Annotated in this window: 98 protein-coding genes, 2 tRNA genes and 1 pseudogene (1 of these 101 only partly in view); 49 read left to right on the forward strand and 52 right to left on the reverse strand. The window is 72.1% G+C overall.

Features of this window, described 5'->3' with window-relative positions:
- Positions 1-288 precede the first annotated feature (288 nt).
- Positions 289-1293 carry a 5-dehydro-2-deoxygluconokinase gene (gene iolC / locus ACFRU2_RS25205; protein WP_382975891.1) on the reverse strand — a complete coding sequence of 335 codons (1005 nt, stop codon included), beginning with the start codon at positions 1291-1293 and terminating at the stop codon, positions 289-291.
- Positions 1294-1359: 66 nt separating this feature from the next.
- Between iolC and ACFRU2_RS25210 the strand changes: the two genes are divergently transcribed.
- From ACFRU2_RS25210 to ACFRU2_RS25220, 3 genes are all read left to right on the forward strand, one after another.
- Positions 1360-2274 (forward strand): sugar phosphate isomerase/epimerase family protein, encoded by a 915-nt coding sequence (locus tag ACFRU2_RS25210; RefSeq protein ID WP_382975893.1) that lies wholly within the window; start codon positions 1360-1362, stop codon positions 2272-2274.
- Between the two features lie 61 nt (positions 2275-2335).
- Positions 2336-3358, forward strand: a complete 1023-nt coding sequence (locus tag ACFRU2_RS25215) for a Gfo/Idh/MocA family protein (protein ID WP_382975896.1) — start codon at positions 2336-2338, stop codon at positions 3356-3358.
- Between the two features lie 252 nt (positions 3359-3610).
- Positions 3611-3811 carry an AlpA family transcriptional regulator gene (locus tag ACFRU2_RS25220; protein WP_053674774.1) on the forward strand — a complete coding sequence of 67 codons (201 nt, stop codon included), beginning with the start codon at positions 3611-3613 and terminating at the stop codon, positions 3809-3811.
- A 44-nt stretch (positions 3812-3855) separates the two neighbouring features.
- On the opposite strand, the gene ACFRU2_RS25225 is transcribed toward ACFRU2_RS25220, so the two are convergent.
- Positions 3856-6120, reverse strand: a complete 2265-nt coding sequence (locus ACFRU2_RS25225) for an MMPL family transporter (RefSeq protein WP_382975899.1) — start codon at positions 6118-6120, stop codon at positions 3856-3858.
- 141 nt (positions 6121-6261) lie between these two features.
- Between ACFRU2_RS25225 and ACFRU2_RS25230 the strand changes: the two genes are divergently transcribed.
- Positions 6262-7047: a TetR/AcrR family transcriptional regulator gene (locus tag ACFRU2_RS25230; RefSeq protein WP_382975902.1), complete on the forward strand. Its 786-nt coding sequence runs from the start codon at positions 6262-6264 to the stop codon at positions 7045-7047.
- On the opposite strand, the gene ACFRU2_RS25235 is transcribed toward ACFRU2_RS25230, so the two are convergent.
- Entirely contained in the window at positions 7025-8281 is a 1257-nt protein-coding gene (locus ACFRU2_RS25235) for a cation:proton antiporter (RefSeq protein WP_382976357.1), read from the reverse strand. The two genes, ACFRU2_RS25230 and ACFRU2_RS25235, sit on opposite strands and share 23 nt — an antisense overlap.
- A 177-nt stretch (positions 8282-8458) precedes the next feature.
- Here ACFRU2_RS25235 and ACFRU2_RS25240 point away from each other — a divergent pair, with 177 nt between their 5' ends.
- Together ACFRU2_RS25240 and ACFRU2_RS25245 are read left to right on the forward strand one after the other, a co-directional pair.
- A complete protein-coding gene (locus tag ACFRU2_RS25240; protein WP_274553249.1) occupies positions 8459-8692 on the forward strand; it encodes a heavy-metal-associated domain-containing protein in 234 nt (77 codons plus the stop codon).
- Positions 8693-8806: 114 nt separating this feature from the next.
- Positions 8807-11092, forward strand: coding sequence for a heavy metal translocating P-type ATPase (locus ACFRU2_RS25245; RefSeq protein WP_382975905.1), 2286 nt, complete (start codon positions 8807-8809; stop codon positions 11090-11092).
- 302 nt (positions 11093-11394) lie between these two features.
- Here the strand turns inward: ACFRU2_RS25245 and ACFRU2_RS25250 are convergent, their stop codons facing one another.
- Together ACFRU2_RS25250 and ACFRU2_RS25255 are read right to left on the reverse strand one after the other, a co-directional pair.
- Complete coding sequence (locus tag ACFRU2_RS25250; RefSeq protein ID WP_243335006.1) at positions 11395-12684, reverse strand: citrate synthase; 1290 nt, start codon at positions 12682-12684, stop codon at positions 11395-11397.
- A 183-nt stretch (positions 12685-12867) separates the two neighbouring features.
- Entirely contained in the window at positions 12868-15114 is a 2247-nt protein-coding gene (locus tag ACFRU2_RS25255; RefSeq protein ID WP_382975908.1) for an ATP-dependent RecD-like DNA helicase, read from the reverse strand.
- Between the two features lie 288 nt (positions 15115-15402).
- Here ACFRU2_RS25255 and ACFRU2_RS25260 point away from each other — a divergent pair, with 288 nt between their 5' ends.
- Entirely contained in the window at positions 15403-15981 is a 579-nt protein-coding gene (locus ACFRU2_RS25260; protein ID WP_382975910.1) for a DUF937 domain-containing protein, read from the forward strand.
- A gap of 127 nt (positions 15982-16108) precedes the next feature.
- Here ACFRU2_RS25260 and ACFRU2_RS25265 read toward each other — a convergent pair whose 3' ends face one another.
- From ACFRU2_RS25265 to ACFRU2_RS25330, 14 genes are all read right to left on the reverse strand, one after another.
- Positions 16109-16483 (reverse strand): nuclear transport factor 2 family protein, encoded by a 375-nt coding sequence (locus ACFRU2_RS25265; protein WP_382975913.1) that lies wholly within the window; start codon positions 16481-16483, stop codon positions 16109-16111.
- 89 nt (positions 16484-16572) lie between these two features.
- On the reverse strand, positions 16573-17814 hold the full coding sequence (locus ACFRU2_RS25270; protein WP_382975916.1) for a PLP-dependent aminotransferase family protein: 1242 nt from the start codon (positions 17812-17814) through the stop codon (positions 16573-16575).
- Positions 17811-19151: an MFS transporter gene (locus ACFRU2_RS25275; protein WP_382975919.1), complete on the reverse strand. Its 1341-nt coding sequence runs from the start codon at positions 19149-19151 to the stop codon at positions 17811-17813. Before ACFRU2_RS25275 ends, ACFRU2_RS25270 begins: the two co-directional genes overlap by 4 nt.
- Complete coding sequence (locus tag ACFRU2_RS25280; protein WP_382975921.1) at positions 19148-21760, reverse strand: ATP-grasp domain-containing protein; 2613 nt, start codon at positions 21758-21760, stop codon at positions 19148-19150. The genes ACFRU2_RS25275 and ACFRU2_RS25280 overlap by 4 nt, the downstream gene beginning before the upstream one ends.
- 106 nt (positions 21761-21866) lie before the next feature.
- Positions 21867-23135 carry a biotin carboxylase gene (locus ACFRU2_RS25285; RefSeq protein WP_382975924.1) on the reverse strand — a complete coding sequence of 423 codons (1269 nt, stop codon included), beginning with the start codon at positions 23133-23135 and terminating at the stop codon, positions 21867-21869.
- Positions 23132-24424 carry an amidohydrolase gene (locus ACFRU2_RS25290; protein WP_382975927.1) on the reverse strand — a complete coding sequence of 431 codons (1293 nt, stop codon included), beginning with the start codon at positions 24422-24424 and terminating at the stop codon, positions 23132-23134. Before ACFRU2_RS25290 ends, ACFRU2_RS25285 begins: the two co-directional genes overlap by 4 nt.
- Before the next feature lie 10 nt (positions 24425-24434).
- A complete protein-coding gene (locus ACFRU2_RS25295; RefSeq protein WP_382975930.1) occupies positions 24435-25898 on the reverse strand; it encodes an MFS transporter in 1464 nt (487 codons plus the stop codon).
- Positions 25885-26601, reverse strand: coding sequence for a hypothetical protein (locus ACFRU2_RS25300; RefSeq protein ID WP_382975933.1), 717 nt, complete (start codon positions 26599-26601; stop codon positions 25885-25887). The genes ACFRU2_RS25295 and ACFRU2_RS25300 overlap by 14 nt, the downstream gene beginning before the upstream one ends.
- Positions 26602-26637: 36 nt before the next feature.
- Positions 26638-27972, reverse strand: a complete 1335-nt coding sequence (locus tag ACFRU2_RS25305) for a diaminobutyrate--2-oxoglutarate transaminase family protein (protein WP_382975936.1) — start codon at positions 27970-27972, stop codon at positions 26638-26640.
- A gap of 4 nt (positions 27973-27976) precedes the next feature.
- Complete coding sequence (hypF, locus tag ACFRU2_RS25310) at positions 27977-30376, reverse strand: carbamoyltransferase HypF (protein ID WP_382975937.1); 2400 nt, start codon at positions 30374-30376, stop codon at positions 27977-27979.
- Between the two features lie 22 nt (positions 30377-30398).
- Positions 30399-31424, reverse strand: coding sequence for a hydrogenase expression/formation protein HypE (hypE, locus tag ACFRU2_RS25315; protein WP_382975940.1), 1026 nt, complete (start codon positions 31422-31424; stop codon positions 30399-30401).
- Positions 31425-31467: 43 nt separating this feature from the next.
- Complete coding sequence (locus ACFRU2_RS25320) at positions 31468-32052, reverse strand: cysteine hydrolase family protein (protein ID WP_382975943.1); 585 nt, start codon at positions 32050-32052, stop codon at positions 31468-31470.
- A 349-nt stretch (positions 32053-32401) separates the two neighbouring features.
- Positions 32402-32983: a GNAT family N-acetyltransferase gene (locus ACFRU2_RS25325; protein ID WP_382975946.1), complete on the reverse strand. Its 582-nt coding sequence runs from the start codon at positions 32981-32983 to the stop codon at positions 32402-32404.
- A 201-nt stretch (positions 32984-33184) separates the two neighbouring features.
- Positions 33185-33988 (reverse strand): hypothetical protein, encoded by an 804-nt coding sequence (locus ACFRU2_RS25330; protein ID WP_382975948.1) that lies wholly within the window; start codon positions 33986-33988, stop codon positions 33185-33187.
- A 401-nt stretch (positions 33989-34389) separates the two neighbouring features.
- Between ACFRU2_RS25330 and ACFRU2_RS25335 the strand changes: the two genes are divergently transcribed.
- On the forward strand, positions 34390-35265 hold the full coding sequence (locus ACFRU2_RS25335; RefSeq protein WP_382975951.1) for a helix-turn-helix transcriptional regulator: 876 nt from the start codon (positions 34390-34392) through the stop codon (positions 35263-35265).
- 63 nt (positions 35266-35328) lie between these two features.
- On the opposite strand, the gene ACFRU2_RS25340 is transcribed toward ACFRU2_RS25335, so the two are convergent.
- Positions 35329-36339 (reverse strand): EamA family transporter, encoded by a 1011-nt coding sequence (locus ACFRU2_RS25340; protein ID WP_382975954.1) that lies wholly within the window; start codon positions 36337-36339, stop codon positions 35329-35331.
- A gap of 122 nt (positions 36340-36461) precedes the next feature.
- On the opposite strand from ACFRU2_RS25340, the gene ACFRU2_RS25345 reads away from it, so the two are divergent.
- Together ACFRU2_RS25345 and ACFRU2_RS25350 are read left to right on the forward strand one after the other, a co-directional pair.
- Complete coding sequence (locus ACFRU2_RS25345) at positions 36462-37418, forward strand: LysR family transcriptional regulator (protein ID WP_382975956.1); 957 nt, start codon at positions 36462-36464, stop codon at positions 37416-37418.
- A gap of 10 nt (positions 37419-37428) precedes the next feature.
- On the forward strand, positions 37429-39300 hold the full coding sequence (locus tag ACFRU2_RS25350) for a glycoside hydrolase family 3 protein (RefSeq protein WP_382975959.1): 1872 nt from the start codon (positions 37429-37431) through the stop codon (positions 39298-39300).
- 45 nt (positions 39301-39345) lie between these two features.
- On the opposite strand, the gene ACFRU2_RS25355 is transcribed toward ACFRU2_RS25350, so the two are convergent.
- The 3 genes from ACFRU2_RS25355 to ACFRU2_RS25365 form a co-directional block, all read right to left on the reverse strand.
- Positions 39346-40812, reverse strand: a complete 1467-nt coding sequence (locus tag ACFRU2_RS25355) for a S28 family serine protease (RefSeq protein WP_382975963.1) — start codon at positions 40810-40812, stop codon at positions 39346-39348.
- A gap of 84 nt (positions 40813-40896) precedes the next feature.
- The gene (locus ACFRU2_RS25360) at positions 40897-41310 is read right to left on the reverse strand and encodes a hypothetical protein (RefSeq protein ID WP_382975966.1); all 414 of its coding nucleotides are present in this window, start codon (positions 41308-41310) and stop codon (positions 40897-40899) included.
- A gap of 71 nt (positions 41311-41381) precedes the next feature.
- Positions 41382-43004 carry an aldehyde dehydrogenase family protein gene (locus ACFRU2_RS25365; protein ID WP_382975969.1) on the reverse strand — a complete coding sequence of 541 codons (1623 nt, stop codon included), beginning with the start codon at positions 43002-43004 and terminating at the stop codon, positions 41382-41384.
- A gap of 99 nt (positions 43005-43103) precedes the next feature.
- Between ACFRU2_RS25365 and ACFRU2_RS25370 the strand changes: the two genes are divergently transcribed.
- The 3 genes from ACFRU2_RS25370 to ACFRU2_RS25380 all read left to right on the forward strand — a co-directional run bounded on the left by ACFRU2_RS25370 (position 43104) and on the right by ACFRU2_RS25380 (position 44892).
- Positions 43104-43658, forward strand: coding sequence for an EF-hand domain-containing protein (locus tag ACFRU2_RS25370; RefSeq protein WP_382975972.1), 555 nt, complete (start codon positions 43104-43106; stop codon positions 43656-43658).
- A gap of 113 nt (positions 43659-43771) precedes the next feature.
- Positions 43772-44173, forward strand: a complete 402-nt coding sequence (locus ACFRU2_RS25375) for a hypothetical protein (protein ID WP_382975974.1) — start codon at positions 43772-43774, stop codon at positions 44171-44173.
- Positions 44174-44469: 296 nt separating this feature from the next.
- A complete protein-coding gene (locus tag ACFRU2_RS25380; protein WP_382975977.1) occupies positions 44470-44892 on the forward strand; it encodes a hypothetical protein in 423 nt (140 codons plus the stop codon).
- A gap of 137 nt (positions 44893-45029) precedes the next feature.
- Here ACFRU2_RS25380 and ACFRU2_RS25385 read toward each other — a convergent pair whose 3' ends face one another.
- Entirely contained in the window at positions 45030-45794 is a 765-nt protein-coding gene (locus ACFRU2_RS25385) for a hypothetical protein (RefSeq protein ID WP_382975980.1), read from the reverse strand.
- Positions 45795-46136: 342 nt separating this feature from the next.
- Here ACFRU2_RS25385 and ACFRU2_RS25390 point away from each other — a divergent pair, with 342 nt between their 5' ends.
- The gene (locus tag ACFRU2_RS25390) at positions 46137-46559 is read left to right on the forward strand and encodes a hypothetical protein (protein WP_382975982.1); all 423 of its coding nucleotides are present in this window, start codon (positions 46137-46139) and stop codon (positions 46557-46559) included.
- Positions 46560-46637: 78 nt separating this feature from the next.
- On the opposite strand, the gene ACFRU2_RS25395 is transcribed toward ACFRU2_RS25390, so the two are convergent.
- The 5 genes from ACFRU2_RS25395 to speB all read right to left on the reverse strand — a co-directional run bounded on the left by ACFRU2_RS25395 (position 46638) and on the right by speB (position 54221).
- A complete protein-coding gene (locus ACFRU2_RS25395) occupies positions 46638-50495 on the reverse strand; it encodes an ABC transporter ATP-binding protein (RefSeq protein WP_382975985.1) in 3858 nt (1285 codons plus the stop codon).
- A gap of 113 nt (positions 50496-50608) precedes the next feature.
- Positions 50609-51289: a hypothetical protein gene (locus ACFRU2_RS25400; protein WP_382975987.1), complete on the reverse strand. Its 681-nt coding sequence runs from the start codon at positions 51287-51289 to the stop codon at positions 50609-50611.
- Positions 51286-51465 carry a hypothetical protein gene (locus tag ACFRU2_RS25405; protein ID WP_382975989.1) on the reverse strand — a complete coding sequence of 60 codons (180 nt, stop codon included), beginning with the start codon at positions 51463-51465 and terminating at the stop codon, positions 51286-51288. The genes ACFRU2_RS25400 and ACFRU2_RS25405 overlap by 4 nt, the downstream gene beginning before the upstream one ends.
- 77 nt (positions 51466-51542) lie before the next feature.
- The gene (locus ACFRU2_RS25410) at positions 51543-53210 is read right to left on the reverse strand and encodes a thiamine pyrophosphate-binding protein (RefSeq protein WP_382975992.1); all 1668 of its coding nucleotides are present in this window, start codon (positions 53208-53210) and stop codon (positions 51543-51545) included.
- 42 nt (positions 53211-53252) lie between these two features.
- Positions 53253-54221 carry an agmatinase gene (speB, locus tag ACFRU2_RS25415; protein ID WP_266877754.1) on the reverse strand — a complete coding sequence of 323 codons (969 nt, stop codon included), beginning with the start codon at positions 54219-54221 and terminating at the stop codon, positions 53253-53255.
- Between the two features lie 117 nt (positions 54222-54338).
- On the opposite strand from speB, the gene ACFRU2_RS25420 reads away from it, so the two are divergent.
- The 5 genes from ACFRU2_RS25420 (at position 54339) to ACFRU2_RS25440 (ending at position 59937) form a co-directional block, all read left to right on the forward strand.
- Positions 54339-56093, forward strand: coding sequence for a helix-turn-helix domain-containing protein (locus ACFRU2_RS25420; RefSeq protein WP_382975995.1), 1755 nt, complete (start codon positions 54339-54341; stop codon positions 56091-56093).
- Positions 56094-56329: 236 nt separating this feature from the next.
- Positions 56330-56701, forward strand: a complete 372-nt coding sequence (locus tag ACFRU2_RS25425; RefSeq protein WP_382975998.1) for a hypothetical protein — start codon at positions 56330-56332, stop codon at positions 56699-56701.
- 154 nt (positions 56702-56855) lie between these two features.
- Positions 56856-58013, forward strand: coding sequence for an acyl-CoA dehydrogenase family protein (locus ACFRU2_RS25430; protein ID WP_266957923.1), 1158 nt, complete (start codon positions 56856-56858; stop codon positions 58011-58013).
- A 19-nt stretch (positions 58014-58032) separates the two neighbouring features.
- Positions 58033-58911 carry an acyl-CoA thioesterase II gene (gene tesB / locus ACFRU2_RS25435; RefSeq protein ID WP_382976001.1) on the forward strand — a complete coding sequence of 293 codons (879 nt, stop codon included), beginning with the start codon at positions 58033-58035 and terminating at the stop codon, positions 58909-58911.
- Between the two features lie 45 nt (positions 58912-58956).
- Positions 58957-59937 (forward strand): cation diffusion facilitator family transporter, encoded by a 981-nt coding sequence (locus ACFRU2_RS25440; protein ID WP_382976359.1) that lies wholly within the window; start codon positions 58957-58959, stop codon positions 59935-59937.
- Between the two features lie 69 nt (positions 59938-60006).
- Here ACFRU2_RS25440 and ACFRU2_RS25445 read toward each other — a convergent pair whose 3' ends face one another.
- The 4 genes from ACFRU2_RS25445 to ACFRU2_RS25460 all read right to left on the reverse strand — a co-directional run bounded on the left by ACFRU2_RS25445 (position 60007) and on the right by ACFRU2_RS25460 (position 63361).
- Complete coding sequence (locus ACFRU2_RS25445) at positions 60007-60438, reverse strand: hypothetical protein (RefSeq protein ID WP_382976004.1); 432 nt, start codon at positions 60436-60438, stop codon at positions 60007-60009.
- 308 nt (positions 60439-60746) lie between these two features.
- A complete protein-coding gene (locus tag ACFRU2_RS25450; protein WP_382976004.1) occupies positions 60747-61178 on the reverse strand; it encodes a hypothetical protein in 432 nt (143 codons plus the stop codon).
- A 732-nt stretch (positions 61179-61910) separates the two neighbouring features.
- Positions 61911-62717 carry a phosphatase gene (locus tag ACFRU2_RS25455; RefSeq protein ID WP_382976007.1) on the reverse strand — a complete coding sequence of 269 codons (807 nt, stop codon included), beginning with the start codon at positions 62715-62717 and terminating at the stop codon, positions 61911-61913.
- A gap of 65 nt (positions 62718-62782) precedes the next feature.
- Entirely contained in the window at positions 62783-63361 is a 579-nt protein-coding gene (locus ACFRU2_RS25460; RefSeq protein WP_382976010.1) for a TetR/AcrR family transcriptional regulator, read from the reverse strand.
- Between the two features lie 109 nt (positions 63362-63470).
- Here ACFRU2_RS25460 and ACFRU2_RS25465 point away from each other — a divergent pair, with 109 nt between their 5' ends.
- The 6 genes from ACFRU2_RS25465 to ACFRU2_RS25490 all read left to right on the forward strand — a co-directional run bounded on the left by ACFRU2_RS25465 (position 63471) and on the right by ACFRU2_RS25490 (position 71417).
- Positions 63471-65087, forward strand: coding sequence for a carboxyl transferase domain-containing protein (locus ACFRU2_RS25465; RefSeq protein WP_274553205.1), 1617 nt, complete (start codon positions 63471-63473; stop codon positions 65085-65087).
- Between the two features lie 23 nt (positions 65088-65110).
- Positions 65111-67150: an acetyl/propionyl/methylcrotonyl-CoA carboxylase subunit alpha gene (locus ACFRU2_RS25470; RefSeq protein WP_382976013.1), complete on the forward strand. Its 2040-nt coding sequence runs from the start codon at positions 65111-65113 to the stop codon at positions 67148-67150.
- A complete protein-coding gene (locus tag ACFRU2_RS25475) occupies positions 67147-68079 on the forward strand; it encodes a hydroxymethylglutaryl-CoA lyase (protein ID WP_382976016.1) in 933 nt (310 codons plus the stop codon). Before ACFRU2_RS25470 ends, ACFRU2_RS25475 begins: the two co-directional genes overlap by 4 nt.
- 8 nt (positions 68080-68087) lie before the next feature.
- On the forward strand, positions 68088-69248 hold the full coding sequence (locus ACFRU2_RS25480; RefSeq protein WP_382976019.1) for an acyl-CoA dehydrogenase family protein: 1161 nt from the start codon (positions 68088-68090) through the stop codon (positions 69246-69248).
- 125 nt (positions 69249-69373) lie between these two features.
- Positions 69374-70408, forward strand: a complete 1035-nt coding sequence (locus tag ACFRU2_RS25485) for an ABC transporter substrate-binding protein (RefSeq protein WP_382976022.1) — start codon at positions 69374-69376, stop codon at positions 70406-70408.
- 88 nt (positions 70409-70496) lie between these two features.
- Complete coding sequence (locus ACFRU2_RS25490) at positions 70497-71417, forward strand: siderophore-interacting protein (protein ID WP_382976025.1); 921 nt, start codon at positions 70497-70499, stop codon at positions 71415-71417.
- 53 nt (positions 71418-71470) lie between these two features.
- Here the strand turns inward: ACFRU2_RS25490 and ACFRU2_RS25495 are convergent, their stop codons facing one another.
- Positions 71471-73066 (reverse strand): beta-N-acetylhexosaminidase, encoded by a 1596-nt coding sequence (locus ACFRU2_RS25495; protein ID WP_382976028.1) that lies wholly within the window; start codon positions 73064-73066, stop codon positions 71471-71473.
- Between the two features lie 52 nt (positions 73067-73118).
- Between ACFRU2_RS25495 and ACFRU2_RS25500 the strand changes: the two genes are divergently transcribed.
- The 3 genes from ACFRU2_RS25500 (at position 73119) to glmS (ending at position 76329) form a co-directional block, all read left to right on the forward strand.
- Entirely contained in the window at positions 73119-74051 is a 933-nt protein-coding gene (locus ACFRU2_RS25500; protein WP_382976030.1) for a DUF4429 domain-containing protein, read from the forward strand.
- 107 nt (positions 74052-74158) lie between these two features.
- A complete protein-coding gene (locus tag ACFRU2_RS25505; protein WP_250741293.1) occupies positions 74159-74434 on the forward strand; it encodes a hypothetical protein in 276 nt (91 codons plus the stop codon).
- A gap of 77 nt (positions 74435-74511) precedes the next feature.
- Positions 74512-76329: a glutamine--fructose-6-phosphate transaminase (isomerizing) gene (gene glmS / locus ACFRU2_RS25510; RefSeq protein WP_382976033.1), complete on the forward strand. Its 1818-nt coding sequence runs from the start codon at positions 74512-74514 to the stop codon at positions 76327-76329.
- A gap of 86 nt (positions 76330-76415) precedes the next feature.
- Here the strand turns inward: glmS and ACFRU2_RS25515 are convergent, their stop codons facing one another.
- Positions 76416-76982 (reverse strand): acetate uptake transporter, encoded by a 567-nt coding sequence (locus ACFRU2_RS25515; RefSeq protein WP_382976036.1) that lies wholly within the window; start codon positions 76980-76982, stop codon positions 76416-76418.
- A 99-nt stretch (positions 76983-77081) separates the two neighbouring features.
- Positions 77082-77612, reverse strand: coding sequence for a universal stress protein (locus tag ACFRU2_RS25520; RefSeq protein WP_214951587.1), 531 nt, complete (start codon positions 77610-77612; stop codon positions 77082-77084).
- A gap of 379 nt (positions 77613-77991) precedes the next feature.
- On the opposite strand from ACFRU2_RS25520, the gene ACFRU2_RS25525 reads away from it, so the two are divergent.
- The 4 genes from ACFRU2_RS25525 to ACFRU2_RS25540 all read left to right on the forward strand — a co-directional run bounded on the left by ACFRU2_RS25525 (position 77992) and on the right by ACFRU2_RS25540 (position 80808).
- Entirely contained in the window at positions 77992-78408 is a 417-nt protein-coding gene (locus ACFRU2_RS25525) for a hypothetical protein (RefSeq protein ID WP_382976039.1), read from the forward strand.
- Positions 78409-78784: 376 nt separating this feature from the next.
- The gene (locus ACFRU2_RS25530) at positions 78785-79954 is read left to right on the forward strand and encodes a helix-turn-helix domain-containing protein (protein WP_250741288.1); all 1170 of its coding nucleotides are present in this window, start codon (positions 78785-78787) and stop codon (positions 79952-79954) included.
- Between the two features lie 82 nt (positions 79955-80036).
- On the forward strand, positions 80037-80639 hold the full coding sequence (gene orn, locus ACFRU2_RS25535) for an oligoribonuclease (protein ID WP_250741286.1): 603 nt from the start codon (positions 80037-80039) through the stop codon (positions 80637-80639).
- Positions 80640-80735: 96 nt separating this feature from the next.
- Positions 80736-80808, forward strand: a tRNA-His gene (locus tag ACFRU2_RS25540).
- Between the two features lie 50 nt (positions 80809-80858).
- Here ACFRU2_RS25540 and ACFRU2_RS25545 read toward each other — a convergent pair.
- Both ACFRU2_RS25545 and ACFRU2_RS25550 read right to left on the reverse strand, forming a co-directional pair.
- A complete protein-coding gene (locus ACFRU2_RS25545; RefSeq protein ID WP_382976042.1) occupies positions 80859-82580 on the reverse strand; it encodes an FG-GAP repeat domain-containing protein in 1722 nt (573 codons plus the stop codon).
- 83 nt (positions 82581-82663) lie between these two features.
- Positions 82664-83515: an NAD(P)H-binding protein gene (locus ACFRU2_RS25550; RefSeq protein WP_382976044.1), complete on the reverse strand. Its 852-nt coding sequence runs from the start codon at positions 83513-83515 to the stop codon at positions 82664-82666.
- A gap of 102 nt (positions 83516-83617) precedes the next feature.
- Between ACFRU2_RS25550 and ACFRU2_RS25555 the strand changes: the two genes are divergently transcribed.
- On the forward strand, positions 83618-84118 hold the full coding sequence (locus ACFRU2_RS25555; RefSeq protein ID WP_382976047.1) for a MarR family winged helix-turn-helix transcriptional regulator: 501 nt from the start codon (positions 83618-83620) through the stop codon (positions 84116-84118).
- Between the two features lie 124 nt (positions 84119-84242).
- On the forward strand, positions 84243-85661 hold the full coding sequence (locus tag ACFRU2_RS25560; protein WP_382976050.1) for an MFS transporter: 1419 nt from the start codon (positions 84243-84245) through the stop codon (positions 85659-85661).
- On the opposite strand, the gene ACFRU2_RS25565 is transcribed toward ACFRU2_RS25560, so the two are convergent.
- From ACFRU2_RS25565 to ACFRU2_RS25590, 6 genes are all read right to left on the reverse strand, one after another.
- Positions 85579-85878, reverse strand: a complete 300-nt coding sequence (locus ACFRU2_RS25565) for a hypothetical protein (protein ID WP_351379629.1) — start codon at positions 85876-85878, stop codon at positions 85579-85581. The genes ACFRU2_RS25560 and ACFRU2_RS25565 overlap by 83 nt on opposite strands.
- Positions 85879-85969: 91 nt before the next feature.
- Positions 85970-86644, reverse strand: a complete 675-nt coding sequence (locus tag ACFRU2_RS25570; protein ID WP_382976053.1) for an NADPH-dependent F420 reductase — start codon at positions 86642-86644, stop codon at positions 85970-85972.
- A gap of 136 nt (positions 86645-86780) precedes the next feature.
- Positions 86781-87422 carry a disulfide bond formation protein B gene (locus ACFRU2_RS25575; RefSeq protein ID WP_382976056.1) on the reverse strand — a complete coding sequence of 214 codons (642 nt, stop codon included), beginning with the start codon at positions 87420-87422 and terminating at the stop codon, positions 86781-86783.
- 11 nt (positions 87423-87433) lie between these two features.
- Complete coding sequence (locus ACFRU2_RS25580; RefSeq protein ID WP_250741276.1) at positions 87434-87598, reverse strand: DUF5993 family protein; 165 nt, start codon at positions 87596-87598, stop codon at positions 87434-87436.
- A 68-nt stretch (positions 87599-87666) separates the two neighbouring features.
- On the reverse strand, positions 87667-89040 hold the full coding sequence (locus ACFRU2_RS25585) for a sensor histidine kinase (RefSeq protein WP_382976059.1): 1374 nt from the start codon (positions 89038-89040) through the stop codon (positions 87667-87669).
- Between the two features lie 7 nt (positions 89041-89047).
- A complete protein-coding gene (locus tag ACFRU2_RS25590) occupies positions 89048-89737 on the reverse strand; it encodes a response regulator transcription factor (protein ID WP_356508749.1) in 690 nt (229 codons plus the stop codon).
- A 79-nt stretch (positions 89738-89816) separates the two neighbouring features.
- Between ACFRU2_RS25590 and ACFRU2_RS25595 the strand changes: the two genes are divergently transcribed.
- Positions 89817-90353 carry a hypothetical protein gene (locus ACFRU2_RS25595; RefSeq protein WP_382976062.1) on the forward strand — a complete coding sequence of 179 codons (537 nt, stop codon included), beginning with the start codon at positions 89817-89819 and terminating at the stop codon, positions 90351-90353.
- 93 nt (positions 90354-90446) lie between these two features.
- On the forward strand, positions 90447-91949 hold the full coding sequence (locus ACFRU2_RS25600; protein ID WP_382976065.1) for a class I adenylate-forming enzyme family protein: 1503 nt from the start codon (positions 90447-90449) through the stop codon (positions 91947-91949).
- A gap of 12 nt (positions 91950-91961) precedes the next feature.
- Here the strand turns inward: ACFRU2_RS25600 and ACFRU2_RS25605 are convergent, their stop codons facing one another.
- Both ACFRU2_RS25605 and ACFRU2_RS25610 read right to left on the reverse strand, forming a co-directional pair.
- Complete coding sequence (locus ACFRU2_RS25605; RefSeq protein ID WP_382976068.1) at positions 91962-92858, reverse strand: spermidine synthase; 897 nt, start codon at positions 92856-92858, stop codon at positions 91962-91964.
- A 113-nt stretch (positions 92859-92971) separates the two neighbouring features.
- Positions 92972-93388 carry a hypothetical protein gene (locus ACFRU2_RS25610; RefSeq protein ID WP_250741259.1) on the reverse strand — a complete coding sequence of 139 codons (417 nt, stop codon included), beginning with the start codon at positions 93386-93388 and terminating at the stop codon, positions 92972-92974.
- A 330-nt stretch (positions 93389-93718) separates the two neighbouring features.
- Here ACFRU2_RS25610 and ACFRU2_RS25615 point away from each other — a divergent pair, with 330 nt between their 5' ends.
- Complete coding sequence (locus ACFRU2_RS25615; protein WP_382976071.1) at positions 93719-95068, forward strand: tetratricopeptide repeat protein; 1350 nt, start codon at positions 93719-93721, stop codon at positions 95066-95068.
- A gap of 95 nt (positions 95069-95163) precedes the next feature.
- On the opposite strand, the gene ACFRU2_RS25620 is transcribed toward ACFRU2_RS25615, so the two are convergent.
- Positions 95164-95757: a histidine phosphatase family protein gene (locus tag ACFRU2_RS25620; protein ID WP_266877800.1), complete on the reverse strand. Its 594-nt coding sequence runs from the start codon at positions 95755-95757 to the stop codon at positions 95164-95166.
- Between the two features lie 172 nt (positions 95758-95929).
- Here ACFRU2_RS25620 and ACFRU2_RS25625 point away from each other — a divergent pair, with 172 nt between their 5' ends.
- Genes ACFRU2_RS25625 through ACFRU2_RS25640 form a run of 4 tightly spaced genes read left to right on the forward strand, consistent with a single transcriptional unit; the run spans position 95930 to position 101118 of the window.
- Positions 95930-96973, forward strand: coding sequence for a phosphatase PAP2 family protein (locus ACFRU2_RS25625; RefSeq protein WP_382976074.1), 1044 nt, complete (start codon positions 95930-95932; stop codon positions 96971-96973).
- A complete protein-coding gene (locus tag ACFRU2_RS25630) occupies positions 96900-98192 on the forward strand; it encodes a hypothetical protein (RefSeq protein ID WP_382976362.1) in 1293 nt (430 codons plus the stop codon). The genes ACFRU2_RS25625 and ACFRU2_RS25630 overlap by 74 nt, the downstream gene beginning before the upstream one ends.
- Positions 98180-99778, forward strand: a complete 1599-nt coding sequence (locus ACFRU2_RS25635; protein ID WP_382976077.1) for a hypothetical protein — start codon at positions 98180-98182, stop codon at positions 99776-99778. Before ACFRU2_RS25630 ends, ACFRU2_RS25635 begins: the two co-directional genes overlap by 13 nt.
- A complete protein-coding gene (locus ACFRU2_RS25640; protein WP_382976080.1) occupies positions 99775-101118 on the forward strand; it encodes an AAA domain-containing protein in 1344 nt (447 codons plus the stop codon). The genes ACFRU2_RS25635 and ACFRU2_RS25640 overlap by 4 nt, the downstream gene beginning before the upstream one ends.
- 9 nt (positions 101119-101127) lie before the next feature.
- Here ACFRU2_RS25640 and ACFRU2_RS25645 read toward each other — a convergent pair whose 3' ends face one another.
- Positions 101128-101622, reverse strand: a complete 495-nt coding sequence (locus ACFRU2_RS25645) for a MarR family winged helix-turn-helix transcriptional regulator (protein ID WP_382976083.1) — start codon at positions 101620-101622, stop codon at positions 101128-101130.
- A gap of 116 nt (positions 101623-101738) precedes the next feature.
- Here ACFRU2_RS25645 and ACFRU2_RS25650 point away from each other — a divergent pair, with 116 nt between their 5' ends.
- Positions 101739-102308, forward strand: coding sequence for an NADPH-dependent FMN reductase (locus ACFRU2_RS25650; protein ID WP_382976086.1), 570 nt, complete (start codon positions 101739-101741; stop codon positions 102306-102308).
- Here the strand turns inward: ACFRU2_RS25650 and ACFRU2_RS25655 are convergent.
- A complete protein-coding gene (locus tag ACFRU2_RS25655; RefSeq protein WP_382976089.1) occupies positions 102298-103560 on the reverse strand; it encodes a M20 family metallopeptidase in 1263 nt (420 codons plus the stop codon). The genes ACFRU2_RS25650 and ACFRU2_RS25655 overlap by 11 nt on opposite strands.
- 114 nt (positions 103561-103674) lie before the next feature.
- Here ACFRU2_RS25655 and ACFRU2_RS25660 point away from each other — a divergent pair, with 114 nt between their 5' ends.
- The 4 genes and pseudogenes from ACFRU2_RS25660 (at position 103675) to ACFRU2_RS25675 (ending at position 106106) form a co-directional block, all read left to right on the forward strand.
- Positions 103675-104022 (forward strand): hypothetical protein, encoded by a 348-nt coding sequence (locus ACFRU2_RS25660; protein ID WP_250741240.1) that lies wholly within the window; start codon positions 103675-103677, stop codon positions 104020-104022.
- Between the two features lie 122 nt (positions 104023-104144).
- A pseudogene (locus ACFRU2_RS25665) lies at positions 104145-104727 on the forward strand (bifunctional DNA primase/polymerase).
- Positions 104718-104791 (forward strand) — tRNA-Lys (locus ACFRU2_RS25670). Before ACFRU2_RS25665 ends, ACFRU2_RS25670 begins: the two are co-directional and overlap by 10 nt.
- A gap of 313 nt (positions 104792-105104) precedes the next feature.
- Positions 105105-106106 (forward strand): alpha/beta hydrolase family protein, encoded by a 1002-nt coding sequence (locus ACFRU2_RS25675; protein ID WP_382976092.1) that lies wholly within the window; start codon positions 105105-105107, stop codon positions 106104-106106.
- Positions 106107-106151: 45 nt separating this feature from the next.
- On the opposite strand, the gene ACFRU2_RS25680 is transcribed toward ACFRU2_RS25675, so the two are convergent.
- The gene (locus ACFRU2_RS25680) at positions 106152-107351 is read right to left on the reverse strand and encodes a M6 family metalloprotease domain-containing protein (protein ID WP_382976094.1); all 1200 of its coding nucleotides are present in this window, start codon (positions 107349-107351) and stop codon (positions 106152-106154) included.
- Between the two features lie 441 nt (positions 107352-107792).
- On the opposite strand from ACFRU2_RS25680, the gene ACFRU2_RS25685 reads away from it, so the two are divergent.
- Positions 107793-109673, forward strand: coding sequence for a putative bifunctional diguanylate cyclase/phosphodiesterase (locus ACFRU2_RS25685; protein ID WP_382976096.1), 1881 nt, complete (start codon positions 107793-107795; stop codon positions 109671-109673).
- A 134-nt stretch (positions 109674-109807) separates the two neighbouring features.
- On the forward strand, positions 109808-110338 hold the full coding sequence (locus ACFRU2_RS25690; protein WP_382976099.1) for a hypothetical protein: 531 nt from the start codon (positions 109808-109810) through the stop codon (positions 110336-110338).
- A gap of 18 nt (positions 110339-110356) precedes the next feature.
- Here ACFRU2_RS25690 and ACFRU2_RS25695 read toward each other — a convergent pair whose 3' ends face one another.
- Both ACFRU2_RS25695 and ACFRU2_RS25700 read right to left on the reverse strand, forming a co-directional pair.
- On the reverse strand, positions 110357-110524 hold the full coding sequence (locus ACFRU2_RS25695; RefSeq protein WP_382976102.1) for a DUF397 domain-containing protein: 168 nt from the start codon (positions 110522-110524) through the stop codon (positions 110357-110359).
- Positions 110525-110590: 66 nt separating this feature from the next.
- The gene (locus ACFRU2_RS25700; RefSeq protein WP_382976104.1) at positions 110591-112294 is read right to left on the reverse strand and encodes a glycosyl hydrolase family 18 protein; all 1704 of its coding nucleotides are present in this window, start codon (positions 112292-112294) and stop codon (positions 110591-110593) included.
- A gap of 329 nt (positions 112295-112623) precedes the next feature.
- On the opposite strand from ACFRU2_RS25700, the gene ACFRU2_RS25705 reads away from it, so the two are divergent.
- On the forward strand, positions 112624-113264 hold the 5' portion of the coding sequence (locus ACFRU2_RS25705; RefSeq protein ID WP_382976107.1) for an NADAR family protein. The gene runs 475 nt beyond the window's last position; 641 of the gene's 1116 nt are visible here — the first part of the coding sequence; it begins with the start codon at positions 112624-112626; its stop codon lies beyond the right edge, outside the window.

Consider the following 113264-nt stretch of genomic DNA (forward strand, 5'->3'; position numbering starts at 1 on the left):
GCGTGGGGGGGGGCGGGGGGGCTTGGGGGGGGCGTGGGAACGGAGCGCCACCATCCCCCTCTCCCGGTCTTTTGGTGCTCGCGTCCTGGGCCGACCCCCCGGGGTGGGGGGCCGGGGGCTGCGCCCCCGGTTTCGGGAAGGGGCGGGGTGGGGGAAGGCTCCGCGCAGCGGACCTCGCAGCCGCCTGCCAAGGGGAGGACGATCCACTCCGATTCCGCGCACTCGTGCGCGTACACCTCCCCCGGCGCGAGGTCGAGGACGAGCAGCCTCGTCCATTCCATCGCCCACTCAGACACCACCGGCACGGCCGAGCACCTCCTCCACTTCCTCCGCGAACGGCATCGCGGTCGAACAGGCCAGCCGCGAGGCCACGATCGCCCCGGCCGCGTTCGCGTAGCGGATCACCCGCTCCAACTCCCACCCCGCGAGCAGCCCGTGGCACAGGGCCCCGCCGAAGGCATCACCCGCGCCGAGCCCGTTGACGACGGTCACCGGGACCGGAGGGAGCTCCACCGCCGTCCCGTCACGGTGGACGGCCAGCACCCCGGCCGGGCCGCGCTTGACCACCGCCAGCTCCACCCCGGCCGCGAGCAACGCCCGCGCGGCCGCGTACGGCTCGGTCTCGCCGGTGGCGATCGCGCACTCCTCGGCGTTGCCCACGGCCACCGTGGCGAGGGACAGCGCCCGGCGGTACCACTCCCCCGGCCCGGCGGTCCCGCCCTCGGGCACCGCTCCGGCCCCGGCCCCCTCGCCGGAGGGCCACAGCATCGGGCGCCAGTCCAGGTCGAACACCGTGAGCGGGCTCCTGCCGCGCGCCTCCAGCGCGGCCAGGGTGGCCGTCCGGCTCGGCTCCGCGCTGAGCCCGGTACCGGTCATCCAGAACACCCGCGCCGCCCGCACCGCGTCGAGGTCGAGCTCGTCCGCGGCGATCTCCAGGTCCGGCGCCTTCGGGTACCGGTAGAAGTACAGCGGGAAGTCGTCCGGCGGGAAGATCTCGCAGAAGGTCACCGGCGTCGGATAGGCCGCCACCTCCCCGGCCCACCGGTCGTCCACCCCGAACCCGCGCAGTTCCGACCGGAGATACGCGCCGAAGGGGTCCGCGCCGGTCCGGGTGATCACCGCCGTCCGCCGGCCCAGCCGGGCCGTCGCGACGGCGACGTTGGTCGGGGAACCCCCCAGGAACTTCCCGAAGGTGTCCGCCTCGCCGAGCGGTACGCCCGTCTTCAAGGGGTAGAGATCCACCCCGATCCGGCCCATCGTGATCAGGTCGAACGCCAACGGATCCGCAGCCATCACCACACCATTCCTCCCGACCGAGTGCTCCCCGTACCCAAGAGCCTCGCACCCTAAGGTGGCCGTATGACGTCCTCACCACCCGCGTTGACCCGTATCCGCGTCGGCTCGGCTCCGGACTCCTGGGGGGTCTGGTTCCCCGACGATCCCCGGCAGACCCCGTGGGAGCGGTTCCTCGACGAGGTCGCCGAAGCCGGGTACGAGTGGATCGAGCTCGGTCCCTACGGCTATCTCCCCACCGATCCCGTCCGGCTCGCCGACGAGGTCGGGGCGCGCGGCCTGCGGGTCTCCGCGGGAACCGTCTTCACCGGACTCCATCACGGGCCCGCCGTGTGGGAGGACACCTGGGAGCACGTGTCGCGGATCGCGGAGCTCACCCGGGCCGTGGGCGCGGCGCACCTCGTCGTGATCCCGTCCTTCTGGCGGGACGACAAGACCGGCGAGGTGCTGGAGGACCGCACCCTCACCCCGGAGGGCTGGCGCGAACTGACCACGCAGACCGAGCGGCTGGGCAAGCGGGTCGAGGACGAGTACGGGCTGCGGATCGTCGTCCACCCGCACGCGGACACGCACATCGACACCCCCGAGAACGTGGCGCGCTTCCTCGACGCCACCGATCCCGCGCTGGTCTCCCTCTGCCTGGACACCGGGCACTACGCGTACTGCGGCGGCGACAGCGTCCGGGCCGTCGAGACGTTCGGCGAGCGGATCGGCTACCTCCACCTCAAGCAGGTCGATCCGCGGATCCTCGCCGAAGTCGTGCGGGACCAGGTTCCCTTCGGGCCGGCGGTGGCCCGCGGGGTGATGTGCGAGCCGCCGGCGGGGGTGCCCGCGCTGGAACCGGTGCTGGCGGCCGCCGAGCGGCTCGGCGTGGACCTGTTCGCCATCGTGGAGCAGGACATGTACCCGTGCCCGCCCGACCGTCCGCTGCCGATCGCCCGCCGCACCCGCGCCTACCTGCGCTCCTGCGGCGCCCGCTGAACCGAGGCCCCCGGCCGCAACTGCCGCACCTGCCGTACGAACCCTCGTGGAGGAACAGAACATGACCAGCACGCTCGGCATCGCCGTCATCGGTACCGGGAAGATGGGCTCCGACCACGTCCACCGCTTCGGGCGGTCGGTCGGCGGGGCCCGGGTGGTGGCCGTGGCCGACCCGGACGGGGACCGGGTCAAGGAGGTCGCGGCCGGTCTGGAGGGGGCGAGCGCGCACACCGATCCGGCGGCCGCGATAGCGGCGCCCGGGGTGGACGCCGTCCTGATCGCCTCGCCCGGGCCCGCCCATGAGGAAGCGATCCTGCGCGCGCTGGAGCGGGGGCTGCCGGTGCTCTGCGAGAAGCCGCTGACCCCCGATCCGGCGGGCGCCCTGCGGATCATGGAGGCGGAGGCGCGGCTGGGCCGCCGGCTCGTCCAGGTCGGCTTCATGCGGCGCTACGACGCCGAGTACGCGCGGCTCAAGGAGCTGCTCGACGCGGGCGGCATCGGGCGGCCGCTGTTCCTGCACTGCCGGCACCGCAACGCCGCATCGCCGTCCTTCTTCACCAGCGACATGCTGATCAGCGATTCGGTGGTGCACGAGGTGGACGCGGCCCGCTGGCTGCTGGGCCAGGAGATCACCGCGGTGACCGTGCTCTCCCCGACGCCCTCCTCGGCCGCTTCGGCCGCCCGCGAGGGGCTGCGCGATCCCCGGTTCGTCCTCATGGAGACCTCCGGAGGGGCCGTGGTCGACGTGGAGATCTTCGTCAACTGCGGCTTCGGCTACCAGGTGCAGTGCGAGGCGGTCGGCGAGTCCGGCACCGCCCGCATCGGCGACGGCCACGCGATGGTCGTCCAGTCGGCGGGCCGGTGGGGCGGGGAGATCGACCAGGACTTCACGGTGCGTTTCGCCGACGCCTACGACCGCCAGCTGCGCCGCTGGGTCGCCGCGGCCGCGCTGGGCCGCGTGGACGGTCCCGACGCGTGGGACGGCTATGCGGCGGCGGCCGTCTCGGAGGCGGGCCTCGCCGCGGCCCGCAGCGGCGTACGGACCCAGGTGGAACTGGCCCCGCGCCCGGCCCTCTACCGCTGATCCGACCGTCCCGGCCCCGCCACACCGGGGGCACCGCCTGCGCCCTGTGTGCCACCTGTGTCACGAGGGTCGTCGGCATGTCACGCATGTCCGCATTACGCGGGTCTTCCGTCACAGCCGGACGACAGCCCCTCCCCTGACCTCACCCTGCGTCGTTCCCCGGGCACAACCTGAGTGATCGTCAGTGTCCACGCGCCGGCTCCCCGACGGCCTCCCGGCCGGCCCCGCGGCGTGGACAAGGAGGTGTCGAGGATGAGCGACCGACAGCTGTGGTCGTACAAGGAGATCGCCGCTCACATCCGGGTCCAGCCGGACACGGTGCGCTCCTACCGCAAGCACGGGCTGCTGCCCGCACCCGACCACGTCGAGGGCGGCAAGCCCTACTGGTACGCCGACACCATCCGCGCCTGGGTGGCGCGCCGGCCCGGCAACCGCGGACGCCGCGAGGACTGACGCGGCGTCCGGTCCAGGGACGGGACCCTCCCGGGCCCCGTCCGCTAGCGGCTCCCTGCGGGAACGGGCGCGGGCTCGGACTGCCCGGCGGTCGGCGCCGGCTCCCCCTCGCTCAGCCCGAAGCGTTCGTGCAGTCGGCGCAGCGGCGCCGGCGCCCACCAGGTGGCCTTGCCGGTCAGCTTCATCACCGCCGGCACCAGCAGGCTCCGCACGACCATCGCGTCCATCAGCACGGCCAGTGCGATTCCCAGGCCCAGCATCTTGGTGTTGGTCACCCGCGAGCTGCCGATGGCGACCATCACCACCGCCAGGATCACGGCCGCCGCGGTGATCAGTCCGCCCGTGCGGGTCAGCCCGGCGCGCACCGCACCCTCGTGGTCCCCGGTCCGGTCGTACTCCTCCTTGATCCGGGATATGAGGAACACCCCGTAGTCCATGGAGAGTCCGAAGGCGATGCAGAACATCAGCACGGGCAGGGTGGTCTCGATGTCTCCCGTGGAGGTGAAGGACAGCAGTCCGGAGAGGTGGCCCTCCTGGAACACCCACACCACCGCCCCGAACATCGCGGTCAGGCTCAGCGCGTTGAGGAGCACCGCCTGGAGGGGTATCAGCAGGCTCCCGGTGAGCAGGAAGACCAGGAGCAGGGTGGCCAGCACCACGACGGCCAGGGCCAGGGGCAGTTTCTCGGCTATGGCGTCCTGGGCGTCGACGAGCACCGCGGCCTGTCCGGTCACGGCCCTGTCGAAGGGCGCGTCCACCGCCCTGACCAGGCCCACCAGGTCCTGGGCTTCCTGTCCCACTTCCTCGCCCTTGGTGAGCACCGAGAAGTAGGCGTATCCGGTGCCGGAGGCCGAGCTCACCGGTCCTTCCACCCCCAGCACTCCGGGCAGGGCTGCCACCCGCTGCTTGTAGGCGTCGAGATCGGCGGCGCCGGAGGCTCCTTCGGTCAGGACGGTCAGTGCTCCGCCGGGGCTGCCGGGGAAGCCTTCGCGGATGTGCTGCTGCACCACGTGCGATTCGGCGGTCACCGGCAGCTGCCGGTCGTCCACGGTGCCGAACTTCACTCCGAGGAAGGGCAGTCCGAGCAGCAGCAGTCCGGCCGTGGTGGCCACGGCGAACACCGGGGCGCGGCGCATCACCAGGTCGGTCAGCCGGGCCCAGCCGCGCCCGCCTCCGGCCCGTCCCGGGTCGCTCCCGGCCGGCCCGGAGCGGCGCCACAGCCGGCGCAGGTCGAAGGAGTTGACCCGCTCCCCCAGCAGGACCAGGGCCGCGGGCAGCACGATGAGCGCGGCCGCGGCGGCGAGCAGGACGACCGCGACTCCGGCGTAGGCGAAGGAGCGCAGGAAGTACATCGGGAAGAAGAGCATGGCCGAGAGGGCGACGGCCACGGTCAGCGCCGAGAACAGGACCGTCCGCCCGGCGGTCCGCAGGGTGACTCCGACGGCCGCGACCGGGTCGCGCCCGGCGGCCAGCTCCTCGCGGAACCTCCGCACGATGAACAGGGCGTAGTCGATGGCGAGGCCGAGCCCGAGGGCGGTGGTCAGGTTCTGCGCGAAGACGGAGACGTCGGTGAACTCGGTCAGTCCGCGCAGCACGGCATTGGTTCCGATGATGGCGACGATGCCGACGCCGAGGGGCAGCAGGGCCGCGATGGCGCTGCCGAAGACGAGGACGAGCAGGATGAGCGTCACGGGCAGGGCGATCAGCTCGGCGCGCAGCAGGTCCTCCTGGATGGTGGAGGTCACCTCGCGCTGGACGGCGGCCTGGCCGCCGAGGGACACCTTCAGCGGTCCGTGCTCGCCGCGGTAGCTCGGCACGATCCGGTCCAGGACGGCGTTGGCCGTCTTCTCGTCGCCGAGCACCCGGGCGGCGATCAGGGCCTGGCGGCCGTCCTCGGAGCGCAGGGTGGGCATCCCGGTCCGCCAGTACGAGCCCACGCCGGTCACCCCCGGCTCGGCGGCGAGCCGCGCCGTCAGCCGCTCGGCCTCGGCGGCGACGGCGGGGTCGTCCACCCCGGCCGCCCCGGCGGCGGGTCCGGCGGCCCCCACGGCCCCTACGTCGACGAGTAGCAGCAGATTGGGCTGGGAGCCGGGGAACTCGCGCTCCAGCGCCTTGGTGGCATAGGTGGAGCCGGCGCCGGGGTCCTCCCAGCCCCCGCTTCCGAGCCGGTCGGCGACGCCTCCGCCCGCGAAGACGGCCAGGGCCGTGACCACGAGGGCGAGCAGCAGCGAGAGCCTCGGCCGTGTGGTGACGAACCCGGTCCACCGACCGCCCTCCCCAGGCGACGGCGGTTTCTTGACTTGAGACATGACTCGGTGTCCCCTTCACCGTGATTGCCAGGCCACTTAGACTGGCAAACACGAGCAGTCGCTCGCGTTTCTCAAGAATGCGAGCGATCTCTCGCGTTTGTCAATCACCCACGGGAAGCAACGGGAAGCAAGGGATTGGACATGCGGGAGACCTCTCGGACCAAAAGTCCGGACAAAGCGGGAGAACCGACCCCGGAGGCCGCCGAGGCCGCCGAGGCTGCGCGGGCCGCGAAGGCCACGGGAGCCACCAGAGCCGCGAAGACCGCGCCGGGAGCCGTGCCGGAAGCAGCGCCGGAAGCAGCCCCCCGCCGCCGCCAGGCCCGCGGTGAGCGCCGGATCGCCCAGCTCCTGGCGGCCGCCGCCGGGGTGTTCTGCCGTACGGGCTACGCGGCGGCCAGCACCAACGCCATCGCACGCGAGGCCGGCGTCTCCCCGGGCACGCTCTACCAGTTCTTCCCGAACAAGGAGGCCATCGCCGTGGAGCTCGGCGGGCACCTCCTCCAGCGCGCCCACGAGGCGCACGGCCGGGCCTTCCTCCCCGAGAACCTGAACCGGCCGCTGCCCGAGCTGCTCGACGCCGTCCTGGATCCGGTCATCGCCTTCAACTGCGAGAACCCGGCCTTCTGGGCGCTCATGCACGGCGCCGGCATCCCCGGCATCTCCCAGGAACACGACGAGCTGCACGTCGGCATGCTGACCCGCGTCGAGGAGGTGCTCCGCGCCTGCGTGACCCCCACCGCCGACGGCGCCCCCGCCACCGAGGCCGAGCTCACCCACGTCGCCCACATGGTGCTCGGGATCGTCAAGACCTCGCTCGAGCTGATCCTGGCCAGCGAGGGCGCGGACCGGGCCGCCTACGTCACGGAACTGAAGACCGTCCTGTTCCGCTACCTGGACCCGATGTTCACCACGCTTCCTCCTCACTGACCATCTGCCCGACGTCCCCGGACCCCGGCCCGGCGGCTCCGGATCCCGCCCCGGACCCGTCACCGGAGGATCCCGCCCGCAACCGCAGCCCCACCAGCGGGAAGACCAGGACGGACACCATCCCGGCCCCGACCAGCGCCGCGGCCTCCCCCGACCCCAGCTTTCCCTCCTGCACGCCCAGGGTGGTGATCGCCACCACCAGCGGCAGCGCCGTGGAGCCGAACAGCACCAGCGCCGACCGGTCCCGGCGCCCGAGGTCCCGGGGGGCCAGCAGCCACATCGGGAGCCCGCGCACCACGAGGAAGAGCAGCAGGAACACCGGCAGCAGCAGGAGCACCCGCCCGCCCCCGAGCAGCGCGGCCAGGTCGAACTCGATCCCGGTGACCACGAAGAACAGCGGCACCAGGAAGCCGAATCCCATGGCCTCCACCTTCGACAGCACGGCCTCGCTGCTCTCCGGGGCGGCCCCGTGCAGCACGAGCCGGGTGATCAGCCCGGCGGCGAAGGCGCCGAGCAGGACGTCGAGGCCGAGCACTTCGGAGAGCGCCAGGAACGCGACGAGGATCAGCACCACCAGGCGCACCGCGAACTGCGCGCTGCTGTGCAGGGTCTTGGCGATGACCCGGGCGAACCAGGGCGGCTTGGGCCGCATCGCCCAGAACACGGCGGCGGCGGTGAGCACCGCGAAGCCGATCAGCAGCGCCGCCGACTGCCCCGGCGCCCGGCCGCTGAGCAGCAGGGCCATCGCGATGATCGGCCCGAACTCGCCGACCGCGCCCATCGCCATCATCACCGAGCCGAACCGGCTCTGGAGGTCCCCCGAGTCCCGCAGGACCGGCAGGATCGTGCCGAGGGCGGTGCTGGTGAGCGCGGTGCCGATGTAGACGCCCTTGTCGAACCCGCCGCCCGACAGCAGCAGTCCGATCCCGAGCCCGAGCGCGAGGGCGGCCATCCAGGCCCACACCGACCGCTTCAGGGTGTCGCCCTTGACCTGGGCGAACTGGATCTCGTAGCCGGCCAGGAAGATCAGCATCGCGAGCCCGAGCTCGCTGAGCACGTCGACGAGCTCGGTGGAGTGCGCCCAGCCGAGGACGTCGGGTCCGACCAGGACGCCGAGGACGATCTCGAAGATCACCAGCGGGACGGGGAGCCAGCGCGAGACCCCGTACGCGAGCAGGGGCGCGAGCACCGCGATCGACATGATCAGGATGAGAGTGGTCCCCGAGTCGGCCATAGGTGCCATTTACATACGGTTCACACCAATTGTCCACCGCAAAAGATCTCGTCGAATGCTCGCGTCGATACCCCCTAGGGGTATAGTCTCCAAGTGTCGGGATGAACGGTGGACTCGTGACGAGCGATCCGCCGCCCCTTCCGGCCCCCCGGACACGCCCTTGAAGAGGAGAACGACATGAGCGCCGACACGGACACCCAGACCACCACCGTCTACCGGGTGACCGGCATGACCTGCGGGCACTGCGAGGGCGCGGTCACCGCCGAGCTCTCCGCCCTCGCGGGCGTCAGCTCGGTCAAGGCCGTCGCCGCGACCGGCGAGGTCACCGTGGTCTCGGCCGCCCCGCTCGACGAGGCCGCCGTACGCGCCGCGGTCGACGAGGCCGGCTACGAGTTCGCCGGCCAGGCCTGAGCACCACCTCTTCCGCATCACCCGCTCAAGCAGTACCCGCAGCACCCCGCCGGGCCGTACCGGCCAGCTCATACTGGTTCCGTACGGCCCGGCCCTCCCCCTGGAGCCCGGATCATGAGCAGCAGCACAGTGCACGACGGACCCATAGCGGCTGACGGCGCCACCGCGCCCACCGCCGAGGTCGAGCTGACCATCGGCGGGATGACCTGCGCCTCCTGCGCGGCCCGCATCGAGAAGAAGCTGAACCGGATGGACGGGGTCACCGCCTCGGTGAACTACGCCACCGAGAAGGCCAAGGTCTCCTACGGCGCCGACGTCCAGGTCGCCGACCTCATCGCGACGGTCGTCAAGACCGGCTACACCGCCGAAGAGCCCCCGCCGCCCGTCCCCGAGCAGGCCGAGGAGGCGCAGGCCCCCGACGAGGCCCGTGACCCCGAACTGGCCGCGCTGCGCCAGCGCCTGCTGGTCTCCGTGGTCCTCTCGCTGCCCGTGGTCCTGCTCGCGATGATCCCGGCCCTGCAGTTCGACAACTGGCAGTGGCTCTCGCTGACCCTGGCCGCCCCCGTCGTCGTCTGGGGCGCGCTCCCCTTCCACAAGGCCGCCTGGACCAACGCCCGGCACGGCGCGGCCACCATGGACACCCTGGTCTCGGTCGGCACCGGGGCGGCCTTCCTCTGGTCGCTGTGGGCCCTGTTCTTCGGCCACGCCGGAATGCCCGGCATGCGGCACGGCTTCGACTTCTCCGTCTCCCGTACGGACGGCTCCTCGGCGATCTACCTGGAGGTGGCGGCGGGAGTCGTCAGCTTCATCCTGCTCGGCCGGTACCTGGAGGCCCGCTCGAAGCGGAAGGCCGGCGCGGCCCTCAAGGCCCTGATGCGGCTCGGCGCCAAGGACGTGGCGGTGCTGCGCGGCGGGACCGAGGTGCGCATCCCCGTGAGCGCGCTCGCGGTGGGCGACCGGTTCCTCGTCCGGCCCGGCGAGAAGATCGCCACCGACGGCACCGTCGTCGAGGGCAGCTCCGCCGTGGACGCCGCCATGCTGACCGGTGAATCGGTCCCCGTCGAGGTCACCGTGGGCGACACCGTCACCGGAGCCACCGTCAACACCTCCGGACGGCTCGTCGTCGAGGCCACCCGCGTCGGCTCGGACACCCAGCTCGCCCGGATGGCCAAGCTGGTCGAGGACGCCCAGAACGGCAAGGCCGAGGTGCAGCGCCTCGCCGACCGGATCTCCGGGGTCTTCGTCCCGGTCGTGCTCGTCCTGGCCCTGGGCACCTGGGTCACCTGGCTGCTGATCACCGACAACCCGACGGCCGCCTTCACCGCCGCCGTGGCCGTGCTGATCATCGCCTGCCCGTGCGCCCTGGGCCTGGCCACTCCGACCGCGCTGATGGTCGGCACCGGCCGGGGCGCGCAGCTCGGCATCCTGATCAAGGGCCCCGAGGTGCTGGAGTCCACCCGCCGCGTGGACACCGTCGTCCTGGACAAGACCGGCACCGTGACCACCGGCCGGATGACCCTGGCCGGCACCCACCCCGCCGAGGGCGTGGACGCCGCCGAACTGCTGCGCCTGGCCGGGTCCCTGGAGCACGCCTCCGAGCACCCGATCGCCCGGGCCGTCGCGGCGGGCGCCGCGGACCTCCCCGGCGGCCTGGCGGTTCCCGAGGGCTTCGAGAACCACGGCGGCCTCGGCGTCCAGGGCGTGGTCGACGGACACGCCGTCCTGGTGGGGCGCGAGAAGCTGCTCGCCGACTGGTCGATCGCGCTGCCCGCCGCCCTCGCCGAGGTCAAGGCCGCCGCCGAGGCCGAGGGTTCCACCGCCGTGCTGGTCGCCTGGGACGGGGAGGCGCGCGGCGTGCTGACCGTGGCCGACGCGGTCAAGGACACCAGCGCCGAGGCCGTGTCCCGGCTGCGGGCGCTGGGGCTGACCCCGGTCCTGCTGACGGGCGACAACCAGGCCGTGGCGCAGACCGTGGCCCGCGCGGTGGGCATCGACGAGGTCATCGCCGAGGTCCTCCCGCAGGACAAGGTGGACGTCGTGCGCCGGCTGCAGGCCGAGGGCCGCACCGTCGCCATGGTCGGCGACGGGGTCAACGACGCCGCCGCGCTGGCCCAGGCCGACCTGGGCCTGGCCATGGGCACCGGCACCGACGCGGCGATCGAGGCGAGCGATCTGACCCTCGTACGGGGCGACTTGCGGGTCGCGGCCGACGCGATCCGGCTCTCGCGCCGGACCCTGGCCACCATCAAGGGCAATCTCTTCTGGGCCTTCGGCTACAACGTCGCGGCGCTGCCGCTGGCCGCCGCCGGACTGCTCAACCCGATGATCGCGGGGGCCGCGATGGCCTTCTCCTCGGTCTTCGTGGTCACCAACAGCCTGCGGCTGCGGTCCTTCCGCTAGTGATCACCCTTCACGCCCCGCGCACATCCTCTTCACACGAGACGCAGATCACAGGGGCCCCGACGTAACCTTCGGGCAGGCCCGTGGGTCTAATGGGGCGATGCCGAAAACGTGTTGGGACGACTACACGTTCGCTCGGCACGCAGACACCCGGTCCGGGTCCCGTGGGGGGAATCCGTTCCGGGGTAAGGAAAGCGCCCCGACCTTCGACCCGTGGGGGGATCGATGGCGGGGCGCTTTTCCTGTACTACGCGTCCTACTGGTCCTGCGAGTCCTGCGGTTGCTGCGGCTCGACCCTCGGGTCAGCGGGACTCGACCGGAACGAAGTCGCGCAGGACCTCGCCGGTGTAGATCTGGCGCGGGCGGCCGATGCGGGAGCCGGGCTCCTTGATCATCTCGTGCCACTGGGCGATCCAGCCGGGCAGCCGGCCGATCGCGAAGAGCACGGTGAACATCTCGGTCGGGAAGCCCATGGCCCGGTAGATCAGGCCGGTGTAGAAGTCGACGTTCGGGTAGAGGTTGCGCTCGACGAAGTACTCGTCGGCCAGCGCGTGCTCTTCCAGCTTCAGGGCGATGTCGAGGAGCTCGTCGTCCTTGCCGAGCGCCGAGAGGACATCGTGCGCCGCCGCCTTGATGATCTTCGCCCGGGGGTCGAAGCTCTTGTAGACGCGGTGTCCGAAGCCCATCAGGCGGACGCCGTCTTCCTTGTTCTTCACCTTGCGGATGAAGGCGTCGACGTCGCCGCCGTCGTTCTTGATGCCCTCGAGCATCTCCAGGACCGACTGGTTGGCGCCACCGTGCAGCGGGCCCCACAGGGCCGAGATGCCGGCGGAGATCGAGGCGAACATGTTCGCCTGCGAGGAGCCGACCAGACGCACGGTGGAGGTCGAACAGTTCTGCTCGTGGTCCGCGTGCAGGATCAGCAGCTTGTCGAGCGCGGCGACCACGACCGGGTCCAGGTCGTACTCCTGGGCCGGCACGGAGAAGGTCATGCGCAGGAAGTTCTCGACGTAGCCGAGGTCGTTGCGCGGATAGACCACCGGGTGGCCGACCGACTTCTTGTACGCGTACGCCGCGATCGTCGGGAGCTTGGCCAGCAGCCGGATCGTCGAGAGGTTGCGCTGCTTCTCGTCGAACGGGTTGTGGCTGTCCTGGTAGAACGTCGACAGCGCGCTGACCACGGAGGACAGCATCGCCATCGGGTGCGCGTCGCGCGGGAAGCCGTCGTAGAAACGCTTGACGTCCTCGTGCAGCAGCGTGTGCTGGGTGATCTCGTTGCGGAACGACGCGAGCTGGTCGACGGTCGGCAGCTCCCCGTTGATCAGCAGGTAGGCGACCTCGATGAAGGTCGAGCGCTCCGCCAGCTGCTCGATCGGGTAACCGCGGTAGCGCAGGATGCCCTGCTCACCGTCGAGGTAGGTAATGGCGGACTTATAGGCGGCGGTGTTTCCGTAGCCGCTGTCCAGGGTGACCAGCCCGGTCTGAGCCCTGAGCTTCGAGATGTCGAAGCCCTGGTCACCGACGGTGCTCTCGACCACCGGGTAGGTGTATTCACCGTCCGCGTACCGCAGTACTACAGAGTTGTCGCTCACGTCATCCCTCACCGACGTAGTGCCTCTTCTTCGAGGTGCCCTGACTGCCTCTACCTTCCCCCATTTGGCGCAGGTGAGTGCACTCGGGGTCGAGCTTTGGTGTTTTTGACGGCACTCAGTGCCGCCAGCGTGCACATCCTGCCCCCTCCGCAACCGTTGTAGGAACCCCAAATGATCGATCATCTAGGTGATGTTTCCCACCGGTATACGTCCGGACAGCCTGGGTGCGACGGCCGTGTACCTCCTGCCTGCGGAAACGGTACGCACCGCCTGCGCGAGGGCTTTGCGGGACCCGACCAGGACGACCAATTTCTTCGCCCGGGTGACGGCCGTATACAGCAGGTTCCGTTGGAGCATCATCCAAGCGCCGGTGGTGACCGGGATCACGACGGCCGGATATTCACTCCCCTGGGAGCGGTGGATGGTGACGGCGTACGCGTGGGCCAGCTCGTCGAGCTCCGCGAACTCGTAGGCCACTTCCTCGTCTTCGTCCGTGCGCACCGTCAGCCGTTGTTCCTCGAGGTCAAGGGCGGTGACCACGCCGACCGTGCCGTTGAAGACGCCGTTGGCGCCCTTGTCGTAGTTGTTGCGGATCTGCGTGACCTTGTCGCCGACACGGAAGACGCGGCCGCCGAACCGCTTCTCGGGCAGGTTCGGCCGGGCCGGTGTGATGGCCTGCTGGAGCAGCGCGTTGAGGTTTCCGGCGCCGGCCGGACCGCGGTGCATGGGGGCCAGGACCTGGATGTCCCGCCTCGGGTCGAGACCGAATCTGGCCGGAATGCGACGGGCGGCGACGTCGACGGCCAGTTTTCCGGCCTCCTCCGTGTCCTCCTCGGGGAAGAGGAAGAAGTCGGGCAGCCCGTCGGTGATCGGCGGCAGGCCGGTGTTGATCCGGTGGGCGTTGGTCACCACCCCGGACTGCTGGGCCTGCCGGAAGATCGTGGTCAGCCGGACGGCCGGAACCGGCCCGCCCTCGGCGAGCAGATCGCGCAGCACCTCCCCCGCCCCGACCGAGGGCAGCTGGTCCACGTCCCCGACCAGCAGCAGGTGGGCACCCGGTGCCACGGCCTTGACCAGCTTGTTCGCCAGCAGCAGGTCGAGCATCGAGGCCTCGTCCACGACGACCAGGTCCGCATCCAGCGGCCGCTCCCGGTCGTACGCCGCATCCCCGCCCGGCTTGAGTTCCAGGAGCCGGTGCACGGTGGAGGCCTCGGCCCCGGTGAGCTCGGCCAGCCGCTTCGCCGCCCGGCCGGTGGGGGCGGCGAGGACGACCTTGGCCTTCTTGGCCCGGGCCAGCTCCACGATCGAGCGCACGGTGAAGGACTTCCCGCAGCCCGGCCCGCCGGTGAGGACCGCGACCCGGCGGGTGAGGGCGAGGCGGACCGCGTCCCGCTGCGCGGGGGCCAGCGTGGCTCCGGTCCGCCCGGCGAGCCAGCCCAGGGCCTTGTCCCAGTCCACGTCCCGGAAGGCGGGCAGCCGGTCCTCGTCCGCGTTCAGGAGGCGGCGCACCTGGCCGGCCAGGGACAGCTCGGCGCGGTGGAACGGCACCAGGTACACGGCGGTGAGCGGGTCCGGGCCGCCCTGCGGGTCCGGCACTGATTCCCGTACGACCCCTTCCGGATCGGCGGCGAGCTCGGCCAGGCAGTCGATGACCAGCCCGGTGTCCACCTGGAGCAGCTTGACCCCGTCGGCGATGAGCCGGTCCTCGGGCAGGAAGCAGTGCCCCTGGTCGGCGGACTGGGACAGGGCGTACTGGAGGCCGGCCTTGACCCGCTCCGGGCTGTCGTGCGGGATCCCGACGGCCTGCGCGATGCGGTCGGCGGTGAGGAAGCCGATGCCCCAGACGTCGGCGGCGAGCCGGTACGGCTGGTTCTTCACCACGGAGATGGAGGCGTCGGCGTACTTCTTGTAGATGCGCACCGCGATGGAGGTGGAGACGCCGACCCCCTGGAGGAAGACCATGACCTCCTTGATGGCCTTCTGCTCCTCCCAGGCGGCACCGATCAGCTTGGTCCGCTTGGGGCCGAGGCCGGGCACTTCGATCAGCCGCTTCGGCTGCTCCTCGATGACGTCGAGGGTGTCGAGGCCGAAGTGCTCCACGATCCGGTCGGCGATCTTCGGGCCGATGCCCTTGATCAGGCCGGAACCGAGGTAGCGCCGGATCCCCTGGATGGTCGCGGGCAGCAGCGTCGTGTAGTTCTCCACGGTGAACTGCCTGCCGTACTGGGCGTGCGAGCCCCAGCGGCCCTCCATGCGCAGCGATTCGCCCGGCTGGGCCCCGAGGAGGGATCCGACGACCGTGAGCAGGTCGCCGGCGCCACGGCCGGTGTCCACCCGGGCGACCGTGTACCCGCTCTCCTCATTGGCGTAGGTGATGCGCTCCAGCACCCCTTCGACCACCGCCGGCGCCACGGCCGCGTTCGTCGTCATGGCCCGAAGCTACAGCCCGGGTACGACAGTTCCACCGGGCCTGTGGACATCTCGGCGGACAACCGAAAGGGGGTCCCGCCTTTCGGCCGGACCCCCTCACGGTTACCCCTCCCTCATCGGACTTCCCGATCCCCCCGGATCCCCCCCGGAAGTCCCGACGCACCATACGACCCGCGACCCCTGCCCGTGGTTGCACGCGAATCCGGAACTTTACCTTTCCATTACCCAAGGGGGCTCCGGACGCCATCCGAGGTGCCGCCCAATCACCACAGAAGTAGCGTTTCAGGCATGAGCGAACCTTCCTTCCAGGACGACGTGCTGACCGAACTCGGCGACGAGAAGCTGACCGAGATCGCCGGTCTCCTCGGCACCGACACGAACGGCGCCCGTGACACCGTCGCGGCCACGGTCGGGGCGATGACCGGCGACCTCCAGCAGAAGGCCGACGCCGATGACGACGACGGCAACGAAGTCCGCCAGGCCTTCGCCGAGGTCACCCAAGCCCCGCTGGAAGGCGTGGCCACCCTCGGCGGCGGCCTGGGCGGCCTGCTCAGCGGCGGGATGATGGCCGGGGTGCTCGCCAAGGTGAGCAAGCCCGTGGCCAACGCGGTCTCCAAGAAGACCGGCATCCCCGCGCCCACCGTTGCCCGGGTCATCGAGATGCTGATCCCGGTCCTGCTGGCGGTCTTCGCCAAGCGTGCGGCCGGGAAGGCCGGGGGCGCGGGCGCCGGGGCGCCGTCGGCGGCGGGCGCCGAGTCCCCGATCCCGTCGCCGGGAGCGGTACCGGGAGCGGCGGGCGCGGCCCCGGGAGCCGGCGGCGGCCTCGGCGACCTGCTCGGCCAGATCCTCGGCGGCGGCAAGAAGTAGCCGGGGCCTTCGAGCAGCACTTCACCCGTTCGGACCAAACGGCCCCGGGCCGGGTCCGGACCGCCCTCCAGCGGTCCGGACCCGGCCCGGATGCGGCCACCCGTCGGATCGGCTGTCGGATCGGCCGTCAGATCGCCGGACGGAAGAAGAAGGTCTTGCGGCGCTCGATCCTGCCGTCGCGGACGAGGTAGGTGTCGGCGAATGCCTCGTCCAGGGCCGTGCCCTCCTTGTCGGCGCCCCGGAACCGCCCCCAGCAGGCGGCCGCGGCGAGGCCCCCGGTCACCTGGCTCACCTCGTGGGCGCCCGAGGTGATGATCCGTTCGTGCTCGTAGAACCGGCGGATCCGGTCGAGACCCTCCAGCGCCGGGTAACCCGGCCGTTCGTACACGGCGTCCGGCGCGAAGACCTCGCCGAGCCGGTCCCACGAGCGGGTGTCGATCACCTGGAACAGCCGGGCCACCAGGGATTCGGCGGTCACCGGTGCGGGCGACGTCGTTGTCACGGCCTTGCTCCTTAAGGGTGTGGACGGAAAGACGGAAACGAGAGGGACGGAAACGAGAGGGACGGAAACGCGTAGGGACGGAAGACGGGTCACGGCCCGTCGGCGAAGGCCTTTTCCCAGGCCGTGGCCAGCCGCGAAACCCCTTCCCGGCGCTGCGCGTCGTCCAGGGAGGCGAAGGACAGCCGCAGGACCCGCGAGCCGTCCTCCTCTATGCAGAAGGGCGTACCGGGCACGATGGCCACCCCCTGCGCCAGCGCGTGCGCGTACAGTGCGTCGGAGCCCACCCGGGGGTCGGTCAGCCGGCACCAGAAGAAGAGCCCGCCGCGCGGCCTCTCGAACTCCAGCCAGGGCAGCCGCTCGCGCAGCAGGGTCTCCATGGCGCGGGCCCGGCCGCCGTACAGCGTGCGCAGGCCCGCCAGGTGGGCCGGCAGGAACTCCGGGTCCCCCAGCAGATCGGCCAGCAGGTACTGGCCGAAGGTGTTGGTCTGGAGGTCCCCGCACTGCTTGGCGGCGACCAGTTCCCCGATCAGCTCGGCCGGGGCGACCAGACCGGCCACCCGCAGCCCCGGGCAGACCGTCTTGGAGAGGCTCATCAGCCGGACCACCCGCCCGCTGTGGACGTCGGTGGACGGCAGCCGGCTCCCCTCGAAGGCCAGGTCCCCGTACGGGTCGTCCTCGACGACGAGGAAGCCGAACCGCTCGGCCAGCGCGGCCAGGTGGCGGCGCCGCTCCTCGGAGAGCACGGCTCCGGTGGGGTTGTGGAAGTGCGGTACGACGTAGACCAGCTTGGGCCGCGCCCCGGCGAGCAGGCGCTGCTCCAGGACGTCGGTGCGCATCCCGTCCGCGTCACCGGGCACGGGCAGCAGCCGGGCTCCGGCCCGCCGGAAGACCTGTACGGCGCCCAGGTAGCTCGGGTCGTCCAGGGCCACCTCGTCGCCCTCGTCGATGAGGGTCTGGGCGACGAGGTCCAGGCCCTGCTGGCTGCCCGCGGTGACCATCACCCGGTCGGGGCCGACGGGCGCCCCGGTCGCGCTCGCCCGGGCCGCGATCACCTCGCGCATCGGGGCGATGCCGTCCGTGGGGGCGTACTGGAGGGCTCGTGCCACAGACCCGCCCGACCCGGCGAACAGCCGGTCGGTGGCTTCGGCGAGCCGGGCCACGGGGAAGCTGTCGGGGGCCGGGATCCCGCCGGCCATCGAGAGCACCCCGGGGGCGGCGGCGGCCGCCAGGATCCGGCTCACCGCGTCGGAGCGGCCCCAGCCGGTCCGGCGCGCGAGCAGGCTTGCGATGGCGCCGGGTACGGCGGCTTCGGCTCGGGTTTCGGGGCTCACCTTGCGTCCGCCTTCCGGGGCTGCGCGACGATCTGCGGCGGGAACTCCGTGAGCCGCCACACCGGGGACTTCAGGACGACCAGGACCGCGGTCAGGAAGAGCGCGGCGGTGACGAACAGCGTTTCCCGCAGCCCGATCAGGTCGCCGAGCCAGCCGCCCAGCAGGGCGCCGAGCGGGAGCGTCCCCCAGGAGACGAACCGGTACCCGGCGTTCATCCGGCCCAGGAGCTGGTCCGGGGTCATGGACTGGCGCAGGCTGATGATGTGGATGTTGGCCATGGTGCCGCCGGCCCCGATCAGGCCGAAGGCGGCGACGAACAGGGCCAGCGAGAGCACCCCGTTGTCGGCGGGGGCCGCCGGGATGGCCGCGGGGGCCAGGCAGCACAGCAGCAGGGCCGCCAGGATGGCGCGGCCGAGACCGATCTTCAGCTTGAGCCACTGCGCGAGCATCGAGCCGACCAGCGAGCCGACCGCCCCGGTGCCCAGGAGCAGGCCGATGCCTCCGGGTGAGATGCCGAGCGTGCGGGCCGCGTAGAGCACGAACACCGTCTGGAGGGACATCCAGCACAGGTTGTACAGACCGGACTGGAGGGCGCAGGCCCGCAGGTGGGCGCTGTCCCAGATGATCCGGATGCCCTCGGCGATGCTGGTCCGGATCCCGGTCCGCTCCTGCTGGGGCACCGGCTCCGGCTCGACGCGCCGTACGGCGAGCAGCGTCAGCACGGAGACGAGGTACGAGGCCCCGTTGATCAGCAGGGCGTAGGGGGCGGTGACCCAGCCGATGAGCAGACCGGCCAGTCCGGGCCCGCCGATCTGGGCCAGCGAACTGGTGCCCTGGAGCTTGCTGTTGCCCTCGACCAGGTGCTGCTTGCCGACCAGGGTCGGCAGGTACGACTGGTAGGAGACGTCGAAGACCACCGTGAGGGTGCCCACGAGCAGCGCGGCGATGTACACGTGCTCGATGCGGAGCAGGTCGAGCACGGCCAGCAGCGGCACCGCGCTGACCAGCAGCGCACGCCCCACGTTGGCCATGATCATCAGGGGCCTGCGCCGCACCCGGTCGACCCAGACGCCGACCAGGAGGGTGACCATCAGGAACGGGGCGTAGGAGGCTGCGTTGACGAAGCCCACCTGGGAGGAGCTGGCGTCGAGCGTCAGCACCGCGGTGAGCGGCAGCGCCAGGGTCGTGACCTGGGCCCCGACCTGCGAGATCGCCTCCCCGGACCAGAACTTGAGGAACTCCGGGTCCCGCCAGAGCGTGGCGGGTGCGGCGGCGGCCGGTGCTGCGGCCGCCGTCTCCTCCACCGGCTCGGCGGCCCCGTTCCCGATGTCGGTCACTTCGCTTCCACTCCCTCTGCGGCCGGGTCGACGTGGAACGCGCAGCCGATCTGGGCGCCGCGCAGCATGCTCACGATGCCCACGGCCGGGTCGGTGACTCCGCGGGCCAGGGTGCCGGCGTAGCGTCCGTCGACCATCAGCGTTCCGTAGGCGACGGCCATGTCCTCGCAGGTCTCGCCGTCCTCGGAGAGGAACCGCTCGGTGGTCGGGAGCAGGCGGTGCTGGAGGACGTACGGGCCGTCGACGGCCTGGCGGAGCTTGGCGACCCATTCCTTCTGGTCGGTGGTCCAGCCGGGGGTGACGCCGACGCCGCCGTAGAGCAGGGTGGGCTTGAGGACCAGGTGGTCCTTGTTGGCGATCGCGTAGGGCAGCAGGTCGATCTTCTCGCCGCCGAAGGTGACCTTCTCGTCGCGGACGAAGCGGGTCCAGGGCAGGATCCGGTCGATCAGCTCGCGTTCGGCCTCGGTGAAGACGGCGCGGTTGCGCTCGTCGCTGAGCATCGCGAGGCTGCCCTTGTTCCCGTACAGCTCGCAGTCGAGCGGGGCGAACAGTTCGACCGTGCCGGCCTCGACGGCGTCGAGCAGCGGGTTGACGAGGTCGTAGGTGCGGGGCTCGTCGGGCATTTCGCCGGGCAGGAACATCCGGTAGACCACGTCGACCTTGCGGCCCTGGTGGAGGACGTTGCCGTCCTCGTACGCGAAGTCGCCCAGGTGGCAGACGACGGTCTCGAAGCCGAGCCGTTCGAAGGCCGGTACGACGAACTCCATCCAGCACTTGGACTTCTCGAAGCCCTCGGGCCAGTCGGTGATCGCCAGGTACGGCCGCTCGATGCCTTCGAGGGAGGGGGCCTGGCGGCGCAGCACCTCGGTGATGCGGGCGAGCGGGTCGGGGTAGACCAGGCCCTCGGTGGCCGCGAACTCGGCGAACTCGGCGTCCTGGATCAGGGCGCGGGCGAACTCGCCCATCTGCCAGCCGCCCAGCGAGGAGCCGGTGTTGAGCTCCATGACGCGGAAGCCGCCGGTCTCCCGGTACAGGTCGGCGCGGGAGAGCGGGGCGAGCTCGTCCACGGAGCCGCGCAGGACCAGGTCGGCCTGGGTGGGGGACATCCCGACGGCGGTGGCGAAGGCGCGCAGGTCGCCGCCGAAGAGCCGGGCGGGGACCGCCTTGAGCAGTTCGAAGAGGCCGTTCAGGTCGGTCTCCAGGCCCGTGACGTCGGCTTCGCTGAGGAAGACGGGGCGGTTGAGCCCCTCGCCGCCACCGGCTCCGTAGCGGAACCACTCCACGCCCCGGACGCCGGAGACGGTCTGGCGGGCGGCGGTGCGCTCGTGGTCGAAGAAGCGGCGGGTCACGGCGTTCTCGACGCGGGCGCCGAGCCGGTGCGCGGCGACTCCGGAGACCTCGGTGCGGGAGAGCGCCTCGGCGCGGTCCAGGGCGCGGCGGGTGCCGGCCGGGGTCTCGCTGACCGCGATGAGCGCGGCGGAGCGGGGGGTCAGGCCGCGGGGCGGGAGCAGCAGCTCGTCGCCGGGCTCCACGAGGGCGACGGCCTCGGCCAGGTCCTCGACGTCCTCGGGGGCGGGCAGGACGACGCGGTCGACGGCGCCGTCGTAGGCCGGGTAGAGGAAGCGGACCTCGGCGCTGAGGGCGCGGGTCGGGGTGATGTCCGGGGTCTCCTCGAAGGCGATCCGGGCGGCGGCCAGCGGCAGGTCCACGCCGGTGGCGAGCTTGTTCAGGTGCGGGATGAGGTCGCCGCCGAGGCGGCCGTTGAGCTCGATCAGGCGGGGGCCGTTCGCGGCGACGCGCAGTTCGGTGTGGGTGACGCCGTAGTCGACTCCGGCCGCGCGGTGCGAGTCCTGGACCAGCTGGGTGACGGCGTCGGCCCAGGGCTCGTGGCGCCAGTCGGTGACCAGGTGCCCGACCTCCTCGAAGTACGGGTGGGCGCCCAGGCGCTTGCGGGCCACGCAGACCGGGGTGGCGACGCCGTCCACGACGACGCTGTCCACGCTCAGTTCGGGGCCCTCGATGAACTCCTCGATCAGGACGGAGGCGGTGGTACCGGCGCCGCGCAGCCGGCTGGTGGAGGCGAGCCGGAAGGCCCGGCGCAGGCCGTCCACGTCGCGGGCCATCATCACGCCGAAGCTGCCGCCGAGGGTGCGGGGCTTGACGACGACGGGGAAGCCGATGGACTCGGCGGCGGCGACGGCCTCGTCCTCGGTGGTGGCCGGGATGTAGCGGACGGCGGCCATGCCGGCCGCTTCCAGGGCCTGGCGGGTGGCGTACTTGTCGCGGCAGATCTTGGCTGCGGCCGGGTCCATGGCCCGCATGCCGAGCTTCTTGGCGACCGAGGACACGGCGACCAGCGACCACTCGTCCCAGGTGACGACGGCGGCGTTGGCGACCTCGCCGCGCAGGTCGGCGACCGGGGCGTAGAGCTTGGCGGCGTCCGTGGTGTCGGCGATCCGGTGGGTCTCCACGTAACGGGCCTGCCAGGTGGGGGCCTCCGGCGCGACGAGGGTGACCTCGTAGTGCTGGGCGAGGGAGGCAAGGGCGTACTCCCGGTACTGCTGTATGCGGCTGCCTACGAGGATGACGCGCTGGCGTTCGGAGGTCATGACGACCACGGTGGGATCCTTTCCGATGCGGGGCGTGGAGCGGGTTCGCCCCGATGAACAGGGGTGCGAGAGGGGTACGACAGGTTCGGTGGGGGGGTGGGGCGGGTCAGCCCCCGTCGGCGGGCGGGGCGCCGACCGGGACGCAGGTCAGCCGGAAGGAGTTCGCGGACTCGGTGATGGCGGCCTCGACGTCCCGGGTGGTGGCGCCGCGGAAGCGGAAGCGGGTGCCGACGTGCTCGTAGCCGCTGATCGCCGGGGCGGTGGAGCCGACCGGGGTGTGTTTGACGGCGTACGGGAGCCGGTCGGGCGCGGGTTCCCGTACCCAGCCGGCCGCTTCGACCCGGCAGGGGGCGGGGACCGGCAGCGGGAGCAGCAGGTAGCCGCCGACCCCGCCGGTCTTGAGCGGCGGCAGGACCGGGGTCAGGCCGAGCTGGATGTCCACGGCGGCGGCCATCAGGTCGACGCCGTGGACGTCGCGCCAGGTGAAGGGGATCTCTCCGCCGCCCACCCGGGCCCCGCACTCCAGGAAGACCAGGGCGGGTCCGCCGCCCGGAGCCGGGGTGACGAAGGCCTCCAGGTGGAAGACCCAGGGCTGGGAGCCGCCGAGGGCGGGTCCGACCGCGGCGGCGAAGGCCTCGACGGCTTCCAGGAGCCCGGGATCGTCCTCCTCGACGGAGCCGAGCCAGGTGCCCTGGGTGAAGTCGGCGCAGGTGCCGCCCACATAGCGCGAGACGGTCCAGCTGCCGAGGGAATCGCCTTCCCACAGGCCGTCGATGTGCAGGATCGGGCCGTCCACGTAGCTCTGGACGAGGTGCGGTTCGGCGGCCAGGGCGGCGGCCAGGTCGCCGAGCTCCGCCAGTTCGGCGGCGGAGTCGATCCGGACCACGCCCCGGCTGGCGGTGCCGCGGTGCGGTTTGACGACCAGCGGCCAGCCGTGGGCTTCGCCGAAGGCGAGTACGGCGGCCGGATCGGGCGCGGGGGCGAAGGCGGGGACCGGCAGGCCGGCGGCCTCGGCCGTACGGCACATGGTCAGCTTGTCGCGGAAGACGGCCAGTTCGGCGGTGTGCTGGCCGGGGATCGCGAACTCCTCGCGGATCAGCGCGGCCGTGTCCAGGTCCCCCTCGTTGAGGGCGATCAGCCGCGCCGGGGGGCCGAAGCGGGCCACGAGCCCGGTGACGGCCGCGCGGACGGCGGGCAGGTCGTCGGTCAGCGGGACGGTGGTGACCGCGGCGGCGGTCTCGGGTAACGAGGCGCGGCCGAGCCCGGTGCTCACGTAGGTGACGTGGGCGGCGGCGTGGTCCAGGTAGTCGGCGTAGTGCGCGTGGGTGTCCCGCCAGCGGTGCAGGACGATGATGTGCGGCCGGTCGGCGCTCATGCCGCCTCGCCCCCCTCGCCCGTGTCGGCCGCGCCGTCGGCAGCGGGGGCGAGCCAGGGCAGTGCCGCCGTGGCCATCGTGCGGACGCCGATGGAGAGCGCGGGTCCGGCGACGGGCGCGAAGGTGGAGGAGTGGTTCTGCGGGAGCTCGTCCAGCTTGCCCGCCGCGAAGGCCTCGCCGAAGGCCTGCGGGTCGAGGCCGCCGTAGAACCAGTACACCGAGGGGACCTGGGCGGCGGTGGCGAGGAGTCCGAAGTCCTCGCTGGCGGTGGTCGGGCCCATCGTCATGACGGCGCCGTCCCCGAAGTGCGCGCGGTGGGCGTCGGCCACCCGCTCGGCGGCCGCGGTGTCGTTGACGGTCATCGGCAGGTGGTAGACGGAGGTGATCTCCGGGTCGGCGGTCGCGCCCGCGGCGGCCGATTCGGCGCGCGCGAGCCGCTCGACGGCCGCCAGGACCTTCTCGCGGACCGGCGCGGAGCTGGTGCGCACGTTGATGCCGAGCTCGGCCGTGTCGGGTATGACCGCGGCGGTGGTGCCGGCGTGCAGCTTGCCGACGGTGACCACCACCGGTTCCTGGGCGGCGATCTCGCGGGAGACCACGGTCTGGAGCCGCAGCACGAGCGAGGCCGCCATCACCACGGGGTCCACGGCCGCCTCGGGCTTGGAGCCGTGGCCGCCGCGCCCGAAGAGCTTGACGGTGATCGAGTCGGTGGCGCCCATGACCACGCCGGGCAGGGTCGCGATGAGCCCGGCCGGGCCGGGGCCCACGTGCGAGCCGAGGATCACGTCGGGGCGCGGGAAGCGCTCGAAGAGGCCGTCCTCGACCATCTCGCGGGCTCCGTAGCCGCTCTCCTCCCCCGGCTGGAAGACGGCGACGACGGTGCCGCGCCAGGCCTCGCGGTTGCGGGCGAACAGGGCGCAGGACCCGATCAGCGCGGCCACGTGCAGGTCGTGGCCGCAGGCGTGCATCACCGGAACCTCGGCGCCCGATTCGTCGGTGGCGGTCTCGGTGCTCGCGTAGGGCAGTCCGGTGGCCTCCTTGACGGGCAGCGCGTCCATGTCGGCGCGCAGCATGGCCACGGGTCCCTCGCCGTTGCGCAGGACGGCGACGACGCCGGTGCGGCCGACGCCGGTGGTGATCTCCCAGCCGCCCTGGGCGGTGAGGCGTTCGGCGACGAGGGCTGCCGTCCGCTTTTCCTGGAAGGCGAGTTCGGGGTGGGTGTGCAGCTCGCGGTAGTCGGCCTCCAGGGCCGGCATCAGCGAGTCGAGACCTTCGAGCAGTGCAGTCATGGCGTCCTTCTCAGGCATGAGGGGTGACGGACACGGGGTGTTCGCGACCGGAGTGACCGGGGTGACCGGAGTGACCGGGGTGACCGGAGTGACCGGGGTGTTCGTGTACGGCCCACGAGGCGGCCAGCGCCACCGCGGCGGTCAGTGCGGGCCACCACGGCAGCCAGGCGTTGTGGCCGGCCGACCTCAGGAGTTCCGCGAGCATCGGGAACGTGCCGCCGAAGAGGCTGATCGCGGCCGCGGTGGGCAGCCCGACGGCGACGGCGCGCACGGCGGGCGGGAACAGCTGCCCCGCGAAGACGTTGCTCACCGCGAGCGGGAGGCCCAGCAGGAAGAGCAGGACCACGGTGACGACGGCGACGGGGACCCGTCCGGCGTTCATGGCCAGCAGCAGGGGCACGCTGCCCAGGGCGAGCCCGGCGAAGCCGAGGCGCAGCACGGGCAGGGCGCCGATCCGGTCGGCGGCCTTGCCGCCGCCGAGCATGGCCGCGAGCAGCGCCACCATGCCGAGGAGCAGTGCGGCGGAAGTCTCCTCCTTGGTGGCGGCTCCGGCGCTCTCGGCGTACGAGGGGAAGTCGACGGTGACGAAGTAGAAGGCGGTGGTGGCCCCGGAGGTGATGGCGAACACCACGGCGAGCCGCCGGAGATGGGCCCGCAGCACCGGCCAGGGGCTCGGCGCCTTCACCACCGGCGCCGCCGCCTCCAGCGCCGCCGCCTCCGGCTCCGCCACTCCCGCGGGCGAGGCCGCTCCCTGCGCGGCCTTGCCCGCGGCGGCCGTGAAGACCGCGCTCTCCGCCGCGCCGCGCCGGATCCACAGGGCGGTCAGCCCGAGCAGTCCGCCGAAGACGAAGCCGTAGCGCCAGGCGCCGTCCTCGACTCCGCTCTCTCCGAACACCCCGAGCAGGACGTTCATGACGATGAAGGAGAGCGCGCTGCCGAGCACCACGCCCCCGTAGGAGACGGCGCTGTAGAAGTAGCGGCGGCCGGCCGGCGCGGTCTCGGTGACGTACGCGGCCACGCTCGGGTTCTCCGCCCCGACCGACAGCCCCTGCACCAGCCGGGCCCCGACCACCAGGAGCGGGGCCGCCAGGCCGATGGAGGCGTAGCCGGGTACGACGGCCAGGAACAGGGAGCCGGCGGCGATCAGGCCGACCGTGAGGGTCAGTCCGTAGCGCCGGCCGCGGGTGTCGGTGAGGCGGCCGATGAGCACGCTGCCCAGCGGCCGGACCAGGAAACCGAGGGCGAAGCCGAGGTAGGCGGCGATGAGTTTGGCGGTGGGCGAGGTGCCGGGGAACAGCGCCTCGGCGAAGTAGGGGGCGAGGATGCCGTAGATGGTCCAGTCGTAGGCCTCGACGACCGAGCCGACGGTGGCGGCGGCCAGTTCCCTGCGGGGGCGCCGGGCCGGTGCCGGTGCGGCGGCGGCGACCGCCGCCACACCGGCTTCCGAGAGGCCCGCTCGGTCAGTGCTGGTCATCTGTGACTCCGTAGACCCTGATCAATGAGGTGTCCTGCCCGGGGAAGGGCACGGCGTGCAGTCGGACCCCGGTCGCCGGGAGGGCTTCCAGGCCGGTCAGGCCCGTGAGGGCGGGCAGGCCGGCGGCGGCGAGCGCCGCCGCCACCGGCCCGTTGCCCTCGCGGCTGTCGGTGGCGACGAGGAGTGCGCCCTGCCCGGCGAGCAGCTCCACGGCGTCCTCGGTGAGGTACGGGCCGGCCGCGCGGCCGGTCTGCACGACCACGGCGTGCCCCGCGAGGTCGAAGGGCGCCAGTGCCAGCCGGTCGGCGACGGGCTGCCCGGCTCCGAGGAGCCGTACCAGGACCACGGGAAGGTCCACCAGGCCGGCCAGGCCCGATGCGGCGCCGCCCGGGCCCGTCGGCCAGGCGGCCCGGGTGGCGGGGCCGGTCAGGTCCGTGGGGGTGCGGCTCGAACCGGCGGCGCCGGTGTTCCGGGAGCCCTTGTGCGGCTCCTGGAGCAGCTCCCGGCGGGTGATCTTCGTACTGCCGACCATCAGCAGTCCGAGGTGGCGGACGATCAGTTCGCCCAGTTCCCCGTCGGCGATGTCGTCGCCGGGGATGTCCAGGCGGAACCCCTGCATCTGCAGGGCGCCTCCGTTGCTGAAGACGACCTCCGCGTCGAAGTCGACCCGCCACTCGCCGCCGTTGTTCGTTCCCGTGGCCATGTTCGTTGTCCCTACTCTTCGTGGATCCGTGCTCTGTCAGGCGCAGTCGATCAGAGCTTTCTCCAGGGCCGCGGCCATCTCGTGGATCTCCTCGTCGGTGATCACCAGTGGCGGGAGCAGCCGGAGCACGGCGCCGTGCCGGCCGCCGCTCTCCAGGAGCAGCCCGTGGTCCAGGCAGGCGCGTTTGATGCGCTTGGCCCGGGCCCCGTCGGCGGGCAGCGCACCGAGCTGGTCGGCCGGGCCCGCGGGGTCCACGATCTCGATGCCCCACATCAGTCCCCGGCCGCGGACCTGGCCGATCTCGGGGTGGCCGGCGGCCAGCCGGCCGAGCAGGGTGGCGATCAATTCACCCTTGGCGGCCGCCTTTTCGACGAGTCCCTCGGACTCCGTGACCCGCAGGGAGGCGAGTCCCGCGACCAGGGCGATCTGGTTGCCGCGGAAGGTGCCCGCGTGGGCTCCGGGCGTCCAGGCGTCGTACTTGCCGTGGTAGAGCAGCAGCGAGAGCGGGAAGCCGCCGCCGGCCGCCTTGGACACGAGGACGGCGTCCGGCTCGATCCCGGACTCCTCGAAGGCCCACATGGTGCCGGTGCGTCCGAAGCCGGCCTGGATCTCGTCCAGGACCAGCGGGATGTCCAGCCGGGCGGTGATCTCCCGCAGCCCGCGCAGCCAGGAGGCCGGTGCCGGGATGACCCCGCCCTCGCCCTGGACCGCTTCGACGAAGATCGCGGCCGGTTTGGTGATGCCGCTCTCCGGGTCGGTGAGCAGCCGCTCGATGTAGGTCAGGCCGGCCCGGATGCCCGCCTCTCCGCCGATGCCGAAGGGGCAGCGGTAGTCGTAGGGGTAGGGGAGGTGGTGGACGTCCGGCATGAGGGAGGGCACGGCCTCCTTGGCGCCCAGGTTGCCGGTGAGGGCGAGGGCGCCCGCCGTCATCCCGTGGTAGGCCCCGTGGAAGGAGATCACCGTCCGGCGGCCGGTGGCGATCTTGAAGAGCTTGACGGCGGCTTCGGTGGCGTCGGTGCCCGCCGGTCCGCAGAACTGCGTCTTGAAGGTGTCCGCCATGGCGCCCGGCAGCTTGGCGTACAGCGCGCGCAGGTACTCGTACTTGGCCGGGGTGGTCAGGTCCAGTGCCTGCTGGACCTGACCGGAGGTGAGGTACTCCCCCACCGCGGCCAGGACGTCCGGGTGGTTGTGCCCCAGGGCGAGGGTGCCCGCCGCGGCGAGGCAGTCCAGGTATTCGCGGCCGTGCCCGTCGCGGATGCGTGCGCCGTGGCCTTCGGCGAGGAGCTTGCCGAAGGCGTTGGCGTAGGTCCGGGCGCCCGATTCGCGCGCCTCGACGAAGGCGTACATCTCGTCCGGCGTGAGGGTGGTCACGTCGTCACTTCCTCAGGTGTGAGCGGGCGTCGGCGACCATGACCTGACCGAGGGCGATGCCTCCGTCATTGGTCGGAACGAGCCGGTGGACATAGGTGTCGAAACCGTCGGCGGTCAGCCCGGTCAGACAGTTGAGCAGCAGGAACTCGTTGAGGAACACGCCTCCGGAGAGGGCGACCTGGTTGACGCCGGTCTCCTCCCGCAGGGCCTTGCAGCGCTCGCGGACCATGTCGACGACGGCCGTGTGGAACCGGCGGCTGATCCGGTCCACGGGCAGTCCGGCGGCGATGTCCCCGGCCATGGCCCGGATCACGGGCCTCGGGTCCACCTCGGTCAGCCCGTCCGCCTCGTAGGACCCGAAGCGGTACGAGGCCTGCGGCTCGCGGGTGGCGTCGCGGTCGAGCAGGCCCTCCAGCTCGATCGGGCCCTGGGCCTCGTACTCGGCCTTGGCGCAGACCCCGGCGAGGGCGGCGACCCCGTCGAAGAGGCGGCCCATGCTGGAGGTCGGCGGGGAGTTGACCCCGCGGCCGGCCATGGTCGCGTACACCTGGCGGCGCTGCTCGTCGAGGACGGCCAGGGCGGGGAAGCCCGCCAGGGCCCGGTCCCCGTCCCCGTCGAAGGCGTCCAGGGCCAGTGCGTACCCGGTGCGGATGGGTTCGCGCACGGCCTGGTCGCCGCCGATCAGCGGCAGCCGGCGCATCCGGCCGACCCGGCGGTAGGCGGCGAAGTCCCCGAGGAGGAACTCCCCGCCCCACACCGTGCCGTCCTCGCCGTAGCCGAAGCCGTCGAAGATCACGCCGAGGGTGGTGCCGCTCACGTGGTTCTCCGCCATGCAGGAGGCCATGTGGGCGTGGTGGTGCTGGACTTCCACGGTGGGCAGCGCCGGGCCCGTGCCGTCGTCGTCCAGGGCGGCCCGGGTGGAACGGAACTGCGGGTGCATGTCGTGCGCCGTGACCTCCGGCTTGAGCGCGTACAGCTGCGCCAGGTGCCGGGCGGTGCGGTGGTGCGCGGCGAAGGTCTCGTCGTTCTTGAGGTCGCCGATGTGCTGGCTGAGGAAGACCTGGGAGCCGTTGGTGAGGGCCACGGTCGTCTTCAGTTCGGCGCCGAGGGCGACCACGGGGGCCACCTCGCGGCCGACGTCCACCGGGTAGGGGGCGTAGCCGCGGGCCCGCCGGATGAACTGGAGCAGCGGCTCGTCGAGTTCGGGGTGGTCGGAGAGGCGGACCACCGAGTCGTCGACGCGGATCTCGATGTCGCGGTCGTGGTAGAGGATCACGTCCGCGATCTCGAAGAGCTGCTCCAGGGCCTCCTCGTTGCGGTAGGCGATGGGGTAGCCGGAGATGTTGCCGCTGGTGGCGACGAGCGCTTCGAGGCCGGGCTCGTCCAGCAGCAGGTGGTGGTGGGGTGCCGAGGGCAGCATGATCCCCAGGTTGGGGTTGCGCGGGGCCACGGACTCCGGGAGGGAGCCCGCGCGCTTGCGGGCCAGCAGGATGGGCCGGGCCGGCGAGCGCAGGACGTCGATCTCCGCCTCGGAGAGCTCCACCAGCTCCTGCGCCGTGGCGAGGTCGCGGACCATCACCGCGAACGGCTTGGAGTCGCGGCGCTTGCGGCTGCGCAGCAGGGCCACGGCCTCCGCGTTCGTCGCGTCCACCACGAGGTGGAAGCCGCCGACGCTCTTCATGGCCGCGATCCCGCCGTCGGCCAGCACCCGGGCGGCCGCGAGGAGGGCCTCGTCCCCTTCGGCCGTGCCCCCCTCGCGGTCCCGGAGCAGCAGCCGGGGGCCGCAGTCCGGGCACGCGTTGGGCTGTGCGTGGTAGCGCCGGTCCATCGGGTCCTCGTACTCGGCCTTGCAGTCCGCGCACATGGTGAAGGTGGCCATGGTGGTCATCGGACGGTCGTACGGCAGGTCCTGGATGATGGAGTACCGGGGCCCGCAGTTGGTGCAGTTGATGAAGGGGTAGCGGTGCCGGCGGTCCTTCGGGTCGCGAAGTTCCGCCTGGCAGTCGCCGCATACGTGGGTGTCCGCCGGGAGCAGCGCGGACCGGGCTCCGGTGTGCTCGCTGTGCACGATGGTGAACGGGCCCGCGGGCACGGTGCCGCGGTCCAGTCCCCGGGTCGGCCGGACCTCGTCCACCCGGGCGAGCTCGGGGGCGCGGCCGCTGAGGCCCGCCGCGAACTCCTCCAGGGCGGCGACCGGTCCGGACGCCTCCACCAGCACGCCTTCGGGGTCGTTGCGAACCCAGCCGGAGAGGCCGAGTTCACGGGCCAGCTTGTAGACGAACGGCCGGTAGCCGACGCCCTGGACCACGCCGGTGACGCGGATGCGCCACTCCTCGGCGGCGCCGTCGGCGCTGCCGGTCCCGTCGGGCCGTTCCGTGACGGTCTGCTGCTCGGTGCTGCTCATGGCGGTTTCCTCGGTCCCTTTCTCAGCAGAGCCGGGGGAGTTCGGCGCCGAGGAGTTCCTCCAGCTGGGTCTCGCGACCGTCCGCGTCGCGCAGCAGCACCAGGCCCTCGGTGTCCTCGGAGATCTCGCCGATGGTCACCGCGTCCTTGCCGTAGGGCTGGGAGCGCAGGGCCGCCAGTACCTCGGCCTCGGCCGCCGGGTCCACGAAGAGCGCCAGGCAGCCCTCGTTGGCGCAGTGCAGCGGGTTGATCCCGAGCATGTCGGCGGCCATGGCCGTCTCGTGCTGGATGGGCAGGTCGTCCTGGGTGACGCGGATGGTGCGGCCGAGCTTGCCGGCGTACTCGTGGAGCACGGCCGTCAGGCCGCCGCGGGTGACGTCGCGCATCGAACGGACGGCGCCGGGCACCGTGTTCGACAGGACCGTGTCGACGAGGCCGTTGAGCGGGGCGCAGTCGCTGTCCACGCGCTGCTCGAAGCCGAGGCCCTCGCGGATGGAGAGCAGGTGCACCGTGTGGTTGCCGATGGGCCCGCTGAGGATCACCTTGTCGCCGGGGCGCACGTCGGTCATGGTGAGCGGCTCGCGCTCGAAGACCCCGACGCCCGCTGTGTTCAGGTAGATCTGGTCGGCCTCGCCCTTGCGGACCACCTTGGTGTCCCCGCCGACGATCTGTACGCCGGCCTCGCGGGCGGTGTCGCGGATCGACTCCAGGGCCCGGACCAGCTTGGCGATGGGGAGCCCGGTCTCCAGGATCATGCCGAGGGTGAGGTACTTGGGCCGGGCGCCGGCCACGGCCAGGTCGTTGACCGTGCCGCAGACCGCGATCTTGCCGATGTCCCCGTTGCCGAAGAACGGCGGGTCGACCACGAAGGAGTCGGTGGTCATCGCGATGCGGTCGCCCTCGATCTTGAGGATCGCGCTGTCTTCCATGATGCCGATGTAGACGTCGCCGAGGGTCGAGGCGATCACCTGGAGCAGGTCCTGGCTGAGCTTCGCGCCGGTGCCGTGGTCGAGGACGATGAATTCGGTGGGATCCACGCTCGTGGTCATGCCGGTTCCTTTCTGGAACGGGGAGTTGCGGTGAGGGGCGTGGTCACGGGGTCTTGATGTTCTTGCGGGGCAGCCCGCCCTCGGCGTCGAGGACGCGGATGACCTCGGCGGAGTCGGTCACCGTGGCGCAGTAGCCCTCCAGCCAGTCCAGGGCGCGCTGCTTGTCGTCCAGGCGGGCCGAGACGACGCAGTCGGAGGGGACCCAGATGTTGTAGCCGCGGAAGAAGGCGTCGGCGGCGGTGGTCTGGACGCATATCTGCGTCTGCATGCCGGTGATCAGCACGGTGTCCACGCCGAGGGCCTGGAGGCGCTCGTGCAGGTCGGTCTCGTAGAAGCCCGAGTCCTTGCTCTTCTCCATGACGACGTCCTCGGGGGCCAGGAAGGCCTCGATGACGTCGGCGCCGTGGGTGCCGCGCTGGACCGGGAGGTAGCCGTCGTAGCGCTCGGCGTTCGGGTCGTCCGGGTCGTTGACGAGCTGCAGGTGGAAGATGTGGTGGCCGCGGCTGCGCATCTCGTCGAGGAAGCCGGTGAAGTGCGGGGTCGCGGCCTCGACGGCGGCGACGCGCTCCGGGTTCTTCTCGACCAGTTCGTACTGGAGGTCGTTGGTCAGGACGGCGATCTTGGACATGGCTGTGCCCTTCGGTGGGGTGGTGTGGTCCCGGGGCCCGTCCGGCGCACGTCGGCGTACGCCCCGGCGGGCGGTGGGTGACAGGGGGGAAGCTGCGCACCGGCCGGTCGGCCGCGAGGGGCCGTGGCGCACGGGCGGATCGGGCCCGGGGCGGTGTACGGCGTGCTCGGTGCGGGGGCCTGCGCGGCCCTGGCGGGCGGCGCGGCGGTCAGGAGGGGCGCGGGTGCGGGTGCGCGGGAGGGGGTCGGGCGCGGTGCGCGTCAGGTGTGGCGCGGCTGGGGCGCGGTGTGCGCACGGCTCGGTGTGCGCACGGCGGCCTGACGGTGCGTACGGCCCGTCGGTGCGGGGGTCAGCTCGCTACCGCGACGCGGTCGGACTCGAGCTCGTGCAGCCAGGTGCCGGTGGCCTCGAAGTGGGCCGTGATGTCGGCGAGCCGGGCGTGCATGTAGAAGCCGGTGACGGGGCGGCCGTCGGCGCGGGCGTAGTCGGGCAGCCGGCCGTACTCACGGAAGCCCAGGCGCTGCCAGAGCGCGGAGGGGCCGTCGTCACGGACCTCGAGGGTGATGACGTCGCAGCCCATCTCGCCGACCTTGCGCAGGGCCTCGGACCAGCCCTCCAGCAGGAACTGTCCGCGGTAGTCGGGGGCGACGACGCAGCGGCGCATCTCGACGATGTGGCGGCGGGCCGGCAGCGGGGCGCGGGCGAGGGTCACCATGCCGACGATCTGGCCTTCGTCGGTGCGGACGTGGAGGAGGTCCACGGCGCCCTTCTTCAGGTCCGCCTCGAAGGCCCGCATCAGCGGGAGGCCCTTCTCCAGTCCCACGGGTTCGTAGAAGCCGAGGGTCTTCTCCTTGACCGCTACGGCGTCCATCAGCTCGATCATTTCGCGCATGTCCTGTTCGGACAGCTCGCGCGGCCATGAATAGTGCATCGTCTTCCTTGGTGAGTAGACGGTGGAGCAGCCGGACCCCGGACATCGCGGCGCCGCCCCCGTGGGGGCTGCGCGGCACATCTGGAACGCAATGCCCGGGATCGCCGGACTGCGGGAGTGTCGGCCCTTCGGCCCTTCAGGGCGTCGGCCCTTGCGGGCACCGGTCCTTCAGGGCATCGCCGGCAGGTGTGGGCCGGCCGGTCAGACCGAAGCGGTGGCCTTCGTCTGCAGGTTGGTCTGTACGGCGGCGGCCGGTGCGGCCTGGGTCAGCAGCGAGGCGTCCGCGCCGGCACCGAGCACGGTGGCCGCGTAGACCTCGACGAAGTAGGAGACGAACAGCGAGTTGATCTTGATGAGGTGCTCGACGAAGCGCTCCTCGTCGGCCTCGTCGTTGATGATGCGCATGATCAGGTTCCAGACCATGTCGACGTGGTCGTCATCGTCGTCGAGGGCCAGGTGGGCGCGGGCGCCCTTGGTCTTGTCGGCGCCGACGTGCTGCTCCATGATGTCCAGCCAGTCGGGCTGCGTCTTGCCCGCGATGTACTCCAGGTAGAACCCGCTGATCATCGCGGCCAGCGGACCCTCCGTGGCCATCGTGTAGTAGAAGTAGCCGTTGAGCAGCTCGGTGGCGAAGGTCGGACGGATCGCGTAGATCTCCTCGTCCGTCATGCCGACCTTGTGCAGGTCGCCGGCGAACATGCGGTCGTGGCGGCCCTCCTCCGCGCCGTACAGGCCCCACTCCTTGCAGAGCTGCGGGTCCCGGGTGGCCCAGTAGTTGGCGATGAGCGGGTCGACGGCACGCTTGAGGCCGATCCGGATCATCGTCTCGACGTTGTGCCGCTTGTACAGCTCGAGGTCGAACTTCTCCTTGTCGAGCATCCCGTCGGCGCCCGCGCTGCGCTCGTAGAAGTCCCGCTCGAACTTCAGCAGGAGCTCGTCGACGCGCTTGCGGAACTCAGGGCGCTGCAGGTTGGAGTACGTGTTGTACGACTTACTACGAGGCATCTCATCCCCAGCCGAGATCGTTGACTACCTGACCCGGACCAGTGGGGGCGGCGATGTTCGCCGCACCACTCGTCGACGGGGCGAGGAAGACGGTCACCGCGAAAGTTGCCGCAATGGCGATGAGGAAACTCGCTATACGTGGCATGCTTGCCTGCCCCTCAAGATGTCTTGCGGTCCGGATCAGCTTCGGCATCATCCTGTCCGTTCGACGACATCCGGAGCCATCCCTTTCTGGGATCATGTTGCCGCTGGCGAAAACATGACAGGGGGATGAATTGAACTCAATCAGACAAGTCCATCCTTTTACAGTGCCCCGGCTCACCCACGCCGGGGACCGTCTCTACCGGTTCGTCACCCGAACACCGGGTACAACGTGCGAAACAGCGGCCCTGGCTCTGGACATGAGCGCCGCGGAGGTGCAGGAAGCGGCGGACGCGCTCGACGATCTGGGGCTGCTCAGCATGTGCCCCGTGACGGGCATCTACACCCCGTACCCCGTGGAGCACGCACGCATCAAGGTCCTCAACCCGGCGCAGCACAGCCTGAACGAGAGCCAGTCCTTCCTCGATCAACTACGCGGAGAATTAGATGAGTTGTTAATGAGGACCGCGGACGTCCAGAACGACAACTCACTGGAGGTCGTGCCTGGCCTGGGCGACGTGCGCAAGCTGATCGCCGGGCTCGCGAACGGCTGCCGCACCGAGGTGCTCACCTCCCAGCCCGGCGGCGCACGGGACGAGGAGGTGCTCTCCGAGAGCCTGGAGCGCACCGAACGCCTGCTGGGGCGGGGGGTGCACATGCGGACCCTCTACCAGCACACGGCCCGGTTCAGCCCGGCCACGGCCTCGTTCGTGGGGCGGGTGACACCGCTCGGCGCGGAGGTGTGCACGCTCGCCGGCGGCTTTCCGCGCTGCATCATCTTCGACAAGGAAGTGGCGATCATCCCGCTCTCGGACGGATCACACGGGGCGGCGGTATCGAGAAATAGCCACCTTGTCTCGTTCCTTTCGGAGGCCTTCGAGCGGGCCTGGAGCGGGGCCGAGAAATTCACCTCGGAAAACGACCGACCTGCACGGGCGGCGATTACCTCCGACATTCAGCAGACCATCGTGTCGCTGCTCATTCAGGGCGAATCGGACAACAGAATAGCCCACGTGGTCGGTATTTCTTTGCGCAATTGTCAACGCCACATTGCGAACATCATGAAGAGCATCGGCGCCCGCAACCGGCTCCACGCCGGATATCTGCTGGCGAAGGAGCCCTTCAACGGCGGCTGACCTGCCGGCAGCCCGCGCCGCGAGCGAGCGGCCCGGGCTGCCGGGGTCCGCAGCGGACGGCTCCTAGCGGCCCCCCGCCGCCGGAAGCGGAACCGCCGCGGGCTCGGGCGCGGGGCCGGGATCGGCCGCCGCCGCAGGCTCGGGCGCGGGGCCGGGATCGGCCGCCGCCGCGGGGCCGGCCCCCGCCGCCGTGCCCGCTTCCGCCGCCACCGGCCGGGGCTTCGCGGGGACCAGCGAGGTCACCGCCACCCCGCCGACGAGCAGGACGGCCGCCACCCAGCGCAGCCCGCTCACTTCCTCCCCCAGCACCAGCGCCGCCGAGCTCATCCCGAAGACCGGCACCAGCAGCGAGAAGGGTGCCACCGAGGAAGCGGGATAGGTGCGCAGCAGGAACCCCCACGCCCCGAAGCCGAACACCGTGGTGATCCAGGCGAGGTACACGATGACCCCGACCCCGCTCCAGTCGAGCCCGCGCAGCGCCGCCAGGTCCCGCTCGGGGCCCTCGATCAGCAGGGACAGCCCCGCCAGCGGCAGCACCGGCACCACGCTCACCCACACCATGAAGTTCAGGGCGTCGGGCGGGGACGCCTTGCGGGTCAGCACGTTGGACACGCCCCAGCACGCGGCGGCCGCGATCACCATCGTGAAGCCCAGCACCGGCCCGGAGGCCCCCTCGTCCACGGCGGCCACGGCGATCCCCGCGAAGGCCACCGTCATGCCCGCGATCCGCAGCCGGCCCGGCCGCTCCTTGAGCACGACGGCCGCGAACACGGCCGTGAACACCGCCTGCGCCTGGAGGACCAGCGAGGACAGCCCGGCGGGCATCCCGTTGGCCATCCCGGAGAACAGCAGCCCGAACTTCGCGATGCCGAGGACCACACCGACCGCGATGATCCACTTCCATGCCACTTTGGGACGCCCGACGAAGAACACCGCCGGCAGGGCGGCGACCAGGAAGCGCAGGGCGGACAGGAGCAGCGGCGGGAACGATCCGAGCCCGAACTCGATGACGACGAAGTTGAAACCCCAGACCGCGGCTACGAGAACCGCCAGGGCGGTGTGAATGGGTCGCATGCTCCGAGCATCGGCTCCTCAACCATTTAGCACCAGCGCAGATGTCTTCAGGGTCGGATGTAGCGTTGCTTCATCCACGTTGCTTCGTCCACCGGCGCCGCCCGCGCCCTAAGCTGCCTGGCATGCTCGACCTCTCCCGGCTGCGCGCCCTGCACGCCGTCTCCGTCCACGGCTCGGTCGGCGCGGCCGCGGCCGCCCTCGGGTACACCCCCTCCGCCGTCTCCCAGCAGATCGCCAAGCTGGAACGGGAGACCCGCACCACCCTGCTCGAACGCCACGGCCGCGGTGTCGCCCTCACCGAGGAGGCCAAACTGCTGGCCGCGACGGCCCAGCAGCTGATGGACATCTCGGAGCGGGCCGAGACCGCACTGGAGGAGTCCCGCGGCCAGCCCGTCGGCCGGCTGCGGGTCGCCGCCTTCGCCTCGGCCGCCCGCGGCCTGCTCCCCGGGGTCCTCGCCGATCTGGCCCACCGTCACCCGGCCCTGGAAGTACGGCTCACGGAGATCAACCCGCACCTGTCGATGGACCTGGTCTCGCGCGGGGTCACCGACCTGGCGGTGACCCACGACTGGGACATCGCCCCGCTGCCCGCCCCCGAGGGCGTGGAGCAGGCCGTGATCGGCGACGACCGCTGCGACCTCGTGGTGCCCGCCGGGCACCCCTTCACCTCCCGCGCCGTCATCCACCGCTCGGACCTGGGCGGGCAGCGCTGGGTCTGCCAGCCGCCCGGCCGGGTCTGCCACGACTGGCTGGTGCGGACCCTGCGCACGGCCGGGTTCGAGCCCGACATCACGCACGTCGCCGAGGAGAACCACACCATCGTCTCGCTGGTCGCCGCCGGGCTCGGGGTGGCCGTCGTACCGCGGCTGGGCACCGGGACGCTGCCGCCCGGCGCCGTGGCCGTACCGCTGGAGCCGGGCCCCGTACGCCGGTTGTACGCCCTGTGGCGGACCGGGGCCGCCCGCCGGCCGGCGATCACCGAGGCCGTACGGACCCTGCGCGAGCACTGGCCCCACGTCGCACCCCGTACGGGGGACTCCGCGAGTGTCCCCCGCGCCGAAGGCCCCGCCCCGCAGTAGCGTCCGGCGCGTGCCGAACCACGCCTCCCGCCGGACCCTGCTCACCGTGGCCGCCGTGGCCGCCGTCACCGCCGCGGGGGCCGCCTCCGCCGCGGTGGGCACCGCCCGGGACCCCGACGGCCCGGTCCCCGACGACTCCCGGCCGGGCGACCGCGCACCGGGGCACTCCCCCACCCGTCATTCGTCGGGGGCCGGGCCGCGCGAGACGATGGACCGGATGAGCCTGGCCGAACTGGTCGGGCAGCTCTTCGTATCGCGGGCGTACGGGCACGCGGCGACCGAGCCCGACTCCGAGGACGTCGCGCTGAACCAGAAGGCGTTCGGGGTGCGCACCCCCGCCGAGCTGGTCGCCCGCTACCACCTCGGCGGGATCGTCTACTTCGGCTGGGCGCACAACACCCGCTCCCCGCGCCAGATCGCCGAGCTGTCGGCCGGCCTCCAGCGGGCGGCCGCGGATTCCGGTGCGGGCGTCCCGCTGCTGCTCTCCATCGACCAGGAGCACGGCGCCGTCGCCCGCGTGGGCCGGCCCGCGACCCTGCTCCCGGGGGCCATGGCACTGGGCGCCCTGGCCCTGGGGACCGCCGGGTCCACCGCCGAGGCCCGCCGGGCCGCACGCATCGCGGGTTCCGAGCTGGCGGCGATGGGCATCCGGCACAACTACGCCCCGGTTGCCGACGTGAACGTCGATCCCGCCAACCCGGTCATCGGCGTACGGTCCTTCGGCGCCGACCCGCAGGCGGTGGCGGCCCTGGTCGCCGCCCAGGTCCGCGGCTACCAGGGCGCCGGGGTGGCCGCCACGGCGAAGCACTTCCCGGGGCACGGGGACACCGGCACCGACAGCCACGTCGGGCTGCCGCTGATGACCCATACGCGGGCGCGGTGGGAGGAGCTGGACGAGCCGCCGTTCCGGGCGGCCGTGGAGGCGGGCGTCGACGTGGTGATGACGGCGCACATCGTGTTCCCCGCGCTCGACCCCTCCGGGGATCCGGCGACCCTCTCGCGGCCGATCGTCACCGGGATCCTGCGCGAACGCCTGGGATTTCGCGGGGTGGTGGTCACCGATGCCCTCGACATGGCCGGGGTCCGCCAGAAGTACGGGGACGACCGGGTCCCGGTACTGGCCCTGAAGGCGGGCTGCGACCAGCTGCTGAACCCGCCGGACCTGGGGCTGGCCGTCCGCAGCGTGCTGGCCGCCGTGGAGTCGGGCGAGCTGACGCGGGCCCGGATCGAGGAGTCGGTGCTGCGGATCCTGGAACTGAAGGCCCGCCGGGGCCTGTTCGACGCGGCGGGACGGGCCGTGGAGCCGGCGCGGGCCGCGGACGCAGTGGATGCGGCCGTCGGCATCCCGGCGCACCTTGCGGCCGCCGGGGAGATCGCGGACCGTACGACGACCCTGCTGGCCAATCCGGTGGGGCTGCTGCCGCTGGATCCGGCGGACCGGCCGCTGCTCCTGGTCACCGGGACCGACCCGGCCTCCCCCACGGGTACGACGGGACCCCCTACCGCGGTACTGGCCCGGGAGCTGTCCGCGCTGGGCTGCCGGGCCACGGCCCTGCCGCCCGCCCGCGCGGTGGCGGCCGCCCCCGGCAACGCGGCCGTGCTCGTGTGCACGTACAACGTCCCCGAGGGCGAGAGCCCGCAGCGCGAGCTGGTCACCCGGCTGCTGGCCACCGGGGTGCCGGTGGTCCTGGTGGCGGTCCGCAACCCCTACGACCCGGCCCGGCTGCCGGCCTGCGCGGCCGAACTGGCCACCTACACCTGGACGGACGTGGAGCTGCGGGCGGCGGCCCGGGTGCTCACCGGGACCGTACGGCCCACGGGGCGCCTGCCCGTCCCGGTGCCGGGCCGCTACCCGCTGGGCCACGGGCTGGCGTACGGGTGATCCCCGTACCCCTCCCGCGGCCCCTTCCCGGGTCCTCCTGCCGAGCTACGGGCGCAGCATCGGCTCGCGCTCGATGTCCTGCTGGTCGAGCTGCGCGTCCGGCTTCGCCAGCGGCGCGGCCTTCGCGGCGCCGGTGGGGGCGGCCGGGGCGACTCCGGCCCACTTGAGGATCTTCTCGGTGGCCAGCGCCTTTTCGGCTTCCATGAGCTTGGAGACGTTGGCTCCGTGGTTGGCGCCCGGAGCGGTCATCACGTAGCTGTCGCGGGCTCCGTAGCCGAGGTGGAACGGTTCGGCACCCCACGGGTCGTTCTGCCCGTAGACGAAGAGCATCTGGTTCGCGTTGTTCTTCACCCAGGTGTCCACGTCCCGCATCGCCGCCGGCTGGAAGGTCATCGGGATGTCGCGGGGCACGAAGTTGCGCGGCGGCTGGTAGCCGTAGCGGCTCAGGCCGTCCAGGTGGGACTGCTTGATGTCGGGGGAACCGAGCTGGGTGCCCGCCTGGTAGTAGTACGGGGTGTACGTCTCCAGGCCCTGGTCGGCGTAGGCCGAGAAGCCGGAGATCGCGTCGACCGTGTCCCAGATCTCCTGGTCGCTCGCGGTGGCGGCGGCCGGGATGGCGGCGCAGTCGGCGAGCAGGCTGTACTGCCAGAAGGCCCACGTGTAGTCGAGGACGACGGCCTCGAAGGCCTTGTCGAGGTTGCCGACGGTGGTGAAGGTCCAGCCGTTCTCGGCGGCGGCGGCCGCGTACTTGGCCTCCAGCGGCTCGCGGCGCACGAGCGCCTCGCGCTGCACCGCGTTCAGCTTGTCGCGGCACTCCTTGGTGCCGACCTTGGCGAAGAACCGGTCGTAGGCCGAGTCCTCCTTGTTCACCACGTCGTTGGGGGCGACGTACGCGACGACGCCGTCCATGTCGCGCGGGTAGAAGCGCTCGAAGTAGGTGGCCGTCATGCCGCCCTTGCTGCCGCCCGTGGCCAGCCAGTTCTTCTTGTAGATCCGCTTCAGGGCGGTGAAGACGCGGTGCTGGTCACTGGCGGCCTGCCAGATGTCGAGCTTCGACCAGTCGGCCGGGTCGGGGCGGGACGGGTTGAAGAATCGGTACTCCAGCGACACCTGGTTGCCGTCGACTATGGTCGTCGGCTCGCTGCGGCGCGGGTTGGTGTTGACGTTGTAGCCGGAGGTGAAGAACACCGTGGGCCGCGTGACGTCCTTGTGCAGCAGGGTGATGCGCTGCTTGAAGGTGCCCTTCCACGGCGCGCGGTGGTCGACCGGCTGCTCGTAGTTCAGTACGAAGAAGCGGTAGCCGGTGTACGGCTTCTCCTCGATCAGGCTCATCCCCGGGATCGCGAGGATCCGGTCCTTGATGTCTTCCGTGGCGGCCTTGGCATCCCTGGCGGTGGCATCCGTGACGGCGGACGGTTCCGCGGCGGTGGCCGCTTGCGCCGTGGTGCCGGCCGCACCCGTGGTGCCGATCAGCACCGCGAGCGACAGCAGCCATCCGAGCTTCTTGCGCATTCACACTCCCCATGAGTTCACATCGGTCGCCGTGAACCTAGCCGGGGGAACATGCGGCTGAACAGACCTAGTTGGGCCGCTCCATCAGCAAAGGATCCAGCCGGAATCGACGGATCCGGCCCCCACGCTCCCCTTTACATACACGCAGCGATTGATCGCATGGACGGTGACGGGGCCCGCATAACGGGTGAATTGCCCAGAATCGCGCACCGGGTAGCCGCCGCGCGGCTGGATGCTCACCGACATCGCCCGCCGCTGTCCGGGCTCCCGGGCGACCGCCACCGCGCAGGCCCGGTCGCGGGTCTTGTAGACGCGCACCTCGCCCGTGGAGAACGGCAGCGTCCGCACCAGGTTCCCCGCGCACCCGCCGGTCGCCGCCTGGGCGGGCTGCGCCGTCAGCAGTCCGGCCACGGCCAGCCACAGCGTCATGGTGACCACGCCCGCGCAGGCGGCCCATCGCCTCCGCGGGTTCCGCGCCTTCAACACCCTGTCCCCCATCGGTCGTACGTACAACGTGCGTACGTTCGTACGACGCCGGGCAGGCCTTCATGGTTGCTCGGAACAAGAATTCAGCCCGTGCGAGCCGCCGGACCCGCCGGGTCCACCCCGCAGGCAGCCGTGTGGTCGAAGACCGACTCCCGCGGCCGGACCAGGGTGGCGACGGCGATCGACTGGAGGTGGGTGGTGCGCACGGCGGGCAGGTTGGCCTCGCCGAAGATCCCGCCCGTGGCTCCCGTGCCGCCGTTGTACGGGATCGAGGGCAGGCAGCCGATGTGCGAGTCGTTGACCTTCAGCATGCCGCCGTTGACCACCTCCTCGCAGAACCGCTCGACGACCCGCTCGTCCTGGGTCCACAGGGAGTTGCGCAGACCGTAGCGGTTGGCGTTGAGGAAGCCGATGGCCTCCTCCAGCCGGACCGGCGCCTCGGGCACGACCACGCACAGCAGCGGGAAGAAGGTCTCCTCGCGGAAGGCGCGCAGCCGGGCGGCCCCGGCCAGCCCGTCCACCCGGACGACCGCCGGGCGGATGAACGGTCCCGCCGCCGAGGGCTCGTCGTCCACGTCGACGAACTCACCGCCGCACAGCAGCTCTCCGCCGGCCGCCAGCACCTCGCCGACGAACTCGGTGAACTCCGCCCGCTTGACCACCGGGCTCAGCACCGTGCGCGGATCCTCCGGCGGCCCGGGCCGGATCTCCCGCACCTGCTCCATCAGCTCCTTCAGCAGCCGGTCGGCCACCTCCGGGTGGACGATGGCGAACTTCGGGGTCATGCAGATCTGCCCGGAGCCGTAGTACCGCTCGCACAGGGCCCGCGCGGCGAGGTCGACTTCGGCGTCGTGCCACACCAGCACCCCGTCGTTGCCCGACAGTTCGAGTACGGGCTTCTTCCCCGCGGCCACGCACTCCCGCTCCAGCTTGAGGCCCTGCTCGGAGCCGCCGAAGAAGACGAGGTCGTCGCAGTCGGGGCTGTCCAGCCACTGGCGGACCACGGCGCGGGCGTGCGTGCAGACCACGTTCAGGGTGCCGGGCGGGGCGCCGAGCCGCTCCAGGAGCGGGGCCACGAGCTCCCGGTAGACGAAGCTGACGCCCAGCGGGGCGGTGGGCGGCGCGTTGACGACCAGGCTGTTGCCCGCGGCGAGCGCCAGCGCCCCGTAGAAGGAGTTGGAGGTCGGGGCGTTGCGCGGCGGGCTCAGGCACACCACCCCGTCCGGCTTGCGCACCATGCGGGTCCGGCGGCCGGCCGAGGTGCGCTCGGGCTCCCGCAGCCGCGCGGCGAAGTCGGCGACGGAGTCCGGGTGGAAGGAGGCGGTCACGGAGTCCAGCTCCCAGGCCGCCAGCCGTACGGGGTGGCCCTCGGCGACCAGCAGCCCGGCCAGCTCCTCGCGCCGCTCGACGACGGCTCGGTGGATGCCGTGCAGCAGCTCCATCCGGTCCGCGAGCGGGACCGCCGCCCATCCCGGCTGGGCGGCGCGGGCGGCGGTCAGGGCGCGCAGTCCCTGCTCGGGGGCGGACAGGGCGACGCGGCCGGCCAGCAGCCGGTCGTCGTAGGGCAGGTCCTCGCCGCGCTCCAGGCGGGCTTTGAGCCCGAGCACCTCGAAGGGCTCGCGCAGGAGTTGACCCACCCGCGGCCAGTAGACCCATCGGGTGCCGGGCTCCTCTGCGCCGTTGACCCATACCTCGTAAGAGTGCATCCACAACTTCCTAGCGGGATAACGGGAGTTCGTGATCACGCAGGAGATTACGCTAGGTGAACGCGGGACCCCGCACCGTAGCCGTGAAAGGCGCTTGAAATGACGAACGACCTGCTCGACCGCAAGCTGGACCGCGCCTTCGCCCACCTCGACGTCAACGAGGACCAGGTGATCGACGAGCACGACATCATCGGGCTCGGTTCCCGCCTGCTGTCGGCCCTCGGCGAGCCGGCCACCTCCCCCAAGGCGACCCAGGTGATGGGCGGGCTGGTCGACTTCTGGCAGGAGCTCTTCACCGAGCTGGACATGGACCGGGACGGGAAGGTCACGCCGGAGGAGTACAAGCAGGGCATGACGCGCCTCTTCCAGGAGGACCGTGCGGCCTACGACAAGTCGTTCCGGCCGATGGCGCACGCGATGCTGCTGGTCGTCGACAAGGACGACGACGGGCGGATCAGCCCCGAGGAGTTCCAGAAGGCCCAGACGGCCTTCGACACGAAGCTGAGCCGCGAGGACGCGGAGGCGCTCTTCGCCCGGATCGACGCGGACCACGACGGGTTCCTGTCCGTGGACGAGCTCCTCGGCGCGGTGCGGGAGTACTACACCGGCACCGACGAGGACGCCCCGGGCAACCTGCTCTTCGGCGAGCTGTAGCCCGGGGAGCCGGCTCCCGTCAAGCCGCGAGATGTCGGGGCGTGACGCCGCCCGGGTGGCGGGGCGTACTGGGACGGACTCCCATCCGCCTCGCCCACCAGAGGAGAGCAGTCATGAACCACGTTTCCAGGAAGCCGCGCCTCGTCCTGTTCGCCGCATCGGCGGCCATCGTCGCCGGTGGCGTGCTCGCACCCGCGACCGCGCTCGCCGCCACCCCCGCGAGTGCGCACGCGGTCAGGGCCGACGACACCGGCAACGAGTCCACCCTGCTCCTCCGCAGCGGCCCCGACGACACCCTGATCCGCACGGACCCGCCCGCCGAGGACACCCCGGGCAAGTGGGGCAAGGGGAAGCACAAGCGCCCCGGCAAGCACGACTCTCCCGACGGCCCCGTCTTCCAGGCTCCCGACCGTCCGGAGTGGCAGTGCATCACCGCCCCCTGCGGGCCTCCCGAAGGGCTCCCCGACGGCGGGACGGACGAAGGCGCGACTATTTCTCGCCACGTGAAGACGTGAGGATCGACCCCGATCCGTACCGCCCGAGAGGGACACCACACCGGAGCCCCGGGTCCGCACGACGGACCCGGGGCTCCGGTGCGTGTACGAGGACACTCGAACGGCGCTTTTACAAGAAGGGGCCATCTCCGTCAAGCCCCGAATCCGAGTGACGTGACGCGATTCCCGCCATCGGGTTTATTTGAAGTACGCCCTCACCGGGAAACACCGGAAGAACCAGAGGGCAGGGAATCACCCCGGATCCTTTCTCCGGAAGATTCCCGAATCCCCCTTCTTTTTCCGAATGGAGAACGGCCATGTTCAAGATTCTTTCGACCCGCCGCATCGTCCTCGCTTCCGCTTCCGTCGCCCTGCTCGGCGGTGGCATAGCCCTCCCGGCCACAGCAATGGCAGCGCCCGCCACCGTTCCGCACCACGCGGTGTCCCTGCCCCAGGACGACAGCGCGGACGGCATCGGCACCGGCGGTGACGCCAACGCCGAGAACACCACCGTCGGCGGCGACTCCCGCGGTGGCGACGCCAACAGCGGCGTCGGCAACTGCAAGGGCAAGTGCGACATCACCACCGGAAACGCCCGGGGTGGCGACTCCAGCGCCGACGCCATCAACACCGGCGACGCCACCGCGGTCGGCGGCGACGGCTTCGGTGAGGGCGGAAGCGTGAAGAAGGTCGACAAGCAGACGATCAAGAACCAGCTCAAGAACAAGCTCGGCAACTGATCGCAGCAGGCCACACCCTACACAGCGGCGCCCCGGGAATCCCCGGGGCGCCGTTCTCGTGCCGCGGACGCCGGAGAGGCCCAGCCCTCCGGCGTCCGCCGTGTGTGTGTCCGACCGTCGGGCCTTCGCCCCCGGTATCAGGCGTTGCCGCCCGTGGCGGTCGCGTCGCCGCTCACCGCGGTCGCGTCACCGGTGTTGATCGCGTCGGCGCTCGCGTTGCCGCTGGTCGCGTTCCCGGTGGTGATCGTGCACCGGCCGATACAGGTGCCCACGCCGGATGCGGCGGAGCCCGAGGTGGCCGTGCCGCCGACGGTGGTGTTCTCGGCATTGGCGGAGCCGCTGACGGCGATGGCGTCTCCGCCCCTGCGATCTCCCTGGTCGCCCCCGTCCCCGCCCCGCATGGTCTGCCGCCCGGTCGAGCTCGAGGCCACGTGGCTGCTACGGCTCAGCACGTCGGCGGTCACGGCCGTGTTGACGCTGTCGAAGCAGAGGCCGTTGCACCGGTTGGAGGCGCCGTCGCCCACAGCGGTGTTGGTGCTGGTGCCGCACAGGCCCGTGCACTCGTTGTACGCACCCGCCCCGACCGCGGTAGTGGTGCTGTCGCCGCACAGGCCCGTGCACAGGCCGGAGACGCGGTCACCGACGGCGGTGTTGGTGCTGTCGCGGCACAGACCCGTGCAGCTGCCGGAGACGCCGTCGCCCGCGGCGATGTTGTTGCTCCCCTCGCAGAACCCTTCACAGGCTCCGGGGGAAGCGTTGCCCGCGAGGGCGCTGATGCTGCTGTGGCCGTAGTACGGGGCTGCGGGTGCGGCCATCGCGGTCGCGGGCAGGGCGATGCCGCCGGCCAGTGCCACGGATGCCGTGGCCAGCACGATGCGACGGGTCCAGGAACGCTCGTTCATGGGAAATTCTCCGGGGTTGTGGTGCGGAGCAATTCGACTGTGGCCAAAGCGTGCGCGCGCCGGGGCAGACGCTATCGCGCGGATCCGGTCACCGTACGGATTCGTCCGCGCGCGGCGTGTTGTCACGTAGGGGCACCCAGGGTTCCCCGGGCGAGGCGGCCGGAAATTATCAAGATCGGCCATTTCCGTCAAGCCCCGAATGTGAGTGGCGTGACGCGATTCCCGCCATCGGGTTTATTTGAAGTACGCCCTCACCGGGAAACACCGGAAGAACCAGAGGGCAGGGAATCATCCCGAATCCCCTCCCCTTCTTTCCTTTTCTTTTCCGAATGGAGAACGGCCATGTTCAAGATCCTGTCGACCCGCCGCATCGTCCTCGCTTCCGCTTCCGTCGCCCTGCTGGGTGGTGGCATCGCCCTCCCCGCCACGGCGATGGCCGCCCCGGCCACGGCCCCGCACCACGCGGTGTCGGTCCTTCAGGACGACAGCGCCGACGGCATCGGCACCGGTGGCGACGCCAACGCGGAGAACACCACCGTCGGCGGCACCTCGCAGGGCGGCAACGCCAACAGCGGCGTCGGCAACTGCAAGGGCAAGTGCACCATCAACACCGGCGACGCCCGAGGGGGCGACTCCAGCGCCGACGCCATCAACACCGGCGACGCCACCGCCGTCGGCGGCGAAGGCACCGGCAAGGGCGGAAACCTGAAGAAGGTCAACAAGCAGACGATCAAGAACCAGCTCAAGAACAAGCTCGGCAACTGACCCCATCAGGCCACCACCCCACACAGCGGCGCCCCGGGATACCCCGGGGCGCCGTCGTGTGCCGCTGTCGGACTCGCCCTACGCCGCTGCGGCCGGCTCGTCCTCGCCCGCGAAGGTGCGCCACAGCTCGGCGTACCGGCCGCCGCGGGCCAGCAGCTCGGCGTGGGTGCCGTCCTCCGCGACCCGGCCGCGGTCCATGACCACGACCCGGTCGGCGCGCGCGGCGGTGGTCAGCCGGTGCGCCACGACCAGGGTGGTGCGCTTGCCCGCGAGCCGGTCGGTGGCCTGGTTGACCAGGGCCTCGGTGGCCAGGTCGAGGGCGGCGGTGGCCTCGTCGAGCAGCAGCACGTCGGGGTCGACGAGCTCGGCGCGGGCCAGCGCGATCAGCTGGCGCTGGCCGGCCGAGAGGTTGCGGCCTCGCTCGGTGACGGTGTGCAGGTAACCGCCGTCCAGCGTGGCGATCATGGCGTGGGCGCCGACCGCGTGGGCGGCGGCCTCCACCTGGGCGTCGCTGGCCTCGGGCCTCCCGTAGGCGATGGCGTCGCGGACCGTTCCCGGGAAGAGGTACGGCTCCTGGGGGACGACGCCGAGGCGGTGGCGGTAGCCCGTCAGGTCCAGCTCGCGCAGGTCCACCCCGTCGGCGGTGACCCGGCCCGAAGTCGGATCGTAGAACCGGGCCACCATCTTGACCAGCGTGGACTTGCCGGCCCCGGTCTCGCCGACGAAGGCGACGGTCTGCCCGGCGGGGATGCGCAGGCTGATCCCGGTGAGCGCCGGTTCCTTCTCCCCGCGCTCCTCGGCGGTGCCGTACGAGAAGTGGACCCCTTCGAAGGCGATCTCGCCGCGCAGCTCGGGGACCGGCCGGGGGTCGGCCGGGCGGGGGGTGCTGGTGGGCTCGCGCAGCAGGCCCTGGATCCGGCCGAGGGAGACGGTGGCCTGCTGGTAGCCGTCGAAGACCTGCGAGAGCTGCTGGACGGGGGCGAAGAACAGGTCGATGTAGAGCAGGTAGGCGACCAGCGCGCCCGTGGTGAGCGTGCCCGCCTCCACCCGGCCCGCGCCGACGATCAGCACGGCGGCTGCGGCCCCGGAGGACAGCAGCTGCACGAAGGGGAAGTAGACCGAGATCAGCCACTGGCCGCGGACCCGGGCCTCGCGGTACGAGTCGCTGCGCTCGGCGAACCGGACGGCGCCGGAGCGCTGGCGGCGGAAGGCCTGGACGATGCGCAGTCCGGCCACGGACTCCTGGAGGTCGGCGTTGACCAGGCCGACCCGGTCGCGGGCGAGCTCGTAGGCGGCCACGGACTTCCGGCGGAAGAAGAAGGTGCCGACGATCAACAGGGGCAGCGTGGCGAAGACGATCAGCGCCAGCTCCACGTCCAGGACGAGGAGGGCGACCAGGATGCCGAAGAAGGTGAGGACGGAGACGACGGCGGTGACGAGCCCGGTCTGCAGGAAGCTGGACAGGGCGTCCACGTCGGTGGTCATCCGGGTCATGATCTTGCCGGTCAGCTCGCGCTCGTAGTAGTCGAGGCCGAGGCGCTGGAGCTGGGCGAAGATCTTGACGCGCAGGGAGTAGAGCACGCGCTCGCCGGTGCGGCCCGTCATCCGGGTCTCGGCGAACTGCGCGGCCCACTGGGCCAGGACCACGCCGAGCGCGAGGAGGGAGGCCGCCCAGACGGCGCCGAGTGCGGCCGCTTCGACGCCCTGGTCGATGCCGTGCCGGATCAGGATGGGCAGGAGCAGTCCGGAGCCGGCGTCGAGGGCGACGAGGCCGAGGGATATCGCGAGCGGGGCCCAGAAGCCGCGCAGCAGGCGGCCCAGGTTGTAGCTGTCCTCGGCGGACGCGGCGCGTGTCTCGTCCACGTCGGGGGTGTCGTCGGCGGGCGGCAGCGCGGCCACCTGCGCGAGCAGTTCGGGCGTGGCGGACATCCCCGCGGGGGCGGTGGTCTTGTCCTCCGCCTCCTCCTGGCGCTGCCAGAGCTCGGGGGTGATCCCGCCGGCCACCCGGCGCTTGGCGTTGACGGGCTCGGAGTCGATCTCGGCTTCGAGCTCGATGCTCCTCTCTATGTCCCGCTCGAACTCCTCCATCAGCGGCGCCTCCGGCGTCCGCGGGGAGCCCGCACCCAGCGCGTCCGGGTCGGTGAGCAGCCGCCGGTACAGGGCGGAGCGGCGCTCCAGCTCCTCGTGCGTACCGACGTCGGAGAGCCGCCCGTGGTCCAGTACGGCGATCCGGTCGGCGAGCGCGAGCGTGGAGCGGCGGTGCGCGATGAGCAGGGTGGTGCGGCCGGCCATGACGGCGCGCAGCGCCTCGTGGATCTCGTGCTCGACCCGGGCGTCGACGGCCGAGGTCGCGTCGTCGAGGAGCAGCAGGCGGGGGTCGGTGAGGATGGCGCGGGCGAGCGCGATGCGCTGGCGCTGGCCGCCCGAGAGGGTCAGGCCCTGCTCGCCGACCTTGGTGTCGTACCCGGCGGGGAGGGCCTCGATGAACCCTTCGGCCTGGGCGGCGCGGGCGGCGGCCAGGATCTGGTCCTCGGTGGCGCCGGGGTGACCGTAGGCGATGTTGGCGCGGATGGTGTCGGAGAAGAGGAAGGAGTCCTCGGGGACCAGTCCGATGGCGTCGCGCAGGGAGTCGTAGGTCAGCTCGCGCACGTCGTGGCCGCCGACCCGGACGGCGCCGCGGTCGGCGTCGTAGAAGCGGGGCAGCAGCAGCGAGACGGTGGACTTCCCGCTGCCCGAGGACCCGACGAGGGCGACGGTCTCCCCTTCGGCGATCGACAGGCCGAACCCGTCGAGCACGGGCCGCTCGGGGTCGTACCCGAACCGCACGTCGTCGAACTCGACGGTGGCGGGCGCGTCCGCGGGGAGCTCCTTCGTCCCCTCCCGGATCACCGGCTCGGTGTCGATGAGCTCGAAGACCCGCTCCACGCCGGCGCGGGCCTGCTGGCCGACGGTGAGCACCATGGCGAGCATGCGGACGGGGCCGACGAGCTGGGCGAGGTAGGTGGAGAAGGCGACGAAGGTACCGAGGGTGACCTGCCCCTTGGTGGCCATCCAGCCGCCGAGGGCCAGCATGGCGACCTGGCCGAGGGCCGGTACGGCCTGCAGGGCGGGGGTGTAGCGGGAGTTCAGCCGGATGCCGCGCATCCGTCCGGCGAACAGCCGGCGGCCGGCGTCGCGGAGCTTGCCGGTCTCCTGCTCCTCCTGGCCGAAGCCCTTGACGACGCGGACGCCGGTGACGGCCCCGTCGACGACGGTGGCGACGGCGGCGGCCTGGCTCTGGGCGTACCAGGTGGCGGGGAAGAGCTTCTTGCGGCTGCGCTTGGCTATGAACCAGAGGGCGGGGGCCATGAGCAGCGCGACGACGGTCAGCAGCGGCGAGAGCCACAGCATGATCCCGAGGGATATCCCGAAGAGCAGGAAGTTGCCGATGGTCATGGGCAGCATGAAGAGCAGCCCTTGGATCAGCTGGAGGTCGGTGGTCGCCCGCCCGACGACCTGCCCGGTGGACAGCTCGTCCTGGCGGCGGCCGTCCAGCCGGGCGATGGTGTCGTACATGTCGGTGCGCAGGTCGTGCTGCACGTCGAGGGCGAGCCGGCCGCCGTAGTACCTGCGGATGTAGGTCAGCACGTAGACGAGGACGGCGGCGCCTATGAGCATCAGGGCCCAGGGCCCCATGGGCTTGCTCTGGTCGCCGATGACGTCGTCGAGGATCACCTTGGTGACGAGCGGTACGAGCGCCATGACGGCCATGCCGCCGAGCGAGGACCCGAGGGCCAGCAGCACGTTGACCTTGTACCGCCAGGTGTAGGCGGCGAGCCGCCTCCCCCACCCCTGTTTGCTTCCAGCCGCCGTTTCCGCCGTCGCCGTAGCCACGTACTGCCTCCCCGTTCGTCCTGCCCTACCGGAAGCCCCAACGCTCCGACCGGCGGATTTCATCCCGCCGCAACAATTCGAACTGGGTTGCGCGGGTTCCGCGCGCGGGCTTGCGCCTACGGGGGCGGGGGAGGCTTACGGGGGCCACGGCGTCGGCAGGGCCCTCCGGGCCGGGGTCAGGAGGACTTGGGCGAGGGCGAGGACGAGGGCAGCGGCGAGGGCAGCACCTTCACCACGGGCGCCCGCTTCAGCGGCTTGTTCTCGCAGCCGAGGGCCTCGGTGACGCGGCGGGCCATGAGATAGGTGAGGGACGTCTGCCGGTCCCGGTCCGCCTGGGTCATGTTCGGCCGGGGGGCTCCGATCCTGAAGGACTCCTCCACCGCCAGCAGGGCGTTGTCGGACTGCGCGCGGAGGTCACCGGGCAGGTCGCAGCGCACGCGCAGCTGCGACCCGGTGTCGCCGGCCCAGCCGACGGCCCCGTTCGCCTCGACGGGCACGGTGTCCTTCGGGTTCTGCTCCTTGGAGTCCCGGTACAGCCAGCGGACCTGCAGCTGTACGCGGTCGGCGTCCTTGCCCTGCTTGGGGACGTACCCGCACATGAGCCACGGCGTCGACGGCAGCGACCGCACGTCCCCCTTGAGGCTGTCCACCAGGTGTGCGGTGGTGGCGTTGACCCGGGTGTCGAAGTCACCGGACCCGGTGATCTGCTTGAGGAGATCCCTCTCGGCCGACGGATCGGCGATCGCGCACGGGTCGGCGGCGCGGGGCCCTTCTTGCTTCACCGAACACCCGGCAGCCGCCACCAGGCAGACGAGGGCGAGTACGGACCGCTTGGCCGCGGTCGAGATGGCGTTCACTGGGTGTCTCCCGATGTCACCGCGGGAGCCTGCTCCAGCGGCTTGTTCTCGCAGCCCAGGGCGTCGGTGACGCGGCGGGCCATGAGGTAGGTGAGGGTGGTCTGCCGATCGCGGGGTGTTCGAACGCATGCGCCTTCGTCAGGACCCTGCCGGGCCCACTCCTGCTCGAACGACACCGCTCCCCCAGAGATCTGCGACCAAAGACGTGCGACCGGGACTGATCGGTACCAACCTAACCCGGCCCGGGGACCCCTCAGACGTGGGTGGGGGCGAACATCTTCAGTGTGGCCGGAAGGACCAGGAGCGAAGGGCCGGGGGTCTTCAGGGACCTGGCCAGGTCCTCTCCGAGGGATTCCGGGGTGGTCGTGGCCGCCGGGACGTCGAAGGCGGCCGCCAGGGCCACGAAGTCGGGGCGGGTCAGGGTCGTGCCCGTCTCGCAGCCGTACTCGCGCAGGATGCCGTAGCCGCCGTCGTCCACGATCAGCCAGGTGACGTCCAGGTCGTGCTGGCGGGCGGTGGCCAGGTCGGCGATCGAGTACATGGCGCCGCCGTCGCCGGAGACCGCGAGGACCGGGGTGTCCGGCTCCGCCACGGCCGCGCCGAGGGCCGCCGGGAAGGCGTAGCCGAGGCCGCCCGCGCCCTGCGCCGAGTGCATGGTGTTGGGGTGCTTGGGGTCGAAGGCCGACCAGGCCCAGTAGGACAGGATCGTCATGTCCCAGAACGACGGGGAGCGCGGGGGCAGGGCTCGGCGGATCGAGGTCAGGAGCTGTTGCTCCAGGGTCAGGTCCTGGGAGTCCAGCCGGGCCGCGATGTCGGCGAGGAGCAGGCGGACTCGCTCGGGGGCCTGCGGGTCGGGGCGCTCGGCGACCGTTTCGAGGAGGGCCTGCAGGGCGAGGCGGGCGTCCGCGTGGATGCCGAGGCCCGCGTGGTTGGACTCCAGCTTGCCGAGGTCCGCCTCGATCTGGACGACCCGGCCCTCCGGGAAGAACGTGTGGTAGTTCGAGGACAGTTCGCCCAGGCCCGAGCCGACCACCAGCAGGACGTCGGCGTCCTCCAGGAAGTCCGTCATGTGGCGGTCCTCCAGCCAGGACTGGAGGGACAGCGGGTGGGTCCAGGGGAAGGCGCCCTTGCCGCCGAAGGTGGTGACGACGGGGGCGTTCAGGCGTTCCGAGAGCTGCTTCAGCTTGCCCGCGGCGTCCGAGCGGATCACCCCGCCGCCCGCGATGATCACCGGGCGTTCGGCCGTCTCCAGCCAGTGCGCGGCCAGCGCGGTCAGCTCCGGGCGCGGGGCCAGTTCGTGCGGGGTCGCGTCCATGCCCGTGACCTGCGGGATGACGGTTTCCGCGCGCAGCACGTCTTCCGGGATCTCCACCCACACCGGTCCGTGCGGGGCGGTCAGCGCCGATTCCCAGGCCTCGGCGATCACGGACGGGATCTGGGAGGGGGTCCGGGCGGTGTGCACGGACTTGACCACGTCCCGGAAGGAGGCCGCCTGGTCGCGCAGCTCGTGCAGGTGACCGCGCCGGCCGCCGCCCAGGCCCGGGGTCGGGACCTGCGAGGAGATCGCCAGGACGGGCGCGGACGCCGCCGCCGCCTCGGCCAGGGCCGGGAGCGCCATGAGCGCGCCCGGGCCCGTGGACAGGAGGAGGGGGGCCGCCTCGCCGGTCATCCGACCGTACGCGTCGGCGGCGAACCCGGCGTTGTTCTCCGTACGCAGGCCCACCAGGCGCAGGTCGGACCGGCCGACGGCGTCGAAGAGGCCGAGCGCGTGCTGGCCGGGCAGCCCGAAGACGGTGGTCGCGCCGAGCGAGCGCAGCGTCTCCACGACCAGGTCCCCGCCCGTGCGCCCCGGCGGCGGCGCGAGCGCGGCCGCCTTCTGGGCTTCGGTGGGACGGAGTACCAGGTCGTGGTCGTGCGTCACTCTTGCGTGCCCTTCGGGTTCGCCTTCGCCTGCGCGCTGTGCCTAGCCGGCGTTGCGTGCCGCGGAGATCTGGCGGCTCATGATCGTGGTCAGCTCGTACGCGGTGTGCGAGGCCGCGACCGAAGTGATCTCCGCGTGATCGTACGCCGGGGCGACCTCCACGACGTCCGCCGAGACCAGGTTGCAGGAGGAAAGCCCGCGGATGATCTCCAGCAGCTCGCGGGAGGTCATGCCGCCCGCCTCCGGGGTGCCCGTACCGGGCGCGTGCGCGGGGTCCAGCACGTCGATGTCGATGGAGATGTAGAGCGGGCGGTCGCCGATGCGCTGGCGGAGCTGGTCCGCGACCTCGTCGGCGCCGCGCCGGTAGACGTCGGCCGAGGTGACGATGCCGAAGCCCATCTTGGCGTCGTCGTCCAGGTCCTGCTTGCCGTACAGCGGGCCGCGCGTGCCGACGTGGGACAGCGCCTCGGTGTCGAGGATGCCCTCCTCGACGGCGCGGCGGAACGGGGTGCCGTGCGTGTACTCGGCGCCGAAGTAGGTGTCCCAGGTGTCCAGGTGGGCGTCGAAGTGGAGCAGCGCGACGGGGCCGTGCTTCTTCGCCACCGAGCGCAGCAGCGGGAGCGCGATGGTGTGGTCGCCGCCGAGGGTCATCAGGCGGGAGCCGTTGCCGATCAGCTCGTCGGCGGCGGCCTCGATCGTGTCGACGGCCTCGTTGATGTTGAAGGGGTTCGCCGCGATGTCGCCGGCGTCGGCGACCTGCGCGAGGGCGAACGGGGAGGCGTCCTGCGCCGGGTTGTACGGGCGCAGCAGGCGGGAGGCCTCGCGGATGGCGTTGCCGCCGAAGCGCGCGCCGGGGCGGTACGAGACTCCGGAGTCGAACGGCACGCCGACGACGGCCACGTCGGCCTTGCCGCCGACCTCGTCGAGGCGGGGCAGCCGGGCGAAGGTCGCGGGGCCCGCGTAGCGCGGGATGCGGGAGGAGTCGACGGGGCCGCGCGGCTGCGTGCTCATGAGGGGCCTTCCGGGGAGGTGTGCGGTGCGGTCCTTCGAGCGTAAACGGACACCCCGGGCGCGCGAAGTGTACGTTTCATCCATCTGGCCCCCCTGATATGTACGGAGTATCCACCCATGGAAGCCCCGCCCACCCCGCCGGTCGCACTCGGCCGGCTGCTCGCCGACCACGAGCTGGGCCTGCGCCACCTGGCCGGCCCCACCGAGGCCGAACTGCACGGGGTCCACGCCTCGGAGATGACGGACCCCTCCCCGTACCTGCTGGGCGGCGAACTCCTCCTGACGGCGGGCGAGGGCCTGGCGGGGACGGGGACCCGGCCGGGCGAGGGGACGGAACACGGCCTGGTCGACCGGGCGGAGCCTTCGGGGGCGGACGGCGGGTCGACGGGAGCCGGGCACGCGGACGGCGGGTCGATCGGCGCCGGACCGTACGTGGCGCGGCTGGTCCGGGCCGGGGTCGGGGCCATCGGGTTCGGGGTGACCCCGGTGTACACCACCGTGCCGCAGTCCCTCGTCGAGGCCTGCGCCAGGTACGGCCTGCCGCTGGTCGAGGTGCCGCCCGGAACCCCGTTCACGGCGGTCGGCCGGAGCGTCTGGCGGCTGATGGCACGGGCCCGGACGGCCGAGCTGCGCCGGGTGACCGAGGCCCAGCAGTCCCTGGCGGCGGCCGCCGCCCGCCCGGACCCGGTCCCCGCCGTCCTGCGGCGGCTGGCAGCCGCCCTGGGCGGCTGGGCGGGCCTCCTCCCCGCCGGCCGGCCGGTATCCACCGGGGCCACCGGGGCAGGACCCGCCGCCGCGGGAACCGGGCCCGCACCCACCGCGGCAGGGGCCGAGCCCGCGCCTTCCGCGCCGGAGGGCCCGGACGCCCGCCCGGAGCAGGACGTCAGGGCGGGTGCCACCAGGGCGGAACCCGGGCCGGTGCCCTCAGGATCGGCCGCCCCCGGCGCCCCCGCCGTCTCCGCCGGAACGATGCCCGTCCCCGGGGTGATCGACGCGCTCGGCGCACTCGCCCGACGGGTCGCACCCGGCTCCGCCGTCACCGCAACGGCCGCGCACGACGGGCTCCACCTCAGCGTCCACGCCCTCGGCGACGGCTGGGTCCTCGCGCTCGCGACCCCGACGCGAGCCCCCGGGGACCACACCGTGGCCTCGGTGGCGGCCGTCCTGCTGACCCTGCTCACCGCGCGCCGCCCGGCCGGGGCGGAGGCCGCCCTGACCCGGCTGCTGCTCGGCGGCGATCCGGCCGGGGCGCTGGGCCCCGGGCCCTGGTACGCCGTCCACGCCCGCGGCACCGGGGACCCGCGGGCCCTGGCGGCCGCGCTGGGCACCGTACTGCTGGACCCGCGCGGGGACTCCGTACGCGGGGACCCTGCACGCGGTGACTCCGTACGCCAGGACCCCCCGCACACGGGCCCCGCGCAGGCGGACTCCGTACGGCTGCTCACCGACCGCGAGCCCGGCCCGCAGCCCGGGTGGCGGCTCGGGGTGAGCGCCCCGGCCCGGCCCGAGGACCTGCCCGGCGCCGACGCGCAGGCCCGGCGGGCCCTGGAACGCGCCGAAGCGGCCCGCACCCCGCTGGCCCGCCACACGGAGCCCGGCCTCGCGGGTCTGGTCGGCGCGGCCGAGGCCCGGGCCCACGCCGAGGCCCTGCTCGGCCCCCTCTCCCCCGCCCTGCGCGACACCCTGCGGGCGTGGCTGGCCCAGCACGGCAGCTGGGACCGCAGCGCGGCCGCGCTCGGGATCCACCGCAACACCGTCCGCCAGCGCATCGCCCGCGCGGCCGCACTCCTGGGCTCCGACCTGGACGATCCGGACACCCGGATGGAGCTGTGGTTCGCCCTCCGGCACCTCGACGGCCCGGACGCCGCGTAGGGCCCGGACCCGAGCCCGTCACCGGCCGTGTCGCGGCGGGCGACGGGCGGGGCGACGCTGAGGACATGAACCGGCCGGACAGCTTCCCGGAACCCTCGGGACCCCCAGAACCCTCGGGGCCTTCGGAGCCCCCACGCTGGGGACCGCGCCCGCCCCAGCAACCGCCTCCGCCTGCTCCGTACCCGTATCCATATCCGTACCCCCCGCCGCCCCGGCGCCGCCGCCGGTGGCCCTGGGTGCTGCTCGGCCTGCTCCTGCTGCTGGTCGGCGGCTGCGCCGCCCTCTTCGCCGTCTTCGTAGGCGAGGTGTCCGAGGAGGCCGCGCGGCCCGCCCGGATCGCGTACGCGGCCACCGGGAGCGCCTCGGGCGTGGCCATCACCTACTCGACCTGGCGCGACGGGAACCTGTCCACCAGCCAGGTCGGCGACCGGATACTGCCCTGGACCAAGGAGATCACCACGAAGGGCTTCGTCAAGGGCGGCTCCCTCGTCGTCACGCTGGGCCCCGACGGCGGCACCGCCACCTGCTCGGTGACCGTGGACGACTCCGCGCCGATCACGGCGACGGCCACCGGCCCCTTCGCCTCGGCCGTCTGCAACGGTTTCTGAAGGGCGTCCGGGGGACGCGGCCAAGAGAGACGCCGACGGAGTTCGGGCCGACGTGCCCCACCTCACTCTGGACAGCGAGACCAACTCGCCGGTAACTTAATCTGAGCAAGCGCTTAGATTGGGCGGCTGACTGCCGCGACGAAGGGAGTCGGCCGTGCGCCGTACGGTGTTCAACGAGGACCACGAGGCGTTCCGCGAGACCATCCGCGCCTTCATCGAGGCCGAGGTCGTCCCGGTCTACGACGAATGGTTCGCGGCCGGCCAGGCCCCGCGCGAGTTCTACTACAAGCTCGGCGAGCTGGGCATCTTCGGGATCAACGTCCCCGAGGAGTTCGGCGGCGCGGGCCTGGACACCCACAAGTTCGAGGCCGTCCTCTATGAAGAGACCTCCCGCGCGGGCGTCAACTTCGGCGGCTCCGGCGTGCACGTGCTGCTCGCCCTGCCCTACATCAAGATGCTGGCCGACATCGAGCAGAAGAAGCGCTTCCTGCCGAAGTTCGTCTCCGGCGAGGAGATGTGGGCCCTGGCGATGACCGAGCCGGGCACCGGTTCCGACGTCGCGGGCATGAAGACCACCGCCAAGCTCTCCGAGGACGGCACGCACTACGTCCTCAACGGCTCCAAGACCTTCATCACGGGCGGCGTGCACGCCGACCGCGTGATCGTCTGCGCCCGCACCTCCGCCCCCAGCGAGGACGACCGCCGCTTCGGCATCTCCCTCTTCGCCGTGGACACCAAGTCCGAGGGCTACTCCATCGGCCGCAAGCTCGACAAGCTCGGCCTGCGCACCTCCGACACCGCCGAGCTGGCGTTCGTCGACGTGAAGGTCCCGGTCGAGGACCTGCTGGGCGAGGAGAACAAGGGCTTCTACTACCTCGGCGCCAACCTGCCGTCCGAGCGCTGGGGCATCGCCTTCGGCGCGTACGCGCAGTCCAAGGCCGCCGTCCGGTTCGCCCAGCAGTACGTGACCGACCGCACGGTCTTCGGCAAGCCGGTCGCGCACTTCCAGAACACCAAGTTCGAACTGGCCGCCTGCCAGGCCGAGGTGGACGCCGCCGAGGCCGTCGCCGACCGCGCCCTGGAGGCCCTGGACGCCGGTGAGCTCACCGCCGCCGAGGCCGCTTCCGCGAAGCTGTTCTGCACCGAGGTCGCGCACCGCGTCATCGACAAGTGCCTCCAGCTGCACGGCGGCTACGGCTACATGAACGAGTACCCGATCGCCCGCCTGTACGCCGACAACCGCGTGAACCGCATCTACGGCGGCACCAGCGAGGTCATGAAGTCCATCATCGCCAAGTCGATGGGCCTGTAAGCGTCCTACGCTTCCCCCCATGAACGAGGCACTGACGACTCTCCTCGACCTGCTCGACCTGGAGCAGATCGAGGAGAACATCTTCCGCGGTACCAGTCGTTCCGCGCTGGTACCGCGGGTCTTCGGCGGTCAGGTCGCGGCCCAGGCCCTGGTCGCGGCCGGCCGTACCGTGCCCGAGGACCGCACCGCGCACTCGCTGCACTCGTACTTCCTGCGCGCCGGGGACCCGGGCGCGCCGATCGTGTACTCGGTCGACCGGATCCGCGACGGACGCTCCTTCACCACGCGCCGCGTCGTCGCCGTCCAGCACGGCCAGCCGATCTTCCACCTCTCCGCGTCCTTCCAGACGTACGAGGAGGGGCTCGACCACCAGACCGCGATGCCCGACGCCCCCGATCCGGAAACCCTCCCGACGGCCGCCGAATCCCTCCCGCTCTACCGGGAGATCTTCCGCGACCCGGGCACGGTGGAACGGCTCATCGAGGCGCGCGGCGCCGTGGACCTGCGGTACGCGACCGTCCCGCCCTGGGGCAGCGTCGGCGAACCGGTCGAACCGCGCTCGCAGGTGTGGTTCCGTACCGCCGGCAAGCTCGAGAGCGACGACGCGCTCCTGCACACCTGCCTGGCCACGTACGTCTCCGACATGACCCTGCTCGACTCGGTGCTGCTCGCGCACGGCAAGGGCGGCTGGGCGGTAGGCGACGTGGTCGGCGCGTCACTGGACCACGCCATGTGGTTCCACCGGCCGTTCCGCGCCGACGAATGGCTGCTGTACGACCAGGAGTCCCCCTCGGCCGCCGCCGGGCGCGGTCTGGGCCAGGCCCGGATCTGGACCCAGGACGGCAGGCTCGCCGTGACGGTCATCCAGGAGGGCGTGGTGCGCGTCCCGCGCGCGTAGTTCGGCCATCCGACATAACGTCACACCATGTCCAGCAGCGATGCGATGGTGAACGGAAGCGGAACCGGCAGCGGTGTCCCGGGCGAGGTCGAGAGCGAGAGCATCGGCACGGTCATCGTCGCCGTGGTCACGAACCTCGGCATCGCCGCCGCCAAGGCGGTGGGCGGGGTCATCAGCGGATCGAGCGCGATGCTCTCCGAGGCGGCGCACTCGGTGGCCGACACGGTGACCGAGGTGATGCTCCTGACCGCACTGAAGCGGAGCACGAAGCCTGCGGACGAGGCGCACCCGCTGGGGTACGGACCTGAGCGGTACATCTGGGCGCTGCTGGCGTCCATCGCCACCTTCGTCGGCGGCGCGGTCTTCGCCGTCTACGACGGCATCCATACCCTCCTCCACGGCGAGGACCCCGGGAACCCGACGCTCTCCTACATCATCCTGGCCGTCGCCGCCGTCCTGGAGGGCTACTCCCTGCTGGTCGCCTGGCGGCAGGTCAAGGGCGAGGCGGCGCGGATGAGCGCACCCCTGGGGCTGTACGTGAAACACACCCCGGACACGGCGGTGAAGGCCGTCCTCCTGGAGAACGTGGCCGCCCTGATCGGGCTGGCACTGGCCGCGGGCGGCCTGCTCGGGGCGCAGCTCACGGGATCGGGCGTGTACGACGGGGTGGCCTCGCTGCTGATCGGGCTGCTGCTGGTGTGGGTGGCGTGGGAGCTGGGCCGCTCGAACGCGCAGTACCTGATCGGGCGGCCGCTGCCGGAGGGGATGCGGGCGGAGGTACGGGAGGAGCTGCTCTCGGTGCTGCACATCGAGGGCGTGCTGGAGCTGACCACGCTGGTGCAGGGGCCGTCGGAGGTACTGATCGCCGCGAAGATCGACTTCCACGATCTGGCGTCGGCGGCGCAGGTGGAGGCGGCCTGCGAGATCGCCGAGGAACAGCTCCGCGACCGCTTCCCGGCAATCCGCCGGGTCTACTTGGACCCCACCCCGTCCCCTCCCCCCTCACCTCTCCCTCCCCCTTCTTGACACACGAGCGGCGCCCCGGGGTTCCCGGGGCGCCGTTCTGTGGTGTGGTGCGGAGATGGCTTGCGATGCTCAGCCGAGCTTCGCCTTCAGGTCCTTCTTGACCTGGTTCTTGACCGTGTTCTTGTTGACCTTCTTCACGCTTCCGCCCTCACCGAAGCCGTCGCCGCCGACGGCGGTGGCGTCACCGGTGTTGATGGCATCGGCGCTGGAGTCGCCCCCTCGGGCGTCGCCGGTGTTGATGGTGCACTTGCCCTTACAGCTGCCGACGCCACTGTTGGCGTCGCCGCCGCGGGAGTCACCGCCGACGGTGGTGTTCTCCGCGTTGGCGTCGCCACCGGTGCCGATGCCGTCGGCGCTGTCGTCCTGGAGGACGGACACCGCGTGGTGCGGGGCCGTGGCCGGGGCGGCCATCGCCGTGGCGGGGAGGGCGATGCCACCACCCAGCAGGGCGACGGAAGCGGAAGCGAGGACGATGCGGCGGGTCGACAGGATCTTGAACATGGTCGTTCTCCATTCGGAAAAGAAAGGAAAGAAGGGGAGGGATTCGGGAATCACCCAGAGAAAGGATCCGGGGTAATTCCCTGCCCTCTACTTCTTCCGGTGTTTCCCGGTGAGGGCGTACTTCAAATAAACCCGATGGCGGGAATCGCGTCACGCCACTCACATTCGGGGCTTGACGGAGACGGCCGATCTTGATAGCTCCGGAACACACGGCGGACGCCGGAGGGGCTGGGCCTCTCCGGCGTCCATGGCACGCAACGGCGCCCCGGGAATCCCGGGGCGCCGGCTTTCTGGGTGGCTTGCTGGGCTCAGCCGAGCTTCGCCTTCAGGTCCTTCTTGACCTGGTTCTTGACCGTGTTCTTGTTGACCTTCTTCACGCTTCCGCCCTCACCGAAGCCGTCGCCGCCGACGGCGGTGGCGTCACCGGTGTTGATGGCATCGGCGCTGGAGTCGCCCCCTCGGGCGTCGCCGGTGTTGATGGTGCACTTGCCCTTACAGCTGCCGACACCGCTGTTGGCGTCGCCGCCGCGGGAGTCACCGCCGACGGTGGTGTTCTCCGCGTTGGCGTCGCCACCGGTGCCGATGCCGTCGGCGCTGTCGTCCTGGAGGACGGACACCGCGTGGTGCGGGGCCGTGGCCGGGGCGGCCATCGCCGTGGCGGGGAGGGCGATGCCACCACCCAGCAGGGCGACGGAAGCGGAAGCGAGGACGATGCGGCGGGTCGACAGGATCTTGAACATGGCCGTTCTCCATTCGGAAAAGAAGGGGGTTCGAGAATCTTTGCCGGGAAAGGGATCCGGGGTGATTCCCTGCCCTCCACTTCTTCCGGTGTTTCCCGGTGAGGGCGTACTTCAAATAAACCCGATGACGGGAATCGCGTCACGCCACTCACATTCGGGGCTTGACGGAAATGGCCGATCTTGATAGTTCCCGTTCACCGCCCGGCGCGGGGCCCCACGGGCGCCGACGGGGGTTCGGCCCTGCGGGGCGAAGTCCCCTACCCGCCCTTCCACCGTTCCCCGGGCACTGCCCGGACCCGCGCCTCAAACGCCGGCGAGGCTGGGTGGTGTCCCCGGGCACTGCCCGGGCCCCGGTCCTCCATCGCCAGCGGGGCTGGGTGTGCCCCCAGGCGCTGCCCGGACCCGGACGGGCTGGAGAGGGGCACCGGGCTGCGCCCGGACCCCCTGGGGCTCCGCCCCAGGCCCCGGTCCTCAAACGCCGGACGGCTGAAAGACCCAGCCCCGTCGGCCGCCTCCAGCCTCGCCGGCGTTTGAGGCGCGGGGGTGCGGGGGCTGGCCCCCGGAACGGCGCCGCGCCCGGTAAGCGGGTCCGGGGTGGAGCCCCGGGGAACGGGCGAAGGGTGGGGAGGGGACTCGGCGCCGCGCAGCGGCAGCGCCAGGGTGCCGCCCGCGGGCGGGGCGGGACTGGCCGCCCGGCACCCTCGGCGCGTGAGGCGCAGGCGGCCGGGGCCGCTAGAGCAGGCCCGCCGCCGCGAGGAGGTACGCGACCATCGGGTCGTAGAAGCGGGGGTCACGGACGTGGTCGTCCAGCGGCACCGCCACCTGGAGGGTGCCTTCGGCCTCGGCCAGGAACAGCGCCGGGTCGTTGCAGTCGGCGTAGCCCACCGCGTCCAGCCCGCGCTGCGCCGCGCAGCCCGCCCAGCCGTGGTCGGCGACGACCAGGTCGGGCTGGGGGCGGCCGTGGGCCGCCAGCGCGTCCAGGATCGCCGCCATCGGCGCCGGGGAGTGGGTGTGCCACAGCGTGGCGCCCCGCTCCAGCACCGCGACGTCCGCGAACTGCCACACCGAGCCCTCGTCGGCGACGAGCCCCGGCGGGATCACCACGATCTCGCAGCCGGCCGCGCGCAGCGCATCGGCCGTGGCCCGGTGCACGTCCAGCAGCCCGCCCGGGTGTCCCGTGGCGAGCAGCACGCTCTGCCGGTCCAGCGCGGCCTTGCGCAGCCGCGTCGCCATCCGGTCCAGGGCGGCCACGGTGAGCTCGGGGTCGATGGTGTCCTGGCCGACGCGGTGCGCGGGGTCGTCCACGACGCCGCAGCGCTCCGCCATCACCGCGAGCACGTCCTGCTCGTCCGTCCAGCGGTCGCCGAGCTCCAGGCCCAGCCAGTAGTGCCGGTCACCGTTGGCGAGCTTTCGATAATGCGACAGGTTGTTGTCGCGCGGGGTGGCGACGTCTCCCGCGATCCGCGTGCGGACCAGGTGGTCGATGAGTTCGGCTCGGCTGGGGACAGGCGTCTCTATCGGCTTCGGCATGCGGCCCATTCTGCCGCCGCGCGCCCGGAGCCGTCCCTTCCATCCCGTCCCCCGGACACGCCGGCCGCCCCGCCTCATCCCGACAGCGCCCCGAAGGCCCCGTTCGCGAGCCGGCGCAGCAGGGATTCCGTCGCGTCCCGGCCGAGCGCCGCCAGGTGCGGGGTGGAGTTGAGCAGGCCGAAGACCGCGTGCACGGAGACGCGTACCTCCGCCTCGCCCACCTGGGGGTGCAGCTCCCGTACGACGTCGACCCACAGCTCGACGTACTTGCGCTGGAGCTGCCGTACGAGCTTGCGGTCGGCCTCGCGCAGCCGGTCCAGCTCCCGGTCGTGGAGGGTGATCAGCGCCCGGTCGTCGAGCGCGAAGTCGATGTGTCCGTCGATGAGGGAGGCCAGTACTCCGGACGGGTCACCGGCCGCCTCCTCCACCCGGTGGCGGCCGCCCGTGAGCAGCCGTTCGCTGATGCCGACGAGCAACTCGGCGAGCATCGCGTCCTTGCCCGCGAAATGCCGGTACAGGCCGGGGCCGCTGATGCCCACCGCGGCCCCTATCTCGTCCACGCCCACGCCGTGGAAACCACGCTCGGCGAAGAGGCGCGCAGCCTCGCCGAGGATCTGCTCGCGCCGGGTCGGGGCGGCTGCTCTGGTGCTCATGGGAATCCATTCTAGACAGGGCCGTTAGCGGTCGTTAACCTAAGTCCCACATGCGTTAACGCTCATTAACCGAGTGAAGCAGAGCGCACCGAGCAAGGGAGCTCGACCGATGCAGCAGGCACCAGTGCTGACGAGCGCCGCCGACCCGGCGTCCGACGCCTGGCGGGCCAACGAGGCCGCCCACCGCGAGCTCTCCGAGGGCCTGCGCGCCCGGCTGGAGGCGGCCCGGCTCGGCGGCGGGGAGAAGGCCCGCGCCCGGCACACGGCCCGCGGGAAGCTGCTGCCGCGCGACCGCGTGGACGCCCTCCTCGACCCCGGGTCCCCCTTCCTGGAGCTGGCCCCGCTGGCCGCCGAGGGCATGTACGGGGGTGCGGCCCCGGCCGCCGGGGTGATCGCCGGCATCGGCCGGGTCAGCGGCCGCGAGTGCGTCATCGTCGCGAACGACGCCACCGTCAAGGGCGGCACGTACTACCCGATGACCGTGAAGAAGCACCTGCGCGCCCAGGAAGTGGCTCTGGAGAATCGTCTCCCCTGCCTCTACCTGGTCGACTCGGGCGGCGCCTTCCTCCCCATGCAGGACGAGGTCTTCCCCGACCGGGACCACTTCGGCCGCATCTTCTACAACCAGGCCCGCATGTCGGGGGCCGGCATCCCGCAGATCGCCGCCGTCCTCGGCTCCTGCACGGCGGGCGGCGCGTACGTCCCCGCCATGAGCGACGAGGCCGTCATCGTCCGCGGCCAGGGCACGATCTTCCTCGGCGGCCCGCCGCTGGTGAAGGCCGCCACCGGCGAGGTGGTCACGGCCGAGGAGCTGGGCGGCGGCGAGGTCCACTCCCGGATCTCGGGGGTCACCGACCACCTCGCGGAGGACGACGCCCACGCGCTGCGGATCGTACGGAACATCGTGGCGACCCTGCCCGAGCGCCAGGCCCTGCCCTGGTCGGTCGAGGCCCCCGAGGAGCCCAAGGTGGACCCGTACGGGCTGTACGGCGCGGTCCCCGTCGACTCCCGCACCCCCTACGACGCCCGCGAGATCATCGCCCGGATCGTGGACGGCTCCCGCTTCCAGGAGTTCAAGGCGGAGTTCGGGCAGACCCTGGTCACCGGCTTCGCCCGAATCCACGGGCACCCGGTCGGGATCGTCGCCAACAACGGCATCCTCTTCTCCGAATCGGCCCAGAAGGGCGCGCACTTCATCGAGCTGTGCGACCAGCGCGGCATCCCGCTCCTCTTCCTCCAGAACATCTCCGGCTTCATGGTCGGCCGGGACTACGAAGCGGGCGGAATCGCCAAGCACGGCGCCAAGATGGTGACGGCCGTGGCCTGCACCCGGGTCCCGAAGCTCACGGTGGTGGTCGGCGGCTCGTACGGCGCGGGCAACTACTCGATGTGCGGCCGGGCGTACTCCCCCCGCTTCCTGTGGATGTGGCCCAACGCCAAGATCTCGGTGATGGGCGGCGAGCAGGCGGCCTCCGTCCTGGCCACGGTCAAGCGCGACCAGATCGAGGGCGCGGGCCAGGAGTGGCCCGCCGAGGACGAGGAGGCCTTCAAGGCCCCGGTCCGGGCCCAGTACGAGGAACAGGGCAACGCCTACTACGCCACGGCGCGGCTGTGGGACGACGGGGTCATCGACCCGATGGAGACCCGGCAGGTGCTGGGACTGGCCCTGACCGCGTGCGCGAACGCTCCCCTGAGCGACTCGGGCTTCGGCATCTTCCGTATGTGACGTGTGACGTGAGGACCTCACTGATGTTCAACACTGTTCTGGTCGCCAACCGCGGCGAGATCGCGGTCCGCGTCATCCGCACGCTGCGGGAGCTCGGCATCCGTTCCGTGGCCGTCTTCAGCGACGCCGACGCGGACGCCCGGCACGTACGGGAGGCCGACACGGCCGTCCGCATCGGCCCGGCGGCGGCCGCCGAGAGCTACCTGTCGGTGGAGCGCCTGCTCGACGCGGCGCGCCGCACGGGCGCCGAGGCCGTCCACCCCGGCTACGGCTTCCTCGCGGAGAACGCCGCCTTCGCGGCCGCCTGCGCGGACGCGGGCCTGGCCTTCATCGGGCCGCCGGCCGCGGCCATCTCCCTGATGGGCGACAAGATCCGCGCCAAGGAGACCGTCAAGGCGGCGGGCGTGCCCGTGGTCCCCGGTTCCTCGGGCAGCGGGCTGTCCGACGCCGACCTGGTCGCCGCCGCCGAGAAGATCGGCATGCCGGTCCTGCTGAAGCCCTCGGCGGGCGGCGGCGGCAAGGGCATGCGGCTCGTACGGGACTCCGCGCTGCTCGGCGAGGAGATCGCGGCGGCCCGGCGCGAGGCGAAGTCATCTTTCGGCGACGACACCCTGCTCGTGGAGCGCTGGGTGGACCGGCCCCGGCACATCGAGATCCAGGTGCTGGCGGACGCCCACGGGAACGTGGTCCACCTCGGGGAGCGCGAGTGCTCGCTCCAGCGGCGCCACCAGAAGGTGATCGAGGAGGCGCCGTCGGTCCTGCTGACGCCGGAGCTGCGGGCCTCGATGGGCGCGGCGGCGGTGGAGGCGGCGCGGTCCTGCGGGTACGTCGGCGCGGGGACGGTGGAGTTCATCGTCCCGGGCGGGGACCCCTCCTCGTACTTCTTCATGGAGATGAACACCCGGCTCCAGGTGGAGCACCCGGTGACCGAACTCGTCACCGGACTCGACCTGGTGGAGCAGCAGCTCCGGGTCGCGGCGGGCGCGGAGCTGGGCTTCGGCCAGTCCGAGGTCCGGCTGACCGGGCACGCGATCGAGGCCCGCGTCTGCGCGGAGGATCCGGCGCGGGGCTTCCTGCCCTCCGGCGGCATGGTGCTGGCCCTGTCGGAGCCGGACGGCGGCTCCGTCCGTACGGACTCCGGGCTGGCGGCGGGGGTCGACACCGGCTCCACCTACGACCCGATGCTGTCGAAGGTCATCGCCTACGGCCCCGACCGGGCGGCCGCCCTGCGGGTGCTGCGGGGTGCGCTCGCGGACACCGTGATCCTGGGCGTGCAGACCAACACGGGCTTCCTGCGGCGCCTGCTCGCGCACCCGGACGTGGTGTCGGGCGACCTGGACACCGGCCTGGTGGAGCGGGACCTGTCCCAGCTCCTCCCGGAGGGGGTGCCGGACGAGGTGTACGCGGCGGCCGCACTGCTGTCCTTCCCCCACCCCGCCCCTTCCCGAAACCCTGCCGGGGGCTGGGTCGACCCGTTCGACTCCGCCAACGGCTGGCGCCTCGGCGGGACCCCCGCCTGGACGGTCCACCACTTCCGCCTCCCGGGCCAGGACCCGGTAACGGTCCGCACCCGCCCAAGGCAGAGCCCCAGCACCACCGGCCCGCACACAGAACTCCTCCTCGGCGACGCGGATGGCACCCCGGCCCGGGGCCGGATCGTGGACCGCACCCCCGACCACCTCACGGTCGAACTCGACGGCGTCACACACCGCTTCGCCTACGCCCGCTCCCCCGAAGGGACCTGGCTCGGCCGCGACGGCGACTCCTGGCACGTCCAGACGCACGACCCGGTCGAGGCCAACCTCCGCGGCGCGGGTCGCTCAGGCGCCGACACCCTCGCGGCCCCGATGCCCGGCACCGTCACCGTCGTCAAGGTCGCCGTCGGCGACAAGGTGGCCGCCGGTCAGAGCCTGCTCGTCGTCGAGGCCATGAAGATGGAACACGTCATCTCCGCCCCGCACGCCGGCACCGTCACCGAACTCGACGTCACCCCCGGCACCACGGTCGCCATGGACCAGGTACTGGCCGTGGTCACCCCGGACGAGGAGGAGAAGGACGCATGAACGGGCTTCCGATGAGCTTCCCGTACGAGGGTCTCCCGGCCCGGGTCCGGATCCACGAGGTGGGCGCCCGCGACGGGCTGCAGAACGAGAAGACGGCCGTCCCGACCCAGGTGAAGGCCGAGTTCGTGCACCGGCTGGCCGCCGCGGGGCTCACCACCATCGAGGCCACCAGCTTCGTGCACCCCCGGTGGGTCCCCCAGCTGGCCGACGCCGACGAGCTGTTCCCGCTCCTCGCCGACGTGCGGGCCGCGCTGCCGGTCCTGGTCCCCAACGAGGCCGGCCTCGACCGCGCGCTCGCCCTCGGGGCCACCCGGATCGCCGTGTTCGGTTCGGCCACCGAGACCTTCGCCGCCCGCAACCTCAACCGGACCGTCGCCGATTCCCTCGCGATGTTCGAGCCCGTCGTGGCCCGCGCCAAGGACCACAAGGTGCACGTCCGCGGCTACCTCTCCATGTGCTTCGGCGACCCCTGGGAGGGCCCGGTCCCGGTCCACCAGGTTGTCGGCGTCGCCAAGACCCTCCTCGACCTCGGCTGTGACGAGCTGAGCCTCGGCGACACCATCGGCGTCGCCACCCCGGGTCACGTGCAGACCCTCCTCTCCGCGCTGAACGAGGAGGGCGTGGGCACCGACCGGATCGGCGTGCACTTCCACGACACCTACGGCCAGGCCCTGTCCAACACCCTCGCCGCGCTCCAGCACGGCGTGACCACCGTCGACGCCTCCGCGGGCGGCCTCGGCGGATGCCCGTACGCCAAGAGCGCCACCGGCAATCTCGCGACCGAGGACCTCGTCTGGATGCTCGACGGCCTCGGCATCGAGACCGGGGTCGACCTGACCGCCCTCACCGCCACGAGCGTGTGGATGGCCGAGCAGCTGGGGCGTCCCAGCCCCTCCCGTACCGTCCGCGCCCTCTCCCACAAGGAGTAACGAAGACCATGCCCCTCGACCACCGGCTCACCCCCGAGCACGAGGAACTCCGCCGCACCGTCGAGGCGTTCGCGCACGATGTGGTGGCGCCCAAGATCGGCGATCTGTACGAGCGGCACGAGTTCCCGTACGAGATCGTCCGCGAGATGGGCCGCATGGGCCTGTTCGGCCTGCCCTTCCCGGAGGAGTACGGCGGCATGGGCGGCGACTACCTCGCCCTCGGCATCGCCCTGGAGGAGCTGGCCCGCGTCGACTCCTCGGTCGCCATCACCCTGGAGGCCGGCGTCTCGCTCGGCGCGATGCCCTTGTACCTCTTCGGCACCGAGGAGCAGAAGCAGCAGTGGCTGCCGCGGATGTGCTCCGGCGAGATCCTCGGCGCCTTCGGCCTGACCGAGCCCGGCGCGGGCAGCGACGCGGGCGGCACGCGCACGACCGCCGTCCGGGACGGCGACGAGTGGGTGATCAACGGCTCCAAGTGCTTCATCACCAACTCCGGTACGGACATCACCGGTCTGGTCACCGTCACCGCCGTGACGGGCCGCAAGGCCGACGGCCGCCCCGAGATCTCCTCGATCATCGTCCCCTCCGGGACCCCGGGCTTCACCGTGGCCGCCCCCTACTCCAAGGTCGGCTGGAACTCCTCGGACACCCGTGAGCTGTCCTTCGACGGCGTACGGGTCCCCCTGGCCAACCTGGTCGGCGAAGAGGGCCGCGGCTACGCCCAGTTCCTGCGGATCCTCGACGAGGGCCGCGTGGCCATCTCGGCGCTCGCGACGGGCCTGGCGCAGGGCTGCGTGGACGAGTCGGTGAAGTACGCCAAGGAGCGGCACGCCTTCGGCAAGGCGATCGGCGACAACCAGGCCATCCAGTTCAAGCTGGCGGACATGGAGATGCGCGCCCACATGGCGCGGATCGGCTGGCGCGACGCGGCCTCCCGGCTCGTGGCCGGGGAGCCCTTCAAGAAGGAGGCGGCCATCGCGAAGCTGTACTCCTCGACGGTGGCGGTCGACAACGCGCGCGACGCCACGCAGATCCACGGCGGCTACGGGTTCATGAACGAGTACCCGGTGGCCCGCATGTGGCGCGACTCGAAGATCCTCGAGATCGGCGAGGGCACGAGCGAGGTGCAGCGCATGCTGATCGCCCGTGAGCTGGGGCTTTCCGGCTGACGGTAGTCGATGGTGCGGTACGGGGTCCTCCACCTGGAGGGCCCTTTATCGTTTTCAGCCAAGGTTAGGCTAACCTTCCTACTCGAACGCCCGAGCCACCCAGTACGCACGAAAGCGGACACCCCATGCCCAAGTCCCGTTCCTCCCTCCTCACCCGCCGCGGCCTGATCGCGGCAGGCGGCGCCCTGGGCCTCGTGGCCGCGCTCACCGCCTGCGGCGGCAGCGACTCCGCGAAGGACGGTTCGGGCGACAAGGGCACGGGCGGCGCGGCGGCCTGGAGCTTCAAGGACGACATGGGCAAGGACGTCACCGCCAAGTCCACGCCGAAGAACATCGTCGCCTTCACCGGCACCGCCGCCGCGCTCTACGACTACGGGGTCGGCGTCAAGGGCGTGTTCGGCCCGACGAAGACCGCCGACGGCAAGGCCGACGTGCAGGCCGGCTCGATGGACGTCAACAAGGTCGAGGTCATCGGCAACGTCTACGACGAGTTCAACGTCGAGAAGTACGCGTCCCTGCAGCCCGACCTCCTGGTGACCAACACCTGGGAGAAGGACAGCTACTGGTACCTGCCGGAAGCCTCCAAGGACAAGATCCTGAAGCTGGCCCCGGCCGCCGCCATCGGCGTGGGCGGCGACGTCACGATGGACAAGGCCCTGGCCCGCACCGCGGACCTCGCGAAGTCCCTGGGCGCCGACCTGAACGACAAGAAGACCGTCGACGCCAAGGCCCGCTTCGAGGCCGCCTCCGCGAAGCTCCGCGAGGCCACCAAGGCGAACCCCGGCATCAAGGTGCTCGTCGGTTCCGGCGCCGCCGACCTGTTCTACGTCTCCACCCCGGCCACCTCCGCCGACCTGAAGTACTTCCAGTCCCTCGGCGTCGAGTTCGTCACCCCGGACAAGGTCGACGGCGGCTTCTTCGAGAGCCTCAGCTGGGAGAACGCCGGCAAGTACCAGGCCGACGTGATCCTCCTCGACAACCGCACCGGCACCCTCCAGCCGGAGGAGCTGAAGGCCAAGCCGACCTGGGCCGAGATGCCGGCCGTGAAGGCCGGTCAGATCACCCCCCGCGTGACCGAGCCGATCTACTCCTACGAGAAGTGCGCGCAGATCGTCGAGGAGCTCACCAAGGCCATCCAGAACGCCAAGAAGGTCAGCTGACCCCTGACCGTCCGGCCCCGGCGCCTCACCCAGGCGCCGGGGCCTTCTGCTTCGCCCGTCATCGCCGATCCCAGGGGGGACCCTCCGCATGACCGCCGCCAACACCGACACCGCCGCGACCGCACCAGAAGAATCGATCCCCCACTTCCGGTTCTTCGAGCTCGAAGTGCTCCGCACCCGCCGCCTCGGCCACTCCTTCCTGCGGATCACCTTCGGCGGCGCGTCCCTCGCCGGCTTCCGCTCGGGCGGCTACGACCAGAGCCTCTCCCTCTTCCTGCCGCCCGTCGGCCGGGAACACACGGTGCTGCCCTCCACGGGCGAGGACACCTGGTTCGCGGACTGGCGCGGCATGCCGGACGAGGAGCGCCCGGTGATGCGCTCGTACACGGTCCGCGAGCAGCGCCGGACCTCCGGCGGCGTGGACGAGGTGGACATCGACTTCGTCCTGCACGGCACCTCCTCCCCCGCCTCCGCCTGGGCGGGCCGCGCGGTGACCGGCCGCCGGATCATGGCCATCGGCCCGGCCGTCGCGGAGAACAAGTCCGTACGTTTCCAGCCCCCGGCCGCCACCGACACGGTCCTGCTCTACGCGGACGAGACCGCCCTGCCCGCGGCCTCCGCGATCCTGGACCGGCTCCCCGAAGGCACCCCGGTCAGGGCCTGGTTCGAGGTCCCGCACGCGGACGACCGGCTGTACCTGCCGACGTCCGCCGACGCGGACATCACCTGGGTCGTACGGGATCCGGGCGCCGGCCGGGAACGGACCGACCGCGCGCTGGAGGCCCTCCGCGCGGCCGAACGGCCCGCCACCGAAGCCCCGTACGTCTGGATCGCGGGCGAATCCGCGACGATCCGCGCGGTCCGCAGGCACTTCGTCCAGGACTGCGGCATCGACCGCCGCGCGGTCCGCTTCACCGGCTACTGGCGCCTCGGCGCAACGGAGGACGACCTCCTCGCCGAAGCCTACGCAGGCCGGTCCCCCGACGAGGACCCGACGGCGGCGCTCTGACCGGGGCCCTCCGCGCCGAGCACCCGCAGCTGGCGTCCCGTTCCGTCAGGCCCTCACCGGCCCCACGGGACGTCCGGTGCCTGGTAGAAGGTGACGTCCTGGGCGTCCAGGCGCGGGCGCTGGGCCGACAGTCGGCGGGCGTACGAGGTCCAGTCGTGGGTGGTGGCCGGGGACCAGCCCAGTTCCGCCAGGCCCAGGACGCGGGGGAAGGCCATCAGTTCCCAGTCACCGCGCGTCGCGATGGTCTCCGTCCACAGCGGGGCCTCCACGCCGAGGACCGCGGATTCCGGGAGGCCCGGCAGGTAGGTCCCCGGGTCCCAGTCGTAGGCGCGGCGCACCGGTACGTACCCGGCCCAGGCCAGTCCCGGCTTCGTCTCCTTGTCGTACTTCATGTCCAGGTAGAGCCGGTCCGCCGGGGACAGGATCACCGGGCTGCCCGCCTTGGCCGCCGCGGTCACCGCCGCCTTCTCGGCCGCCGCCGTGCGGTCGTGGCCCCAGTACTGGAGCACCGCCCCCGGGGCCGGGCGGGCCGTCGCGAGCTGGTGCCAGGCCACCACCGTCTTGCCGTGCTCGGCCACGACCGCCTGGGCCCGGTCCATGAAGGCCGCGTAGTCCGCCGCGGGCGTGGAGTGGGCCTCGTCGCCGCCGATGTGCAGGTACTTGCCCGGGGTCAGCTCCGCGAGCTCCCCCAGCACCTGGTCGATGAACTCGTAGGTCCGCTCCTCGCCCACGCACAGCGAGCTGAAGCCGACCTTGATCCCGGTGTAGCGCTCGCGGGCCTTGCCGTCGCAGTTCAGCTCCGCGTAGGCGGCCTGCGCGGCGTTCACGTGGCCGGGCATGTCGATCTCCGGGACCACGTCCACGTACCGCTCCGAGGCGTACGCCACCAGGTCCCGGTACTCGTCCTTCGTCCAGTGCCCGCCGGGGCCGCCGCCGACCTCGCTCGCGCCCCCGTACTCGGCCAGCCGCGGCCAGGAGTCGATCGCGAGGCGCCAGCCCTGGTCGTCGGTCAGGTGCAGGTGCAGGGTGTTGACCTTGTACTGCGCGAGCTGGTCGACGTACCTCTTGACCTGCTCGACGGTGAAGAAGTGCCGGGCCACGTCCACCATCGCCCCCCGGTACGCGAAGCGCGGCGCGTCCGTGACCGTGCCGCCCGGCACCGTCCCCGGCCCGGACACCGGCAGGAGCTGGCGCAGCGTCTGGCCGGCATGGAAGAGGCCCGCGGGCGTACGGGCGGTGAGGGTGACCCCGCCGGGCCCGGACTCCAGCCGGTAGCCCTCCTCCCCCGCCCCCTCGGCCTCCCTGTCGATCCGCAGCCGGATCCCGTCCCCCTCCACTCCGTCGACCACGGGCAGCGGCAGCCCGCTGGGGCCGCGCAGCTGCTCGGCGAGGAGTTCGCCGACCTTGCGGACCTCCTCGTCGCCGGTGAGGCCGGTACGGATGACCGTGCCCGGACCGAAGGCGTACCCGGGGCCTTCGGCCCGGGCGGAGACGGGCGCCGGCAGGAGCCGTTCGTAGGGCGCGAGCGCGGCCGGGGGCTCGTCGCCCGGCCGGGCGTCGTCCCCCCTGGCGGCGCTGCTGCAGGAGGCGGCCGCGGGGACGGCGGCGAGGACGAGGAGGGCGGCGAGCACGCGTCGCGGGACTCTCATGCGCATAGGTATAGGCCAACCGGGCCCGTGGGGCCGATGCAAGAATCCAAGGATGGCGGAAATCATCCAGAAGGACGGCACATGGACCTTCGACGGGGACGCGGTGCGCATCGTGCCGGGCCGCGACAAGGGGGTGGGCCTGCTGCGCCAGACGCTGGGCGAGGTGCTCGTCCCGCTGCGCGCGCTGGCCGGGATCTCCTACGAACCGGGCCGCAAGGCGGGCCGGCTGCGCCTGCGGCTGCGTGACGGCGCCGACCCGCTGCTCCAGGTGACGGGCGGCCGGCTGCCGGAGGCCTCCGATCCGTACCGGCTGACCGTGGAGCCGGACCGCGGCGGGGTGGCGGAGTACTTCGTGGACGAGGTGCGCAACGCCCTGCTGCTGGACCAGGTGGATCCCGGGCCCGCCGACTCCTACCTCCTGCCGGGCCCGGCGGTGCCGATCACGGTCGGCGCGGGCGACGGTACGGCGGCCTTCGACGGGGACCGGGTGTCCCTGGAGTGGAACTGGACGACGGAGGAGGCGAAACGGTCCGGCGGGGCCCGGGAGTTCCGGGTCGCGGACCTGCGGTCGGTGGAGTGGGCCCCGTCCCGGGGGCTGGAGAACGGGTGGATCCGCTTCGCGCTGGCGGGCGCCGGCCAGAGCGCGGCGCCGAAGTACGACCCGTACACGGTGGAGCTGTTCGGCTTCAAGAAGGACCCCCTGATGGCGCTGGTCGCGGCGGCGGTCGCGGTGCGCATGCCGCACCCGGCGGCGCTCGTCTCCTCGCCGGAGCTCACGTCCGGGGCGGGCGCCCGGCCGGAACCCGAGCCGAAGCCCGAGCCGGCCGGGGCTCCGGCCGCCGCCATGGCCCCGGCCGCCGCCCCTGCGGAGGACCACGACGCCCTGCTGCGCCGGCTGCGCGAGCTGGGGGAGCTGCATCAGGCGGGGATCCTCACGGCCGAGGAGTTCACGACGGCGAAAGCGGCGATTTTGGGTCGTTTCTGACCATCAAAGACCGGAATTCACCCCTCCTCTGGTCCAGACCAGCGCGATCCTGCCCGATTCCGGGCAGGATTTTTGCGTTCTGCCGCTCGTACCGCCAATATCGACGGATGCCCGACCGCCGCCCGTCGCACGAGGACCTCGTCGACCACTTGGTGCGCAGCACCTCGCTCCAGCGGGGCGAAGCCGCCCGAGTGGTGCTCGACGTCCTCGCGTACTTCGACGAGAGCACCGAGGAGTTCGTCCGTCGGCGCCACCGTGAGCTCCAGTCCGGGGGCGCGGTCAACGCGGACATCTTCGAGCGGATCGCGGCCGAACTGCCGCACCGTGCGGTCGCACCGCCGGAGCTCTCGCTCCGGCAACTGCGCCGCATCGTCTACGGCTGAGCACCACCCCGGCCGTGCGCCGGGGCGCTGCAGGGGCAGCGGCAAGAGCAACCGAACTTCAGGAGGGGAAAGACCTTATGTGCGGAATCGTGGGTTACATCGGCAAGCGTGACGTGGCACCGCTGCTGCTGGAGGGCCTGCAGCGGCTGGAGTACCGCGGGTACGACTCCGCGGGCATCGTCGTCAACAGCCCGAAGGCCGCGGCCCTGAAGGTCGTCAAGGCCAAGGGCCGCGTACGCGAGCTGGAGTCCCGGGTCCCCAAGCGCTTCGCCGGCACCACCGGCATCGCCCACACCCGCTGGGCCACCCACGGCGCCCCGAGCGACATCAACTCCCACCCGCACCTGGACGCCGACAACAAGGTCGCCGTCGTCCACAACGGCATCGTCGACAACGCCTCCGAGCTGCGCGCCAAGCTGGAGGCCGACGGGATCGTCTTCCTCTCGGAGACCGACACCGAGGTGCTCGTCCACCTCATCGCCCGCGCCCAGTCGGAGACCCTCGAGGAGAAGGTCCGCGAGGCGCTCAAGGTCGTCGAGGGCACCTACGGCATCGCCGTCATGCACGCCGACTTCCCCGACCGCATCGTCGTGGCCCGCAACGGCTCCCCGGTCGTCCTCGGCATCGGCGAGAAGGAGATGTTCGTCGCCTCGGACATCGCCGCGCTCGTCGCCCACACCCGCCAGATCGTCACCCTCGACGACGGCGAGATGGCGACCCTGAAGGCCGACGACTTCCGGACCTACACCACCTCCGGTACGACGACCACCGCCACGCCCGAGACCGTGGAGTGGGAGGCCGCCTCCTACGACATGGGCGGCCACGACACGTACATGCACAAGGAGATCTCCGAGCAGGCCGACGCGGTCGACCGCGTCCTGCGCGGCCGGATCGACGACCGCTTCAGCACCGTCCACCTGGGCGGCCTCAACCTGGACCCGCGCGAGGCCCGCGGCATCCGCCGGGTCAAGATCCTGGGCTGCGGCACCTCGTACCACGCCGGCATGATCGGTGCGGGCCTCATCGAGAGCCTGGCCCGCATCCCCGCCGACGCCGAGCCCGCCTCCGAGTTCCGCTACCGCAACCCGGTCGTGGACCCCGACACCCTCTACATCGCGGTCTCCCAGTCCGGTGAGACGTACGACGTGCTCGCGGCGGTGCAGGAGCTCAAGCGCAAGGGCGCCCGCGTCCTCGGCGTGGTCAACGTGGTCGGCTCCGCGATCGCCCGCGCCGCCGACGGCGGCGTGTACGTGCACGCCGGCCCCGAGGTCTGCGTCGTCTCCACCAAGTGCTTCACCAACACGGTCGTGGCCTTCGCGCTGCTCGCCGTGCACCTGGGCCGCATCCGCGACCTGTCCGTCACCGACGGCAAGCGGATCATCGACGGCCTGCGCAAGCTGCCCTCGCAGATCCAGGAGATCCTGGACGGCGAGGAGGACATCAAGAAGCTGGCCGCCGAGTACGCCGAGGCCAAGTCGATGATGTTCATCGGCCGCGTCCGGGGCTATCCGGTGGCGCTGGAGGCCTCCCTGAAGCTCAAGGAGATCTCCTACATCCACGCCGAGGCCTACCCGGCCTCCGAGCTCAAGCACGGTCCGCTCGCCCTCATCGAGCCCTCGCTGCCGACGGTCGCGATCGTTCCGGACGACGACCTGCTGGAGAAGAACCGCGCGGCGCTCGAGGAGATCAAGGCCCGCAGCGGCCGGATCCTCGCGGTCGCCCACACCAAGCAGGAGAAGGCCGACCACACGATCCTCGTGCCCAAGAACGAGGACGAGCTGGACCCGATCCTGATGGGCATCCCGCTGCAGCTGCTGGCGTACCACACCGCCCTCGCCATGGGCCGGGACATCGACAAGCCGCGCAACCTGGCGAAGTCCGTCACGGTCGAGTAGGTCGCGCCGACCGCGTAGGTCGCACGCACGCACGAGGAAGGCCCCCGGGGATCCCCCGGGGGCCTTTTCGTGTGGTGCGTGAACCGTCAGCTCGCGGCGACCGCGCCGCGCGAACCCTTGCCGAAGGCCATCGGCCAGCTCGCCAGTGCCGCGGTGGCCCCGTACCAGGCCAGCAGTCCGGAGAGCGCCGCCACCCAGCCGGCCGCCTTGGCCAGCCCGTCGCTCTCGGCGAAGGTGCCTATCGCCAGGAGCAGCAGGGAGAGGGTGAACAGGCCGTACACGCCCTGACCGAACAGCCCGCGCGAGGCCGAGGCGGCGAGGGTCAGTGCCAGCATGGCGAACAGGACGAGGAACAGTCCGGCCGCGTGTGCCGAAACCTTTCCGTCGGCTCCGTTGGCCCAGGTGAACCAGAAGGCGCCGATGCCGGCGAACGCCGTGCCGTTGAAGCCGTTGCCGCCGCGGTATTCGAGGATTCCGAGGACGAACAGGGCGAGTCCGCCGAGGAACGTCGCGAGCGACACGGAGTTGGCCACGGTCACACCGTCGATGATGCCGGTGTTGCCGATACCGAACGCGAGAAGGGTGAGACCCAGGGCGATGTGCCCGAGGGTCGAAGTCGAGGCCGTGCTTCCCGCAGAGACACCATTGTCCACGGCGGGCTCCCTTCGATCTGCAGTTGTTTGCTGCGTCCCAGCAGCCTTTATCTACCCCTTACATGGGGGTGCACAACCGCACAATCGACATACAGTCGGTTACGGGATGACAACGACGGGTCGCTGCGCCCGCTTCGCCAGCCGGCCCGCCACCGATCCGAAGATCCGGCCGACGATCCCGTGCGTGGAGCCGACCACGATGGCGTCCGCCGAGTACTCCCGGCCGACCTCCTCCAGCTCGTGGCAGATGTCCCCGCCCCGCTCGACGAGGATCCACGGAACCTCGGACAGATAGTCCGCGCAGGCCAGCTCCAGCCCCAGCACCTCGGTCCGGTGGTCCGGCACGTCCACGAATACCGGCGGCTCGCAGCCGGCCCACACGGTGGTGGGCAGCCGGTTCGCGACGTGGACGATGATCAGACCGGAGCCCGAGCGACGGGCCATGCCGATCGCGTACGCGAGAGCGCGCTCGCTGGACGTGGATCCGTCGAAGCCCACCACGACCCCGTGCCGGAAGGCCGGGTCGCAGGGATGACGTGGTTGTTCCACCGCGCGCAGGTCGGCCGATTCTGGGTCGGCGAGGCGTTTGCGCTTGCGGTCCGCGGGTTCGGAGAATTCGTGACCGGCCATGGGTGTCTCGGCGAAGAGGTCCTCAGGGGAAGGGACAAGGGGACGGGGCGCCATTAGGCGGAAGCGACGATTCAAGCGGGACGATTCCAGAAAACGACAACTCAGTGTGACCGAGCTCTGTCCGGGAAGCATCTTCCCAAGCCCATACCCACCAGGGTACGGCGACACTCCTGTGCTGCACAGGTCATGCCGCCCTTGGAGAGCGTCCCAGGGAGCATGCCGCAGCCACGCCTGCTTGGCAATGTCCGCTGCCCCCTACAGCCAGTGACGAGGTGCACCCCATCGGGTGGGCGCCACCCGTGCGCGCAGTGACCGAGCCGCGCCGCACGCCGTTGGACACGAGTCCGACCGTCCAGGAAGAGCCCGCAGGGAGCACGCCGTGCCCGGTCATCCGGTTCACCCCGTCCAGCCCGCTCAGCCGCCCGCTCAGCCGACGCAGTCCGTCCACATGCCGCCCCCTCCCCTTCACTCGTCCGTGCAGGCCGCCCGGCGGCCCCACGAGGACCCCGCGGGTGACGTGGTGCGCTGGGCGGCCTTCAGCTGCCTGCTCGTCCCCGTGGTCCTCGTCGTCTACGGGACCTCCTTCGGCGGGGCCGCCGTCGCCACCCTCGGCCTGGCGGCCGTCACGGCGGCCTGCCGGGTCCTGCTGCGCCACTCCGAACAGGCGGAGCGGAACGCCGCCCGGGTCCTCTCGGAGGACCGATTGACGCCCGTCCACCGGGGCCGGCACTCGCGTGCCGGAACCGGAAGCCAGCGCGGATGTCAGGTTTCCGGCGGGATGTCCCCTCACGACTGACCGATTCGCACATCCACACCCGCATGTTTTCAGCCAACTTCCCGGCAGGTCACCCCCCTTGCCGGAATGTCCCCCCACCCCCCTCACCATCAGCGACTACGGCGCCACAAGGGGTCTTTGACCCTACGAGTACTGGCCATGGCCGGACAGTGCGCTTTCCACCCGGGTAGCGGAGTGGAACGCTTCCTGATCGAATGCTTTTCGCCAAGTTGCCAAGTCGACATAGCGCTGCGTGCTGAACTTGTCACGCCGACACCACGGGACGCAGTAGATTCGATCATGTATTTACGGCGGGGGAGCCACGTGCAAGGCCGAGGGGATACGTGCAGGTGCGACCAGACCAAGGAGTCGCGACACCCAAGGGGGGCTTAGCGCCATGAGCCAGGATTCCACCGCCGTCGTCGTTGACGGCAGGAAGCTCGCGGGGCGTCGCCGCAGGGAGATCGTCGCGGTGCTGCTCTTCAGCGGCGGACCGATCTTCGAGAGCTCCATTCCACTTTCCGTGTTCGGCATTGACCGGCAGGACGCGGGAGTTCCACGCTACCGACTGCTCGTGTGCGCCGGTGAGGACGGTCCGCTGCGGACCACCGGCGGACTCGAACTGACCGCGCCATACGGGTTGGAGGCGATCGCCCGGGCAGGCACGGTCGTCGTTCCCGCGTGGCGTTCCATCACCTCACCGCCGCCGCCGGAGGCGCTCGACGCGCTGCGTCTGGCGCACGAGGAGGGGGCCCGGATCGTCGGACTGTGCACGGGGGCATTCGTGCTCGCCGCCGCCGGTCTGCTGGACGGCCGGCCCGCGACGACGCACTGGATGTACGCGCCGACGCTGGCCAAGCGCTACCCGTCCGTCCACGTCGATCCGCGCGAGCTGTTCGTCGACGACGGCGACGTGCTGACGTCCGCGGGCACCGCGGCCGGAATCGATCTGTGCCTGCACATCGTGCGCACGGACCACGGCAGCGAGGCGGCGGGTGCACTGGCCCGCAGGCTCGTCGTCCCGCCGCGCCGCACGGGTGGCCAGGAACGCTACCTCGACCGGTCGCTGCCGGAGGAGATCGGCGCCGACCCGCTGGCCGAGGTCGTCGCCTGGGCACTGGAACACCTCCACGAGCAGTTCGACGTGGAGACGCTGGCGGCGCGCGCCTACATGAGCAGGCGCACCTTCGACCGGCGGTTCCGCTCGCTCACCGGCAGTGCGCCGCTGCAGTGGCTGATCACCCAGCGGGTGCTTCAGGCGCAGCGGCTGCTGGAGACCTCCGACTACTCGGTCGACGAGGTCGCCGGACGCTGCGGGTTCCGCTCGCCGGTCGCCCTGCGCGGTCACTTCCGCCGCCAGCTGGGGTCCTCCCCGGCCGCCTACCGCTCCGCCTACCGGGCCCGCCGCCCGCAGGCGGACGTGGTCCAGGTGGCTCAGCTGTCGGAGTCGCCGGTCCCGCACCAGCGCACTCCGCAGCCGCAGCGTGCGGCCGCGGCACTGGCCGCGGCCGGTCCCACGGTGACGGAGCTGTACGCCCCGGGCCGGGTGCTGCGCGAGCACGCGTAACAAGGTCCCCGGAAGGTCCCCCGCATCAGTGGTCACCTCGGTGGTCACCGATGCGGGGGACCTTCCGCATAAGGTGGGGCGCATGAACGATCGCATGGTGTGGATCGACTGCGAGATGACCGGGCTCTCGTTGACGGACGACGCACTTATCGAGGTGGCCGCACTGGTCACCGACTCGGAGCTCAACGTGCTCGGCGAAGGCGTGGACATTGTGATCCGCCCGCCGGACGCGGCCCTGGAAACCATGCCCGACGTGGTGCGCGAGATGCACACGGCGTCCGGCCTGCTCGACGAGCTGGCCGGCGGGACCACCCTCGCGGACGCCGAGGCGCAGGTCCTGGCCTACGTACGGGAACACGTGAAGGAACCCCGCAAGGCCCCGCTCTGCGGAAACACGGTCGGCACCGACCGCGGCTTCCTGCTGCGCGACATGGCCGCACTGGAGGGCTACCTGCACTACCGGATCGTGGACGTGTCCTCGATCAAGGAGCTGGCACGCCGCTGGTACCCGCGCGCCTACTTCAACAGCCCCCCGAAGAACGGCAACCACCGGGCGCTCGCGGACATCAAGGAGTCCATCGCCGAGCTGCGCTACTACCGGGAGGCCGTCTTCGTGCCGCAGCCCGGTCCGGACTCGGACACGGCGCGCACCATCGCCGCCAAGCACGTCGTCCCCGGCGCCTGACACCCACCGGAGAGGGGTGCGGAACAAGGGGGGAGCGAGCACCCTCCCGGACCCTGTACCCTTTTCTTCGGCCGGTCGGTTTTCCGACCGGACATGGTGGGTGTAGCTCAGTTGGTAGAGCACCTGGTTGTGGTCCAGGTGGCCGCGGGTTCAAGTCCCGTCACTCACCCTGCGAAAAGGCCCCGGCCCGCGAAAGCGGACCGGGGCCTTCCGCGTTTCTCAGAACAGCAGGTTGTACCTGCCGAAGCCGGTCCCGGCCTTCACCCGCGAGGTGTACGGCTTCGCCGCGATGCCCGTCCCCTGATACAGCCACAGGTTCCCGGCCTTGTCCCGGGCCACCATGTCGGCCTTGCCGTCGGAGGTCAGGTCGCCGGGCATCACGATCGCGTTGTAGCTCTGCCAGCCGGCGGCTATCTGCTTCTTGGCCGTGAACGGCTTCGCGGCCACCCCCGTGCCCTGGTACAGCCACAGGTTCCCCGTCTTGTCCCGGGCCAGAAGGTCGGGCTTGCCGTCACCGGTCTGATCGGTGCCGCCCACCAGCTGGTCGTAGACCTGCCAGCCACGGCCTACCTGCACCTTGCTCTCGAACGGCTTCGCGTTCAGGCCCGTGCCCGCATAGAGCCACAGGCCGCCCGCGGCGTCCCGCGCCAGCAGGTCCGCCTTCTTGTCGCCGGTCACGTCGGAGACACCGACCAGCGTGTCGTAGACGTTCCAGCCGTCACCGACCCGTATCCGGCCCTTGTAGATGCCGCCGTCGCCCGAGGTCGGGTACAGCCACAGCACCCCGGCCTTGTCCCGCCCCACCGCACCCCGCCCGGTGCTCTGGACCGTCACCGGCTCCAGCCGCGTCAGCGCGGTGTACTGGTTCCAGTCGAAGGTGCCTCCCACGGGGCTGGTCCAGCCGAAGGACCCGGCGGCCTTGCCCGTCCCCTGGTAGTCCCACAGATCGCCCTCGGCGCCGCGGCCCACGATCCGGAACCGCTGGATCACCGGGGTCGAACTGGCGATCGCGAAGTCCGACGCCTTCTCCGGGTTGCCGGTACCGAAGCTGTACACCTCGTAGACCGCAGTGTTCCTCAGCTTCCACGCAGGCGTGGTCGCCTCCGCCTTCAGCGTGTAGGTGACCGTGTAGTCGCCGGGCTTCTTGATGTCACAGGTGATCTCGTGACCCCAGCCGATCTCTCCCGTCGAGTGGTGGCACGAGGCATCGGCGGCGGCGCCCGCGTCGGCAGCCGCGACGGTCACCTTCAGCTCGTCCTGGTCCCACCGGCGGAATCCCGCTGCCGGGGACAGGCTCAGCCCCAGCTCGCCCTTGTCGACCGCATGCAGCTTCACCGTGTGCTGCACCGTACCGCCGGCCGGCAGCGCAGGGGTCGACAGCGTGAGGGTGTTCTGCGCGACGTGCGCCTTGGACTTCACCGTGACCGTCGCGTGGGCCCGGCGCGGACCGATGGCCTTGGAGCCCGCGGTCTGCGCCTCCTTGATGCCCGCGTCCACGCTCGCCCCGCGAGGAACGTAGACGAGGCCGTAGTAGGCCGTCACACCGTGCGCCGTTGTGCTCGGCGCCGATATCTCGGCTCCCGGGTTGTTCCACTCGTTCTTGTTGCACAGGTACACCCCGGCGATGCCGGCCTTCGGCGCACAGCTCTCCGTCAGGGTCACCTTCAACCCGGCCGGTGCTCCCCCGCCGGACCAGCCGGCGTCCGTGAGCGGCTTCTTGCTCACCACGTAGACGTACGTGCCGTCCGCGCTCCCGTCGCCCTGCCCGCCGGTGCTCGGCGGGGACAACTCGACCCAGCCCTCGCCCGGCATGAGGACCTTGTCCTCGACCGGACTGAAGTAGAACGTCGGATCCCCGGCCGCCGCGGCCGCCCCCGCACCCACGACACCGCCGGTGACGAGCAGCGCCACCGCGCTGCCGACACTCAAAAGCCTTCGCACGCTTCCCCCCTCGAATCGATCAATCGGCGGACGCTAGCACGTGTCTTCACCGGCAGACGTGCCCAGGGCCAGCCAAGACGGTCCTAGGACCGGAAGGCGTCCGCGTGGTCCGCGGACCAGGTCTCGAAGGTGCGCGGAGCGCGGCCGGTGAGCCGCTCGAGGTCGTCGGTGAGGTCGACCGGGAGGCCGTCCGAGGCGGACCAGAAGTCGAGCAGGGCCTCCGCGTACGGGCCCGGTATGTAGCCGTCGACCTCGGACTTCCACTGCTCGCGCGAGACGGGCTCGAAGGGTATGGGGTGACCCACGGCCTCGCCCAGTAGGGCCAGCTGCGCGGCGAAGGTCAGCGTCCGCGGCCCGGTCAGGGTGTACGCGCGACCCCCGAGCGAGGGCTCGGTCAGGACCGCGAAGGCGGCTTCGGCGAGGTCGGCCTCGTGGACCGGGTCGCTGTACGCACCCGGGTACGGCAGGTGGACCGGGTGGCCCGATTTCATCGCCCAGGCCCAGCCGAGGGCATTGCTCGCGAAGGATCCGGGGCGCAGCAGGGTCGTGCGCAGCGGGGAGGCGAGCAGGGCCCGCTCCACCGTGAGGTGGGAGGCGGCGAGGGGGCTGTCGGCGGCGTCGGGGGCGAGGACCGAGGAGGAGGACAGGAGGACGACGTGTTCGACGCCGGCGCTGACGGCCTCCTTCACGAAGGCGTCGATGGCGGCGGCCTCGGCATAGAGGAAGACGGAGCGGACACCGGCGAGGGCTTCGGGGAAGGTCGCCGGATCGGCGAGGTCGCAGTGGACGGTGCCGGGCGTGTCCGGCTCGCGGGATGCGAGGCGGTGCGGGACGCCGTGGGCGGCGAGGAGCGACGAGAGGCCACGGGCGACGGCGCCACGGCCACCGGTGACGAGAACCTTCGACGTGCTCGACGTGCTCAGCGTGCTCGACATGGCGGATTCCTGCTCTTCCTGTTCTAGACTGAATACGTGACGCAGATTCTGCGTGACGCAATCTCTGCGTCACACAGATAAATTTGGACCACGGAGAAGCCGATGTCAACCGATTACGCTCGTTCGAGTGATGAGTGGACCCGCGCCGAGCTGCTCGCGCGCATCGTCACCGAGAGCCAGCGGCACTACGCCGACTACTCGCTCTTCAACCAGGCCATGGCCGACCACGTCGGCCTGCACCCCACCGACATGCAGTGCGTCGCCCTCCTCGACATGGAGCCCGAACCGGTCAGCACCGGCGACATCGCCCGGCTCACCGGCCTGACCTCCGGCTCCGCCACCCGCCTGGTGGACCGCTTGGTCAAGGCCGGCATCGTCGAGCGGCACGCCGACCCGAACGACCGCCGCCGCTCCCTCGTCGCCCTCGCCCCCGCCGCCCGCGACCGGATCGGCGCCGCCTGGGAGACCCCGGGCCGCGCCTTCGGCGCCGTTCTGGCGAGCTACTCCGACACCGAACTCGCCGTCATCGCCGACTACCTGCACCGCGCCGCCGAGGTCGGCCGCGCCCAGGCGAAGCGGCTGACCTCGGGGGACAGCGACTGACCACGACGCCCCACACCGCGGACGGGCCCTACCGAACCGGCCGCTCCCGCGCTAGCCTCCCGCCCAACGGGCAACAGCGCGCGCCGGAGAAACGGGAGGGTCGGCGTGCGGCTGGAGGTTGTCCATGCCCACGCAGTCCCCCAAACCCGTGCCCGCACCCGCACCCGCCGGCTTCCGCGGGGTGTTCGCCCTCGGTGGCCGCGCCCTCCCCGCCTACGGGTTCCTCGCCCGGCTCCCCGCCGCGCTGTGCCCCATCGGGACGCTCCTGCTCATCAACGAACGCGACGGCATCGGCGACGCCGGAACCATCGCCGCCGCCCTCTGGCTCGGTCAGGCCCTCGGCGGGCCGGTCATCGGCCGGCTCGCCGACCGGCGCGGCCACCGGCCCGTCCTGCTGGTCGCCTGCGCCGCGAACGCCGCCGTGCTCCTCGCCCTCGTCGCCGCCGTCCTCGGCGGGCTGCCGCTCGGCGCCCGGATCGCGCTCGCCGTCGCCGCGGGCCTCACGGCCGCGCAGATCGGGCCGCTGGCCCGGGCCCGGTGGGCGCGGCTGGCCGGAGAGGACAAGGCCCTGGTCGGGGCCGCGCTCTCCTTCGACACCACCCTCGACGAGGTCGGCTTCATGGTGGGGCCCGCGCTGGCCGGGATCCTCGCCGTGACCGTCCACCCCGCGTCGGCGCTGCTCCTCGCGGCCGCCCTGGGCCTGGTGTTCGGGACGCTCTTCGCCCTGCATCCCACGGCGCCCGGGCCGACGGGACCCGGCGCCGCCGCGCGGGGCGACGTACGACTGTGGTCTCCGGGGCTCGCCCTGCTGTTCGTCGTGGCCGTCCTGCAGGGTGCCTCGTGGAGCGGCGCCAATACCGGGGTCAACGCGCTCGCCGTCGCCGTCGGCTCCCCCGGGGCCGCCGGGCTCGTGTGGGCCGCCATGGCCGTGACCAGCTCGGTGGCCGGCTTCGTGACCGTGGCCCGGCCCGGAAGGGCCCGCCTGACCGTACGGCTGCGCTGGACCATCGCCGCCCAGGCGCTGCTGACGCTCCCGCTGCTCGCCGTCTCCGGCCTGTGGGGCGCGGCCTTCGCCGTCGCCGGCATCGGACTGGCCGTCGCCCCGCACCTGATCGCACTGTTCGGCCTCGTGGAACGGGCCGGTCCCGCACGGCGGATGGGCGAGGCCATGACCCTGGCCGGCAGCGGTCTGATCATCGGCCAGGCACTGGCCGCCGCCGTCTCCGGTCCGCTCGCCGCGGCCTACGGGTACCGGGCCGCCTTCGCCGTCTCGTGCGCGGCCGCGGCCGCCTCCGCGGTGCTGGCGTGGGCGGCCGCCGACCGGGTCCTGGGACCGGTCCAGGGGCCGGTCCAGGGGCCGGTCCAGGAGCCGGTCCAGGGGCCGGTCCAGGAGCCGGTCCAGGGGCCGGTCCAGGGGCCGGCATGGGAGCCGGTCCTGGAGCCGGACCCGGCGCCCGGGCTCAGCCCGAGCTCTTCATCGCCGCCAGCCCCTTCGCCAGGTCCTCGGCGTTCATCACGGGGCCGACCTCCAGCTCGGCGTTGAACTGCAGGAACATGTCCTCCATCAGGGGCGGCATCTGGGAGCTGTCCTGGAGGTCGAAGACCATCCAGCAGGACCGGACGCCCTCGTGGAGGCCGAAGTAGGCGGCCTCCGGCTTCACCGTGTCCATGAGCTTCTTGATGGCCGCGGGCAGGGTGCCGCTCTTGATGCCCTCGTTCGTCGCCGCCGTGTCAAAGTGGGCCCTGAGCATGACTCTCATGCGCGGCTCCTTTCGTCACGGCCACCCTGAGCTCGGGTGCGGGAGGCGGCAACATCTCCGCCTCCGTCCGGGCGCCGGCTGCTCCGTCCGGTTACTCAGCCCGGTTCGCACCCTGGATGTGGAAGTTGAAGTCCGTGTGCCCGAGGGTCCCCATCAGCCGGAGCCAGATCGGCAGCAGCATCTCCGTGCCGCGCGCCGTCTCGATGCCACCCAGGTCGATGACGGAGTGCTCGCGCCAGTCGAAGGAGTACAGGAGTTCCCGTACGGCCTTCTTGGCCTCGGCGTCCTCACCCGACAGGAAGACGGTGTGGTCGCCGGGGACCCGGGCCGGGTCGACCATGACCTGGCAGTTCATCGTGTTCAGCGTCTTGACCACGCGCAGCCCCGGGAAGGTCCGCTGGATCAGCTCGCCCAGGCTGTCGCTGTCCACCGGTTCGAGCCCGGGCGGGAACCCGCGCGAGAAGTCCAGCGGGTTCGCGATGTCGATCAGGATCTTGCCGTCCAGGTGCGCGGCGTCGGCGTCCGTCAGGGCGGCCACGCTGACCTGCCCGCCCGTGGCGTTGACGAGCACCTCGCCGAGCCTCGCCGCCTCCGCGAAGGGGGCGAGGCCCGCCGCCGGGTGGGCCTGCTGCCACGCGGCGTACTCGGTGCGCTCCAGGGTGGCCGCGGGGTCCCGGGTGCCGATGACGACCTCGTGGCCGAGGGAGAGCAGGCGGGCGGCCACCGTACGGCCGACGATCCCGGTGCCGAGGACTGCGTAGCGCATGACGGCTTCCCATCGCATACGGAAGGAATCAGAAAAGGAACCCAGCAGAGGAACCCAGCAGAGGAGAAGGGCGCACCCACTCAAGCAGGTCGTACGGATTCCCGCGCGGGAGGCGTCGACTCCGCGCCAACCTCAGCTAGTCCAGGATCCCCACGTCGTAGAAGAACTGATAGCGCGTCGGGTCGTCCGGCAGGAACCAGTGGAAGCCCTCCTCCAGGAAGACGGCCACGAGGTTCACGGCGATCACCAGCCCCAGGAACCACAGCGCGAGCATCCCCACCGTGCGGTACGCACCCGGGTCCTGTGCCGGGACGGCCCGGTCCGCGGTGGCGTGGGCGAAGGCCAGGACGATGCCCACGGCGACGACCGAGACCTGGAAGAGGATCCACGCCCAGACGTAGAGGTGCAGGCCGAACACCTCGCTCCCGTACCCCTTGTCGCCCGGCAGGACGTGCAGCATCGTCTGCCGCCACGAGGCGAACGAGCCGGCGATCACGGCGACCAGGGACAGGCCCCAGCCCATCATGTAGTCGCGGCCGGTCACCGCCCCGCGCGTCAGCGCCGTCCGGACGATGTGGGCCGCCCCCATGGCCGCCAGCAGCATGAACATCCGCTGCACGATGCAGAGCGGGCAGGGGTACTCCCCCAGCCCGAACTGGTAGAAGAGCCCGCCGCACACCACCCCCGTCCAGCCGATCGCGAAGGCGCACGCGAACCAGAACTGGACCCGGCCCAGCAGGCCGCCCTCCAGCGAGGGCTCCGGGAGGAGGCTGGACATCGCGGCCACGGTCAGTAGCTCAAGGTGAGGGCGAGGCTGCTGGTGATGTGGTGCGCCATCAGCAGGATCACGGCGAGGAGCATGAGCCACCAGGCGCCGAGCACGACGAACCGCGGGGCATCCCGGTACATCGCGATCAGCGTGGCGAGGAGGCCGCCGAAGATGAGGGTGTCCATGGCGCGGACCGTACCGACAGCGGGACATGCCGGGCGCGCGGCGCGCCCCCGCCCGCCCCAGGGTTACGTCAGTTGCGTCGCCTCTTGCGTCGGCCGCGGCCGGTACGCACGGACTCGCCCCGCGCCCGCCCGTCCAGCGCGATCCACACCCGCACCTCGGTGCCGCCGAGCACCGAACGCCCCAGCCGCACGTCCCCGCCCGTCGCCTCCGCGACCCGCCGGACGATGTCCAGCCCCAGGCCCGTGGACCCGTCGCGGCCCCCGTCGTTGCCGCGCCGCAGGGCCGCGTCCGGATCGGCGATGCCACCCCCCGCGTCCGAGACGAGCACGATGACCGCGTCCCCGGCATCGTGGACGTCCACCGCGAAGGGCGTGCCCTCGGGGGTGTGCCGGAACACGTTGCCGAGCATGGCGTCCAGCGCCGCGGCCAACTCCGGCCGGGCCACGGGGATCCGTACCGTACGGTCGACCCCCGCGAGCCGCACCTCGCGGCCCTCGTCCTCCGCCAGCGCCGACCAGAACCCCATCCGGTCGCGGATCACCTCGGAGGCGTCGCAGCCGGCGCCCGGCCCCTGCGCGGCGGCCGGGCGCTGCTCGCGGGCGGTACGGATGATCGTGTCGACTTCCCGCTCCAGCTGCTCCACGGCCGCCCGGGTCTGCTCCGCGGCCGGACCGTCGCCGAGGGAGGCCGCGTTGAGCCGCAGCACGGTCAGCGGGGTCCGCAGCCGGTGCGAGAGGTCGGCGGCCAGCTCCCGCTCGTTGGCCAGGAGTTCCACCACCTGGTCCGCCATCGAGTTGAACGCGACGGCCGCCGAGCGGAGTTCCTTCGGCCCCTCCTCGGGGACCCGCGCCCCCAGCCGCCCCTCGCCCAGCCGGTGCGCGGCGTCCGCGAGCCGCTCGGCCGGCCGCACCAGACGGGCGCCGAGCCGGTCCGCGACCGCCACCGAGCCCACGATCAGGGCGAGGCCGACGCCCGCGAGGACCACCCAGGCGGTGGCGACGCCGTTGCTGACCTCGCTCTCCGGCACGTGGATCTCCACGACGGCGATGTCCCCGGAGCCGAGCGCCACGGGCTGGAGCAGCGCGAAGCCGCCGCCCGCGACCGGGGCCGTCGCGGCCCGCCCGATCCGCCGGACCTCGGAGACGGCGCGCTCGCCGGCCCAGCCGTCGCCGATGTCCACGCGCGGGTCGTCCCCGAGGGCCGGCACGTGGACGGACATCCGCCGGTCGGCGCCCATCTGCGTGGACTCCACGGCCTTGCGCAACTGCACCGGGTCGGTGGTGATGGACAGCGTCGGCCCGATGGTGGCGGCCTGCCGCTCGGCGTTGGAGAACGCCCGGTCGCTGGCCATCTCCTGGACGACCAGCCCGAGAGGTACGGCGAAGGCCACGACCACCATCACGGTGACCGCGAGGCACACCTTGACCAGGGCCCACCTCATCCGCGCATCACTGCGGCGGCTCCAGCTTGACCCCGACCCCCCGCAGCGTGTGCAGGTAGCGCGGGCTGGCGGCGGTCTCGCCGAGCTTGCGGCGCAGCCACGACAGGTGGACGTCGATGGTCTGGTCGTCCCCGTACGACTGCTGCCAGACCTCGGCGAGCAGCTCCCGGCGGGCCACGACCACGCCCGGCCGCCCGGCCAGGAAGGCCAGCAGGTCGAACTCCCGCCGCGTGAGGTCCAGTACGGCCCCGTCCAGCTCGGCCTGCCGGCGCAGCGGATCGATGGCGAGGCCGCCGACGCGCAGCACGCGGGAGGGCGGTTCGGCCCCGGCGGAGGAACGGGCACGGCGCAGCACGGCGGCCATCCGGGCGGAGAGGTGCTCCACGGAGAAAGGTTTGGTCAGGTAGTCGTCGGCGCCGTCGTTGAGCAGCCGGACGATCTCCGCCTCGTCGTCGCGGGCGGTCGCGATGATGACGGGCACGTCGGTGATCCCGCGCAGCATCTTGAGCGCCTCGGCCCCGTCCAGGTCGGGCAGGCCGAGGTCGAGGATCACCACGTCGAAACGGTTGTGGGCGACCTCGCGCAGCGCCTCGAGAGCGGTGCCGACGCTGCGCACCGTGTGCGAGGCCTCGGTCAGGTGCCGGATGAGGGCGGAACGTACGAACTGGTCGTCCTCGACCACGAGCACACTTGCCATGGCCCGCACCGTAGCCCATTCGGGGGATGCCGAGGGGTGGCGGGCCAGGTCTGGGACGGGTGGTGCAGTATGTCCCCCGATGCGAAGAGGACATGTCGGTAGAGCAGTCGGCCACGCGGGGGCGTGGCTGCTGGCGACCGGGGCGGCGGTGACGCTGTCGTGGTGGGGGGTGCACTCGGTCATGTCCGGTACCGCCTACGATCCGCCGCTCGCGGTGCCGCTGGCCGTGCAGCCCCTCTCCTCCTCCACCCACCGGGCGCAGCCGCCGGAGCCGACGCCCTCGCCGTCGCCCTCGCCCTCCGCGTCCGCGTCCACCGCGCCGGCTTCTCCTTCCTCCTCCGCCAAGCCCTCGGCGCCGGCCACCTCCCCGCCGCGGCGGCAGGCGCCCCCGAGCGAGAACGTGAAGGCGTACAGCGTCTCGGGCGGCCGGGTCGTCTTCGATCTCGGTGGCACCTCCGGCGAGCTGGTTTCGGCGACCCCGCTCGCCGGCTGGCGGATGCAGGTCTGGAAGCAGCCGTCCTGGATCCGCGTCACCTTCACCCGTGACGGCCGCGAGGTGTCGGTGTTCTGCACCTGGCACGACCACCCGCCGCTGGTGGAGATCGTCGACCCGTAGACGGCCGGCCCCGGAGGCGACCAACCCGGAGGCGAGGCGGCCGACCCCGTAGGGCCCGTCCTGCGGATCGGGACCGCCGGATACCGTGGCGCCATGAGCACCGGCGCGCGCTACGTCACCGACCTGATCGACGCCTGCGAGCGGTACGCGGACCGCCCCGCCTTCGGCTCGGGGTCCTGGGTCCTGACCTACTCCGAGGTGCTGGACCGGACGTACCGGCTGGCGGGCGCCCTGGCCGACCTCGGGATCCGGCGCGGCTCCGGGCTGGCCTGCGTGACGGCGGGCAACCCGCCCGAGAGCCTGCTCGTACGGCTGGCCGCGCACGTGCTCGGGGCCCGGCTGACCCACGTGTGCGTCGGCCCCACGACCCACGGGCTCGACCACCTGCTACGGGACTGCGCGCCCGCCCTGGTGGTCCACGACACCCCGGTGCCGCCGGGGCCGGGGGCCCGCATCGGCCTGGCCGCACTGCTGGAGTCGGCCTCCGCCCGGGAGGCCCTGCCCGTCGAGGTGGCGGCGCGCGACGGGGACGTGGCCCGGGTGACCTACACGGGCGGTACGACCGGCCGGCCGAAGGGGGTGGCCTCCACCTTCGCCGCGATGGCGGCCCGTACGGCCACCCGCACGGACTCCCCGGACTCCCCGGGCTCCGCTCCGCTCACCTTCGTGTCGACCGACTCGCTCTCCCAGCGCTCCGGCGGCCGGTGCCTGGAGCAGCTGCGCACCGGCGGCCGCTCCGAGATCCTGCACCCCTTCGGCACCCGGGAGTTCGCCGAGGCCTGCCGGCGGCTCGGGCCCGCGGCCACGTACCTGACGCCCTCGATGCTGTACCGGCTGCTCGACGACCCGGAGACCGCCGACGGCGTGCCCGGGCTGGTGCGCGTCTCCTACGGCGACTCCCCCGTCCACCCGGAACGGCTGCGGCGGGCCCTGACCCGGTGGGGTCCGGGGGTGCGCTGGACCCAGGGCTACGGGATGAACGAGGCCGGGGTGCTCAGCCGGCTCTCCCCGGCCGACCACGACGCGGCGGCCACCGACCGCCCCCACCTGCTCGGCTCCGTCGGCCGCCCGGCGCCCGGGGTGGAGGTCGAGGTGCGCGGGGCCGCACCCGGGGCCACCGGCGAGGTGTGGGTGCGGTCACCCATGGTCATGGCCGGCTACCGCAACCAGCCCGCCCTGACCGCCGAGGTCCTGCACGACGGCTGGCTGCGCACGGGTGACGTGGGGCACGTCGACGCCGACGGGTACCTGTACCTCGACGACCGGGTCAAGGACGTGGTCATGGTGCACGGGGCGAACATCTACTGCGGCCCGATCGAGACGGCCCTGACCCGGCACCCCGCCGTGGCCCGGGCGGCCGTCGTCGGGCGGACGGACCCGCTCACCGGGGAGGCGGTGTGCGCCTTCCTCGTCGCGGCCCCCGGGCACGCCTCGACGGAGGAGGCGGCGGCCGAGGCGTGTGCACTGGTCGCGGCGGAGCTGGCGCCGGGGCAGCGGCCGACGGCGGTGTTCTGGCTGCCGGTGCTCCCGCTGACGGACCGCGGCAAGCCGGACAAGCGGCGCCTGCGGGAGATCGCGGCGGCCCCGACCGGTTAGGAGCCGCCCCGATCAGCGGAAGACCGACGGCGGGGGCTCCGGCGAGGCCACCGCCGAGGCGTCCGAGACCGGGACGGCTCCGCCCGCGAAGTCGATGAGGGCGCGGCCGTGTTCGACCCGGCCGGGGTGCGGGTCGCTCGCCACCCGGCGGGTGAACTCCGCGACCGGGAGCTCCCGGTCGGCGGCCACCAGCACGGCGTTGCCGAAACGCTTCCCCCGCCACACCACGGGGTCGGCGGCCAGCGCCAGTTCCGCGAACCGGGACGCGGCCGTGGCGATCTGCCCCCGCAGATGGGAGAGCGGCGGACCGTCCGCGAGGTTCGCCACGTACCAGCCGCCCGGCGCCAGGGCCCGGCGTACGTCGTCCAGGAACTCGGCGCTCGTCAGGTGCGCCGGGGTGCGGGCCCCGCTGAACACGTCGGCGATCACCAGGTCGGCCCAGCCGTCCGGGACCTTCGCCAGCCCGGCCCGGGCGTCGACCGCGCGGACCCGGACCCGGGCCTGCGGGTCCAGCGGCAGGTGTTCCCGTACGAAGGCCACGAGCCCGGCGTCGATCTCGACGATCTGCTGCGTCGAGCGGGGGCGGGAGGCGGCCGTGTAGCGGGCGAGGGTGAAGGCGCCGCCGCCGAGGTGGAGCACGTTCAGGGGCTGGCGTGCGGGGGCGAAGAGATCGATCAGGTGGCCGATCCGGCGCTGGTAGGAGAAGTCCAGGTGGCCGGGGTCGTCCAGGTCCACGTGGGACTGCGGGGCTCCGTCGATCAGCAGGGTCCAGGCGCGCGACCGCTCCCGGTCGGGCTCCAGCGCGGCGTGGCCGCCGTCGACCGGCCCGGCCGGCGCCTCGGCGGTCTCGCGCCCGCGCCGCTTCTCACTGCCCTTGTCGTTGCTCTTGCCCTTGCCCTTGCTCGCCACGCCCTCATTATGGCTGGTCAGGGCCCGACAGGCCCTAGGGGGTGTTGCCGATCAGGCCGGGCTCGCGGGGTCTGGTGCCGCGCCCTGATCCGGCCCGATCGACAAGACACCCCCTAGCGGCAGTTGTCGGCGGCCTCGATCAGCCGGGCGGCCTCGCCGAGCGCCGCCCGCAGCACCTCCGGGTCGGTGACCGGCCCGACGGCCTCCGGCGGCAGCAGCCAGCCGGTGTCGCCCGCGGTGGGCGAGCTGTCGCCGAAGCGCATGCCGCGCCCGTTGGTGTGCGTACAGGCGCTGCCCGGGAGGTCCCAGGCGTCGGCGGTGCCGGGCGGGACGAGAAAGCCGAGGGTGCTGCCGGAGCCGTCGTGCAGGACCGGGCCGACGCCGCACGCGTGGCTGGCCTGGCCGGCGGCCCGCTGGATGATGTCGACGGCCTCCAGCCCCTGCCGGGTGGGCACGGTGACCAGGTCCGGGGCGCCCATGAGGAGGGCTGCTCCCGGCTCGGGCGCGGTGTTCGTATCCGTACTCTCCATGCCGCCCTCCACCAAGGGAACCCCTCCTCGATCCGCGTACGAGCATCGCGGGAGCGGTCACGGAAGCCTGCGGGCTTCCTCCCACTCCGCATGAGTTCAACGCACGGGAACGTCAACAGGTGCGGCGGCAAGACGCTGCAAAGGATGGCAGTTCATGGCGGATCGCGGGTGAGATATCCGTTTTGTAGCCAAACACCGCGTCAACCCGCCATCGCTGGCGGTACGTTCGTGCCCGCCGGGCAGCGCGTCACACAGGCACCACACACAGGCACCACCGCTTCACCGCACAGGCACCGGCAGCGCGATCACTTGCCCAGAGAGGCCACGTCCATGGCGGCGTCCCCCCACTCACCCAACACCCCCTTCCGGCGGCTGCGCGGTCAGCACTCCCCGGCCGAGTTCGCCGCGATGGTGCGCAGGGCGGCGAAGGAAATCGGAGAAACGGTTTCCTGCGACGCCCGTTACATCGGCCGGGTCGAGTCCGGCGAGATCCGCTGCCCCAACTACGCCTACGAGCGGGTCTTCCTCCACATGTTCCCCGGCCGCACCCTGGCCGACCTGGGGTTCTCCCCGCGCGAGACGGTACGGGGCCGGCTGGCGCAGCGCGAACAGGCCGCTCCCCTCTCCGCCTTCGCCCAACGCCCCCACCCCACCGGCTTCCCTGCCCCTTCGCGTTCCAAGGAGAGCGACGTGTTGCGTCGCGCGTTCATGGCGGGGGGCTCCGCGACCGTGGCGGCCGCGACCCTCAGCCTCACCCTGCTCGGCGACACCCGCCGGCTCCCCTCCCGCGCCGGCGAGTCCGAGGCGGCCGCCGTCGAGGACGCCGTACGCCAGATCCGGCTGCTGGACGACCGGCACGGCGCCGACGCCCTCTACCGGCGGGCCGCGGAACCCCTGCGCACCGCCTACGCGTTGCTCGACGCGGGGGCGACCCGGCAGTCCACCGAGGACCGGCTGCACGCGGGCGCGGGCGAGCTGGCCATCTCGGTGGGCTGGCTCGCGCACGACTCGGGCCGGTTCGACGACGCCCGCTCGCACTACGCGGAGGCGCTGGCCACGGCCCGGGTCTCCGGGGACGCCGGCCTGGAGGCGCACGCCTTCAGCAACATGGCGTTCCTCGCCCGGGACTGCGGGCGCCCCCGCGAATCGGTACGGGCGGCCCAGGCGGGCCGCCGCGCCGCCCGTTCGCTCGGTTCCCCGCGGCTCCTGTCGCTGCTCGCGCTGCGGGAGGCCGGCGGCTGGGCGGGACTGTCCGACCGCAAGGCCTGCGAGGAGGCGCTGACCCGGGCGCACACGGAGTTCTCGCGCGGCGAGGCGGGGGCGGACCCCGAGTGGATGTCCTTCTTCGGCGAGGCCGAGCTGGAGTCCCTGGAGTCCCGCTGCTGGGCCGCGCTCGGCGAGCACGCCCGGGCCGCCCGGCACGCCCGCCGGGCGGCGGACCTCCAGGACCCGCACTTCGCGCGCAACGTCGCCCTCTACACCGCGGAGCTGGCCGACAACCTGGCCCACGCGGGCGCCCCCGACGAGGCCGCGTGGGCGGGCGGCCGGGTGCTGGAGCTGCTGGAGGAGGTCCAGTCGACCCGGATCCAGTCGATGCTGTCGGCGACGGCCCGCACGCTGGTTCCGCACCAGCGGTCCCCTCGAGTGGGCTCGTTCCTCGCCAAGCACGCGTCGGCCTGACCCTGCCGGGGGGCTCGGGCGGCCGGAGCGCGCGGCGCGCGAGGCACCTGGGGCTCCGCCCCAGACCCCGCTCCTCAAACGCCGGAGGGGCTGGATTACTCCAGGTGGCCCGTGTCGTTCCAGCGTTCCAGCGCGGGGGCGCCGTACGCCCAGCCCAGGACCGACAGGGAGGTGGGCTCGAGGCGGATGCGGGCGCCGAAGGAGGCGTCGAAGCCGAGCCAGCGTGCGGCCAGGGTGCGCAGGATGTGGCCGTGCGCGAAGACGAGGACGTCGCGTTCGGCCGAGCGGGCCCAGGTGACGACCTCGTCGGCGCGGGCCGAGACGTCCGCGACGGACTCGCCGCCCGGGACCCCGTCGCGCCAGATCAGCCAGCCGGGCCGGATCGCCTGGATCTCAGCCGGGGTCATGCCCTCGTAGTCTCCGTAGTCCCACTCCATCAGCGCGTCCCACGGCTCCGCCTGGATGCCGAAGCCGGCCAGGTCGCAGCTCTCGCTGGCCCGCACCAGGGGGCTGGTGCGCACCTCCAGCCCGCGCAGGCTCGCCCACGGGTCGCGGGCGAGGCGCTCGCCGAGCAGCTTGGCACCGCGCTTCCCCTCCTCCAGCAGGGGCACGTCCGTGCGTCCGGTGTGCTTGCCGAGCTGGGACCACGCCGTCTGGCCGTGACGGGCCAAGAGGATGCGGGGGGCCATATGAGTTCTCCCGGTCGAGGGGGTGAGATGGGCGAGATGGGCGAGATGGGCTGAGCATCAGCATCGACGGCCCCTACCATTCGCACGGCTTTGCGGGGGTTCCGTCGCCGCTCCATCATCCATCAGATGAACGCCACGCAACCCTTGTCCCTTCACGCACGTCATACGCCGTATGACTAATAGGCGGCAGCCTCCGCGATGGTGGGCCGAACTGCTGCTCCTGGGGATCGTCTACGCGGCGTACTCGGGTGGCAGACTCCTCGCCCGGGGCGATGTCGGGCTGGCGGTGGAGCACGGGCTCGCGATCCTGCGCATGGAGGAGCTCCTGGCCCTCGACCTGGAGCGGCCGCTCAACCGGCTCTTCACCGGGCAGGCGGTGCTCGGCATACCCGCCGACTTCGTCTACGCCTCCCTGCACTACCTCGTCACCCCCGCGGTGCTGGTCTGGCTCTACCGGCGCCGCCCCCAGCAGTATCGTTTCGCCCGCACCTGGCTGATGGTCTCCACCCTCCTCGGGCTCGTCGGCTTCGCCCTGCTGCCCACCTGTCCGCCCCGGCTGCTCGACGCCTCGTACGGGTTCACCGACACGATGGCCCAGTACAGCTCCTACGGCTGGTGGGGCGGGGAGGCCAGCGCACCGCGCGGGCTCGGCTCCTTCACCAACCAGTTCGCGGCCATGCCCAGCCTGCACGTGGGCTGGGCGCTGTGGTGCGGGGTCGTGCTGTGGAGCTGCGCGCGCCGGCCGCTGGTCCGGGCGCTGGGCGCCGCGTACCCCGCCGTCACCACCCTCGTGGTCATGGGCACGGCCAACCACTACTTCCTCGACGCGGTCGCCGGGGCCGCCGTGATGGGGGCCGGCTACCTCGCGGCCCGCGCCCTGCCCGCCGGGATCACCGGGACCGCCCGGGTCTCCGGGGCCGGACTCCCCGCGTCCGGCGGGTCCGGCGAGCTCGCCCCGCACACCACCCGAACAGCCGGTTTCCGCGGTAAGTCCACGATTGTCAGTGGCGGATGGGAGACTTCCGCGGGTGAGCTCCTACCCGTCCAGCGGTCAGCCGTCGCAGACTCCGCCGCGGTCCCCCGGACCGACGGTGCAGCCGGCGGCACGTCAGGCCGCGCAGGCCATGCAGGTCATGCAGGCCATGCAGGCCACGCAGCCGATGAATCCCGCGGATCCCCCGAATCCCCCGAAGACGCTGCGGCAACGGCTCGCTGACCTGCGCGGCCCCGCCGTCGCACCGCGCCCGCTCGACGCCCGCGCGCTGGCGGCCCTCGCCGCCAACCCCGGCTGCGGCAGACGGGCCCTGCTCGACGGTGCCGGCGTGGACAAGACCGTCCTCGCGGCGGCCCTCGGCTCCCCCGCGGCCTTCGGGCAGTCGCAGTTCGCCATCGTGCGCGGCAACTCCTTCGAGGCCAAGGTCAAGGGCGACGGCGGAGCGGAGCTCCTGCGGCTGGTGTACGAGCACCTCGGCGCGGGATCCGGCAGCGGCGCGGCCGGATCCCCCTCAGCACCGGGCCCGGACGCCCTCACCCCCGACCTGACCGCCGCGGGGCCCCAGGGCCGCGCCGCCCGCACCGCGCTCGCGCTGCGCGAGGCGACGGCCGCCGGGGCCTGGACCCTGCTCGACCACCCCATGCTCGCGTTGGAGGTGGCAGGCTCCCCCGCCTACCTGGAGCCGGACACGGTCGTCGTGCACCCCGACGGACGCTGGACCGTGGTGGAGATCAAGTCGTTCCCGATGATCGACGGGGCCGCCGACGCCGCGAAGGTGGGCGCCGCCGCCCGGCAGGCCGCCGTCTACGTGCTGGCCCTGGAGACGACCGCCGCGAAGGTGGCCGGCGCCGAGGTCGGGCACACCGTGCTGCTCGTCTGCCCCAAGGACTTCTCGAACCTGCCCACCGCGGCCCCCGTCGACATCCGCCGCGAGCGCTCCGTGACCCGGCGCCAGCTGGAGCGGCTCACCCGGGTCGAGGAGTTGGCCGGGGCCCTGCCCGAAGGCCTCACCTTCGATCCGGCGTGCTCCGCCGAGGAGCTGACCGAGGCCGTGTCGGCCGTGTCCGCCGCCTACGCCCCCGAGTGCCTGGCCGCCTGCGAGCTGGCCTTCCACTGCCGGGAGCGGGCGCGCGGGGCCGACGAGGTGACCGCGCTCGGCCGCTCCGTACGGGGCGAGCTGGGCGGGCTGACCACGGTCGAGGCCGCCCTCGCGGCGGCCGCGGGTAGCGGAGCACCCGGCGGCACGGGCCCCGAAGGCACCGGCCCGGCCTCCGGCACCGCCTCCGACATGGATTCCGGCCCGGCCTCCGACGTGGCCTCCGACGTGGCCTTCGACGACCCCACCGCGGCCGCGCTGCGGTACGCCGCCCGGTTGCGCGCCGAGGCACTGGAGCAAGCCCCCGCCCGCATCCGCCCGAAGGCCGTCGCATGTCCCTGCTGAACACCCTGGCCCGGCTGGAGGCCGTCCGCGCCGGGCGGGCCCAGCCGCTGGCGACCGTACGGCACCGGCATCTCGGTGAGCAGCCGCTGGTCTTCGTACCGCTGACGACGGCGGGCGAGGCCGGGGCTCCGCTGGGCGCGATGTTCGGGACCGATCCGCAGGACCCCCGGATCCTGGTCGTGCCGCAGCCGCGGGACCGGGACATGCGGTGGGAGTTCCTGGCCGAGCTCGCCGGGAACCTGATGCCGTACATCGACGGGTTCGCGGACGCCGTAGAGCCGGTGGAGCGCACCGAGACCGACCCGGAGACGGGCAAGCGGGTCAAGGTGGAGGCCGAGCTCTGCCTGGACGCTCCGCAGCTGATCGTGCCGAGCCGCGCGGGCATCGAGTACGTCCGGCTGCTGGGGCGGTCCATGCGGTTCCGGCGGACCGCCGAGGAGGACCCCGAGAACCCGTATCCGGTCCCCACCCAGGTGCCCCTGCTGGGCCGCTGGTTCACCCACTTCGCCGAGCGCTCCCGGGTACCGGGGTCCTCGCTGCTGCTGTCGGCGACGGACCTGCTCTCCCGGCACTGGGCCACCGGCCAGAGCAACCTGGAGGACCAGCACCTACAGGCGCTGCTGGCGTGGATCGACCCGCCGGAGGGGACCTCCGGCGCCGAGCGGGCGCTGCGTGCCGAGCTCGGCCGGGACGAGCACGGTCAGCTGCTGCTCCCGCCGGCCGGTCCGGCCACCGATCCGGCCTTCGACAACAAGCTGCTGGCTCCGGCGATCGCGAAGTTCGACGCGGCGCGCATGACCGGGCCCCGGGACGGCGACGGTCCGCGGTTCGCCGAGCAGGCGGTCCGGCGGCTGGTCGTGGACCAGATGCAGAGCACCTGGCGGGCGGTGTGGCAGGCGCTGGACCTGATGCGCGAACTGCCGGAGGGCGAGCGGGCCGAGGACCGCTGGACCGGTGACCGCTGGTCGTACACCGGCCACCGCGACCGGGTCCGGGCGGGCGAGGGCCCGCAGCCGCGCCGCGACGACGCGGTGACGGCCGCGCGCAAGCTCGCGGCGCGGGAGACCGAGCAGGTGCGGCTCGACGCCCAGGAGGCGCTGGACGACCTGCTGGTGATGGCGGGCCGGCGGCTCTCGGGCGAGGCCTTCGCCGGCGAGGTCACCGAAGTGGTCATGGAGTGGACGGAGTCGAAGCGGCCGAGCCCGCGCCCGCTGGTGTGGGTGGCCACGGAGGACCGGCCGCAGCTCACGGACGACGGCGAAGGCGGCGGCGCGGGTCCCAAGGTCTACCGCTCGCTGGACGGCCGCCCGCAGAGCGCGCAGTTCGTGCGGTGGGAGGAGGACGGCCGGCTCGTGCTGCGCGTCCTCGACAAGATGGGCCGCGGCAAGGACCCGGAGCCGGGCTCGGTGCCGGAGAAGGGCGACCGGGTGTGCTGGACGCTCTTCGAGCACGATGCGCGCGGCGGCCCGAAGCTGCCGGACCCCGAGCAGACGCCGTGGACCCACGGCGGTCCGCCCGCGCACCTGACCGGCGACGCTCCCGTGCTGCCGCTGCCCGACCCCGTGACCGCCGAGGACCTCCTGTGAGCACCGCGAGCACCGCTTTCGATCCGGGCGCGGCCGCCGGCCGGGCCACCGACGCCATCCTGCGCGACACCCTGCACGGCGGGGCCCGGGGCGTGGTCGTCGACTCCCCGCCCGGGGCCGGGAAGTCCACCCTGGTGGTGCGGGCGGCCCGGGACCTGGCGGCGGCCGGGCGCCGGCTGATGGTGGTCGCCCAGACCAACGCGCAGGTCGACGACCTGGTGCTGCGGCTGCACGCGAAGGATCCGGAGCTGAAGGTCGGCCGGCTGCACAGCAGCGAGGGCGACTCCTACGATCCGGCGCTGCGCGATCTGGACTCGGTGGTCCTCTCCGCGAAGCCGGGGGACCTCGCGGGGCTGCCGGTGACGATCTCGACGGCGGCCAAGTGGGCGTGGGTCAAGGACGTGGAGCCCTGGGAGCACGCCATCGTGGACGAGGCGTACCAGATGCGTTCGGACGCGCTGCTGGCCGTGGCCGGGCTGTTCGACCGGGCGCTGTTCGTGGGCGACCCGGGGCAGCTCGATCCCTTCAGCGTGGTCGGGGCCGAGCAGTGGGCGGGCCTGTCCTACGATCCTTCGGCGTCGGCGGTGTCCACCCTGCTGGCACACAACCCGGACCTGCCGCAGCACCGGCTGCCGGTGTCCTGGCGGCTGCCGGCTTCGGCCGCGCCGCTGGTCTCCCGCGCGTTCTACCCGTACACGCAGTTCCGCAGCGGTACGGGTCCGGGCGAGCGGCGGATGTCGTACGGGGTCGCGGGCGACGGCTCGGGCCCCGACCGGGTGCTGGACGAGGCCGCCGAGTCGGGGTGGGGGCTGCTGGAGCTGCCGGCCCGGCACACCCCGCGCACCGACCCGGAGGCGGTGCGGGCGGTGGCCCTGGTCGTGCGCCGGGCGCTGGACCGGGGCACGGTGACGGTGGACGAGCACGCGGGCGGGCCGTCCCCGCTGACGGCGGAACGGATCGCGGTGGGCACCGCGCACCGGGACCAGGCGGCGGCGGTCCGGTCGGCGCTGTCCGCGCTCGGGGTCACGGGGGTCACCGTGGACACGGCCAACCGGCTCCAGGGCCGCGAGTACGACCTCACGGTGGTCCTGCACCCCCTGTCGGGCCGCCCCGACGCGACCGCCTTCCACCTGGAGACGGGCCGGCTGTGCGTCCTGGCCTCCCGGCACCGGCACGCCTGCGTGGTGGTGGCCCGGGCGGGGATAGCGGAGCTCCTGGACGCCCACCCGTCCTCGGAACCGGTGCAGCTGGGCGTGACGATGAAGTTCCCGGACGGCTGGGAGGCCAACCACTCGGTGCTGGCCCACCTGGCGGAACACCGGGTGGTCTGGCGGCCGTAGCAGGGCGGCTCAGCGGGTCTTGCGCTCCACGCCGAGACGGGTGCGGAGCAGTTCGCCCACCTCGGCGAAGGTGCGCAGCTGGTCCGGGGTCAGGATGTCGATCAGGTGGCGGCGCACCGATTCCACGTGGAGCGGGGCGGCCGTCATGATCGTGGTGACGCCCTGCTCGGTGAGCACCACTTCGGCGCCGCGGCCGTCGTCGGCCACCTCTTCGCGGCGGACGATGCCCCGCTGCTCCATCCGGGTGAGCTGGTGGGAGAGCCTGCTGCGGGACCACTGCATGAGGACGGCGAGGGCGCTGATGCGCATGCGGTGGCCGTCGGTGGAGCCGAGGACGGACAGGACGTCGTAGTCGGCTTCGGAGAGTCCGCTGTCCTGGGTCAGATCGCGCGCGATATCGGCGTTGACCAGCGGAAACATCCGCCGCCAGGCGTACCACGCCTGCTGTTCGGGCTCGCTGAGCCAGCGCGGCGCACTCTCGTTCCCCGTCTCGTTCTCGGCCATGGTCGAAGTCTAGACCGGTACGTGACATGTCACCTATCTAGTTGACACGTCACCTACTCGCACGCTCTCATAGGTGACACGTCAACAACACCGCCCCCGGCCGCGAGGAGCCCACCGTGAACCCGATCCGCCTGCACGTCATCTCCGCCTCCGTCCGCCCCACCTCCGCCGCCCGCCCCCTGGCCCGCTGGGCCGCCGACCTGGCACGCGAGCAGGGGCGGGGCCGCTTCGAGGTCACCCCCGTCGACCTCGCCGAGATCGCCCTGCCCTTCCTGGACGAGCCCGAGTACGCCTCGACCGGCGTCTACGCCCACGCCCACACCCGCGCGTGGAGCGCCCTGGTCGACTCCGCCGACGCCTTCCTCTTCGTCCTGCCGATGTACAACGGCGGCTTCACCGCCCCCTTCAAGAACGCCATCGACTTCCTCTACCGCGAATGGCAGGGCAAGCCCGCCGGCCTGCTCTCCTACAGCGCGGGCGGCTCCGGCGGCGCCCCGGCCGGCCGGATGCTGCGGCCGGTGCTGGAGTCCGTCGGCATGGTGCCGGCCCAGGCCTCGGCGGCCGTCCCGGGCATCACGGGGCTGGTCACGGCCGACGGGTTCCGGGCCCCGGAGGGCCTCGCGGGCGAGCTGGCGGCCGTGCTGGAGGAGCTCGCCGCCCTGGCGAGGAGGCCGGTCAGCGCGTGACGAGCGTCCCGGCCAGGTGGTCGTACGCGGCGTGCGCGTGCAGCCGTACGCCCGTGATCAGGGTGGCGTCGTCGGCGTAGAAGCCCGGATGGTGGTTGCCCACCAGGCCCCGGCCGCCGGGTACGGGCACCGGCTCGCCGCTCGCCGGGTCCAGGGCGGTGTCCTGGACGCCGAGCATCACGTACAGCCCGCCGAAGCGGGTGATGAGCTCGGAGACGTCGTCGTAGCCGAGCGTGCCGCCGACCTCCACCACCCGGTCCGTGCCCGCGACCCGGCGCAGGGTGGGCAGCGCGGCCTCGACCCAGGCCGCGTCGTTGCGTACGGCGGGCACGTCCTGGAGCAGCTCGACGGTCGCGGAAGCCCCGTAGGCCTCGGCGGTGTGCTCGGCGAGCGCGGTCAGCCGGCGCTTGACCTCGGGCATGTCCCGCTCCTCGGCGCAGCGGATCGTGCCCCACAGGGTGACGGTTTCACCGATGACGTTGTACCGGCCGACGTCCTCGATGTGGCCGATGGAGACCGTGACCGGGGAGAACGCCGACACCTGCCGGTAGAGCTGGCCGATCCCGGTCAGCAGCGCCCCGACGGCGGGCATCGGATCGACGCCGTACCAGGGCGAGGAGGCGTGTGCCTGCCGGCCGGTGACCGTGACGCGGACCAGGCAGGAGGCCCCGTACATCGGGCCGGACTTGTAGCCCACCCAGCCCTTGGGGTGCGGGGTGACGTGCATGCCGAAGGCCATCGTGGGGACGGGGTCCGCGAAGGCCCCCTCGGCCACCATCAGGCGCGCCCCGCCCTCCTCGTCCACCGGCGGGCCCTCCTCGGCGGGCTGGAACACGAACAGCACGGTTCCGGGCAGCCGCTCCCGCACCCGTACGTCGGCCAGTGCGCGCGCGGCTCCGAGGAGCATCGCGGTGTGGCAGTCGTGGCCGCAGGCGTGCGAGGCCTGCCCGGTGGCGGCGAAGTCCGCGCCGCACCGGTCGGGTACGGGCAGCGCATCCATATCGGCCCGCAGCGCCGCCACCCGGTCCCCGGGCAGGCCGCCGCGCAGCACCCCGACCACCCCGTGCCCGGCGATGCCGGTCCGTACCTCGTCCAGCCCGAACCCGGCGAGCTCCCGTGCCACGAGCCGCGCGGTGGCGGCCTCACGGTTCGGCAGCTCCGGATTGCGGTGGAGGTGACGGCGCCAGCCGATCACCTGCTCGATGCCCTCGTCGCAGAGCTTGTCCAGCGCCTCGTGCACACCATCGGTCATACGCACGTTCTAGCCCATGCGCCGCAGCCCTCGGGCGCCCTTGCGCGAAGCTGGACAATGGACGGTGGCCCGGAAGCTTTTCTCACGATTCTCGACTCCAGCAGGAGGACACGCATGGCAGAGCCCGAGCGGACCGAGCGGAGGCTGCGGCCCGCGCAGTTGCTCTTCGAGCCGTCGGAGACCGTCACGGACCCGGAGCACTTCTTCGACCTCGAATCGATAGACGACCCGCGGGAACTGCTGGTCCGGGCAACGGAGCTGACCCTCGCCTTCCGCGCCGCGCAGGAGCGGGCGGTGGAGTTCCAGGCGGTGGCGGCGGCGCAGCTCGCGGACCCCCGGCGGTTCGACCGGCTGTCGGCGGCGGCGATCGCGGAGCAGGCGGAGTGGACCGAGGACTACGCCCGCAAGATGATCGAGTTCGGCGAGTCCCTGCTGCGCGGCACCGCCCCCGAGGGCGCCTGAGGGCGCACCCGGCCGGGACCACTGGCATATGCGGGGCGCAACATACCCCAGTCCCACCCGGCCTGTCCCGGTTTCCCGTAACTCCCGGAGATCGGTCCGCTACCGCGGGTAGACCTGGACGCATGACGACGCTGACCAGCTGCCCCGCGCTCGACCCGCGGCCGACGACCGCCTCCGCGACCCACGTCACCCCGGCCGGCGCCGCCTGGCTGGCCTCGGCCTCCGCCCAGCCCGGTGGCACTCTGGCCGCCTGGCAGGCCCGGCCCACCGCACCCGCCGTGCTGCCCTGCGGGACCGCCTTCGACGTCGTCAACGTCCCCCTCGTCCTCGGCCGCCGGATGCTCGACCTGCTCTGGGCCGAGGGCCCCGGCTCCGGCCCGGCCGCCGTGCACCGCGGGCGGACCCTGCTCTTCGCCGCCCCCGGCACGGCCCACCGGCTGCCGGCCCTGCTGGCCTGGGAGGAATGGAGCACCCCCGTCCCCACACCGCTCTGCCACGGCCCCGGCGACGCCGTCACCGTGCCCGCGCTGGCCGCGGACGGCGGGCCCTCGCGCTGGCTCGTGGCGCCCGATACGCGGCTGCCCTGGCTGCCCGGACCCGAGGCGCTGCTGTGGGCGTTCGTCCGCGCCACCCGAGCTGCGGATATCGATTTTTCCGATCGCCGCTCGGGGTGCTAATGTCTCTCTCGTCACCAAGCGCCGCTAGCTCAGTTGGTTAGAGCAGCTGACTCTTAATCAGCGGGTCCGGGGTTCGAGTCCCTGGCGGCGCACAGACGGAGAAAGGCCCTCACTCACGTGGGGGCCTTTTTCGTCGTGTCCTAGGCAGAATGGTCCAGACCTTCTAGGGTGAGCGTTCGTCACGTCCTTCCGCACGCGGTTGCCTCGGGGTGGTTGATGGTCACGCGCAGGTCCTTACTGGTTCTCGCCGGATCGAGCGCGGGGGCGGTCGCCCTGCCCTCCGTGCCCGCGCGGGCCGCCGGGCACGGAGGGCAGGGAGGGCACGGAGGGCACGGAGGGCAGGGAGGGCACGGAGGGCAGGTCATCGACCTGCCCGCTCCCACTTCCCGGCAGCCGGTGGGCACCGTGGACCTGCACCTGGTCGACCACGACCGTGACGACCCCCTCGCGCCGGACCGCAGGCCGCGCGAACTCATGGTGCAGCTCTGGTACCCCGCGCTCACCACCACCGGCTTCCGCCGGGCCCCGTACACCACGAGCCGGGTCGCCGCCGCCCTCGAGACGGGCCTGCCGCTCAAGGCGGGCACCCTGGGCGCCGTACGTCCGCACGCCCGGACCGGTGCACCGGCCGTGCCGGGAGCGTTGCCGCTGGTGCTGCTCGGGCACGGGCGCAAGGGCGGCCGCAGCAATTGCACCGCCCTGGCCGAGGAGCTCGCCTCGTACGGGTACCTGGTCGCGGGCATCGACCACACCTACGACGCTGCGGTGGTGGAGTTCCCGGACGGCCGCGCCGTCCACAGCGTGCTGCCCGAGGAGTCCGACGACTGGGACCGCCAGGAACGCCTCGAAATAGCCGCGCGCGTCGGTGACCTGCGGTTCGTCGCCACGACCCTGGCCCGTCGGCGGCGCTCGCCCTGCGCGGACCCCCGCCGGATCGGCGTCGTCGGACATTCCATGGGCGGGGCCGCCGCCGCCGAGCTCCTGCGGGTGGACGACCGCTTCGCCGTCGGGGTCGGCCTCGACGGCGCCCTGTTCGGCTCCTCGGTGGCCGACCTCGGGCTGGACCGCCCCTACCTGCTGCTCACCGCGCTGGAGGACCACGACACCTGGCGGCGGTGGCGCGAGCACCAGCGCGGCTGGGGCCGCCAGCTGCGGGCGCGCGACACCGGCCACCTCACCTACACCGACCTGCCGCACTTCGCCGTCCCGGGCGGCCTGGCGGAGGCCTGGCCGCCCGACCTGTACGCCGAACTGCTCGGGACCCTGGACCCGGCCCGCTCGACCGAGCTGATCCGGACGTACACCCGCATGTGCCTCGACCGGTTCCTGAAGGGCCGGCCGTCGCCCCTGCTGAACGCCCCTTCCCCGCGCTACCCGGAGATCGACTTCCGCTGGACCCGCGGCTGACGGCGACGCCCGCACCGACTCCCGCTACCGATACTGCCGCTACCGCTACCGCTCCCGCGTGATCTTCACCGTGTACGCGCCCGACTGCGTGCGGTCCGCCACCTCCACGGTGATCCCCTCCCCCGGGACGGTGAAGGTCTCCCCCACCTCCAGGGGGGCGTCCGCCAGCGGCGGGTACACCGACCGGTCCCAGCAGGCCTCGGTGTCGGGGTGCGCGTCCACGACCTCGATCGGCCCGCCGCCCGAGGCCGCCTCGTTGCGGACCCGGTAGATGAGGACCCCTTCGGTGCAGGTGTCCCCGTCGTTGCCCGCGGAGCCCCGCGCCTCGACGGCGATCGCGCTGCCGGCTCCCGTACGGACCACCGCGAGCCGGGTGCCGCCCGTACCGCCCGGACGCGGGGCCTCGGACAGCGGCTGGAGGGTGTGCAGGGAGGAGCCGGATCCCACGCAGTCCACCTGGGAGGCGTCCAGCCAGCCGAGCTTCCACTTCTGCCAGGCGAAGAGGTCCGGGGCCATGCCGAACTGGCTTCCCATGACGTCCCAGTCCCCGACGTACGTGTCCCAGTCGCCCTTGCCGTCCGAGGGGCGGTGGTAGAGGTCCGGCAGGTCGAAGACGTGCCCGGTCTCGTGGGCCAGCACGTTGCGGTCCGGCGGGTGCTTCTCGAAGACCGTGACGATGCGGCGCAGGTCGGCGCCGTCCGCCCGGATCGGCTGCTCGAAGTTGACGACCTTGGTGGCATCGGAGTCGACGCCGGGCGCGTCCGGGTCGGCCACGAAGTAGACGACGTCGTACTGGCTGAAGTCCACCGACGGGTCGGCGCCGGCCACCGCGTCCCGCAGGTAGGCGGCCCGGTCCGCCGGGGCCCAGTCGCGCTGTATCCCGTAGGCGACCGACGGCTTCGGCATCTGGATCCACTGCTTCTGCGGGTGCGGGACCAGCCGGAAGCGGCCGTAGGAGGCCCGCTCGAAGAACTCGCTGGTCGCCGGGAAGTAGTCGGCGGTGAGCGCGTCGGTGGTCAGGGTGGTGCGGTGGTCGGGGAAGGAGAGGAACACCATGACCGCATTGAGGGTGCGCTCGGGCTTGGGGTAGGCGCCGTTCCAGCTGTCCAGGCCCAGGGAGTGGTGGGCCGCGGTACGGGTCAGCGCGCAGGGTCCGGCTCCGGGAGCGGCGACCGCGGGTCCCGCGACGAGCGACATGGCGGCGAGCGCCGTCAGGGAAGTGAGCGCCGCCGCCGTGGTTCGCATGCGGGAGCGGTCCACTCCCCCGGGTGTCTGCTGTCGCGGCACATCGACCTCCGGTGGTGGATTAGTACCTGTTCATCCACCTTGGGGCGATTGTCTTACTAATGCCCTGTTCCGCTGCCCCACACGAGTGAGCACTAGGGCAAGCCGGTGACGCCGGGTTTCGCACATGCGCCTACGGAAAGTCACGACCGGTCAGGTCGGGTCAGCGGTGGGCGCCGGATGCTCACAGCCGTGCGGAAACGATCATTCGCCATCAGGTCGACGAACCGTCATCACGCCGAACTCCCGCGCCCCACACGGCGTCGCCGCTGGATAGGGCCGTCCGTGAGCCTCTATGATCGGCACACTTTCCTGCACGGACACTCACACGCACTGCGGGAGCCAACGGTGAGCGGAACCCCAGATGGAACCGGTTCGGCGGCCGACAGCATCCGACCGGCCATGACGCAGCGTCACCCGGCGACGCCGGCGGCGACGGCAACCCCGGACCGTGCCGACCACCAGGCCGAGCACCGGACCGACCACCAGGCCGATTACCGGGCCGACTACCGGGCCGCCTTCAACGCGGCCCACCTCCCCATGGCCGTCGTCGACCGGACCGGCCACATCGCCGGAGCCAACGAGGCCCTCGCCGCGCTCCTCGGCTCCGAGCCGCACCTCCTCGCCGGGCAGTCCGCCGCCGACCTCGTCGACCTGGCCTCCGAGGCCCGGACCTGGCACGCCTACCAGGAGGTGCTGCGCGGCCGGCAGGCCCGGCTCCGCTGCACCCGCCGCCTCAAGCACCCCGACGGGCACTCCCTGTGGACCGAGATCACCCTCGGCCCCGTCGCCGGGACCGACACAGGCGACGTACTCCTGTCCGTCGCCGACATCAGCGACCGGCGCGACCTCCAGGCCCGGCTGCGCCACCTCCAGATGCACGACCCGGTGACCCGGCTGCCCAACCGGGCGCTGTTCTTCGAGCGGCTCTCCGCCGCCCTGGAAGCGTCCTCGTACGGGCAGAGCGGGACGGGCCGGATCGGCCTGTGCTACCTGGACCTCGACGGGTTCAAGGCCGTCAACGACACCCTCGGCCACCGGGTCGGCGACCGGCTGCTCACCGCCGTCGCCCAGCGGCTCACCCAGTGCGCCGACCAGTCCGGCTACGGGCGCACCGGCGGCCACCTGGTGGCCCGGCTCGGCGGCGACGAGTTCGCGCTGCTGGTCGAGGACTCCACCGGCACCGAGCAGCTCGCGGACCTGGCGCGGAGCGTGCTGGCCGCCGTACAGGAGCCCTTCGACCTGGCCGGTCAGCGGCTGTCGGTCTCCGCGTCGATCGGGGTGGTGGAGCGGGCGGCCGCCGGGACCTCGGCGACCGGCCTGATGCAGGCCGCGGACACGACCCTCTACTGGGCCAAGGCGGACGGCAAGGCCCGCTGGACCCTCTTCGACCCGGAGCGCAACGCGCACCGGATGACCCGCCAGGCGCTCTCCTCGACGCTCCGACCGGCCGTGGAACGCGGCGAGTTCATCGTGGAGTACCAGCCGCTGGTGGACCTGGAGAGCGGGGCGGTGCGCGGGGTGGAGGCCCTGGTGCGCTGGAACCACCCGCAGTTCGGCACGCTGACGCCGAATCGGTTCATCGGAATTGCCGAAGAGGACGGCTCCATCGTCCAGTTGGGCCGCTGGGTGCTGCAGACCGCCTGCCGGCAGGCCCGGCGCTGGCAGATCGAGCAGCCCAGCGACGCACCCGTCTTCGTCTCCGTCAACGTGGCCGTGCGCCAGGTCTGGGACTCCGACCTGGTCGGCGACGTGGCCGAGATCCTGGCGGAGACCGGCCTCGCACCCCAGCTGCTCCAGCTCGAACTGACGGAGTCGGCCGTCATGGGCTCGGCGGGCCGCCCGCTCCAGGCCCTCCAGGCCCTGAGCGACATGGGGGTGCGGATCGCCATCGACGACTTCGGCACCGGCTACTCGAACCTGGCCTACCTCAGCCGCCTGCCCGTCTCCGTCCTCAAGCTGGACGGCTCCTTCGTCCGCGGCTTCCGCTACGAGGAGGGCTCCCACCCGAACCCGGCCGACGAGACCATCGTCGAGGCCCTGGTGCAGCTCGCGCACCGGCTGGGCCTGACGGTGACCGCAGAATGCGTGGAGACCGCCAGCCAGGCGGCCCGCCTGCGGCGCGTCGGCTGCGACACCGGCCAGGGCTGGCTGTACTCCCGGGCGGTGGCCCCGGAGGAGATCGCCGCCATCGTCAGCCGCCAAGCGGCCGCCGCGCAGGCGACGGGAGCGGGTACGGACCCCGCGCAGCCGGAGGGGCCCGCCCCGCACCCCGAGGTCTGAGCTTGATCCTTAACAACTCTTCCGAGTGATTGCCCGACTACTGAACGTTACCTAGCCTGTTGCCGCAGGGAACTTGGACCGATCAGACATTGGGGTGCGGCATGGCTGTGCGAAGCGTTCGAGGATTTCGTAGGTTGTTCACGGCAACGGCGGGGGCGGCACTGCTGGCCGGCTCGCTCAGCACATCCCCCGCTACCGCTGCCGCGGCTGCGGGGGCGGAGGAATTCAAGGCGTTCAGCCTCTGGTTCGACGTCGCCGAACTCTCCAACACCAACTCGTGCATCCCGGCCTGGGTGACGGCCCGGTACAGGGACGCGTCCGGCAGCGACACCTGGACCAGGCTGGTGCGCACCAACACCAACGGCTGCGACTCCGACCCTGAACACCTGCAGAAGTTCGGCGACTTCCAGAACACCCACAGCCGGGTCAACCTGCTGGCCGGCCCCAAGCCGGCGAACCACATCGTCTGGAAGGACCTCACCAGCCTGACCCTGACGGTGACCACGCCGAACACCCCTCCGGGCCGCCAGAAGAACGTGAAGATCACCCGGGAAGAACTCTGGGCCCAGGACACCAACAACAACTGGCACAAGCTCTTCGACAAGCCCTACACGTACGTGTTCGCCGACGGCTACAACGACTTCGAGATGTTCGTCGACCACTAGCACGTCGAGCCTCGCGGCTCAGAGGCTCCGGACGAAGGCTCCGAACGCCTCGGGCGCGATGGTGAAGGCCGGACCGTCGGGTCGCTTGGAGTCACGGACGGCGACCCGACAGGGCTGAGGGGCGACCTCAACGCAGTCGCCGCCGCTGGAGTAGTGCGGGGTCCTGCGCTCAAGAGATCCGCTCACACAGCAGCCCCCGCCCCTCGGGAGGAGGGGGCGGGGGCTACCGGCGCTCGGCGCGGGGTGGGGGGATCAGCAGGCGCCGAGGTCCTTCCAGACACCCCATTCACCGGTGGTGCCGGGCACCTCGTTCTGCGTCCACCACTGGGCCTTGTACTTGCGGCCGTTGTACGACACCTCGGTGCCACCGGTGTAGATGTTGCCCGCGACGTAGGCCGGAGCGGTGCAGCCCGTGGGCGGCGTCGTCGGCGGCGTGGTCGGAGGGGTGGTCGGAGGCGTCGTGGGCGGGGTGGTCGGAGGCGTGGTCGGCGGGGTGGTCGGCGGCTGGGTGGTGCCACCGAGGGAGTCCGAGATCTGGTTCAGCAGCGTGGCGTTGTTGTCCAGGCCGAGCAGGGAGTACATCATCGCGCCGGCCAGGCCGCGCTGCTTGCCGTAGTCGACACGGGCCTGGATGGACTTCTGGTTGAGGCCGGTGAAGAACTCGCCGTCCTTGAAGAAGTACGAGGCCTTGGCCTGGTCGTCCCAGAAGGTGGTCGCCGGGTTGTCGACGATGCCGCCGAGCTCCTTGTAGAGCGCGATGCCGGCCTGCTGGCTGGTCGGACGGGCGGCGGAGGCCAGGGTGGCGGGCTGGGCGAGGCCGTTGGTGGTGCCGGGCTGCACGCCCTTCCAGCCGCGGTAGTAGAACTCGTAGCCCAGGACCAGCTTGTTCGCGGGGAAGCCGCCGGTGATCCCGTAGGACGCGTTGCCGTCGATCCAGGAGTCGATGGCGTTCTTGATGCTGTACTTCTCGGTGCCCGGGGCGATCACGTCGGTCGGGTCGGACGACGAGGGCAGCAGCGGGGACTGGTGGTACGTCGGACCGTCCGAGTCCCAGGCGCCGTGCATGTCGTACGTCATGATGTTCGCGTAGTCGAGGTACGCGCCGATCTTGTCCGTCTCGATGTACTTGATCTTGTCCTGGCCGGCCGGGAGGGCGGAGGTCAGCAGGTACTTCTTGCCGCCGTTTGCCGTGCCGTAGGCGTCGAGCTGCTGGCGGAACTCCTTGAGCAGGAGCGTGAAGTTCTGCTTGTCCTCGGGGGCGTAGTGGTTGCCGAGGTGGCCGCCCGACGAGCCCGGGTACTCCCAGTCGATGTCGATGCCGTCGAAGATGCCGGCCGCGCTGCCCGCGCCGCCGTAGCCGCCCTCGACGGGCAGGTTGCCCTTGATGTACTGGTCGATGCAGGAGGAGACGAGCTTCTTGCGGGAAGCGTCGGTCTTGGCCGCGTCGCTGAAATACTTCGAGTAGGTCCAGCCGCCGAGCGAGATGTTGATCTTCAGGTTCGGGTACTTCGCCTTGAGCTGCTTGAACTGGTTGAACACGCCGACGATCGGCTGGTCCCACTTGTCGGCGACGCCGCTGACGCTGTCGGCCGCGCTGAAGGACTTCTGGTAGTCGGCGTACGAGTCGCCCGCACCGTCACCGGCGTTGGGGTTGTTGTCGTCGCCCGCCGCCTTGTTCGCCTCGAAACAGGTGAGGTTGGTGGGGTGGATGTTGCCGAACGAGTAGTTGATGACGTCCAACTTGCTCGCTATGCCACGGGTGTCGAGGTGCTTGGGATAGAAGGCGTTCCCGTACACGGACCACTGGTCGTAGTAGGCGATCTTGACGTTGCCGGCCGAAGCGGTGGTCCCGGCCTCGGCGGCCGAGGCGGTGGTGAGTCCCGCGAAGGCGGCCAGCGTCCCGCCGGCCAGCGCGGCCGTGGCGGCGGCCGCGATGAGGGATTTACGGATGTGCATGAACTGCCTCCGGGGAAGTGGGAGGGGAAGGCAAGACTTCAGGTGGGGATAGTGATAGCGATCACTCCGGTCCCGAGTCAATGGTTTGGACCAAAGAAGGACTAGACCACTCGCAGCCCAGAACCCCACGTCAGCGACGTGGACCCCCACCAAAAATCCCCCGCCACCCGTCGTGACGAGCGATTTAAGGCTGCCTTCATTCACGCTCCGGCAAGGTTTCGGCAACAAACCAGCCAAACTCCGGATGTAGGCCCGTGCGATGCCCTGCGGGCTCGCTGTACACCCGTGAACCCTTCCGGGCGGGTGCGCGGCGGCGGCAGAATCGCGGGATGATCAACAGGCGAACCACCCATCGCATCGTGGACGGCGTCCACATACCCGGCACTTGGCGGCCCGCCTTCATCCGCAACGGCCGCTACTTCCTGACCGACCTCTTCATCTACGCCGACGGGCTCGTCGACTGCTGGGGCCTGGTCACCCTCGAGGAGTTCGAGGAGAAGGTACGGTCCGGCTGGGTGGCCACCACCCTCCCGGAGGGTGCCCCGGCGGCCATCCACGGCCTGGCACGCTGGACGTTCGGTGAGCCCCGGAACCAGCTCACCCCCGACCTGCTGATCGCCGAAGTCCGCGACACCGTCGACCGGCTGAACGAGCGGCCCGACTCGGCGGGTCGCTGCATGGCCGCCGTCAGGGCCTTCCTCGCCGACCGGACGGAGGAGAACCGGGCCGCGGCCCGGGCCGCGTTCCTGGCCGTCCCGGTCTCGCGGCGCCGTGCAATGGGTGACATGGACGGCAAGGACTGGAACCTGCGGGTCCTGGTGGCCGGCCCCGGGGGCCGGACGTACCTGGCGGCGGACCCGCCGGTCACGCAGGAAGCGTACGAAAGGGCCGTCGCGCACTTCGAGCAGCAGGCCGACCGGCTGGCGGAGTTGCGGGTGCGCGCTTCAGCAGACGGACCCCTGACTGCGTA

The sequence above is a fragment of the Streptomyces sp. NPDC056883 genome (assembly GCF_042788835.1).
GTDB lineage: Bacteria > Actinomycetota > Actinomycetes > Streptomycetales > Streptomycetaceae > Streptomyces > Streptomyces stoeckheimensis.

Bases quoted from the DNA above. Each gene is read 5' to 3' on its own strand.
- ACFRU2_RS25390 (WP_382975982.1), top strand. From the start codon at position 46,137: ATGTTCAAGATCCTGTCGACCCGCCGCATCGTCCTCGCTTCCGCTTCC.
- ACFRU2_RS25215 (WP_382975896.1), top strand. From the start codon at position 2,336: ATGACCAGCACGCTCGGCATCGCCGTCATCGGTACCGGGAAGATGGGC.
- ACFRU2_RS25335 (WP_382975951.1), top strand. From the start codon at position 34,390: ATGAGCGCCGCGGAGGTGCAGGAAGCGGCGGACGCGCTCGACGATCTG.
- orn (WP_250741286.1), top strand. From the start codon at position 80,037: ATGAACGATCGCATGGTGTGGATCGACTGCGAGATGACCGGGCTCTCG.
- ACFRU2_RS25645 (WP_382976083.1), bottom strand. From the start codon at position 101,622: ATGGCCGAGAACGAGACGGGGAACGAGAGTGCGCCGCGCTGGCTCAGC.
- ACFRU2_RS25635 (WP_382976077.1), top strand. From the start codon at position 98,180: ATGTCCCTGCTGAACACCCTGGCCCGGCTGGAGGCCGTCCGCGCCGGG.
- ACFRU2_RS25550 (WP_382976044.1), bottom strand. From the start codon at position 83,515: ATGTCGAGCACGCTGAGCACGTCGAGCACGTCGAAGGTTCTCGTCACC.
- ACFRU2_RS25490 (WP_382976025.1), top strand. From the start codon at position 70,497: ATGACCGCCGCCAACACCGACACCGCCGCGACCGCACCAGAAGAATCG.
- speB (WP_266877754.1), bottom strand. From the start codon at position 54,221: ATGAGCACGCAGCCGCGCGGCCCCGTCGACTCCTCCCGCATCCCGCGC.
- hypE (WP_382975940.1), bottom strand. From the start codon at position 31,424: ATGACCACGAGCGTGGATCCCACCGAATTCATCGTCCTCGACCACGGC.
- ACFRU2_RS25700 (WP_382976104.1), bottom strand. From the start codon at position 112,294: ATGCACATCCGTAAATCCCTCATCGCGGCCGCCGCCACGGCCGCGCTG.
- ACFRU2_RS25660 (WP_250741240.1), top strand. From the start codon at position 103,675: ATGGCAGAGCCCGAGCGGACCGAGCGGAGGCTGCGGCCCGCGCAGTTG.
- ACFRU2_RS25230 (WP_382975902.1), top strand. From the start codon at position 6,262: ATGCGGGAGACCTCTCGGACCAAAAGTCCGGACAAAGCGGGAGAACCG.
- ACFRU2_RS25290 (WP_382975927.1), bottom strand. From the start codon at position 24,424: ATGACTGCACTGCTCGAAGGTCTCGACTCGCTGATGCCGGCCCTGGAG.
- ACFRU2_RS25495 (WP_382976028.1), bottom strand. From the start codon at position 73,066: ATGAGAGTCCCGCGACGCGTGCTCGCCGCCCTCCTCGTCCTCGCCGCC.
- ACFRU2_RS25570 (WP_382976053.1), bottom strand. From the start codon at position 86,644: ATGCGCTACGCAGTCCTCGGCACCGGGATCGTCGGCCGTACGGTGGCC.
- ACFRU2_RS25450 (WP_382976004.1), bottom strand. From the start codon at position 61,178: ATGTTCAAGATCCTGTCGACCCGCCGCATCGTCCTCGCTTCCGCTTCC.
- ACFRU2_RS25245 (WP_382975905.1), top strand. From the start codon at position 8,807: ATGAGCAGCAGCACAGTGCACGACGGACCCATAGCGGCTGACGGCGCC.
- ACFRU2_RS25210 (WP_382975893.1), top strand. From the start codon at position 1,360: ATGACGTCCTCACCACCCGCGTTGACCCGTATCCGCGTCGGCTCGGCT.
- ACFRU2_RS25375 (WP_382975974.1), top strand. From the start codon at position 43,772: ATGAACCACGTTTCCAGGAAGCCGCGCCTCGTCCTGTTCGCCGCATCG.
- ACFRU2_RS25585 (WP_382976059.1), bottom strand. From the start codon at position 89,040: ATGAGGTGGGCCCTGGTCAAGGTGTGCCTCGCGGTCACCGTGATGGTG.
- ACFRU2_RS25595 (WP_382976062.1), top strand. From the start codon at position 89,817: ATGCGAAGAGGACATGTCGGTAGAGCAGTCGGCCACGCGGGGGCGTGG.
- ACFRU2_RS25620 (WP_266877800.1), bottom strand. From the start codon at position 95,757: ATGGCCCCCCGCATCCTCTTGGCCCGTCACGGCCAGACGGCGTGGTCC.
- ACFRU2_RS25520 (WP_214951587.1), bottom strand. From the start codon at position 77,612: ATGGCCGGTCACGAATTCTCCGAACCCGCGGACCGCAAGCGCAAACGC.
- ACFRU2_RS25260 (WP_382975910.1), top strand. From the start codon at position 15,403: ATGAGCGAACCTTCCTTCCAGGACGACGTGCTGACCGAACTCGGCGAC.
- ACFRU2_RS25630 (WP_382976362.1), top strand. From the start codon at position 96,900: ATGCAGGCCACGCAGCCGATGAATCCCGCGGATCCCCCGAATCCCCCG.
- ACFRU2_RS25615 (WP_382976071.1), top strand. From the start codon at position 93,719: ATGGCGGCGTCCCCCCACTCACCCAACACCCCCTTCCGGCGGCTGCGC.
- ACFRU2_RS25500 (WP_382976030.1), top strand. From the start codon at position 73,119: ATGGCGGAAATCATCCAGAAGGACGGCACATGGACCTTCGACGGGGAC.
- ACFRU2_RS25470 (WP_382976013.1), top strand. From the start codon at position 65,111: ATGTTCAACACTGTTCTGGTCGCCAACCGCGGCGAGATCGCGGTCCGC.
- ACFRU2_RS25460 (WP_382976010.1), bottom strand. From the start codon at position 63,361: ATGAGCACCAGAGCAGCCGCCCCGACCCGGCGCGAGCAGATCCTCGGC.
- ACFRU2_RS25685 (WP_382976096.1), top strand. From the start codon at position 107,793: ATGACGCAGCGTCACCCGGCGACGCCGGCGGCGACGGCAACCCCGGAC.
- ACFRU2_RS25320 (WP_382975943.1), bottom strand. From the start codon at position 32,052: ATGTCCAAGATCGCCGTCCTGACCAACGACCTCCAGTACGAACTGGTC.
- ACFRU2_RS25565 (WP_351379629.1), bottom strand. From the start codon at position 85,878: ATGAGAGTCATGCTCAGGGCCCACTTTGACACGGCGGCGACGAACGAG.
- ACFRU2_RS25480 (WP_382976019.1), top strand. From the start codon at position 68,088: ATGCCCCTCGACCACCGGCTCACCCCCGAGCACGAGGAACTCCGCCGC.
- ACFRU2_RS25295 (WP_382975930.1), bottom strand. From the start codon at position 25,898: ATGACCAGCACTGACCGAGCGGGCCTCTCGGAAGCCGGTGTGGCGGCG.
- ACFRU2_RS25580 (WP_250741276.1), bottom strand. From the start codon at position 87,598: ATGGACACCCTCATCTTCGGCGGCCTCCTCGCCACGCTGATCGCGATG.
- ACFRU2_RS25225 (WP_382975899.1), bottom strand. From the start codon at position 6,120: ATGTCTCAAGTCAAGAAACCGCCGTCGCCTGGGGAGGGCGGTCGGTGG.
- glmS (WP_382976033.1), top strand. From the start codon at position 74,512: ATGTGCGGAATCGTGGGTTACATCGGCAAGCGTGACGTGGCACCGCTG.
- ACFRU2_RS25600 (WP_382976065.1), top strand. From the start codon at position 90,447: ATGAGCACCGGCGCGCGCTACGTCACCGACCTGATCGACGCCTGCGAG.
- ACFRU2_RS25655 (WP_382976089.1), bottom strand. From the start codon at position 103,560: ATGACCGATGGTGTGCACGAGGCGCTGGACAAGCTCTGCGACGAGGGC.
- ACFRU2_RS25380 (WP_382975977.1), top strand. From the start codon at position 44,470: ATGTTCAAGATTCTTTCGACCCGCCGCATCGTCCTCGCTTCCGCTTCC.
- tesB (WP_382976001.1), top strand. From the start codon at position 58,033: ATGAACGAGGCACTGACGACTCTCCTCGACCTGCTCGACCTGGAGCAG.
- ACFRU2_RS25280 (WP_382975921.1), bottom strand. From the start codon at position 21,760: ATGACCTCCGAACGCCAGCGCGTCATCCTCGTAGGCAGCCGCATACAG.
- ACFRU2_RS25330 (WP_382975948.1), bottom strand. From the start codon at position 33,988: ATGCCTCGTAGTAAGTCGTACAACACGTACTCCAACCTGCAGCGCCCT.
- ACFRU2_RS25575 (WP_382976056.1), bottom strand. From the start codon at position 87,422: ATGTCCAGCCTCCTCCCGGAGCCCTCGCTGGAGGGCGGCCTGCTGGGC.
- ACFRU2_RS25365 (WP_382975969.1), bottom strand. From the start codon at position 43,004: ATGCACTCTTACGAGGTATGGGTCAACGGCGCAGAGGAGCCCGGCACC.
- ACFRU2_RS25505 (WP_250741293.1), top strand. From the start codon at position 74,159: ATGCCCGACCGCCGCCCGTCGCACGAGGACCTCGTCGACCACTTGGTG.
- ACFRU2_RS25285 (WP_382975924.1), bottom strand. From the start codon at position 23,135: ATGAGCGCCGACCGGCCGCACATCATCGTCCTGCACCGCTGGCGGGAC.
- ACFRU2_RS25385 (WP_382975980.1), bottom strand. From the start codon at position 45,794: ATGAACGAGCGTTCCTGGACCCGTCGCATCGTGCTGGCCACGGCATCC.
- ACFRU2_RS25445 (WP_382976004.1), bottom strand. From the start codon at position 60,438: ATGTTCAAGATCCTGTCGACCCGCCGCATCGTCCTCGCTTCCGCTTCC.
- ACFRU2_RS25255 (WP_382975908.1), bottom strand. From the start codon at position 15,114: ATGACGACGAACGCGGCCGTGGCGCCGGCGGTGGTCGAAGGGGTGCTG.
- ACFRU2_RS25475 (WP_382976016.1), top strand. From the start codon at position 67,147: ATGAACGGGCTTCCGATGAGCTTCCCGTACGAGGGTCTCCCGGCCCGG.
- ACFRU2_RS25240 (WP_274553249.1), top strand. From the start codon at position 8,459: ATGAGCGCCGACACGGACACCCAGACCACCACCGTCTACCGGGTGACC.
- ACFRU2_RS25355 (WP_382975963.1), bottom strand. From the start codon at position 40,812: ATGCGCAAGAAGCTCGGATGGCTGCTGTCGCTCGCGGTGCTGATCGGC.
- ACFRU2_RS25235 (WP_382976357.1), bottom strand. From the start codon at position 8,281: ATGGCCGACTCGGGGACCACTCTCATCCTGATCATGTCGATCGCGGTG.
- ACFRU2_RS25485 (WP_382976022.1), top strand. From the start codon at position 69,374: ATGCCCAAGTCCCGTTCCTCCCTCCTCACCCGCCGCGGCCTGATCGCG.
- ACFRU2_RS25530 (WP_250741288.1), top strand. From the start codon at position 78,785: ATGAGCCAGGATTCCACCGCCGTCGTCGTTGACGGCAGGAAGCTCGCG.
- ACFRU2_RS25345 (WP_382975956.1), top strand. From the start codon at position 36,462: ATGCTCGACCTCTCCCGGCTGCGCGCCCTGCACGCCGTCTCCGTCCAC.
- ACFRU2_RS25395 (WP_382975985.1), bottom strand. From the start codon at position 50,495: ATGAAATCCGCCGGTCGGAGCGTTGGGGCTTCCGGTAGGGCAGGACGA.
- ACFRU2_RS25440 (WP_382976359.1), top strand. From the start codon at position 58,957: ATGGTGAACGGAAGCGGAACCGGCAGCGGTGTCCCGGGCGAGGTCGAG.
- ACFRU2_RS25625 (WP_382976074.1), top strand. From the start codon at position 95,930: ATGACTAATAGGCGGCAGCCTCCGCGATGGTGGGCCGAACTGCTGCTC.
- ACFRU2_RS25360 (WP_382975966.1), bottom strand. From the start codon at position 41,310: ATGGGGGACAGGGTGTTGAAGGCGCGGAACCCGCGGAGGCGATGGGCC.
- iolC (WP_382975891.1), bottom strand. From the start codon at position 1,293: ATGGCTGCGGATCCGTTGGCGTTCGACCTGATCACGATGGGCCGGATC.
- ACFRU2_RS25465 (WP_274553205.1), top strand. From the start codon at position 63,471: ATGCAGCAGGCACCAGTGCTGACGAGCGCCGCCGACCCGGCGTCCGAC.
- ACFRU2_RS25370 (WP_382975972.1), top strand. From the start codon at position 43,104: ATGACGAACGACCTGCTCGACCGCAAGCTGGACCGCGCCTTCGCCCAC.
- ACFRU2_RS25300 (WP_382975933.1), bottom strand. From the start codon at position 26,601: ATGGCCACGGGAACGAACAACGGCGGCGAGTGGCGGGTCGACTTCGAC.
- ACFRU2_RS25680 (WP_382976094.1), bottom strand. From the start codon at position 107,351: ATGCGAACCACGGCGGCGGCGCTCACTTCCCTGACGGCGCTCGCCGCC.
- hypF (WP_382975937.1), bottom strand. From the start codon at position 30,376: ATGAGCAGCACCGAGCAGCAGACCGTCACGGAACGGCCCGACGGGACC.
- ACFRU2_RS25610 (WP_250741259.1), bottom strand. From the start codon at position 93,388: ATGGAGAGTACGGATACGAACACCGCGCCCGAGCCGGGAGCAGCCCTC.
- ACFRU2_RS25555 (WP_382976047.1), top strand. From the start codon at position 83,618: ATGTCAACCGATTACGCTCGTTCGAGTGATGAGTGGACCCGCGCCGAG.
- ACFRU2_RS25220 (WP_053674774.1), top strand. From the start codon at position 3,611: ATGAGCGACCGACAGCTGTGGTCGTACAAGGAGATCGCCGCTCACATC.
- ACFRU2_RS25325 (WP_382975946.1), bottom strand. From the start codon at position 32,983: ATGCACTATTCATGGCCGCGCGAGCTGTCCGAACAGGACATGCGCGAA.
- ACFRU2_RS25560 (WP_382976050.1), top strand. From the start codon at position 84,243: ATGCCCACGCAGTCCCCCAAACCCGTGCCCGCACCCGCACCCGCCGGC.
- ACFRU2_RS25455 (WP_382976007.1), bottom strand. From the start codon at position 62,717: ATGGGCCGCATGCCGAAGCCGATAGAGACGCCTGTCCCCAGCCGAGCC.
- ACFRU2_RS25340 (WP_382975954.1), bottom strand. From the start codon at position 36,339: ATGCGACCCATTCACACCGCCCTGGCGGTTCTCGTAGCCGCGGTCTGG.
- ACFRU2_RS25590 (WP_356508749.1), bottom strand. From the start codon at position 89,737: ATGGCAAGTGTGCTCGTGGTCGAGGACGACCAGTTCGTACGTTCCGCC.
- ACFRU2_RS25420 (WP_382975995.1), top strand. From the start codon at position 54,339: ATGGAAGCCCCGCCCACCCCGCCGGTCGCACTCGGCCGGCTGCTCGCC.